Origin of the sequence: Streptomyces sp. 378 (assembly GCF_030124145.1) — a bacterium.
Classification (GTDB): Bacteria; Actinomycetota; Actinomycetes; order Streptomycetales; family Streptomycetaceae; genus Streptomyces.
In genome coordinates, this window is sequence record NZ_JASKMS010000006.1 from 1 (window position 1) to 115,104 (window position 115,104).

The 115,104-nt window shown below is 71.6% G+C and carries 92 protein-coding genes, 1 other RNA gene and 1 pseudogene (1 of these 94 only partly in view); 38 read left to right on the forward strand and 56 right to left on the reverse strand.

All coding sequences use genetic code 11. The features are described from left to right. The first annotated feature begins 249 nt into the window (after window positions 1–249). From QNO09_RS10470 to QNO09_RS10500, 7 genes are all read left to right on the forward strand, one after another. Window positions 250–918: a thioredoxin-like domain-containing protein gene (locus QNO09_RS10470; RefSeq protein WP_283969835.1), complete on the forward strand. Its 669-nt coding sequence runs from the start codon at window positions 250–252 to the stop codon at window positions 916–918. Next, window positions 915–1,535, forward strand: a complete 621-nt coding sequence (locus tag QNO09_RS10475; RefSeq protein ID WP_283969836.1) for a DUF305 domain-containing protein — start codon at window positions 915–917, stop codon at window positions 1,533–1,535. Before QNO09_RS10470 ends, QNO09_RS10475 begins: the two co-directional genes overlap by 4 nt. A gap of 168 nt (window positions 1,536–1,703) precedes the next feature. Continuing rightward, entirely contained in the window at window positions 1,704–3,101 is a 1,398-nt protein-coding gene (locus tag QNO09_RS10480) for a protease pro-enzyme activation domain-containing protein (RefSeq protein WP_283969837.1), read from the forward strand. Window positions 3,102–3,179: 78 nt separating this feature from the next. Continuing rightward, a complete protein-coding gene (locus QNO09_RS10485; RefSeq protein WP_283969838.1) occupies window positions 3,180–4,934 on the forward strand; it encodes an NAD+ synthase in 1,755 nt (584 codons plus the stop codon). A gap of 72 nt (window positions 4,935–5,006) precedes the next feature. After that, window positions 5,007–5,309 (forward strand): ArsR/SmtB family transcription factor, encoded by a 303-nt coding sequence (locus tag QNO09_RS10490; RefSeq protein ID WP_283969839.1) that lies wholly within the window; start codon window positions 5,007–5,009, stop codon window positions 5,307–5,309. Beyond that, entirely contained in the window at window positions 5,306–5,698 is a 393-nt protein-coding gene (locus QNO09_RS10495) for a VOC family protein (RefSeq protein ID WP_283969840.1), read from the forward strand. Before QNO09_RS10490 ends, QNO09_RS10495 begins: the two co-directional genes overlap by 4 nt. Before the next feature lie 148 nt (window positions 5,699–5,846). Then, window positions 5,847–6,422 carry an O-methyltransferase gene (locus QNO09_RS10500; protein WP_283969841.1) on the forward strand — a complete coding sequence of 192 codons (576 nt, stop codon included), beginning with the start codon at window positions 5,847–5,849 and terminating at the stop codon, window positions 6,420–6,422. Between the two features lie 55 nt (window positions 6,423–6,477). Here QNO09_RS10500 and QNO09_RS10505 read toward each other — a convergent pair whose 3' ends face one another. The 4 genes from QNO09_RS10505 to QNO09_RS10520 all read right to left on the reverse strand — a co-directional run bounded on the left by QNO09_RS10505 (window position 6,478) and on the right by QNO09_RS10520 (window position 11,398). Then, entirely contained in the window at window positions 6,478–7,695 is a 1,218-nt protein-coding gene (locus QNO09_RS10505; RefSeq protein WP_283969842.1) for an MFS transporter, read from the reverse strand. A gap of 136 nt (window positions 7,696–7,831) precedes the next feature. Beyond that, window positions 7,832–8,884: an endonuclease/exonuclease/phosphatase family protein gene (locus tag QNO09_RS10510; protein WP_283969843.1), complete on the reverse strand. Its 1,053-nt coding sequence runs from the start codon at window positions 8,882–8,884 to the stop codon at window positions 7,832–7,834. A gap of 177 nt (window positions 8,885–9,061) precedes the next feature. Beyond that, window positions 9,062–9,712, reverse strand: a complete 651-nt coding sequence (locus QNO09_RS10515; protein ID WP_283969844.1) for a TetR/AcrR family transcriptional regulator — start codon at window positions 9,710–9,712, stop codon at window positions 9,062–9,064. An 84-nt stretch (window positions 9,713–9,796) separates the two neighbouring features. Then, a complete protein-coding gene (locus QNO09_RS10520) occupies window positions 9,797–11,398 on the reverse strand; it encodes an MFS transporter (RefSeq protein ID WP_283969845.1) in 1,602 nt (533 codons plus the stop codon). A 202-nt stretch (window positions 11,399–11,600) separates the two neighbouring features. Here QNO09_RS10520 and panB point away from each other — a divergent pair, with 202 nt between their 5' ends. From panB to QNO09_RS10535, 3 genes are all read left to right on the forward strand, one after another. Beyond that, on the forward strand, window positions 11,601–12,476 hold the full coding sequence (panB, locus tag QNO09_RS10525) for a 3-methyl-2-oxobutanoate hydroxymethyltransferase (RefSeq protein WP_283969846.1): 876 nt from the start codon (window positions 11,601–11,603) through the stop codon (window positions 12,474–12,476). A 244-nt stretch (window positions 12,477–12,720) separates the two neighbouring features. Next, window positions 12,721–13,740: an ATP-binding cassette domain-containing protein gene (locus QNO09_RS10530; protein ID WP_283969847.1), complete on the forward strand. Its 1,020-nt coding sequence runs from the start codon at window positions 12,721–12,723 to the stop codon at window positions 13,738–13,740. Beyond that, window positions 13,737–14,558 (forward strand): ABC transporter permease, encoded by an 822-nt coding sequence (locus QNO09_RS10535; protein ID WP_283969848.1) that lies wholly within the window; start codon window positions 13,737–13,739, stop codon window positions 14,556–14,558. The genes QNO09_RS10530 and QNO09_RS10535 overlap by 4 nt, the downstream gene beginning before the upstream one ends. A 19-nt stretch (window positions 14,559–14,577) precedes the next feature. On the opposite strand, the gene QNO09_RS10540 is transcribed toward QNO09_RS10535, so the two are convergent. Then, window positions 14,578–17,856, reverse strand: a complete 3,279-nt coding sequence (locus QNO09_RS10540; protein WP_283969849.1) for an AfsR/SARP family transcriptional regulator — start codon at window positions 17,854–17,856, stop codon at window positions 14,578–14,580. A gap of 87 nt (window positions 17,857–17,943) precedes the next feature. Further along, window positions 17,944–18,540, reverse strand: coding sequence for a DUF6578 domain-containing protein (locus QNO09_RS10545; protein ID WP_283969850.1), 597 nt, complete (start codon window positions 18,538–18,540; stop codon window positions 17,944–17,946). 103 nt (window positions 18,541–18,643) lie between these two features. On the opposite strand from QNO09_RS10545, the gene QNO09_RS10550 reads away from it, so the two are divergent. Then, window positions 18,644–19,444, forward strand: a complete 801-nt coding sequence (locus tag QNO09_RS10550) for a site-2 protease family protein (RefSeq protein ID WP_283969851.1) — start codon at window positions 18,644–18,646, stop codon at window positions 19,442–19,444. Between the two features lie 10 nt (window positions 19,445–19,454). Here QNO09_RS10550 and QNO09_RS10555 read toward each other — a convergent pair whose 3' ends face one another. The 3 genes from QNO09_RS10555 to QNO09_RS10565 all read right to left on the reverse strand — a co-directional run bounded on the left by QNO09_RS10555 (window position 19,455) and on the right by QNO09_RS10565 (window position 21,538). Continuing rightward, window positions 19,455–19,634: a hypothetical protein gene (locus QNO09_RS10555; RefSeq protein ID WP_283969852.1), complete on the reverse strand. Its 180-nt coding sequence runs from the start codon at window positions 19,632–19,634 to the stop codon at window positions 19,455–19,457. Window positions 19,635–19,706: 72 nt separating this feature from the next. Beyond that, window positions 19,707–20,426, reverse strand: a complete 720-nt coding sequence (gene npdG, locus QNO09_RS10560; protein WP_283969853.1) for an NADPH-dependent F420 reductase — start codon at window positions 20,424–20,426, stop codon at window positions 19,707–19,709. A 38-nt stretch (window positions 20,427–20,464) separates the two neighbouring features. Then, window positions 20,465–21,538 (reverse strand): sialidase family protein, encoded by a 1,074-nt coding sequence (locus QNO09_RS10565; protein WP_283969854.1) that lies wholly within the window; start codon window positions 21,536–21,538, stop codon window positions 20,465–20,467. 118 nt (window positions 21,539–21,656) lie between these two features. On the opposite strand from QNO09_RS10565, the gene QNO09_RS10570 reads away from it, so the two are divergent. Then, the gene (locus tag QNO09_RS10570; RefSeq protein WP_283969855.1) at window positions 21,657–22,259 is read left to right on the forward strand and encodes a hypothetical protein; all 603 of its coding nucleotides are present in this window, start codon (window positions 21,657–21,659) and stop codon (window positions 22,257–22,259) included. Window positions 22,260–22,329: 70 nt separating this feature from the next. Here the strand turns inward: QNO09_RS10570 and QNO09_RS10575 are convergent, their stop codons facing one another. After that, on the reverse strand, window positions 22,330–22,563 hold the full coding sequence (locus QNO09_RS10575; protein ID WP_283969856.1) for a hypothetical protein: 234 nt from the start codon (window positions 22,561–22,563) through the stop codon (window positions 22,330–22,332). A gap of 58 nt (window positions 22,564–22,621) precedes the next feature. Here QNO09_RS10575 and map point away from each other — a divergent pair, with 58 nt between their 5' ends. Then, a complete protein-coding gene (gene map, locus QNO09_RS10580) occupies window positions 22,622–23,479 on the forward strand; it encodes a type I methionyl aminopeptidase (RefSeq protein WP_283969857.1) in 858 nt (285 codons plus the stop codon). Between the two features lie 109 nt (window positions 23,480–23,588). Further along, on the forward strand, window positions 23,589–24,236 hold the full coding sequence (locus tag QNO09_RS10585; RefSeq protein ID WP_283969858.1) for a biliverdin-producing heme oxygenase: 648 nt from the start codon (window positions 23,589–23,591) through the stop codon (window positions 24,234–24,236). A gap of 73 nt (window positions 24,237–24,309) precedes the next feature. Here QNO09_RS10585 and QNO09_RS10590 read toward each other — a convergent pair whose 3' ends face one another. After that, entirely contained in the window at window positions 24,310–24,519 is a 210-nt protein-coding gene (locus tag QNO09_RS10590; RefSeq protein WP_283969859.1) for a hypothetical protein, read from the reverse strand. Between the two features lie 98 nt (window positions 24,520–24,617). Next, on the reverse strand, window positions 24,618–25,262 hold the full coding sequence (locus tag QNO09_RS10595) for a PhzF family phenazine biosynthesis protein (RefSeq protein ID WP_283969860.1): 645 nt from the start codon (window positions 25,260–25,262) through the stop codon (window positions 24,618–24,620). A 736-nt stretch (window positions 25,263–25,998) separates the two neighbouring features. Between QNO09_RS10595 and QNO09_RS10600 the strand changes: the two genes are divergently transcribed. Continuing rightward, entirely contained in the window at window positions 25,999–26,991 is a 993-nt protein-coding gene (locus QNO09_RS10600) for an SCO2278 family lipoprotein (RefSeq protein ID WP_283969861.1), read from the forward strand. A gap of 33 nt (window positions 26,992–27,024) precedes the next feature. Here QNO09_RS10600 and QNO09_RS10605 read toward each other — a convergent pair whose 3' ends face one another. Beyond that, on the reverse strand, window positions 27,025–27,765 hold the full coding sequence (locus tag QNO09_RS10605) for a bifunctional DNA primase/polymerase (RefSeq protein ID WP_283969862.1): 741 nt from the start codon (window positions 27,763–27,765) through the stop codon (window positions 27,025–27,027). Window positions 27,766–27,972: 207 nt separating this feature from the next. Between QNO09_RS10605 and QNO09_RS10610 the strand changes: the two genes are divergently transcribed. After that, window positions 27,973–28,830 (forward strand): glycerophosphodiester phosphodiesterase, encoded by an 858-nt coding sequence (locus QNO09_RS10610; protein ID WP_283969863.1) that lies wholly within the window; start codon window positions 27,973–27,975, stop codon window positions 28,828–28,830. Here QNO09_RS10610 and QNO09_RS10615 read toward each other — a convergent pair. After that, complete coding sequence (locus QNO09_RS10615) at window positions 28,809–29,450, reverse strand: TetR/AcrR family transcriptional regulator (RefSeq protein ID WP_283969864.1); 642 nt, start codon at window positions 29,448–29,450, stop codon at window positions 28,809–28,811. The genes QNO09_RS10610 and QNO09_RS10615 overlap by 22 nt on opposite strands. Before the next feature lie 107 nt (window positions 29,451–29,557). Here QNO09_RS10615 and QNO09_RS10620 point away from each other — a divergent pair, with 107 nt between their 5' ends. After that, window positions 29,558–29,764 carry a DUF6243 family protein gene (locus tag QNO09_RS10620; protein ID WP_283969865.1) on the forward strand — a complete coding sequence of 69 codons (207 nt, stop codon included), beginning with the start codon at window positions 29,558–29,560 and terminating at the stop codon, window positions 29,762–29,764. A gap of 433 nt (window positions 29,765–30,197) precedes the next feature. On the opposite strand, the gene QNO09_RS10625 is transcribed toward QNO09_RS10620, so the two are convergent. The 3 genes from QNO09_RS10625 to QNO09_RS10635 all read right to left on the reverse strand — a co-directional run bounded on the left by QNO09_RS10625 (window position 30,198) and on the right by QNO09_RS10635 (window position 34,048). Further along, the gene (locus tag QNO09_RS10625) at window positions 30,198–31,181 is read right to left on the reverse strand and encodes a small ribosomal subunit Rsm22 family protein (RefSeq protein WP_283969866.1); all 984 of its coding nucleotides are present in this window, start codon (window positions 31,179–31,181) and stop codon (window positions 30,198–30,200) included. Between the two features lie 438 nt (window positions 31,182–31,619). Beyond that, the gene (locus QNO09_RS10630; protein WP_283969867.1) at window positions 31,620–32,798 is read right to left on the reverse strand and encodes a serine hydrolase domain-containing protein; all 1,179 of its coding nucleotides are present in this window, start codon (window positions 32,796–32,798) and stop codon (window positions 31,620–31,622) included. Continuing rightward, the gene (locus QNO09_RS10635; RefSeq protein ID WP_283969868.1) at window positions 32,741–34,048 is read right to left on the reverse strand and encodes a multidrug effflux MFS transporter; all 1,308 of its coding nucleotides are present in this window, start codon (window positions 34,046–34,048) and stop codon (window positions 32,741–32,743) included. The genes QNO09_RS10630 and QNO09_RS10635 overlap by 58 nt, the downstream gene beginning before the upstream one ends. 85 nt (window positions 34,049–34,133) lie before the next feature. On the opposite strand from QNO09_RS10635, the gene QNO09_RS10640 reads away from it, so the two are divergent. Next, complete coding sequence (locus QNO09_RS10640) at window positions 34,134–35,168, forward strand: Gfo/Idh/MocA family protein (RefSeq protein WP_283969869.1); 1,035 nt, start codon at window positions 34,134–34,136, stop codon at window positions 35,166–35,168. Window positions 35,169–35,216: 48 nt separating this feature from the next. Then, window positions 35,217–35,975, forward strand: a complete 759-nt coding sequence (locus QNO09_RS10645) for an SDR family oxidoreductase (protein WP_283969870.1) — start codon at window positions 35,217–35,219, stop codon at window positions 35,973–35,975. A gap of 359 nt (window positions 35,976–36,334) precedes the next feature. Here QNO09_RS10645 and QNO09_RS10650 read toward each other — a convergent pair whose 3' ends face one another. After that, window positions 36,335–36,661: a nuclear transport factor 2 family protein gene (locus QNO09_RS10650; RefSeq protein ID WP_283969871.1), complete on the reverse strand. Its 327-nt coding sequence runs from the start codon at window positions 36,659–36,661 to the stop codon at window positions 36,335–36,337. Between the two features lie 171 nt (window positions 36,662–36,832). On the opposite strand from QNO09_RS10650, the gene QNO09_RS10655 reads away from it, so the two are divergent. The 4 genes from QNO09_RS10655 to QNO09_RS10670 all read left to right on the forward strand — a co-directional run bounded on the left by QNO09_RS10655 (window position 36,833) and on the right by QNO09_RS10670 (window position 50,069). Beyond that, window positions 36,833–37,390: a DoxX family protein gene (locus QNO09_RS10655; protein WP_283969872.1), complete on the forward strand. Its 558-nt coding sequence runs from the start codon at window positions 36,833–36,835 to the stop codon at window positions 37,388–37,390. A 46-nt stretch (window positions 37,391–37,436) separates the two neighbouring features. Beyond that, entirely contained in the window at window positions 37,437–37,817 is a 381-nt protein-coding gene (locus tag QNO09_RS10660) for a MazG-like family protein (protein WP_283969873.1), read from the forward strand. Between the two features lie 104 nt (window positions 37,818–37,921). Beyond that, a complete protein-coding gene (locus QNO09_RS10665; protein WP_283969874.1) occupies window positions 37,922–39,394 on the forward strand; it encodes an MFS transporter in 1,473 nt (490 codons plus the stop codon). Then, window positions 39,354–50,069, forward strand: a complete 10,716-nt coding sequence (locus QNO09_RS10670; protein ID WP_283969875.1) for a non-ribosomal peptide synthetase/type I polyketide synthase — start codon at window positions 39,354–39,356, stop codon at window positions 50,067–50,069. The genes QNO09_RS10665 and QNO09_RS10670 overlap by 41 nt, the downstream gene beginning before the upstream one ends. 12 nt (window positions 50,070–50,081) lie before the next feature. On the opposite strand, the gene QNO09_RS10675 is transcribed toward QNO09_RS10670, so the two are convergent. From QNO09_RS10675 to brxD, 15 genes are all read right to left on the reverse strand, one after another. Continuing rightward, window positions 50,082–50,864: a hypothetical protein gene (locus tag QNO09_RS10675; protein WP_283969876.1), complete on the reverse strand. Its 783-nt coding sequence runs from the start codon at window positions 50,862–50,864 to the stop codon at window positions 50,082–50,084. A 48-nt stretch (window positions 50,865–50,912) separates the two neighbouring features. Beyond that, window positions 50,913–51,425: an Rv1363c family protein gene (locus QNO09_RS10680; RefSeq protein ID WP_283969877.1), complete on the reverse strand. Its 513-nt coding sequence runs from the start codon at window positions 51,423–51,425 to the stop codon at window positions 50,913–50,915. Continuing rightward, window positions 51,398–52,675, reverse strand: a complete 1,278-nt coding sequence (locus tag QNO09_RS10685; RefSeq protein WP_283969878.1) for an MCE family protein — start codon at window positions 52,673–52,675, stop codon at window positions 51,398–51,400. The genes QNO09_RS10680 and QNO09_RS10685 overlap by 28 nt, the downstream gene beginning before the upstream one ends. Beyond that, on the reverse strand, window positions 52,672–53,976 hold the full coding sequence (locus QNO09_RS10690) for an MCE family protein (protein WP_283969879.1): 1,305 nt from the start codon (window positions 53,974–53,976) through the stop codon (window positions 52,672–52,674). Before QNO09_RS10690 ends, QNO09_RS10685 begins: the two co-directional genes overlap by 4 nt. Continuing rightward, window positions 53,973–55,088: an MCE family protein gene (locus QNO09_RS10695; protein WP_283969880.1), complete on the reverse strand. Its 1,116-nt coding sequence runs from the start codon at window positions 55,086–55,088 to the stop codon at window positions 53,973–53,975. Before QNO09_RS10695 ends, QNO09_RS10690 begins: the two co-directional genes overlap by 4 nt. After that, window positions 55,085–56,251 (reverse strand): MCE family protein, encoded by a 1,167-nt coding sequence (locus QNO09_RS10700; protein ID WP_451524344.1) that lies wholly within the window; start codon window positions 56,249–56,251, stop codon window positions 55,085–55,087. The genes QNO09_RS10695 and QNO09_RS10700 overlap by 4 nt, the downstream gene beginning before the upstream one ends. Beyond that, on the reverse strand, window positions 56,248–57,285 hold the full coding sequence (locus tag QNO09_RS10705; protein ID WP_283969881.1) for an MCE family protein: 1,038 nt from the start codon (window positions 57,283–57,285) through the stop codon (window positions 56,248–56,250). The genes QNO09_RS10700 and QNO09_RS10705 overlap by 4 nt, the downstream gene beginning before the upstream one ends. After that, a complete protein-coding gene (locus QNO09_RS10710) occupies window positions 57,282–58,523 on the reverse strand; it encodes an MCE family protein (RefSeq protein WP_283969882.1) in 1,242 nt (413 codons plus the stop codon). The genes QNO09_RS10705 and QNO09_RS10710 overlap by 4 nt, the downstream gene beginning before the upstream one ends. An 8-nt stretch (window positions 58,524–58,531) precedes the next feature. After that, on the reverse strand, window positions 58,532–59,347 hold the full coding sequence (locus QNO09_RS10715; protein ID WP_283969883.1) for an MlaE family ABC transporter permease: 816 nt from the start codon (window positions 59,345–59,347) through the stop codon (window positions 58,532–58,534). A 3-nt stretch (window positions 59,348–59,350) separates the two neighbouring features. After that, window positions 59,351–60,121 (reverse strand): MlaE family ABC transporter permease, encoded by a 771-nt coding sequence (locus QNO09_RS10720; RefSeq protein WP_283969884.1) that lies wholly within the window; start codon window positions 60,119–60,121, stop codon window positions 59,351–59,353. Further along, a complete protein-coding gene (locus QNO09_RS10725; protein WP_283969885.1) occupies window positions 60,118–61,047 on the reverse strand; it encodes an ABC transporter ATP-binding protein in 930 nt (309 codons plus the stop codon). Before QNO09_RS10725 ends, QNO09_RS10720 begins: the two co-directional genes overlap by 4 nt. 128 nt (window positions 61,048–61,175) lie before the next feature. After that, window positions 61,176–62,243, reverse strand: coding sequence for an RNA polymerase sigma factor (locus QNO09_RS10730; RefSeq protein WP_502962276.1), 1,068 nt, complete (start codon window positions 62,241–62,243; stop codon window positions 61,176–61,178). Between the two features lie 78 nt (window positions 62,244–62,321). After that, a complete protein-coding gene (locus tag QNO09_RS10735; RefSeq protein ID WP_283970099.1) occupies window positions 62,322–63,374 on the reverse strand; it encodes a lytic transglycosylase domain-containing protein in 1,053 nt (350 codons plus the stop codon). An 877-nt stretch (window positions 63,375–64,251) separates the two neighbouring features. Beyond that, on the reverse strand, window positions 64,252–66,450 hold the full coding sequence (locus tag QNO09_RS10740) for a DEAD/DEAH box helicase (RefSeq protein WP_283969887.1): 2,199 nt from the start codon (window positions 66,448–66,450) through the stop codon (window positions 64,252–64,254). Further along, window positions 66,450–67,799 carry a BREX system ATP-binding protein BrxD gene (gene brxD / locus QNO09_RS10745; protein WP_283969888.1) on the reverse strand — a complete coding sequence of 450 codons (1,350 nt, stop codon included), beginning with the start codon at window positions 67,797–67,799 and terminating at the stop codon, window positions 66,450–66,452. The genes QNO09_RS10740 and brxD overlap by 1 nt, the downstream gene beginning before the upstream one ends. A 116-nt stretch (window positions 67,800–67,915) precedes the next feature. On the opposite strand from brxD, the gene QNO09_RS10750 reads away from it, so the two are divergent. Beyond that, window positions 67,916–68,431, forward strand: coding sequence for a hypothetical protein (locus tag QNO09_RS10750; RefSeq protein ID WP_283969889.1), 516 nt, complete (start codon window positions 67,916–67,918; stop codon window positions 68,429–68,431). 122 nt (window positions 68,432–68,553) lie between these two features. On the opposite strand, the gene pglZ is transcribed toward QNO09_RS10750, so the two are convergent. The 4 genes from pglZ to QNO09_RS10780 all read right to left on the reverse strand — a co-directional run bounded on the left by pglZ (window position 68,554) and on the right by QNO09_RS10780 (window position 78,274). After that, window positions 68,554–71,475 carry a BREX-2 system phosphatase PglZ gene (gene pglZ, locus QNO09_RS10755; RefSeq protein ID WP_283969890.1) on the reverse strand — a complete coding sequence of 974 codons (2,922 nt, stop codon included), beginning with the start codon at window positions 71,473–71,475 and terminating at the stop codon, window positions 68,554–68,556. Continuing rightward, entirely contained in the window at window positions 71,472–75,353 is a 3,882-nt protein-coding gene (gene pglY, locus QNO09_RS10760; RefSeq protein WP_283969891.1) for a BREX-2 system ATPase PglY, read from the reverse strand. Before pglY ends, pglZ begins: the two co-directional genes overlap by 4 nt. 378 nt (window positions 75,354–75,731) lie before the next feature. Further along, window positions 75,732–77,867, reverse strand: a complete 2,136-nt coding sequence (locus QNO09_RS39690; protein WP_349636958.1) for a tetratricopeptide repeat protein — start codon at window positions 77,865–77,867, stop codon at window positions 75,732–75,734. Further along, on the reverse strand, window positions 77,864–78,274 hold the full coding sequence (locus tag QNO09_RS10780) for a hypothetical protein (RefSeq protein WP_283969892.1): 411 nt from the start codon (window positions 78,272–78,274) through the stop codon (window positions 77,864–77,866). The genes QNO09_RS39690 and QNO09_RS10780 overlap by 4 nt, the downstream gene beginning before the upstream one ends. Before the next feature lie 227 nt (window positions 78,275–78,501). Between QNO09_RS10780 and QNO09_RS10785 the strand changes: the two genes are divergently transcribed. Next, entirely contained in the window at window positions 78,502–78,771 is a 270-nt protein-coding gene (locus QNO09_RS10785; protein WP_283969893.1) for a hypothetical protein, read from the forward strand. Next, window positions 78,764–79,402 (forward strand): DUF6879 family protein, encoded by a 639-nt coding sequence (locus QNO09_RS10790; RefSeq protein WP_283969894.1) that lies wholly within the window; start codon window positions 78,764–78,766, stop codon window positions 79,400–79,402. Before QNO09_RS10785 ends, QNO09_RS10790 begins: the two co-directional genes overlap by 8 nt. Window positions 79,403–79,467: 65 nt before the next feature. Here QNO09_RS10790 and QNO09_RS10795 read toward each other — a convergent pair whose 3' ends face one another. The 4 genes from QNO09_RS10795 to QNO09_RS10810 form a co-directional block, all read right to left on the reverse strand. Further along, a complete protein-coding gene (locus QNO09_RS10795) occupies window positions 79,468–80,319 on the reverse strand; it encodes a hypothetical protein (RefSeq protein WP_283969895.1) in 852 nt (283 codons plus the stop codon). A gap of 49 nt (window positions 80,320–80,368) precedes the next feature. Beyond that, on the reverse strand, window positions 80,369–81,025 hold the full coding sequence (locus QNO09_RS10800; protein ID WP_283969896.1) for a class I SAM-dependent methyltransferase: 657 nt from the start codon (window positions 81,023–81,025) through the stop codon (window positions 80,369–80,371). A 233-nt stretch (window positions 81,026–81,258) separates the two neighbouring features. Beyond that, window positions 81,259–81,462 carry a DUF397 domain-containing protein gene (locus tag QNO09_RS10805; RefSeq protein WP_283969897.1) on the reverse strand — a complete coding sequence of 68 codons (204 nt, stop codon included), beginning with the start codon at window positions 81,460–81,462 and terminating at the stop codon, window positions 81,259–81,261. Continuing rightward, complete coding sequence (locus tag QNO09_RS10810; RefSeq protein ID WP_283969898.1) at window positions 81,459–82,289, reverse strand: helix-turn-helix domain-containing protein; 831 nt, start codon at window positions 82,287–82,289, stop codon at window positions 81,459–81,461. The genes QNO09_RS10805 and QNO09_RS10810 overlap by 4 nt, the downstream gene beginning before the upstream one ends. A 203-nt stretch (window positions 82,290–82,492) precedes the next feature. Between QNO09_RS10810 and QNO09_RS10815 the strand changes: the two genes are divergently transcribed. Beyond that, window positions 82,493–83,053, forward strand: coding sequence for an ATP-binding protein (locus tag QNO09_RS10815; RefSeq protein WP_502962279.1), 561 nt, complete (start codon window positions 82,493–82,495; stop codon window positions 83,051–83,053). Here the strand turns inward: QNO09_RS10815 and pglX are convergent. Further along, window positions 82,980–86,600 (reverse strand): BREX-2 system adenine-specific DNA-methyltransferase PglX, encoded by a 3,621-nt coding sequence (gene pglX / locus QNO09_RS10820; protein WP_283969900.1) that lies wholly within the window; start codon window positions 86,598–86,600, stop codon window positions 82,980–82,982. The genes QNO09_RS10815 and pglX overlap by 74 nt on opposite strands. Then, window positions 86,597–91,345 carry a BREX system serine/threonine kinase PglW gene (gene pglW / locus QNO09_RS10825; RefSeq protein ID WP_283969901.1) on the reverse strand — a complete coding sequence of 1,583 codons (4,749 nt, stop codon included), beginning with the start codon at window positions 91,343–91,345 and terminating at the stop codon, window positions 86,597–86,599. Before pglW ends, pglX begins: the two co-directional genes overlap by 4 nt. A 507-nt stretch (window positions 91,346–91,852) precedes the next feature. Here pglW and QNO09_RS10830 point away from each other — a divergent pair. Continuing rightward, complete coding sequence (locus tag QNO09_RS10830) at window positions 91,853–91,981, forward strand: DUF6408 family protein (protein WP_283969902.1); 129 nt, start codon at window positions 91,853–91,855, stop codon at window positions 91,979–91,981. Window positions 91,982–92,032: 51 nt separating this feature from the next. Here QNO09_RS10830 and QNO09_RS10835 read toward each other — a convergent pair whose 3' ends face one another. The 6 genes and pseudogenes from QNO09_RS10835 to QNO09_RS10860 all read right to left on the reverse strand — a co-directional run bounded on the left by QNO09_RS10835 (window position 92,033) and on the right by QNO09_RS10860 (window position 99,420). Next, entirely contained in the window at window positions 92,033–94,039 is a 2,007-nt protein-coding gene (locus QNO09_RS10835; protein ID WP_349636959.1) for a DUF2075 domain-containing protein, read from the reverse strand. Between the two features lie 289 nt (window positions 94,040–94,328). Beyond that, the gene (locus QNO09_RS10840) at window positions 94,329–96,239 is read right to left on the reverse strand and encodes a DNA/RNA helicase domain-containing protein (protein ID WP_283969903.1); all 1,911 of its coding nucleotides are present in this window, start codon (window positions 96,237–96,239) and stop codon (window positions 94,329–94,331) included. A 431-nt stretch (window positions 96,240–96,670) separates the two neighbouring features. Continuing rightward, window positions 96,671–97,074, reverse strand: an RNA gene (gene rnpB, locus QNO09_RS10845) — RNase P RNA component class A. 115 nt (window positions 97,075–97,189) lie between these two features. Next, a pseudogene (locus QNO09_RS39900) lies at window positions 97,190–97,969 on the reverse strand (DMT family transporter); the annotation flags it as partial. Between the two features lie 19 nt (window positions 97,970–97,988). Next, window positions 97,989–98,816: an AraC family transcriptional regulator gene (locus QNO09_RS10855; protein WP_283969905.1), complete on the reverse strand. Its 828-nt coding sequence runs from the start codon at window positions 98,814–98,816 to the stop codon at window positions 97,989–97,991. A 25-nt stretch (window positions 98,817–98,841) separates the two neighbouring features. Continuing rightward, window positions 98,842–99,420 (reverse strand): Uma2 family endonuclease, encoded by a 579-nt coding sequence (locus QNO09_RS10860; protein ID WP_283969906.1) that lies wholly within the window; start codon window positions 99,418–99,420, stop codon window positions 98,842–98,844. A 163-nt stretch (window positions 99,421–99,583) separates the two neighbouring features. Between QNO09_RS10860 and QNO09_RS10865 the strand changes: the two genes are divergently transcribed. The 4 genes from QNO09_RS10865 to eda all read left to right on the forward strand — a co-directional run bounded on the left by QNO09_RS10865 (window position 99,584) and on the right by eda (window position 102,464). Then, entirely contained in the window at window positions 99,584–100,336 is a 753-nt protein-coding gene (locus QNO09_RS10865) for a MerR family transcriptional regulator (RefSeq protein WP_283969907.1), read from the forward strand. Then, window positions 100,336–100,914, forward strand: coding sequence for a hypothetical protein (locus QNO09_RS10870; RefSeq protein ID WP_283969908.1), 579 nt, complete (start codon window positions 100,336–100,338; stop codon window positions 100,912–100,914). The genes QNO09_RS10865 and QNO09_RS10870 overlap by 1 nt, the downstream gene beginning before the upstream one ends. 54 nt (window positions 100,915–100,968) lie before the next feature. Next, complete coding sequence (gene yaaA, locus QNO09_RS10875; protein WP_283969909.1) at window positions 100,969–101,751, forward strand: peroxide stress protein YaaA; 783 nt, start codon at window positions 100,969–100,971, stop codon at window positions 101,749–101,751. Between the two features lie 62 nt (window positions 101,752–101,813). Further along, window positions 101,814–102,464, forward strand: a complete 651-nt coding sequence (gene eda, locus QNO09_RS10880) for a bifunctional 4-hydroxy-2-oxoglutarate aldolase/2-dehydro-3-deoxy-phosphogluconate aldolase (protein WP_283969910.1) — start codon at window positions 101,814–101,816, stop codon at window positions 102,462–102,464. Here eda and QNO09_RS10885 read toward each other — a convergent pair. Genes QNO09_RS10885 through QNO09_RS10895 form a run of 3 tightly spaced genes read right to left on the reverse strand, consistent with a single transcriptional unit; the run spans window position 102,439 to window position 105,691 of the window. Next, complete coding sequence (locus QNO09_RS10885) at window positions 102,439–104,076, reverse strand: bifunctional RNase H/acid phosphatase (protein ID WP_283969911.1); 1,638 nt, start codon at window positions 104,074–104,076, stop codon at window positions 102,439–102,441. The genes eda and QNO09_RS10885 overlap by 26 nt on opposite strands. 20 nt (window positions 104,077–104,096) lie before the next feature. Then, window positions 104,097–104,840 carry a zinc ribbon domain-containing protein gene (locus QNO09_RS10890; RefSeq protein WP_349636963.1) on the reverse strand — a complete coding sequence of 248 codons (744 nt, stop codon included), beginning with the start codon at window positions 104,838–104,840 and terminating at the stop codon, window positions 104,097–104,099. Continuing rightward, window positions 104,837–105,691 (reverse strand): Nif3-like dinuclear metal center hexameric protein, encoded by an 855-nt coding sequence (locus QNO09_RS10895; RefSeq protein ID WP_283969913.1) that lies wholly within the window; start codon window positions 105,689–105,691, stop codon window positions 104,837–104,839. The genes QNO09_RS10890 and QNO09_RS10895 overlap by 4 nt, the downstream gene beginning before the upstream one ends. A 199-nt stretch (window positions 105,692–105,890) precedes the next feature. On the opposite strand from QNO09_RS10895, the gene QNO09_RS10900 reads away from it, so the two are divergent. Together QNO09_RS10900 and QNO09_RS10905 are read left to right on the forward strand one after the other, a co-directional pair. Then, entirely contained in the window at window positions 105,891–107,087 is a 1,197-nt protein-coding gene (locus QNO09_RS10900) for a hypothetical protein (RefSeq protein ID WP_283969914.1), read from the forward strand. Between the two features lie 97 nt (window positions 107,088–107,184). Beyond that, window positions 107,185–107,358, forward strand: a complete 174-nt coding sequence (locus QNO09_RS10905; protein ID WP_283969915.1) for a hypothetical protein — start codon at window positions 107,185–107,187, stop codon at window positions 107,356–107,358. A gap of 97 nt (window positions 107,359–107,455) precedes the next feature. Here the strand turns inward: QNO09_RS10905 and QNO09_RS10910 are convergent, their stop codons facing one another. Genes QNO09_RS10910 through chsH3 form a run of 3 tightly spaced genes read right to left on the reverse strand, consistent with a single transcriptional unit; the run spans window position 107,456 to window position 110,374 of the window. Then, window positions 107,456–108,397: a 3-oxoacyl-ACP reductase gene (locus QNO09_RS10910; protein WP_283969916.1), complete on the reverse strand. Its 942-nt coding sequence runs from the start codon at window positions 108,395–108,397 to the stop codon at window positions 107,456–107,458. Between the two features lie 11 nt (window positions 108,398–108,408). Next, window positions 108,409–109,485 (reverse strand): Zn-dependent alcohol dehydrogenase, encoded by a 1,077-nt coding sequence (locus QNO09_RS10915; RefSeq protein WP_283969917.1) that lies wholly within the window; start codon window positions 109,483–109,485, stop codon window positions 108,409–108,411. A gap of 31 nt (window positions 109,486–109,516) precedes the next feature. Next, the gene (gene chsH3 / locus QNO09_RS10920) at window positions 109,517–110,374 is read right to left on the reverse strand and encodes an enoyl-CoA hydratase ChsH3 (RefSeq protein ID WP_283969918.1); all 858 of its coding nucleotides are present in this window, start codon (window positions 110,372–110,374) and stop codon (window positions 109,517–109,519) included. A 189-nt stretch (window positions 110,375–110,563) separates the two neighbouring features. Between chsH3 and QNO09_RS10925 the strand changes: the two genes are divergently transcribed. Then, complete coding sequence (locus QNO09_RS10925) at window positions 110,564–110,809, forward strand: hypothetical protein (RefSeq protein ID WP_283969919.1); 246 nt, start codon at window positions 110,564–110,566, stop codon at window positions 110,807–110,809. Window positions 110,810–110,840: 31 nt separating this feature from the next. On the opposite strand, the gene QNO09_RS10930 is transcribed toward QNO09_RS10925, so the two are convergent. Then, window positions 110,841–112,301, reverse strand: coding sequence for an MFS transporter (locus tag QNO09_RS10930; RefSeq protein WP_283969920.1), 1,461 nt, complete (start codon window positions 112,299–112,301; stop codon window positions 110,841–110,843). Window positions 112,302–112,495: 194 nt separating this feature from the next. Between QNO09_RS10930 and QNO09_RS10935 the strand changes: the two genes are divergently transcribed. From QNO09_RS10935 to QNO09_RS10945, 3 genes are all read left to right on the forward strand, one after another. After that, window positions 112,496–114,235: an MFS transporter gene (locus tag QNO09_RS10935; RefSeq protein ID WP_283969921.1), complete on the forward strand. Its 1,740-nt coding sequence runs from the start codon at window positions 112,496–112,498 to the stop codon at window positions 114,233–114,235. Between the two features lie 102 nt (window positions 114,236–114,337). Beyond that, complete coding sequence (locus tag QNO09_RS10940) at window positions 114,338–114,988, forward strand: class I SAM-dependent methyltransferase (RefSeq protein ID WP_283969922.1); 651 nt, start codon at window positions 114,338–114,340, stop codon at window positions 114,986–114,988. Between the two features lie 107 nt (window positions 114,989–115,095). After that, on the forward strand, window positions 115,096–115,104 hold the start of the coding sequence (locus tag QNO09_RS10945) for a hypothetical protein (RefSeq protein ID WP_283969923.1). Its footprint extends 279 nt past the window's final position; only the first 9 of its 288 coding nucleotides appear in the window; the start codon lies at window positions 115,096–115,098; its stop codon lies beyond the right edge, outside the window.

A 115,104-nucleotide genomic window follows, 5' to 3' on the forward strand; every position in this document is an offset into this window, starting at 1 on the left:
TCACCAGGATCTGTGCCCGCCTTGTCGCCAGGGACTTCCCACGCCGCCTATCTGCGCCGCCTCTTAGGTAGTCGGAATCCGTGGTTCAACGGATCCGGTGGGAGTGCGGGGCCGGGGGCGGTGAACCTGTCGTGCCGCTGTCGGTGCCGTATCGATTCGGCCCATTCCCGCGGCCGCTCTACGAGGCGCCGCGTCTCCCGCATTACGATCAGCCGACCCGACCGTCACTTTTCCCACGAAGGACACCTCATGGGCTCCGCCAACAAGACCCGCACGGACCGCAAGGCGCGCATAGAGGAGATGCGGCGCGCCGAGCAGTCCCGCGAGCGCCGCAACCGGATCCTCACCATCGCGGCCTGCGTCGTGGTCGTCACCGGTCTCGTCGTCGGCGGCGTCGTGCTCGTGCGGTCCCAGGACGACGGCAAGGGCAGCGGCGCCGTGGCGAGCGACTCCTCGGGCAAGGGCAGGTTCGTGACGGGCAAGGACGGCGTGAGGACCTGGGAGGGGAAGCTGGCCCGCAACCACGTCACCAAGGCCGTGAAGTACGCCTCCGAGCCGCCGGTCGGCGGTGACCACGACCCGGTCTGGATGAACTGCAACGGCGACGTCTACACCGAGCCGCTGAACAACACCAACGCCGTGCACTCACTGGAGCACGGCGCGGTGTGGGTGACGTACAACGCCGACGCGAAGAAGGCCGACATCGACGCGCTCGCGGCGAAGGTGAAGAAGACGCCGTACACGCTGATGAGCCCGTTGGACGACCAGAAGGACCCGATCATGCTCTCGGCGTGGGGCCACCAGCGCACGGTGACGGGTGCGAGCGACCCGAACGTGGACGCGTTCTTCGAGAAGTTCGTCCAGGGCGAGCAGACTCCCGAGCCGGGGGCCGCCTGCACGAACGGGCTGTCCAAGTGAGGCACGTCGGTCTGATCGCCGGGGCCGCGGCGGCGGCGCTCGTCGCGGCCGGCGCGATCACCTACGCGGTCGCCGGGGACGACGGCGGCGGCGTGCCCCCCTCCGCCGCGTCCGCGGACGCCGGGTTCGCCCGGGACATGGCGGTGCACCACCAGCAGGCCGTGGAGATGTCGTACATCGTGCGCGACCGCACCGAGGACGAGGAGGTCCGGCGCCTCGCGTACGACATCGCGCAGACGCAGGCCAACCAGCGCGGCATGATGCTGGGCTGGCTCGATCTGTGGGGTCTGCCCAAGGTGTCCTCCCAACCGCCCATGACCTGGATGGACATGGGCGGCATGGCCTCCGGCGAGGACGGGGCGCTGATGCCGGGCATGGCGACCAACTCGGAGATGAAGAAGCTCGGCGAGCTCAGCGGGAAGCGGGCGGAGGTCTTCTACCTCCAGTTGATGACGGACCATCACCAGGGCGGCGTCCACATGGCCGAGGGGTGCGTGGACCGGTGCGCGGTGGGGGTGGAGAAGCGGCTCGCCCGGGGCATGGTGGAGGCGCAGGAGTCGGAGATCTCCCTGATGGCGGACATGCTCAAGGAGCGGGGCGCGGCCCCGCGTTCCTAGCGGCGGCCTGCGCGTAGGCCTCGAATCGCCCTTGACCGCGGCCTCTTGGGCTTTTCTTGGCCTCCGTGGAGCGCTTCTTGGGCTGGACCATTCCCTGGCATGAACGGTTCATCGCGAGAGTGGCGTCCGTCGAGTGATCCACTCCCGACGAACCGCACAGGGGGTTCCATGAGATCCAACCGCGCCATGGTGCGCGCCGGGGTGAGCATGGCAGCGACACTGCCGATGCTCGCCGGTGCGCTGGCGCTCGGCATACCCGCGGCACAGGCCGCCGACCATCCGGTCCGCGCCCTGCTGGCCGGGACCCGGCCCGCATGGGCCACGGCCAAGGCGGACAAGGGCGCCACCTCCGACGGCGGCCGGGTCTCGGCCCGGGTCTACCTCGCCGGCAAGGACGCCGCCGGCCTCGCCGCCTACGCGAAGGCGGTCTCCGACCCGGGCTCGGCCTCGTACGGCGAGTACCTGTCGGCCGGGAAGGCGCAGGCCCGCTTCGGCGCCACCGCGGCCCAGGTGACGGCCGTGAAGTCCTGGCTGACGGTGGCCGGTCTGAAGGTCACCGGCGTCACGCGGCACTACGTGTCCGTCACCGGTGACGTGGCCGCCGCCGAGAAGGCGTTCGGCACCCGGCTGCACAACTTCGCCAAGGGCTCGAAGATCTACCGCGCCCCGGCGAGCGCCGCCTCCGTGCCGCAGCGCCTGGCCGGCGCCGTCCTGACCGTGACCGGGCTGGACAACGCGCCGCACATGGTCACGCACGACGATCGACTGCCGCCGCCCGACACCGTGTTCCGCAACGCCGGGCCGTTCTCCTCGTACTACGGCTCGAACACCGCGAGCACGCTCCCGGACGCGTACGGCAAGAAGATCCCGTACGCCGTGAAGGGGTACACGGGCAAGCAGTTGCGGGCCGCGTACGGCGCGGGCAGGCGCACCGGCAAGGGCGTCCGGGTCGCGATCACGGACGCGTACGCCTCCCCGACGATCGCCTACGACGCCGGCACCTACGCCAAGCGCCACGGCGACGCGGCGTGGAAGACGGGCCGGCTGACGATCGCCGAGCCCTTCTACCAGAAGGGTGTCGTGCCGGACGCGCCGGCGAAGGCCGACAGCGCGGACGGCAACCGGGTCGTCCCGGACATCGCGGCGATCGCCGACCCCAACACCGGCTTCCTCGTGGGGCAGACGCAGACCCTCCCCGACGGCGGGAAGCAGGCCTACAGCGAGTACCGCATCGGCGGGACCTCGCTCGCCGCGCCGACCATCGCGGCCGTCCAGGCCCTGGCCCAGGAGGCCCGCGGCGGCAAGGCGATCGGCTTCGCCAACCCGGCGATCTACGCACGGTCCGGCTCGAAGGTCTACCACGACGTCACCGACGACCCGACGGGCTCCGGCCTCGCCGTGGCCCGGGTCGACTACGTGAACGGCCACGACGCCACCGGCGGTCTGGCCACGTCCGTGCGCAGTCTCGGCAAGGACAGCTCCCTCACGGCCGTGAAGGGCTACGACGACGTCACCGGCGTGGGCTCGCCCGCGGGCGGCTACGTCGAGTCGTACCGGCGGCACTGACCTCCGCACGGGGACCGGGGTGGTGTGGGGTGACCCACACCACCCCATTGTGTCGCTCTGACGATTACACTGGGCGGCGTGCCTCAACTACGTCTCGCCCTGAACCAGATCGACGCCCGCGTGGGCGACCTCGCCGGCAACTCCGAGTCGATCGTCCGCTGGACCCGGCACTCCGCAGAGCAGGGAGCGCATCTCGTGGCGTTCCCGGAGATGGTGCTGACCGGGTATCCCGTCGAGGACCTGGCGCTCAGGTCGTCCTTCGTGGAGGCCTCACGCGCGGCGCTGCGCACGCTCGCCGCGCGCCTGGCCGAGGAGGGCTTCGGAGAGCTGCCGGTGATCGTCGGCTACCTCGACCGCAGTGCGACCGCCCAGCCCAAGTACGGCCAGCCGGCCGGCGCGCCGCAGAACGCGGCCGCGGTGCTGTACGGCGGTGAGGTGGTCCTGAACTACGCCAAGCACCACCTGCCCAACTACGGCGTCTTCGACGAGTTCCGCTACTTCGTGCCCGGCGACAGCATGCCGATCGTGCGGGTGCACGGCGTGGATGTCGCCCTGGCCATCTGCGAGGACCTCTGGCAGGACGGCGGCCGTGTCCCCGCCGCCCGTTCGGCGCGGGCGGGCCTGCTGGTCTCGATCAACGCCTCCCCCTACGAGCGCGACAAGGACGACACGCGCCTGGAGCTGGTCCGCAAGCGGGCCCAGGAGGCCGGCTGCACCACGGCGTACTTGGCCATGATCGGCGGCCAGGACGAGCTGGTGTTCGACGGCGACTCGATCGTGGTCGACAAGGACGGCGCGGTCGTGGCCCGGGCGCCGCAGTTCGCCGAGGGCTGCGTGGTCCTGGACCTGGATCTGCCTGCGGCGTCGGCCGACGCCCCGACGGGCGTGGTCGACGACGGCCTGCGCATCGACCGCGTGGTGCTCTCCGAGGAACCGCTGCCCCCCTACGAGCCCGAACTCACGGGCGGCTACGCGGAGCGCCTGGACGACGACGAGGAGGTCTACTCGGCGCTCGTCGTGGGCCTGCGGGCGTACGTCGCGAAGAACGGCTTCACGTCGGTCCTGATCGGCCTGTCGGGCGGTATCGACTCGTCGCTGGTGGCGGCGATCGCGTGCGACGCGGTGGGCCCGCAGAACGTGTACGGCGTGTCGATGCCGTCGAAGTACTCCTCGGACCACTCCAAGGACGACGCGGCCGAACTGGCCCGCCGCACGGGCCTGAACTACCGCACGGTCGCGATCGAGCCGATGTTCGACGCGTACATGGGGTCGCTGGGCCTGACGGGCCTGGCGGAGGAGAACCTCCAGTCGCGTCTGCGCGGCACGCTGCTCATGGCGCTGTCCAACCAGGAGGGCCACATCGTTCTCGCCCCGGGCAACAAGTCGGAGCTGGCGGTCGGCTACTCGACGCTCTACGGCGACTCGGTCGGGGCGTACGGCCCCATCAAGGACGTCTACAAGACGTCGGTCTTCCGTCTCTCGGAGTGGCGCAACCGGGCCGCCCGGGAACGCGGCCAGACGCCGCCGATCCCGGAGAACTCCCTCACCAAGCCGCCGAGCGCGGAGCTGCGCCCGGGCCAGGTGGACACGGACTCGCTGCCCGACTACCCGGTGCTGGACGCCATCCTCGAGCTGTACGTCGACCGGGACCGGGGCGCGGACGAGATCGTGGCGGCCGGGTACGACCCGGCGCTGGTCGCGAAGACGCTGCGGATGGTCGACACGGCGGAGTACAAGCGGCGGCAGTACCCGCCGGGCACGAAGATCTCGGCGAAGGGGTTCGGGAAGGACCGGCGGCTGCCGATCACGAACGGGTGGCGGGAGTCGCTCTGACGGGCCGGGCTGACGGGTCGGGCCGGCAGCGAGAACTTGATAGGCAAGTGAACACTTGCCTATGGTGAGGTCGTGGCCGACGACCTCTTCAAAGCCCTGGCCGACCCCACGCGTCGCACCATCCTCGACGAGCTCGCGGAGCGGTCCGGGCAGACACTGTTCGAGATCTGCTCGCGGCTGAGCATGCGGCACAGGCTCGGCATCTCGCGCCAGGCGGTCTCCCAGCACCTCGCCGTGCTGGAGGCCGCCGGGCTCGTCGAGACCAGGCGGGAGGGCCGCTACAAGTTCCACGCCCTGAACACGGCCCCGCTGCGCCACATCACCGAGCGATGGCTCGGCCGCGAGGCACCCGGACCCGAGGAGAACACCCCATGAGAATCCGACTCACCAGCATCTTCGTGGACGACCAGGCCAAGGCCCTCCGCTTCTACACCGAGGTCCTCGGCTTCGTGAAGAAGCACGACGTCCCGGTGGGCGAGAAGGACCGATGGCTGACCGTCGTCTCTCCCGAGGAACCCGGCGGCACGGAGCTGCTCCTGGAGCCCGCCGGCCACCCGGCCGTCAAGACCTACCGCGACGCACTCGTCGGCGACGGCATCCCGCTCGCCCAGTTCGCCGTGGCCGACGTGCGGGCCGAGCACGAGCGCCTGAGCGGCCTCGGTGTCCGCTTCCTCCAGGAGCCCTTGGAGATGGGCCCCGTCACCACGGCCGTCTTCGACGACACCTGCGGCAACCTGATCCAGATCGCGTCGCAGCCGCAGTAGCGGCCGGCCGCACGGGCCGCCTCCCGCGTGCGTCACCGCTTCGGCCGGGTGGCGGCGCCTGGTGCCGTCGGCGTCACCCGCGACCGACCGGTCCGTGCCCTGACAGGCGGTCAGGTAGCGTCGGACCCACCACGAAGGGGGGCCGACCATGGCAGTGCGTGCTGTTCCGTCCCGTGTCGAAGCCGCCGAACGTCTCGCCGTCGAGGCGGGGTTCGAGAAGAGCTGCATCCGTGAGGTGGGCAGGCTGCTGAGGACGGCCGCCGCTTCGAAGCCCGGCGGGGTCGTCGCCGAGAGCGGCACCGGGTCGGGTGTGGGGACGGCCTGGTTGCACAGCGGCCTCGGGGAGGGGGCGCGGCTCGTCACCGTGGAGCGGGAGGAGGAGCTGGCCCGTCGTGCGGCCGGTGTCTTCGCGGACGACAGCCGCGTCAGCGTCCTCACCGGCGACTGGCGGCTGCTCGAACCGCACGCCCCGTTCGACGTCTTCTTCTGCGACGGCGGAGGCAAGCGGGACGATCCCCGCAGGGTCGTCGATCTGCTGGCCCCCGGCGGGATCCTCGTCCTGGACGACTTCACTCCGTCGGCCCAGTGGCCGCCCCGGTTCGAGGGTGAGGTGGACGAGCTGCGCCTGTTCTACCTGACCCATCCGGACCTGGACGCGGCCGAAGTCCTCACCACGCCCACCAGTTCGGCGATCGTCGCGGCGCGGCGCCGGGCGACCCGGTAGACGCGACGGCGGCCCGCGGGACCTCGTCCCACGGGCCGCCGCGCACCGAAAACCGTCAGTGGTGTGCCGCTTGCGCCTCCTGCGGGACATGGCTCGCCACGATCCGCTCGCGTCCGGCGACCGGCGCCCGGCGGCGGTCCACCGCGTAGGCCAGCGACGCCACGGCCAGACCGAGGACGGCCAGGGCGACGCCGGCCGTGGCCGGGGAGGTGACGCCGAAGCCCGCGGCCAGGGCGAGGCCGCCGATCCAGGCGCCGCCCGCGTTGGCCAGGTTGAAGGCGGCCTGGTTGGCCGAGGAGGCCAGGGACGGGGCCGAGGAGGCCTTCTCCATGACCATGAGCTGCAGCGGGGAGCCGGTGGCGAAGGCCGCCATGCCGAGCAGGGTCACGGCCACGGCGGCCGTGAGCTCCGTGCGCATCAGCAGCGGGAACAGCGCCAGGACCGCCACCAATGAGGTGAGGCCGCCGAACAGGGTGCCCCGCAGGGAGTGGTCGGCCAGGCGGCCGCCCAGCAGGTTGCCGGCGGTCGCGCCGACGCCGAACAGCGCCAGCAGCAGGGTGACGCTGGCGCCGGCGTAACCGGCGGCGTCCGTGAGCATCGGCGTGATGTAGCTGTAGGCCGCGAAGAGGGCACCGAAGCCCGCCACGGTGGTGCCGAGCGACAGCCAGACCGGCAGGGAGCGCAGGGCGGCGAGTTCGCCGCGCAGGCCCTGGGCGGTGGTGTGCTCGTGGTCGTGCGGGATGAGGAATGCGAGCGCGGCGATCGCCGCCACGCCGATGGCGCTGACGCCGAGGAAGGTCGCCCGCCAGCCGAGGTGCTGGCCCATGAGGGTCGCGACCGGCACGCCCGCGACGTTCGCGACCGTCAGGCCGAGGAACATCAGCGAGACCGAGCGCGCTTTGCGCTCGGGGGCGACCATGTTCGTCGCGACGACGGCGCCCACGCCGAAGAAGGCACCGTGCGGCAGGCCGCTCAGGAAGCGGGCGGCCAGCAGCCAGCCGTTGTCGGGCGCGAGGGCCGACAGGGCGTTGCCCACCACGAACAGTCCCATCAGGCCGATCAGGACCGTGCGGCGGGACATCTTCGCGGTGACGGCGGCCAGCAGCGGGGCGCCGATGACGACGCCCAGCGCGTACGCCGACACCAGGTGGCCGGCGCCGGGTATCGAGATGTTCAGGTCGTCCGCGACATCGGGCAGCAGCCCCATCATCACGAACTCGGTCGTACCGATGCCGAAGGCGCCCACGGCGAGGGCGAGCAGGGCCAGGGGCATGAAGGAGCCTTTCGAGACTTGCTGGGAGATCCGTACGCGTATGTTCAAGTACGGAACAAAGTCTCGCAGGCGCACTGTTCCACGGCGTCACGCCCTAGCTGCGGATATCGACTGGAAGAGCCCTGACCAGCGGTTTTCAGGAGCCGCTTGTGGCGACCCTCACACGGGCGGCGACCGGCAGATGGTCGCTGCCCGTCTGCGGGAGGGACCACGAGCTCTCCGGCGTCAGGCCCCGGACCATGATCTGGTCGATGCGCGCCATCGGGAACGACGCGGGCCAGCTGAAACCGAACCCGTTGCCGGCCGCGCCCTGCGTGGAGCGCATCTGGGAGGTGACGGCGTTGAGCGCCCGGTCGTTCATGGTGCCGTTCAGGTCGCCGAGCAGGACCACGTTCTTCAGCGGCTCGTCGGCGATGGCCTCGCCGAGGTAGTCGGCGCTGCGGTCCCGCTGCCGGGCCGTGAAGCCGGCCTCCATCTTCACGCGCACCGACGGCAGATGGGCGACGTAGACCGCGACCTGCCCGGCCGGGGCGGTCACGGTGGCGCGCATCGCGCGGGTCCAGCCCATGTCGAGGTCGACGTCCCGGACGCCGCTCAGCGGGTACTTGCTCCACACCCCGACCGTGCCCTGCACCGAGTGGTAGCGGTACGTCGACGCCAGCGCCTTCTCGTACGTGGGGACAGCGGCCGGCGTCAGTTCCTCCAGGGCCAGCACGTCGGCGCCGGAGGCGGCCACGTCACGGGCGGTGCCCAAGGGGTCGGGGTTGTCCGCGTTGACGTTGTGGGTGACCACGGTGAGGTCACCGCCGGTCGCGGTCTTGTCGCTGAGCTGGCCGCCGAAGAGGTTCAGCCAGACCGCGGACGGCAGCACCACCGCGATCAGCGCGGTCGCGGACCGGCGGACCAGGGCGAGGACGAACAGCAGGGCGACGAGGATCCCCAGCCAGGGCAGAAACGTCTCGATGAGGCTGCCCAGGTTGCCGATCCTGTTCGGGATGCGGGAGTGCAGCCCCATGACCAGGGTCAGCAGCACCGCGCACCCGGCCAGGATCAGCCCTCGGCGCCAGATCCGCGGATCGCCCCGCCAGGGACCCGCCAGCCGGTCGAACAGGCGCCGAAGCCGGGTTCCCCGGTGCTCGGGCCCCGAGCCGCCGTTGTCCGTCTCCGTCATGTACGCCTGCTGCGCCATACCGTCGCCTCACTGCCTGCCGTGCACACCATCGCCCCCGTGTCCTTACGACCCTAGGGGATGATCCGTTCCGTTCCCGTCGTCCTCGACGGCCGTACAGGGGCGATGACGTCCGAGTCCCCGCGGCGAGTTCCGCTCACGCCCGCCGAAAGCGCCCTCTGTGACGAAACGCGCACACTAGGACTCGTGGGAGGTCGAACTGACGGGCGGTGAGCTGTCGGGGCGCAGTCCTGCGAGCAGGGTGTCGACTATCTGCTCGGCGAGGTCGTCGGGGAGTTCGGCGTCCGGACTCAGTACGGCGCGCACCAGCATCGGGCCGACGAACAGGTCGTTCAGCAGTTCCAGATCGAGGTCCGCGCGCAGTTCGCCGTTCTCCTGACCGCGGCTCAGGACCTCCAGGCCGAGCCGGCGGCGCGGGGCGACGACGGTGGCGTGGTACGCCGCCCAGAGCTTCGGACTGCTCTTCATCTGGGCTTGGACGCTGTGCAGGATCGCCGAGGAGCGGTTGGCCAGGCCGCGCCGGCGCACCTGCTCCAGCAGGACCACGAGGTCGTCGCGCAGGGAGGTGCCGGGGAGCGGCGGGTCCGGCGGCTCGGCGGTGCGCACGACATCGACGAAGAGTTCCTCCTTGCCGCGCCAGCGGCGGTAGATGGTGGCCTTGCCGACCCCGGCGGTGCGGGCGATGCGCTCGATGGACAGCTCCGCCAGGGGCACGCCCTCCTCCAGGAGCTTCATCACGCCCTCGATGATGGCGCCCTCGACGGCCTCGCTTCTGGGACGGCCCCTCCCGGGGCCGTCGTGCGGGGGATGCCGTTCGGCGAGGCTCACGTCGCTGCGTCCTTTCCTGACCGGGTGGAGACCGTTTCCCGCTGCGCGGGAGTGTGCTGCGCGGGAGTGAATTCTCCCGCAGGCCTACGACCTGGTGTGCGACAACTCCTGCTCTCCCTCCGTCTTCCGGGGCGCCGGCGGCCTGCCCGGCAGGAACAGCGCCACGACGACCGCTCCGGCCAGGGCGACGCCCGCACCCCACAGGGCGGTGACGTGCATCGCGTGCAGGAACGCGGCGTAGGCCGGGGCGACCAGGGACTCGCCCCGCGGACCCAGCCCGGCCGCGACACCGAGGGTGGCCTCGATGGACTCCCCCGCGGTGTGGCGCAGGGCCGGGGGCAGCGCGCCGAGCTTGTCCTCGATGCCCGTGCGGTACGCCGTGGACAGCACCGACCCGAGGACGGCGACGCCGAGGGCGCCGCCGACCTGCCGGAAGGTGTTGCTGAGCGCGGAGGCGGAGCCGGCCTTCTCGCGGGGCAGGGCCTGCATGATGACGACGCTGACCGGCGTCATGATGTGCGCCATGCCGGCACCCATCAGGAAGAAGATCACTTCCAGGATCCAGATGGGGGTGTCCGCGTCCAGGGTGGCGAAGGCGGCCAGCATGGCGGCGATGACGAGCAGACCGGCCGTGGTCGTGACCTTGTTGCCGAAGCGGTCGACGACCAGCCGGGCGCGCGGCGCGAAGATCAGCTGGGCGGCGGCCAGCGGCAGCATCAGCAGGCCCGTCTGCAGGGGCGAGTAGCCGCGCACGCTCTGCGTGTAGAAGACGGAGAAGAAGGTCACGCCCATCAGCGCGAAGAAGACCAGCGCGATGGCGGCGATGGCGGCCGAGAAGGCCTTGCTCCGGAAGTAGGTGACGTCGATCGACGGGTGGTCGCTGCGCTTTTCGAACACGACGAACGCGACGAGCACGGCGAGACCGGCTCCGATGGTGGACAGCACGGTGACGTCGGTGAAGTCGGCGTGCTGGCCGCCCTCGATGATGCCGTAGACGAGCAGGACCAGGCCGACGACGGACAGCACCACGCCGACGGGGTCGACCCGGCCGGGGTGCGGGTCGCGCGAGTCGGGCACCAGCCAGAGCATCAGCGCGAGCGCGAGCAGCACGATCGGCACGTTGACGAGGAAGACCGAGCCCCACCAGAAGTGCTCCAGCAGCACTCCGCCGGTGATCGGGCCGATGGCGACGGCGAGGCCGACGCCGCCCGCCCAGACGCCGATGGCCTTCGGCTGCTCCTCGCGCTCGAAGACGTTCATGAGGACGGCGAGGGTGGCGGGCATGACGAACGCGGCGCCCAGTCCCATCACGGCCCGGAAGGTGATCAGCTCGCCCGGCGAGCCGGAGAACGCGGCGAACGCGGAGCCGATGCCGAACACGGCGAGGCCGCCGAGCAGCGTCTTCTTGCGTCCCAGCCGGTCGCCGAGCAGCCCCGCGGTGAACAGCAGGCCCGCGAAGACGAGGGTGTAGGCGTTGATCGCCCACTCCAGTTCGCTCTGCGTGGCGCCCAGGCCGGTGGGGGCCGGGGTGGAGATCGTCTTGATGGCGACGTTCAGGATCGAGTTGTCGAGCACGACGATCAGCAGGCTCAGCATCAGCACGCCGAGGATCGCCCAGCGGCGCCGGTGCACCGCTTCCGGTACGCGGGGGCCGGTGGGGGCGGCCGGGTCGGCAGAGGTAGTCATACGGTCGAGCCTAAGGCTTTTTCGATACGAGACCGTCTCGTATCGCAAACATCTTACCCGCCTCTTACGCAGCACCGCTTGCGGAGCCGGGGGCGGAACTCACGGGGGGCTCCCCTAGCCCTCGGTGGCACGAGGTGCCACCATGGACGTGGTCCGGGGACGCCGTCAGGGCGCCTCGAGATGACGTGTGAGGAGCCGTGTAATGACGCAGCTTCCGGCTGCCCAGAGTGCTCGGGCGAAGTCCTCCGACAGCGGCAGGTCGCTGTACGGGGGCAAGGGCACCCGCCGTATCACCGTGCGCGACATCACCGCCGCCAAGGAGCGCGGCGAGAAGTGGCCGATGCTCACCGCGTACGACGCGATGACGGCGTCCGTCTTCGACGAGGCCGGCATCCCGGTGATGCTCGTCGGCGACTCGGCGGGCAACTGCCACCTCGGGTACGAGACGACCGTGCCCGTCACCCTCGACGAGATGACGATGCTGTCGGCGGCGGTCGTACGGGGCACCTCGCGCGCCCTGATCGTCGGCGACCTGCCCTTCGGCTCCTACCAGGAGGGTCCGGTGCAGGCGCTGCGCTCGGCGACCCGGCTGGTGAAGGAGGCGGGCGTGCAGGCCGTGAAGCTGGAGGGGGGCGAGCGGTCGCACGAACAGATCCGGCTGCTCGTCGAGTCCGGCATCCCGGTCATGGCACACATCGGGCTGACCCCCCAGTCGGTCAACGCGATGGGCTACCGCGTGCAGGGGCGCGGCGAGGAGGCGGCCCAGCAGCTGCTGCGGGACGCGAAGGCCGTGCAGGACGCGGGCGCGTTCGCGGTGGTGCTGGAGCTGGTCCCCGCGGAGCTGGCCGCCGAGGTGACGCGGGTGCTGCACATCCCGACCGTCGGCATCGGGGCGGGCGCCGAGACCGACGCGCAGGTGCTGGTCTGGACGGACATGCTGGGTCTGACCGGCGGGCGGATGCCGAAGTTCGTGAAGCAGTACGCCAACCTGCGTGAGGTCATGGGTGACGCGGTGAAGGCGTTCGCGGACGAGGTCGTCGGCGAAACGTTCCCGCAGGAGGAGCACTCCGTCCACTAGAGCCACAGCGGTACCACGGACAGCCCGTCGATCGTCCCCCGTCGACGGGCTGTCCCCCTTTTGCGCCTAAACCGGCGCCGCTCTCGCGGAGGTGGTTGCTCGCCGTCGTGGTTCCTCAATTGATGGTTGCGGTGGTGGTCGTTCGATGGTTGCGGTGGTCGTCGTTTGACGGTCGCGGTGGTCGTTGTTGAGGTGTCGGTAGCTTGTCGGTGATTTGTCGGTGGGCCTTGAGAACGTCGGTCCCATGACGCGAATCGACAAGCAGACCAGCGGCGCCGCTGTGACCGTGCGGGGGCTGGTGAAGCACTACGGGGAGACCAAGGCTCTGGACGGGGTCGACCTGGAGGTGCGGGAGGGCACCGTGATGGGGGTGCTCGGGCCGAACGGGGCCGGGAAGACGACCCTCGTCCGGATCCTGTCCACACTGCTCGCGCCCGACTCGGGGCAGGCCACGGTGGCCGGGTACGACGTCGTGCGGCAGCCGCGGCAGCTGCGCCGGGTGATCGGGCTCACCGGGCAGTACGCCTCCGTCGACGAGAAGCTCCCCGGCTGGGAGAACCTGTACATGATCGGGCGGCTGCTCGACCTGCCCCGCAAGGAGGCACGCGCGCGTGCCGACGCACTGCTGGAGCGGTTCTCGCTGACCGAGGCCGCCAAGCGGCCCGCGAGCACCTACTCCGGCGGCATGCGGCGGCGGCTCGACCTGGCCGCCTCGATGATCGGGCGGCCCGCCGTCCTCTTCCTCGACGAACCGACCACCGGGCTCGACCCGCGCACCCGCAACGAGGTGTGGCAGGAGGTGAGGGCCATGGTCGGCGACGGCGTGACGGTGCTGCTGACCACGCAGTACATGGAGGAAGCCGAGCAGCTCGCCTCCGAGCTGATGGTCGTGGACAAGGGCAGGGTCGTCGCGGGCGGGGGCATCGAGGAACTCAAGGCCAAGGTCGGCGGGCGCACCCTGCGGATCCGGCCGGCCGACGCCCTGCACCTGCGGCCGCTCGCCGCGCACCTGGACGACCTCGGCATCACCGGGCTCGCGACCACCACCGTGGACAGCGACTCCGGGACCCTCCTCGTACCGATCCTCAGCGACGAGCAGCTGACCGCCGTCGTCGGTGCCGTCACGGCCCGCGGCGTCACGCTCGCCGCCGTCACCACCGAACTGCCCAGCCTGGACGAGGTGTTCCTGTCCCTCACCGGCCACCGCGCCAGTGCGCCGCAGGACACCGTTCCCACCGAGGACCGCGAAGAGGTCGCCGTATGAGTGCCGCCACCGTTTCCGCCCCCGCGCCGGCCGACGACGCCCGGATCACCCTGCGCGGGCACCTGCGGCACACCAGTGCCCTGGTCCGCCGCAACCTGCTGTGGATCCGCCAGGACCCGGAGTCGATGGCCGACGCGCTGCTGATGCCGGTCATCTTCACCCTGCTGTTCGTGTTCGTGTTCGGCGGCTCGATCGGGCAGGCGCTCGGCGGGGGGCAGGATCAGTACGTGCAGTACGTCATTCCCGGCATGATCGCGATGATGAGCATGACGCTCTCCCAGGGCGTCGGCACCGGCTTCAGCCAGGACTTCAACTCCGGTGTCATGGACCGCTTCCGGTCCCTGCCCATCGGCCGCGGCTCGGTGCTGTTCGCGAAGATCTCGGTGGAGCTGCTGCGGATGCTGTTCGCGACCGCCGTGCTGATGATCGTCGCCGTCGCGGTCGGGTTCGAGATCACCAACTGGCCCGGGCTGTTCGCGACCGTGGCCCTGTCCACGGCCTTCGCCTCGTCGATCATGTGGGTGTTCCTCACCCTCGGCGTGATCATGAAGAGCGCGCAGTCCGTGCAGGCGATGGGGTTCCTGGTGCTGTTCCCGCTGCAGTTCGGTTCGTCGATCTTCGCGCCGACGACGTCGATGCCCGACTGGCTCCAGGCCTTCACCGACTACAACCCGCTGTCCACGCTCGCCGACGCCTCGCGCGGTCTGATGGTGGGCGGGCCGGTCGCCCAAGACCTGTGGTTGACGCTCGGCTGGTCCGTGGCGATCACGGCTGTGATGGCGCCCGTCGCCATCCACAAGTTCCGGACCAAGAGCTGACCGAACGCGCCCGGTCGCGTCAGACGAGGGCTGCGGCCTCCTCCAGGGAGAGGCCGCCGCCCTCGGCGTACGCGGCCTCGTACGCCGGGTCGCCGAGGACCGCACGCGCGCGTCGTTCCGCCCGCTCGCGGGCCTCGCGCTCCTGCCGCGGGGCCACATGGTCCGGCGGCAGCAAGGCGTCGGCGGCGCCGAGGCAGCGGGCCGCGTCCGCTGCGCGGTGCCCCCCGTCGAGGCCCGCCAGGGCTCCGGCCCCGATGGTCAGGTACACCGCGCGCAGCTGCGGTGCGATGGCGGCCGACAGCGGGTCGGCGGCACGCTCCAGCGCCCTGCGGGTCCGGTCCAGACAGTCGTCGTAGCGTTCTTCCTCGGCGTCCAGCCAAGCCTCCACGCCGAGGATGAACGCGTCGAAGATGACGAAGTGGGCGATACGGAAATCCCGCCGCAGTCGGTGCAGTTGCTCGCGGGCCTCGGCGACGCGGCCCGTCAGGCCGAGCCGGCCGGCCAGGAACAGACGGGCGGCGGGCATGGCCTCGCTGTGCGAGTCCTCACGCTGGGCGATCACCTCCCGCAGCAGCCGCTCACCGCGCTCGCCGTCGCCGGCCTCCAGCAGGGCGCTGCCGAGGCGGGCGGCGAGGACGGCTGCCTGGGCGCGGGCGCCGAGGTGCTCGGCGTGGCCGATGGCCGCCTCGTAGTCGGCGGCGGCCAGGGCCCAGTCGCCTCTGCGTTCGTGGGCCTCGGCGCGGGCGGAGAGGGCCTCGGCGGTGCCCCAGGCGTCGCCGAGGCGCCGGTAGATCTCCAGCGACTCGTCGGCGTCCCGCGCGGCGTCGCCCGCCCAGTCGGTGCGGTTGGCGGTGAAGTTGGCCCGGATCTGGAGGCCGGAGGCCAGCTCCCAGTCGAAGCCGGGTGTCCGGCGACAGGTCTCTACGGAGGCGTCCATGATGACGCGCAATCGGTCCATGTCGCCGGTGAGCATCACGGCGAAGGACCAGAGCAGGCCGGGAAGGCGGCAGTTCTGCGGCAGGCCGGGCTCATAGGTACGGGCGATGGCGCGCAGCTTCTCCTGGGACCGCGGGGTCTGCCAGGCGTCCAGTTCGGTGTCCATGCAGGCCAGATGGGCCAGGTGGACCCCGCGCCGGGCCTCCCACAGGACTTCGCCGGTCATCGGGGGCTGGGCGTCGGTGCAGCGCTTCCACACCGCGGTGGCCGGACGGACCGGCTCGGTGAAGGGGTCGGGACCGAGCGCCATGACCTCGTTGCACCAGTTGCGGGCCTCGATGCGCAGGTCGCGCATCTGCCAGTACCAGACGAGGGACAGCGCCAGGCAGAGCGCCTCCTGCTCGTCCCGCAGGGCGACGGCGTGGCGCAGGGCTGTGCGCAGGTTCTCGTACTCCCGCTCCAGCCGGTGGATGGCGGCGAGCTGGCCGGGACCGCGCAGCAGCGGGTCGGTGGTGCGGGCGAGTTCACGGAAGTACGTCAGGTGGGCGCGCTCGGCGTCGGCGCGCTGCCCGGCCTCGTCCAGCCGTTCGGCGGCGTATTCGGCGACGGTCTCCAGCAGCCGGTAGCGCATCTCCCCGTCGGCGGGCCCGCCGGGCGGGGCGGCGACGACCAGGGAGCGGTCGACGAGGGAGCCGAGCGCCTCCAGGGCGGCCGGTCCGCACACGGCCTCGGCGGAGGGCAGGTCACAGCCGCCGGCGAACACCGACAGCCGCCGCAGCACGTCCCGTTCGTCCTCGTCGAGCAGATCCCAGGACCAGTCGACGACGGCTCTGAGGGTCTGCTGGCGGGGCAGGACGGTGCGGCTGCCGGAGGTGAGGAGGCGGAAGCGGTCGTCGAGCCGGTCGGCGATCTGGCGTGGGGTGAGCATCCTCAGCCGGGCGGCGGCGAGTTCGATGGCCAGCGGCAGGCCGTCGAGGCGCCGGCAGATCTCGGCGCACGCCTCGGGATCGTCCCCGATCCGGAAGCCGGGCCGGGCCGCCGCGCCCCGGTCGGCAAGCAGCCGCAGCGCGACCGGCTCGGGCAGCGGCTCCACGGGGCGCAGCAACTCCCCGCGCACGCCGAGGGGTTCGCGGCTGGTGGCCAGGACGGTGAGGTCCGGGCAGCGCGCCAGCAGTTCCTCGGTGAGCCGGGCGGCGGCGTCGGCGACGTGCTCGCAGTTGTCGAGGATGAGCAGCATGCGGGGCCGGGAGCAGTGCTCGGCAAGCCGCTCGACGGGGTCGTCGAGCCGGTCGGCGACGGCGGCCCTGATGCCCTCGGAGCCGGCGCCGTACAGCACGGTCTCGCGGGCGCCGACGGCGGTGAGTACGGCCTCAGGTACGGCGTCCGGGTCGTCGACGGGGGCGAGTTCGGCCAGCCACACGCCGCCGGGCATGGCCTCGCGCACGGTCTCCGCGGCCTCCTGCGACAGCCGGGTCTTCCCGGCGCCGCCGGGCCCGAGCAGGGTCACCAGCCGGGCCGCGGCGAGGTCCCCGCGGATGGTCTCGATGTCGGTCTCCCGGCCGATGAAGGAGGTGAGGCGTGCCCGGAGGTTCCCGGCGGACCGGCCCGGCCCCTCGGCGGCGGGTGCGGGTAAGAGCGGGTCTCCCAGGCGGAGCAACTCCACGTGGAGGGCTCGCAGTTCCGCTCCCGGGTCGGCTCCGAGACGGTCGGCGAGCAGACGCCGTACGTCCTCGTAGGCGTCCAGTGCCTCCGCCGTGCGGCCGACCTCCCGCAGGGCACGCAGGCGCAGGGCCTGGAGGGGCTCGTCCAGGGGGTGGCCGTCGCACAGCGCGGTCAGTTCCGGCAGGGACTGCTCGGCCCGGCCGAGGGCGAGGGCGGCGGTGTGGCGGGCGCGCAGCACGTCCAGGCGGCGGATGTCCCAGCGGGCCGCCTCGGCGGTGCGGTCGGGCAGGTCGGCGAGGGCCGGGCCGTGCCACAGGGCGAGGGCGTCGTCGAGGACCACGGCGGCCTTGGCGGGATCGCCGTCGGCCAGCGCCCGCAGCCCCTCGCCGGCCAGCCGGTCGAACCGGTGCAGGTCGACGTCGTCGGGCGCGGCCGTGAGCCGGTACCCGCCCGCCGCGGAGGCCACGGCGTCCGCCCCGAGCGTCCGCCGCAACCGCGCGACCAGTGCCTGCAGCGCGCCCGGCGCGTCGGCGGGCGGGTCCGCGCCCCACACCTCGTCGACGAGCGACCCCGTGGGCACGGTGCGTCCCGCCCGCAACGCGAGCACGGTCAGCAGCGCACGCAACCGCGCCCCACCGACCGAAACGATCGTCCCGTCGGTGCGGAGCGCCTGCGTGGTGCCGAGGATGCGGAAGTGCACGGGCTCATTGTCTCCGGGAGGCGGGGGCGGGTCACGGCGGTTGACGGCGCGGCGGGCGTTCAGGGGGTGCCGGGAGCAGGCGCGGCATCAGGATCCTCGGCAGCGCCGGGCGCGGCCGGCCGGAGGTGAGAGAGGGGAGTCCGTGCCCGGCACGTCCAGGGTCACCACCACCCTCGATGCGCGCGAGCGCCGTCCCCGCCCGTCTGCCGACGGCTCCGCCTCGATCTCCCCGAACCACTTCGGGCACCGGTCCACCGTCCGCAGCCGGTGCTCCCCCGGCACCGGCTCGTAGGAGCGCGAGCCCGGCGCCGTCTCGGCCCACATCCGGGTCAGCACCTGTACGGCCCGCACGTGTCCGCGGGCCTCGGGCCACTTCGCGCCGTGCCGCTCCACGCACAGCAGCCCGACCGACCGGGTCCGGCCCCCCGGTTCCGGGCGCCGGGCCTCATCGGCGAGGTCCGCCCCGAGGGCCACCGGGAGGCCTGTCTCCGCCCGCACCATCCGCACACCGCCCACGTGCTCGACGAATCCCGTGATCTCCGTGAGCCGGTCGTGCCGGCCGCCGCCCGGCGCGGTGCCGGAGTCCCGGAGCAGCAGGGGCCAGCTCACCTCGTCCCCCACCGAGAACGGCGTACCGCAGCACTCCATCTGCCAGTCCTCGTAGTACACGTGCCAGAGCCCCATGCACCCACCCTCTCCGGAACCGACCACCCGCGCGAGACGTTTTTCACCTGCGCCCAGTACTGTCGGGCCGTCCCACCGCGTGTCCGAGAGTCCAGGGAGCCCCATGACCACCGTCACCACCCGCCACAGCGAGCGGCGGATCAGTCCCGTGTTCGTCGGGATCCTCGCCGTGACGGCGGTCACTGGATGGGCGACCTGGACCGGGTTCGCCGAGCAACCCGGCGTGGCCGTGTTCCTGTTCGTGACGGCGGCGTGGATCGTCTCGCTGTGCCTCCACGAGTACGCGCACGCTCGTACCGCGTTGCACTCAGGCGACATCACGGTGGGAGCCAAGGGCTACTTGAGCCTCAATCCTCTCGCCTACACGCACGCCCTGCTCAGCATCGTCCTCCCCGTGCTCTTCGTGATCATGGGCGGGATCGGGCTGCCCGGCGGCGCGGTGTTCATCGAGCGGGGGCGGATCCGGGGGCGCTGGAAGCACAGCCTGATCTCGGCGGCGGGCCCGCTGACGAACGTGCTGTTCGCCGTCGTGTGCACCGCCCCGTTCTGGCTGGACGCGCTGGACGGTGTGCCGAACGACTTCCGCTTCGCGCTGGCCTTCCTCGCTCTGCTCCAGGTGACGGCCGCGCTGCTGAACTTCCTGCCGGTGCCGGGCCTGGACGGCTACGGCGTGATCGAGCCCTGGCTGTCGTACGGCATCCGGCGCCAGGTGGAGCCGTTCGCGCCGTTCGGCCTGCTCTTCGTGTTCGCGCTGCTGTGGCTGCCGGCGGTGAACGGCGTCTTCTTCGACGTGGTCGACACGATCCTGAAGGCTCTCGGGATCAGCGACGTCGAGACGTACTGCGGTCAGGAGTTGTATCGCTTCTGGCAGGGCTCGAACGAGTTCTGCTCGGCGGCCCCCTGACGGGCCCGCGTCAGCCGGTGACGGACTTCCGCTGCTTGGCGCGCTTGGCGTAGTACCAGCACATGTTGGACGACAGGCCCGCCAGCAGCACCCACACGATCCCCAGGAAGCTGCCCCGTGTGAAGGAGACGACGGCGGCGGCCACGGAGAGGACGCAGACGATCAGGGCGTAGAGGGCGAGGCGGGGCATGGGGTGGACTCCTGTCGGGGGACACGGCGGCACTGCTGCTGCCGTCCAGTGTCCCCCATGCGCCTCACCGGCTCACACGTCGGTGACGCGCAGCCCCGCGTGCGCCTTGTACCGGCGGTTGACGGAGATCAGGTTCGCCACCAGCGACTCCACCTGGTGGGCGTTGCGCAGCCGCCCGGCGAAGATGCCGCGCATCCCGGGGATCCGCCCGGCCAGGGCCTGGACGATCTCGACGTCCGCCCGCGCCTCGCCGAGCACCATCACGTCGGTGTCGATCTCGTCGACCTCCGGGTCCTGGAGCAGGACGGCGGACAGGTGGTGGAAGGCGGCCGTGACCCGGGAGTCCGGGAGCAGGGCGGCGGCCTGCTCGGCGGCGCTGCCCTCCTCGGGCTTGAGCGCGTAGGCGCCCTTCTTGTCGAAGCCGAGCGGGTTGACGCAGTCGACGACGAGCTTGCCGGCCAGTTCCTCGCGCAGGGACGCGAGGGTCCGGCCGTGGCCGTCCCACGGCACGGCGACGATCACGATGTCGCTGCGGCGCGCGGTCTCGGCGTTGTCGGCGCCCTCGACTCCGTGGCCGAGCTCCCGTGCGGCGTCCCGGGCGCGCTCGGCCGCCCGTGAGCCGATGATCACCTTCTGTCCGGCCTTGGCGAGCCGGTAGGCCAGGCCCTTGCCCTGCGGCCCGGTTCCGCCGAGCACCCCGACCACGAGTCCGGAGACGTCGGGCAGGTCCCAGGGGTCCTTGGCGGGCGCCTTCTGGGCGGTGTCGGTGGCAGCACTGTCGGTAGAGGTCATGGCCCCGACTCTACGACCGCGCCGCCGCCCCCCTCGGCTCAGGTCAGCTCCGTCACGGGCACCCGCCGGAAGGTGATCGTCTCGTAGGCGCCGAAGTCGCCGGTCTCGTACAGCAGGCCCACGGTGTCCGCGTCGATCCGTACGAGATCCGAGTAGGCGGCGGGCAGGCCGTCCACCGTGTACGCCGGGCGCCAGGTGGTGCCGCCGTCGGTGGAGGCGCGGATCGTCATCAGGGCGCGGAACCCGGGGTCGGCGGGGCCGGAGTAGAGGAGCAGGTCGGGCTCGCCGAGCTGGAGGACGGCGGCCTGGCAGACGGGGGCGACGAGTCCGGCCTGCGGGCGGAAGGGCTTCACCAGGGTCTGTCCGCCGTCGGCCGAGTGGGCGTCGGCCCGCGTGCCGGGCGAAGGCGAGTCGTTGCGGGTGTTGAAGTAGACGCGGCCGTCGGGCAGTTCGGCGGCGGTGGTCTCGTTGGCGTTGACGTAGCCGTCGGTGTTGTCGTCGACGTAGCCGATGCGCCAGGTCGCTCCCCGGTCGTCGCTGAGCAGGCAGTGGCCGCCGTTGTACCGGCCCTCGGTGCCGTTGTCCGTGCCGGTGGGCGGCAGGGAGTGGTTGGCGGGGACGACGACCCTGCCGGTGCTCAGCTGGATCGCGTGGCCGGGGGTGGTGGCGTACCAGCGCCACTCGGGCCGCTTGGTCTCCCGGGTGATCTCCCTGGGCGCCGACCAGGTGCGGCCTTCGTCGTCGCTGTGCCGCACCCAGACCCGGCGCCCGTCCGCCGCGCTCACCGTGCCGCGCCGGATGGCGTCCTCGGTGGCCGGGGCCGCGTTGCGCACGTGCACGAGAAGGACGCGGCCGGTGTCGAGGACGACCGGGGCCGGGTTGCCGGCGAGGGCGTCGCCGTGGTGTGCGGCGACCTGGAGCGGGCCCCAGGTGCGGCCGCCGTCCGAGGAGCGTTTGAGTACGACGTCGATGTTCCCGAAGTCGTCCCGGGAGCCGACCCGGCCCTCGCAGAAGGCGAGCAGGTCTCCGGTGCCGGTGGCGACGACGGCGGGGATACGGAAACTGGCGTACCCCTCCTGTCCGGCGCGGAAGGGGACGCTGGTCTCGGTCATCGGCGGGTTCCTCCGGGCGTTCGACAGCGGTACGCGTGACCGGTCGGTCTACCCAGGCCGGGCGAATGCGTGGTGAACTCCACGTCACGAGTGCCCGGTGGGGGCAGGATGCGGCCCCATGGATGCGGTACGGGTCGCGCTGCTGCGGGAAGTGCTCGCCGGGACGGAGTGGCTGGGGGCCACCCGGCGGTTCGCGGGGGCGCTGCGCGGCTCGGTGGTGTCGCACGGGGGCGGGCTGCTGCTCGTCGGCACCCCGGAGTACGAGCCCTGGCATCTCGCCGCTCATCTGGTGGACGAGGCCGCCTGGTCGGGCACGCCGGAGCTGGCCCCGACGCTGGTGCGGCACGCCGCCCGCCCCTCGGATCCGGCGCACCTGGCGGTCGGTCTGGGCCGGTTGGAGGCGGCGCGGCGGGGCGAGACGTTGCTGGTGGTCGCCCCCGGGAATTCCGCCGCGCCACTCCTCGAACGGGTGTCCGGCGCACGCCGTGCCGGTGCGACGGTCCTGACGCTCGGCCCGGGGCGGGGGGAGCTCGCGTCCGTGGCGCACGAGACGCTGCCCGTCCCCGACGGCTCGGAGCTGGACCTCGACACGGTGCAGCACCTGGTGAGCGCGGCGGCCGGGGAGAACGCCCTGCCGACCCCGCGGGGGCGGCACCGTTTCCGGGACCGGATGGCGCGGCTGGCGGAGCAGCTGACGGCACCGCCACCGGCCCGCTGGTGATCCGGGAGCGGCACCCGGACGTCACGGACGCCCGGGACCGCGGCTGCCGCGGCCCCGGGCACGGGTGGGATCAGTTCTCGTCGTCCCGGCCGCCCGCCGGGGCGTCGTGCCACTTGGGGTCGTTCTCCCACTGGAGGTTGCGCTCACGGGCGGTCGCCATCGCGTGTTCGGCCTCCGGGCGGGAGGCGTAGGGCCCGAACCGGTCCTTGTTGGGGCACTCCGGCCCCTCCTCGACCTTCTTGTGCTCCAGGCAGTAGTACCACTCACCCGGCTTGCCGACCGTCCGCTTCTTGAACAGGGCCATGACCAGCTCCTCTCGCCTTCGACATGTTCCCCCGTGGCCGCTGGTTAGACTCGCTGGCATGTCTGGCCAGTCGCTGCTCGTCCCAGGGGAGCTGTCCCCCACCCGTTCCGTGCCCGGAAACATCCGCCGTCCCGAGTATGTCGGCAAACCCGCGCCGACGCCCTACACCGGACCGGAGGTGCAGACGCCCGAGACGATCGAGGCGATGCGCGTGGCCGGCCGGATCGCCGCCCGGGCGATGGCGGAGGCCGCGAAGCTGATCGCCCCCGGGGTGACCACGGACGAGTTGGACAAGGTGGCGCACGAATACATGTGCGACCACGGCGCCTACCCCTCCACTCTGGGCTACCGCGGCTTCCCGAAGTCGCTGTGCGCGAGCGTCAACGAGGTCATCTGCCACGGCATCCCGGACTCGACCGTGCTGCGCGACGGCGACATCGTCAACCTCGACGTGACGGCGTACATCGGCGGTGTGCACGGCGACAACAACGCCACGTACCTGGTGGGTGACGTCGACGAGCAGTCGCGGCTGCTGGTGGAGCGGACCCGGGAGTCCCTGGAGCGGGCCATCAAGGCGGTCAGGCCGGGCCGGCAGATCAACATCATCGGCCGGGTCATCGAGTCGTACGCCAAACGATTCGGCTATGGCGTGGTCCGGGACTTCACCGGGCACGGCATCAACTCGTCGTTCCACTCGGGCCTGATCATCCCGCACTACGACAGCCCGCACGCGACGACCGTCATCCAGCCCGGCATGACGTTCACGATCGAGCCGATGCTGACGCTGGGGACGCACGAGTACGACATGTGGGACGACGGCTGGACGGTCGTCACGAAGGACCGCAAGCGGACGGCCCAGTTCGAGCACACGCTCGTGGTGACGGACACGGGCGCGGAGATCCTCACGCTGCCGTAGCCGGCCTCCCCCGCACACACCACCGCACGGCCCGCTCTCCTCCCCGGGGGGCGGGTCGTTCCTCTCGGCGTCAGGTTTTTACCGACAGCCCGTCGGGAAAAGTACGCCCATGGAATCCTTCTCGACGCTCCTTCGGACCGCCTCCCGCGAGCAGCACGAGGAGGTCCGGGGCTCGACCTTCATCGGCGACCTGCTGGGGCACAAACTGGGGGTCGACGCGTACGCGCGCTACACGGAGCAGCTGTGGTTCGTGTACGGCGCGCTGGAGGCCGGCGCCCGGAAGCTGGCCGGTGACCCGGTGGCCGGCCCCTTCGTCCGCCCGGAGCTGTTCCGCGTGACGGAGCTGGAGCGGGACCTGGAGTACCTGCGTGGCCCCGGCTGGCGCACGACGGCCGACGCGCTGCCGGCCACGCTGGAGTACGCGGAGCGGATCACCGCATGCGCCCGCACCTGGCCGGCCGGCTACATCGCCCACCACTACACCCGCTACCTCGGCGACCTCTCCGGCGGGCAGATCATCCGCGACACGGCCGAGAAGACGTGGGGCTTTTCGAAGAAGGGCGACGGGGTCCGCTTCTACGTCTTCGAGGAGATCCCCAACCCGGCCGCCTTCAAGCGGACCTACTGCGCGCTGCTGGACGCGGTGCCCGGTGACGAACTGGAGCGGCAGCGGATCGTGGCCGAGTGCAAGCGGGCGTACGGGCTGAACAACAAGATGTTCGAGGCGCTGGGCGAGGAATTCCCCCTGACGGCGTGAACGGGCGGGGCCCCCTCGCGCACGGCGAGGGGGCCCCGGGTGCCGGCTCGGGAGTCAGCCGGTCCTGTGCCGCTCAGATGTCGAACGGGCCGTTGTGGCAGACGGCCCCGCCCCACTCGATCTCGGCGGTCTCGGCCTCCAGCTCGCCGAAGTACGGGCTGCACGCCACGTGGTGGTCGTCGCGGTACTCCTGACCGTCGTCGTCGGCGGAGGCCGTCGCCGCACCGGTGGCGGACAGGGCGGCGGTGAGGGCGACGACGGCCAGAGCGGATCGAATGCGCATGAGATTCCACTCGCGGTGGCGCTTGGTCACGCCCAGAGGTCCCCGCTCGCCGCCTCGCACACACGCGGTTCCACCCGTACGGACGCGCTCCGCCCGGGTCAGCGTTCCAGGTGCACCCGGCCGCCGACCTCGGTCCACCCGTACGGCTGGGGCGCGGTCAGGATCTGCGAGCCCGCGCCCTGGGTGATGTTGAGGGCCCGGCCGAGCCGGTCGGTGAGCAGCAGAGCCGCGGCCCCCGTCGCCTCGTCCTCGTCGATGCCGTCGCCCCGGCCGGGGAAGGCCCGGGCCCGGATCCGCCCGGCGGGCTCGTCCTCCCACGCCCAGGCGTACACCCACTCCCCCGGCGGCGGCACGGCCAGGTCGTCGACCTCGGCGGCCGTGCCGTACTGCCGCAGCGTCCGCGCCGGCACCCACTCCGCGCGGGCCTCGATCCAGCAGAACTCCCCGTCCTGCCGGGCACCGACCACTCCGGCGGGCGTGACCAGCTCGGGCACGTCCAGCAGCCATGCCGCCCCCACGCAGGGATGCCCGGCGAAGGGCAGCCGCAGTGTCGGCGTGTAGATGTCGATCACTCCGCGCTCGGGGTCGTCGACGAACACGGTCTCGCTGAACCCGACCTTCGCGGCGAACGCCTGCCGCTCGTCCCGCTCGGGCAGCACGGACCCTTCGCGCACGACCCCGAGCTCATTGCCGTACCCACCGTTCGGTCCGCAGAAGACGCGCAGCATGTCGTAGTCAGTCACGAGGGGAATTCTCACATCGCCGGGGCGCACGCCGAGGACGGCCAGGACCCGGCCACCGACTGGACGGCCTCTCGGACGCGGTCAACGCCCTGGCGGAGCCGCTGTCGAAGCTCGCCGCAGCCGTGGTGAAGCAGTCGGGGCCATGGCCAGTACGGCACCTGGTCCTCAAGGGCGTCTTCGACTTCCAGCCGGACCCCACCACGCTCAAGTAGCCGTCCGGCTCCTCTACTTGGTCCCGACCCACCCCGACACCAGTGCGCGACAAGGTGTGACGACACCCCACCGAGGCGGGGCGGGGCCCCGCAGCGGTGCGGCCGCGGCGCCGTCCGGAACGCTCCCGCAGCCGCAGGACCGCGCGAGGGGCCGTGTCGGGGGGTGTCCGCCCGCGGCGGTTGGCGCGTCAACGCCAGTCGGTCGGCGTGAGACCCCATCGCGCCGTTCCGAGGACGGACACCCCCCGGCGCGGCCCCGACCCACACCCGGCGCCAGGCGAAGACGCGCACCCCCACCCGAGCGGACGCGCACCCCCACCCGTCACGAGACGAAACGGACGGGCACCCCCACCCGCCGCAAAGCAAAGCGGACGCGCACCCCCACCCGCCGCGAAGCGAAACGGACACGCACCCCCACCCGGCACGAGGCGAAGCACCACACACACCCACCCCACCACCCCCGCCCAACCGCCGGAGGCACCCGGTAGGGTTCGCCTCCGGAAAGGGGAAGGTGAAGGTACCCGATGAGCAGGGATCGCGACCCTCGTACGCTCCGCAGGCCCGCCCGGAGCGCCCTCATAGCAACCTCGGTGGCCGCTTTGTCACTGACGGCCAGTGGATGTGTCGTCGTGCACGGCGAGCGGGAGATCCTCCCGGCCACGACCCGCGCCGAAGCCGCAAAGGCCCTCCAGGAGTTCACGACCGCGTACAACGAGGCCGACAAGGCCTACGACGGCGCCCTGGACGCCGACCACACCACCGGCGCCCTCGCCGACATCGACTCGGCCCGCCTGAAGGCCGGGAAGGCCAACAACCCGGCCGGCAACCCGAACCACACCCCGCTGAAGCTGACCGACGCGAAGTTCACCATCCCCAAGAAGGCCGGCTGGCCCCGCTGGTTCGTCGTCGACGCGGCCGGCAACAAGGGCGGCAGCGCCCGTTGGCTGCTGGTGTTCACCCGCAGCAGCCTCGACGACCCGTTCCAGGTGGCCTACCTGACGCTCGTCGCCCCGGGCAAGGTCCCGCGGTTCAAGACGGACGCCGACGGCTGGGCCGAGCCCGTCCCCGCCGAGTCGACCGACCTGGCCACCGGCCCCGGCGACCTGAGCCGGGCGTACGCGACGTACCTGAAGAGCGGCGGGGAGACCTTCACGGACGGCGCCCACACCAGCCAGTGGCGTGCCCTGCGCCAGAAGAACTCCAAGAAGCCGGGCATGGTCACCCAGTACATCGACGAGCCGCTGACGAACGGCGACTACGCACCGCTGGCGCTGCGCACGACGGACGGCGGTGCGCTGGTGTTCTTCACCACGCGCCACTACGAGAAGCAGACCGCCCACGCGGGCACGTCCGTGCCCGCCCCGGGCAAGGACGTCCTCGCCCTGACGAAGGGCGAGATCAAGCAGTCCCTCACGATGGAGTTCGTCTCCAACGAGGTGGCGCTGGACCCCAAGGGCCGGGGCAAGGTGACGATCCTGGGCCGCATCCAGGGCCTGACCGCGGCGGAGGGCTCGTAGCCCGGGCCCTCACGCCACGGGCGCCGACCGGCTTCAGTGCCGCCGCGTGGGCCAGGCGGCCCCGGTGGCGTGGTCGGAGTCCTCAGCGGCGTACCGTCCGCCGACCTCCGTGAGCACCTCCAGCAGGCTCAGCGGATCCGGCAGCGCGTGCTCGGGCCCGCGCACCCACCGCACCGCCCGGTCCTCACCGGGCAGCCGCGCGGGCGGCACGAGGACGTAGGAGCCCCGGCAGTGCCAGCGCAGCCCGGGGTGCTCGTCCACCGTCTCGGGATGGCAGTCCAGTTCGCACGGCCACCACTCGTCCTCGTCCTCCGGCGTGCCCCGCGTGAGGGTGAAGAAGAGGAGACGGCCGTCGTCGCTCTCGGCGACCGGCCCGACCTCGACACCGGCGGCGAGCAGCTGCTCCAACGCGTCGCGACCGGCATCGAGGGGCACGTCGAGGACGTCGTGCACCATGCCGGTCGCGGTGATGAAGTTGGCCTGCGGCTGATGGCGGGCCCAGCGCTCGATCTGGGCGGGGTCGGTGGTGGACTGCGTCTGCCAGGCGAAGGACACCGGGTGCCGGGCGGGGGTGGGACAGCCGACCCGGTCGCAGGAGCAGCGGTACCCGGAGGGATGGGCGGCGGGCGCGAGGGGCAGTCCCGCGTCGGCGGCGGCGAGCAGCAGGGCCTCACGGCCGCCGTCCCCGGCGGCCTCCTTCGGCCGGCGCCCGGCGCGCAGCCACTGGGTGAATTTGCCCTGCCGGCCGGTCCGGCCGCCGAACTCCGCGCTCATCTATCCCCTCGCCTCGCCGTCGTGCCGAACAGCATGCCTCATGGTCCCATCCTCCCGCGCACCGGGGGCCAGTGCCCACATCCGGGACAGGAGGGAACGCAACGTACACCCGGCACCCGATGGGAGGAGAACCGGCGAGCCCCACCCTCCCCACGATCGGGTGTCATTGCCTGCTTTGCCATGACATGGCGTCCTACCGTGGTCGCCATGGTCACAAGGATCGCGCTGACGGGTCTGGCCTCCGTGGCTTCCGTGGTCTCGCTGACCCTCGCCGGACCCGGCGGCCGCGCCCCGGCCCCGCTGGAGTGGGGCGCGGGACCGCTGACCGTGGCGGCCCTGCCCCGGATCACGTACGTCGCGCACCGCGGCGGCGCCCGTGAGGTCCCGGAGAACAGCATGACGGGACTGGCCGCCGCCTACGAGCGCGGGACGGCGCAGGTGCTCGACTTCGACACCCGGGTGCTGCGCGACGGCACGCCGGTGGTGTTCCACGACGAGACCCTGAACCGCACCACCTACCTGGGCGGTGAGGTGCGCGCCCTGAACGCCCGGGAGTGGCAGGGCGTACGGCTGCGCCCGAAGGACAGGCTGCCCGGGAGCTGGCGATCGGAGCGGCCGCCGACGGTCGCCGAGGTGCTGGATCGTTTCGGCGGGCGGATCGTGCTGATGCTGGAGGCGAAGGACCCGCGCGGTCTGAACCGGCTGGCCGAGCTGATCCGGGCCCGCGGCCTGACCCGCTCGGTGTTCGTGAACTCCAACGACCCCGAGGTGGCCCGGCGCGTCCACCGCCTCGGGCTGCTCTCACAGTTGTGGCGCTCGGCGCAGCAACTGCGCACGGACCGCCCGGAGCGCTGGCGGTCGTACGTGGACCTGCTGGACGTGGACCACCGGTCGCGCGACGCGGACCTGGTGCGCGCGGTGAACTCGGGGATCGCCCGGGTGTGGGCGCACACCGTGGTGACGGACGCCCAGCGGGACCGGGTGCTGGCGCTGGGCTGCGACGGTGTGATCACGGACACGCCGGGGCGCCTGGCCCGGGCCGCTCAGCGCGGGGCCAGGCCGTGAAGGGCGTAGTCGACGAGGGTGTCGGTGTACTCGTGGGAGATCGGGCCCGTGTGCTGGAGCCAGCGCTGGGCGAGCGGGGAGACGAAGAGCTCCAGGGCGATGCGCGGGTCGATCTCGGGCCGCACCTGGCCGGCGTCCTGCGCGGCGCGCAACCGGCCGATGTAGAGGTCGAGTGAGGGCTGCGTCAGCTTGGCCACGAACTCGCGCCCGAGCTGCTCGTTGACCACGCCCTCGGCGGCCAGCGCGCGGCAGGGCGCCTCGAACGTCGGGTCGCGCAGTTCGTCGACGGTGGCCCGCAGGACGGTCTTGAGGTCGGCGGCGAGGTCGCCGGTGTCCGGGAAGGTGTACGGCGCGGGTCCGGCCTCCGGGACGGACCGCTCGGCCAGGTCGAGGAACGCCTCCATCAGCACGTCCGCCTTGGACGACCACCATCGGTAGATCGTCTGCTTGCCGACACCGGCACGGGCGGCGATGCCCTCGATGGTGGTCTTGGGGTAGCCGACCTCGACGACCAGCGCGAGGGCGGCGTCGTAGATGGCGCGGCGGGACTTCTCGCTGCGCCGGGCGGAGTCGGGGGCGGGCTTGCCGGGAGCGGGCTGGGTGGACTTCTGGACGGCCATGGCCCGAATTTATCAGATTGACAAGACGGAGCGTCTCGCGGACAGTCGGGGAACATGTGCGAGACGAACCGTCTCGTCGCGGATGATGACCACGGAAGGAGTCCGAGATGACCCGAGGCGGAGCCGGAAACATGCTGGGTGTCGGCGGATCGCGCAGGAACCTCGGCCGCAACGCGCTGCGCGGCGGCGGCCAGGGCGACCGGATCGGCGGCGGTGTCGACCCGCAGGCCCAGAAGCGCGAACTGCTGCGCAGGCTGCAGGAGAAACGACAGCGCAAAGCGCAGCAGGAGGGCACGGCCGACACGGCGTCGTGAGCCTCCCCCGCGCGAGGGCGGGCCCAGTGCGAGGGCGGGCCCCGGTGTGAGGGGGGACACCCCCGCACGAGGGGGACCCCCGCACGAGGGCGGACCCCCGCACGAGGGCGGACCCCCGCACGAGGGCGGACCCCCGCACGAGGGCGGACCCCCGCACGAGGGCGGACCCCCGCACGAGGGCGGACCCCCGCACGAGGGCGGACCCCCGCACGAGGGGGACCCCCGCACGAGGGGGACCCCCGCACGAGGGGGGTCCGCCCGGGCTGTCCGGCGGATGTACTGAGGCGGTCGCGACCCCGGGACCGGCGGACACCCGCCCACCAGGTGGTCCTCACCCCCGGCGAACAGAACCGGCGGTCCTGCTCGGCGCCGACCAACTCCGGGTCGGGCACCGCTACTGCGTACCCGACAGAAGCTCAGGAGGCGCCGGAGTTCAGGAGGAGGGCCAGGCGTCTCCCCAGTCGGCGTCGCGTGCGGCCTTGTACAGGTCGCCGTGGCGCTTGGTGACGGTGGCGCGGCGCAGGGACGGTTCGCTCTCGCACAGGTCGAGGAGGACTTGGCCCTTGCGGATCTGGGGGCGCCGGACGACCCGGTTGGCAACCGGTTCGACGGGGAAGCGGGCGGCGGCGACGTAGGCGAACTTCTCGTCCTCGTAGGCGAGGGAGCCGCCCTTGATCTGACGGTGCAGGGAGGAACGGCTGACCCGGGCGGAGAAGTGGCACCAGTCCGTGCCGGGGGCGATGGGGCAGGCGGCGCTGTGCGGGCAGGGGGCGGCGATGCGGAAACCGGCCCTGATCAGCCGGTCGCGGGCCTCGATGAGGCGGGCGTAGCCGTCGGGGGTGCCGGGCTCGACGATCACGACGGCCTGTGCGGCGGCCGCGGCGGCGTCGACGAGGGCGGTGCGGTCGGCGGCGGTCAGCTCGTTGAGGACGTAGGAGACGGTGACGAGGTCCGTGCTGTCGAGGCTGAGCGCCGCTCCGATCCGGGAGCGCCGCCAGCGTACGTTCCGCAGCTCCGGGTTGGCCGCGGCGATCTCCCGCCCCAGGGCGAGCGCGGGCTCGGCCCAGTCGAGCACGGTGACGGGCCGCTCCCCGCCCCAGACCGCGTTCACGGCCCAGGCGGCGGCGCCCGTGCCCCCACCGAGGTCGGTGTGCCCGCCCGGCACCCACGCGGGCACGGTGTCCGCGAACGCCTCCAGCGCGGCGCGGACCGCCTCGAAGGTCGCGGGCATCCGGTAGGCGGCGTAGGCGACGACGTCGGCCCGGTCCCGGAGGATGGGGGCGTCGGTCGGGGTGGCGCCCCGGTAGCTGGCGATCAGCCGCTCGACCGCCTGCGAGGCCTGCCGGGGCGGCAGCCCGTCGAGCAGACCGGCGAGGGCGGCCCGGAGATTTTCGGCCGGGGGTGCGGGGGCGTTCACCCGGCGATTCTACGAGGCGGCCCGGGCGGGCGCGGCGCTCACCCAGGGCGGTCCGCGCCCGGGCTTCAGGCCACCGTCGGACGTAGCCGCCGCCGTCCGCCTCCACCCCGGCTCCGGGCCCGGCCTGCGCCGGCTCGGCCCGGCCCGGCTCGGCTCGGCTCGGCTCGGCTCGGCTCGGCTCGGCTCGGCGGCCAGGTCATGTCCACCGCCACCGCCGCGACCGCACGCGACCTCCACGACCGTCCGGACCACGGCGCACGACCGTCCGGACCACGGCGCACGACGGTCCGGGAAGCGGCCGGGCTCCCCCGGGCCGCCCGTGCCGGTCACCGCGGGACGACGCGACGGCCCCCACGGAGACCGCGTCCGCCGCCCAAGCCGTGAGGCGACGACACCACTCCCCGACCGGGCGCCCCGGCCCCACCCCTCACCGGAGGGTCACCGCACCGCCCGCGCCACCCGGGACGCCGCCGCGGCCCTCGGGGCGCTGTCCGGGCGGCGGCGGCGCGGGTGGACCGCGTTGGTGAGGAGGACCAGGAACGTGTCCGTGGCGGGGTCGAGGACGAGGGACGTGCCCGTGAAGCCCGTGTGCCCCGCCGCGCCGCGGCCCGCGAGGTCGCCCATGAACCACGGCTGGTCGAGGGCGAACCCGAGACCCGGCGGGGTGAAGAGCAGCTCGACGAAGTCCGGCCCGAGGATGCGGGCGGGGCCGTAGGAGCCGCCGGCGAGGAGGGTGCGGCAGAACACCGCGAGGTCCCGGCCGGTGGAGAACAGCCCCGCGTGGCCGGCCACGCCCCCCAGCGCCCAGGCGTTCTCGTCGTGGACCTCGCCGCGCAGCATCCCCCGGTCCGCCTTGGCCCACGGCCGCCGCTGGTCCTCCGTCGCCGCGGCCTCCGGGCACGGCCCGAAGTCCGTCGATGTCATGCCCAGCGGCCGGGTGATGCCGTCGTGGACAAGGACGTCGAAAGTGCGGCCGGTGAGGCGCTCCAGGACGTGCTGGAGGAGGAGCATGTTGAGGTCGGAGTAGCCGTACGTGCCCGGCGCCCCGACCGGCGACTCCGCCTGGAGCGCGGCGAGCCGTTGCGCGTCGTCGGCGTAGTCGTAGAGGGGCAGTTCTGGCCGTAGCCCCGACGTGTGGGTGAGCAGCTGCCGCACGGTGATGCCGTGCCGGGCGGCCCCCGTGAAGTCGGGCAGGTACGCGCCGACCTTCGCGTCGATGCCGAGCGTGCCGCGCTCGATCTGCTGCACGGCGGCCACGGACGTGAACAGCTTGGTGAGTGACGCGAGGTCGAAGGGCGTGCCGACGGTCATGGGGACCCGGTCCTCGGGGGGCAGTTCCACCCCGGCGTCGGTGTCGGGGTCGTAGGACGCGTAGCGCACGGCCCAGCCCGCCGCCTCCTCGACCGCGATCACCGGGCCGCGCCCGACGACCAGGACGGCGCCGGGGGCCCAGGGGCGCTGCCCGGTGGTGAGGACGTGGACCTCCCGGACGAGGTGGCGCAGTTCCGCGGGATCGAGGCCGGCCCGCTCGGGCGTGCCGTCGCGCAGTCTGGGTGCGCTCAGCTGACTGCTCCCTCCGCGCTCGGGCGGCCGCTCTCCTTCTTCCAGGGTCGGCACATTCCCATGAAGCAGACCAGTGCCACCAGTGCGGCGGCCAGTTGGACGACGGCCATCGGGACGGCGGTGTCCTCCCCGGCGACACCGACGAGCGGGGAGGCGATCGCGCCGATGAGGAAGGAGGACGTGCCGAGCAGGGCCGAGGCGGAGCCGGCGGCGTGCTTGGTGCGCATCAGGGCGAGGGCCTGGGTGTTGGGCAGGGTGATGCCCATCGCGGACATCAGCACGAACAGCGCGACGGCGACGGGCGCCAGTCCGACCTCGCCGAAGACGCCCAGGGACATCAGCAGCAGCGCGGTCGCGGCGGTGATGACGACCGCGAGGCCGATGCCCAGGACCCGGTCGAGACTGACCCGGCCGACGAGGATCTTGCCGTTGATCTGGCCCACGACGACCAGCCCGACGGAGTTCACGCCGAACAGCAGACTGAACGTCTGCGGGGAGGCGCCGTAGATCTCCTGGATGACGAACGGGGACGCCGCGATGTAGGCGAAGAGGGCGGCGAAGGCGAAGCCGCCGGTGAGCATGTAGCCGGTGAAGGGGCGGTCGGCGAGCAGGGTGCGCATCGCGCGCAGGGCCTCGCCGACGCCGCCGCTGTGCCGCTCGGCGGGCGCCAGCGTCTCGGGCAGCCGCGCCCACACCAGGACCCCGATGAGCACGCCGATGACCGTGAGGACGACGAACACGCCCCGCCAGTCCGTGACCCGCAGGACCTGCCCGCCGATCAGCGGTGCCACGACCGGGGCGACCCCGGAGATCAGCATGAGGGTGGAGAAGAAGCGGGCCATGGCCATGCCGTCGTAGAGGTCGCGCACGACGGCCCGGGCGATGACGATGGCGGCGGCGCCCGCGAGGCCCTGGGCCAGCCGGAAGGCCACCAGCAGCTCGACGGTGGGGGCGAGGGCGCACAGCACGGTGGCGACGACGAAGACGGCGAGACCGGCGAGCAGCGGGCGGCGGCGCCCCCACCGGTCGCTCATGGGCCCGACCACGAGCTGCCCGAGCGCCATGCCGGCCAGGCACGTGGTGAGCGTGAGCTGGACGGTCGCGGCCGGCGCGTGCAGGGAACGGGTGACCTCCGGCAGGGACGGGAGGTACATGTCCATCGCCAGCGGAGGTACCGCGGTCAGGCTTCCCAGGAGGAAGGTGACCAGGAGCCCGGTGCGGCGGTGCGCGGTGCGGTCGGGCCGTTCCCTCCCGGCTGCGGCCTCCTGCGCGGTGTTCGATATGGACGCCCCACCCTCGGGCATGAGTCCCTCCCTCTGCGAGTCGATCGCCACCTATGCTCTCAGCTCGTACGGACTGCTCGGGGTCACGAGGTGGAGGCGGGGCGCGATGACGTTGGACACGGTGCGGTGGGGAATCCTGGCGACCGGAGGGATCGCGGGCGCGTTCACCGCGGATCTGATCGACCTGCCGGACGCGGAGGTCGTGGCGGTCGCGTCGCGGTCCGAGGCGTCGGCGAAGACGTTCGCGGAACGGTTCGGGATACCCCGGGCCTACGGCGACTGGAACGCGCTCGCGCGGGACGAGGACATCGATGTCGTCTACGTCGCCACCCCGCACACCGCGCACCGGGCCGCCGCCGGACTGTGTCTCGCGGCGGGGCGGCACGTGCTGTGCGAGAAGCCCTTCACGCTGAACCTGCGCGAGGCGGAGGAACTCGTCGCGCTGGCACGCGAGCACGGGCGCTTCCTGATGGAAGCCATGTGGATGTACTGCAATCCGCTGGTGCGGCGGCTGAAGGCGCTGGTCGACGACGGCGCGATCGGCGAGGTGCGCAGCGTGCAGGCCGACTTCGGGCTGGCCGGCCCGTTCCCGCCCTCGCACCGGTTGCGGAACCCGGAGCTGGGCGGCGGCGCGCTGCTCGACCTGGGTGTGTACCCGGTGTCGTTCGCGCAACTGCTGCTCGGGGAGCCGTCGGACGTCGCGGCGCGGGCGGTGCTCTCCGAGGAGGGCGTCGACCTCCAGGCGGCGGCGGTGCTCTCCTTCGACAGCGGCGCGCTCGGTTCGGTGCACTGCTCGATCGTGGGCGGTACGGCGACCTCCGCCTCGGTCACCGGCTCGAAGGGCCGGATCGACATCCCGCACGGCTTCTTCTTCCCGGAGGGTTTCGTCCTGCACCGGGACGGCCGCGACGCCGAGGAGTTCACCGCCGACCCGGCGGACGGCCCCCGCAACAGCATGCGCCACGAGGCGCTGGAGGTGATGCGGGCCGTGCGCGCCGGTGAGACGGAGTCTCCGCTGGTGCCGCTCGACGGCACGCTCGCCGTGATGCGGACGCTCGACACGATCCGGGACCGCGTCGGCGTCCGCTACCCGGGCGAGACCCCGGACGAGGACCTCACGACGGAGCTCACGCCGGTTTGAGCCCTGGGCCCGCAGCGTACGGGAGTGGCTCCCGTACGCTGCGGGCGCATGAATGCCAAGGACAATGCAATCGCGGTGGTGACCGGGGCGGGTTCCGGCATCGGCCGGGCGGTCGCACGGGAACTGCTGCGCGCGGGCTGGTCGGTGGCGCTGGCGGGCCGGCGCGTCGAGACACTGGAGGAGACGGCGGCCCTGGCGCCCGGGGCCGCGTCTCTCACGGTCCGGACGGACGTCTCACGCCCCGAGGACGTGAACGCCCTGTTCGCGGCGACCGTCGAGCGCTTCGGCCGGGTTGACCTGCTGTTCAACAACGCCGGCACGTTCGGCCCCGGCGGTGTCCCGGTCGAGGAACTGCCCTACGAGGCGTGGCGGCACGTGGTGGACACCAACCTCAACGGGGCGTTCCTGTGCGCGCAGGCGGCGTACCGGCAGATGAAGGAGCAGGACCCGCAGGGCGGCCGGATCATCAACAACGGCTCGATCTCCGCGCACACGCCCCGCCCGCTGTCGGTGGCCTACACGGCGACCAAGCACGCGCTGACGGGCCTGACGAAGTCCCTCTCACTGGACGGGCGGCCGTACCGGATCGCCGTCGGGCAGATCGACATCGGCAACGCGGCCACCGACATGACGTCCCGTATGCAGACGGGAGCCCTCCAGGCAAACGGGGAAGTCGCCCCGGAACCGGTCATGGACGTCGCGGACGTGGCCCGCACGGTGCGGCACATGGCGGAGCTGCCGCTGGAGGCGAACGTGCAGTTCGCGACCGTACTGGCGACGGCGATGCCGTACGTCGGACGCGGCTGAGCACGCGACGGAGTTCGTCAAGTCGTCAACCTGCACAATCGGAATAGAAACGTCCGCCCCATTGCGGCCGATAGGGAGCCTATGCTCAACTCTCCTACACGAAAGCTTCACAGTTGGAGCAGAGGGCTTCCGCAGGCCACATCCAGGGGGGAGGCGGCGGTCGTTCCACCGCACCGGGTGGGGGTGGACTTCGCGAGGGACCGCGAAGTACGCACCGGTGCGCGTGGAACGGCTGCCGCACACGTCGGGGACCGGGCTCACCTCGATGCCGCCGCGTCCCAGCGGCCGTGTGGTCTCCATGCCGGGAGAGGCTAAGAGTTGGAGCGCATACGAACACAAGCCCCTGCGTAGGGCGGGGTTCAGGCCTGCCCGGTCTCGAAGCGCGTGATCCGGCCGTCGTCGTCCACGGTGAAGCTCCACCGGGTGCGCATCTCGCCCCAGGTGTCGTTGCTGTAGCGGGCGATGAGGGAACGGCCGCCGTTGGACTCGTTGTCGACCTCCAGGTGGCCGTGGGAGGAGAAGATCTCCCGGTCCACCCAGTCGGCGAGGTCCCGGTCCGAGCCGTCGTCCGCCATGGTCGCGCCCGGCGCGAGGAGTTCCATGAAGCTCTCGCGGTCGTGGTTGTTCACGGCGGCCACGAAGGCACGGACGGCCGGATCGCTGAGGCGCGTGGTCTGAATCGTCATACGAGCCAGCTTCGTACCGGCCACCGCCCCACGCCACCGGTGCCACCCGAACGGCGTCCCGGGCGGCTCCGCCGGATGTCACCCGGGGTCGTGGGTGCGAAGGTGGGACCCGGCGGGAGACGCCCTTCTGTTCCTACTGCTCTGTTCCTGCTGTCCGCTCCGGGAGACGACGTGACGCGTAACGACCGACGTGATCTGGGTCTGCTGCTGCTCCGGCTGGGGGCGGGGGGTGTGCTGGCCGCCCACGGCACGCAGAAGCTGTTCGGCTGGTTCGGCGGACACGGCATCGAGGGGACCGGCCGGTTCATGGAGTCCGTCGGCTACTCCCCCGGCAAGGCGAGCGCGACCGCGGCCGGGCTCGCCGAGACCGGCGGCGGCACGCTGCTGGCCCTGGGCCTGGCCACCCCGGCCGCGGGTGCGGCGGCGGCCGGCGCGATGGCGGGCGCGGCGGCGGTGCACGCCCCGAACGGCTTCTTCAACCAGGGCGGCGGCTACGAGTACGCGGCGACGCTGGGCCTGACCGCGGCGGGCCTGGCCGTCACCGGCCCGGGCCGCCTGTCCCTGGACCACCTGCTCGGCCACGCGGTCAACCGCGGCTGGATGATCCCGGCGGCCTTCGCGGCGACGGCGGCGGGCACGGCGGTGGTGGTGGGGGCGCGGGCGAGGCGGCTGCGGAAGGCGAGGGAGGGGGAGCAGGAGGCGTTGTTCGAGGAGGAGCAGATGGAGTAGCAGCGGTGACCGGGTCGTTGTCAGACCCTCGTGCCAGGCTGCGTTCATGAGCGACCGGACACCACCCGCACCCGTCCCCGGGCCCGACCTGTGGGCCACCGTCGACGTATTGACGCAGTGGCTTGACACCAGCCGCCCCGTCGAGGGCCGCGAGGGCGTCCTCCTGCGCATCCTGAAACTCTCGGAGGAGGTCGGGGAGGTCTCGGAGGCGGTGATCGGGGCGACGGGGCAGAACCCGCGCAAGGGAGTCACGCATACGTGGGACGACGTGCAGGCGGAGTTGTGCGATGTCGTCATCACGGCGCTGGTGGCGTTGCGGACGCTTACGCCTGAGGCGCGGGAGGTCCTCGCCCGGCATCTGGAGCGAGTGACACGCCGGTCCACGGCACGGCCGGCACCAGCGGACGTCCCGCGGCCGTCGCTCTGATCATCGAATAACGCACAAGCGCCCGTTCACCTTTCCCCCTCGGGTTAGGCTGCGGTGAAAGGCGCCGAGCGGCCGACCCTGGCCCAGCCAGGTTGAGGAGTCCGGTGACGGGGGTGGAGTGGCGGTTTCGTGCCGTGGTGGTCGCGCATGCCGTGTCGGCGTACGGGACGTATCTGAATCTCATCGCGCTGAGCCTGTTCTCGTACGAGGTCACGGGCACCGCCCTGGGCGTGGGCGTCGTGATGGCCGTACGGCTGCTGTCCGGTGTCACGGCGGGCCTCGCCGCCGGGGCGCTGACCGCCAGGTTCACGCGCCGGACCGTCATGGTGGTCACGGACCTCGCCCAGACCCTCGCCATGGTCGTGCTCGCGCTCCAGGTGTCGGACACGCCGCTGTGGGTGCTGCTCGGGGCGGTGGTCGTGCTGGGCGCGGGCAACACGTTCTTCAATGTCGCCCTGCGCAGCGCGGTGCCGGTCATGGTCGGGCAGGACAGCCGCGCCCGGGCGAACGGCGTGCTGGTCACGGCCCGTTCCGTCGCCACGGTGCTGGGTTTCGCGTCGGCCGCGCCGGTCATCGCCCTCGGCGGTTTCGGTGTCGCCTTCGCCGTCAACGCCGCGAGCTTCGCGGTGTCGGCCGCGGCCGTGGTGGTGCTCCGGCCGCGCACGGACGACGAACCGTGTGACGTGTCCGGGGAGGAGCGGGCCGCCGACGGGTCCTCGCCGGCGCGTGGCAAGCGATTGCGGCTGCGTGTCGCGGGCCTCGCCGGAGCGTTGCTCGGCATGATCGCGCTGCGGGGTCTCGACGCGTTGGCGTCCGCGTCGCACAACGTCGCGCTGCCGCTGGCGGCGCACGCGGCCGAGCCGTCCGGACCGGCGGTGTTCATGACCCGGTTCTGGTCGGCGTGGGCCGTGGGCACCCTGCTCGCCCACCAGGTCCTCAAGCGCCGGTCGAAGGGGGCGTCCTGGGGCGAGCGCGCGTTCGCGGTGGGCACCTGCGCGATGTCGTTCTGTTTCGTGGCGGCGTTCACCGGGCTACCCGCCCCGGCCCTGATGGCGGCGGCCGTGGCTGCGGGGTTCGCGGACGGCTGGACCGAGATCGTCTACACCTCGCGCCTCCAGGCGGTTCCCGACCGGCAGCGCGGCCGCCTGTTCGGCCTGTCCGCCACCGCCGAGCAGTCCGGATTCGCCCTGGGCACGATGGCCGCGGCGGCCGCCCTGGAGGCACTGCCCGCACTGGCCGTCGTGGGCGCCTTCCATGGGGCGGCGGTGTGCGGGGCCCTGGCGCTGCTTCTGTTCACGGCCGGCCGGCGCGGGACGGGCCGGCCGGGCCCTGCGGACGGTGCCGCCCACGCGCGCGCCGACGGCCGCCCGCCCATCGGCGAGAACCACACGTCCGCCGGGGAGGACCACCCATCCGCCGGCGACAGCCGCCCACCCACCGGCGACAACCATCCACCCACGGGCCACAGCCGCCCACCCACCGGCGAGGACCACTCACATCACCCGCCGGCCGGCGAAGAAAAGGGAGAGCACGCGCATGGAACGTCCACCGGGGCAAGCCAGTTGCCGGGGTCCTGAGCCCCAACGCACTGAGGGTGATCCGGTCGACGCCGTGCGGGCGCTGCTGGGCGCCGCCCGGTCCGCTCCGGGCGGCGCCGTCGTCACCGTCGCCGCCGACGGCACGACGAGCTCCCGGTCGTACCCCGAACTGCTGGACGCGGCCCGCCGTATGCTCACCGGCCTGCGCGCGCACGGACTGCGGCGCGGCGACACGGTGGTGCTGTGCGGGCTGCCGCTGGCGGAGTTCTTCCCCGCCTTCTGGGCGTGTGTCCTCGGCGGTGCCTTACCCGTGGCCATCGCCGAGCACCCCGCGCCGGGCTCCCCGGCCTTCGAACGCTGGCGGCAGGCCTGCGCGTTGCTCGACCGGCCGCTGGTCCTGACCGACGCACCCGGCGCGGCGGCCCTCGCCCACGTCACGCCCGCACCGCGGGTCGCTCTGGCCGCGGTCTGCCTGGACGCACCCCCCGCGGACGGCCACGACGACCTAGTCGAGCCGGACCCGTCCGACACCGCCTTGCTGATGCTGTCCTCCGGCAGCACCGGCGTCCCCAAGGCCGCGCGCCTGACGCACGCCGGGCTCGCGGACTTCGCGGCGAGCAGCCGGCGGATCCTCGACGTCCGCCCGGACGACACGATGGTGAACTGGCTGCCCGTCGACCACAGCGGCGCCTTCCTGCTCTACCACCTGCTCGCGGTCTTCACCGGCTGCACCAACGTCCACGCGCCCACCGAGCGGGTGCTCGCCGAGCCGTTGCGCTGGCTCGACCTCCTCCACGAACACCGGGCGCAGCACGGCTGGGCACCGACCTTCGCCTACCGGCTGGTCGCGGACGCGCTCGCCGAGCGGGCCGACCGCCCCTGGGACCTGAGCGGCCTCAAGTCGCTGGTGTGCGGGGGCGAGCGGGTCGTGCTGCCGGTGCTGCGGCGCTTCCTCGACGCGACGGCCCCGTACGGCGTGCGCGAGGAGCACATCGCCCCGGCGTGGGGCATGGCCGAGACGGTCACGGCCGTCACCTACGGCCGACTGGACCGGCCGGGCACCGTGCACCGCCTGCTCAGGAGCAGCCTGGGCGGCGACCTGGTGCGGGCCGGTGAGGACACCCCGGACGCCGAGTGCGTCACCTTCGTCGCCAGCGGCTCGCCCGCACACGGCGTCACCCTGCGCGTCGTCGACGACCGCGGTGATCTCACCCCGCCGGGCCGCATCGGCAGGCTCCAGGTCCACTCGGCCGCACGGCTCACCCCCGGCTACGTGAACAACCCCGAGGCGGACGCCGCCGCCTACCCCGCCGGACGTGACTGGCTCGACACCGGCGACCTGGCGTTCCTCGACGGCGGCCAGGTCGTCATCACGGGCCGCCGCAAGGACGTGATCATCCTCAACGGCCACAACGTCTCCTGCCACGAGGTGGAGGAAACCGCCACCGACGTCGACGGCGTCCGGCAGGGCGAGGTCGCCGCCTGCGGCATCCCGCACCCGGAGCGGGGCACGGAGGACCTCGCGGTGTTCTTCGTCAGCCGCGGCGCTGCCGAGGACCCGCGGATCGCCGCCCGGGTGAAGGCGGCCCTGTTCACCCGCCTCAGGCTCACCGCCGCGTACGTCCTGCCCGTCCCGGCGGGCGAGTTCCCGCGGACGCCGGCGGGCAAGGTGCGCCGCGCGGAACTCCGGAGCCGCCTGGTCGCCGATGGCTTCGACGCCGCCGCGCCCGCGGCACCGGCCGCCCGGGCGGACGCGGACGCCGTGCCCCGGGTCCTCCGGGCGGACGAGGACGCCGTGGCGCGGGCCGTCCGGGAGGAACTGAGCGCCGTACTGGGCCGACCGGCCGCCGCGGACGTGCCGTTCTACGAACTCGGCCTGACGTCCGTGCTGCTGGTGCGCCTGCGGAACCGGCTGGCGGAACGTCTCGGGACGCCGGTCGACCAGACCGCGTTCTTCGAACACCCGACGGCCACGGCACTCGCAGCACACCTCACGAGCGAGCCGGCGGCCGGGATCGGGGCCGGTGCCGCGGCCGGGGCCGGGCCCGCGACGGTGACCGGCGAGGGCACCGCCCTCACGGACTCCCCCGAGCGCCGCGTCGCCGTCATCGGACTGTCGCTGCGCTTCCCCGGCGCGAACTCGGCCGAGGAGTTCTGGGCCAATCTGCGGGAAGGTGCCGACAGTGTCCGGGTCTTCGGCGAGCAGGAGCTCGCGGCGGCGGGCCTGTCGCCGGAGCAGCGCCGCGCGCCCGGCCTCGTACCGGCCGCCGGGATCCTCGACGGCGTGGAGGAGTTCGACGCGGACTTCTTCGGGATGAGCCCCAAGGAGGCCGGACTGACGCATCCCGCGCACCGGCTGTTCCTGGAGTGCTGCCACCAGGCCCTGGAGGACGGCGGCCACGCGGCGACCGCGCCCGGCGTCCGGGTGGGGGTGTTCGCCGGGTCGGGCATGAACCTCTACGACCACCAGCAGCAGCCCGCGACCGGCTCACCGTACGACCCGTCGGACCCGGCCAGCGGCATGCAGTCGGCCATCGGCCAGGAGCCGGACTTCCTCGCCACCCGCGTCGCCTACCGGCTCGGCCTCACAGGCCCGGCGATCGGTGTGCAGACGGCCTGTTCCACTTCCCTGGTCGCGGTGCACCTCGCGGTCCAGGCGCTGCTCACCGGGGAGACGGACCTGGCGCTGGCGGGCGCCGCGGCCGTGCACCTGCCCCAGGAGACCGGCTATCACAGCCACCCCGGGTCGATCCTGTCCCCCACCGGACGCTGCCGCGCCTTCGACGCGGAGGCCGACGGCACCGTCGGCGGCAACGGCGTGGCGGCCGTCCTGCTCAAGCGTCTCGACCGGGCGCTGGCCGACGGCGACACCGTGCACGCGGTGATCCTGGGCTCCGCGGTCAACAACGACGGCGCCGCCAAGGTCGGATTCAGCGCGCCCGGTGTCGAGGGGCAGGCCGAGGTCGTACGTCAGGCGCTGCGCAGGGCGGAGGTGCCCGCGGCGACGATCTCGTACGTGGAGGCGCACGGCACGGGAACGCGGCTCGGGGATCCGGTGGAGCTGACGGCGTTGCGGCGGGCGCTGGGCGAGGACACGGCGGGACCCGCTCGCTCCGCCCCCTGCGTGGTCGGCTCCGTGAAGCCGAACATCGGGCATCTCGACAGCTGCGCCGGAATGGCCGGGCTCATCAAGACGGTCCTCATGCTGCGCGACCGCACCCTGGTGCCGACACCGCACCTGACCCGCCCGAACCCCGAACTCCCCTTGGCCGACGGCACATTGGCACTCGCCACGGAACTGCGGCCATGGCAGGTGCCGGACGGGGTGCCCCGCCGGGCCGGGGTCAGCGCGCTCGGCGTCGGCGGCACCAACGCCCATGTGGTGCTGGAGGAGGCCCCGCCCGCACGCCCTCGCCCCGACCCCGAACTGCCCGTCCTCGTCCCCGTGTCGGCCCGCGACCCCGAGGCCCTGGCCGACCTCACGGCCGCGCTGTGCGACCGGCTGCCGGCCCGGCCCGGCCTCCCGGCCGCCGACGTGGCCGCCACCCTGGCCCTCGGCAGGCCGCACCGCGCGGCACGCACCGCCGTGGCCGGCCGTACGGCAGGCGAACTCGCCCGCGCGCTGGGGGACCAGCGCCACGTCACGCCCTCCCCCCTCGGCCCGGTCGCCTTCGCGTTCGCGGGCCAGGGCAGTGCCCGTCGCGGCATGGCGAACGGCCTGTACGCCACGCATCCGGCCGCGCGGGCCACGCTCGACCGGTGCGAGGAGATCTACACCGGGGAGTTCGGCGGCAGCCTGCTCGCGCGGCTGCTGACCGCCCACGCCCCCACACCCGCCGACCACCCCGCGGACGACGAGATCTGGCCCACCGAGACCGCGCAAGCCGCTCTCTTCGCCCATCAGTCTGCACTGGCGGTCGCCTGGCGGGCGGCCGGGATACGCCCCGCGCTCCTGCTCGGGCACAGCGTCGGCGAGTACGCCGCCCTGTACGCGGCCGGTGCCCTGACGTTGGAGGACGGGCTACGGCTCACCGCTTGGCGCGGGCGGCTGATGCAGGCCCGCTGCCCCGCCGGGGGCATGCTCGCCGTCCGGGCCGACCAGGCCACCGCGCGGCGCATCGCGCAGGCCGCCGGTGCGGAGCTCGCCGCGGTCAACGGCCGGCACGCCCAGGTGCTCTCGGGCCCGCCGCAGGCCCTGAAGGAGGCGGCAGTGCTGCTCGACCAGGAGGGCCTGGAGTGGCGTGAGCTGCCGATCGACCGGGCGTTCCACTCAGCCGGGATCGACAGCGCCCTGGACGAGTTCCGGACCCGTGCGCGCGGCGTCAGGTACCGCCCGTCGCACACCCCGCTGGTGACGACGGCCGACGGTGAGCTGCGCCGGGCGGGCTGGACCGTCGACGTGGAGTACCTGTGCCGTCAGGCCCGGCAGCCGGTCCGCTTCGACCTCGCCATGGACACGGCCGTCGAGCAGGGCTGCCGGGACTTCGTGGAGATCGGAGCGGGGCGGACCCTCACCGGCCTGGGCCGGCACTGCGTACCCGACAGCCGCTGGCTGAGCGGGCAGGGTGAAGGGGACGGGGCAGCCGAGCAGGCGCACGGGTTCCTGACGGCGCTCGGCTCGCTGTACGGCAGGGGCGCCGACCTGGACTGGCGGGCGCTGACCGGTGACGGGGGCCGCGTACCCCTCCCGGGGCACCCGCTGCGGCGGCGTGCGGTGCCGTTCAAGGCCGGGACGCCGGCCGCGGCTTCGGACCTGCCGGTACCGGACGGTGGAGTCATCGACGCCGTCCGGCAGTTGACGGCGGACAAGCTCGGCCGCCCGATCTCCGACGTGACACCGGACAGCTCGTTCTTCGAACTGGGCGCGGACTCGCTGTCCCTGATGAGCATGACGACGGAGCTGGAGCAGCGGTACGGCGTCCGGGTCCCGGTCCGGGAGGTGTTCGACTCGGCCGACACACCGCGGAGGCTGGCGGAGCGGGTCGGGCAGGTGCGCGGAGACGTGCCGGTGGTCCGGGAACCGGTGGCCGAGCAGCCGGTGGCGCCTGCTGCTCCGCCGGAAACACCGGAAACAACGGGAACACCGGAAGGGATGCACGCCCTGTTCGGCCAGCAGCTCCGTCTGGCGGAGCAACTCGTCGGCCAGGTGGGCGAGATGATTTCCCGCCAACTGGACGTGCTCGCGGCGACCGGCACCACGACGGCGCCGCCCGCTCCGGCACGGACGCCGGCACCTCCCGCCCCCCGGCCCGCGTCCACACCCTCCACCTCGCCCCCTGCTGCCTTCGACTTCAGCCTCTACTTCTTCGGCGACTACCCTCAGGACGACGACCAGGACAAATACGGCCTGATCCTGGCCGCCGCGGACTTCGCCGACCAGCACGGCTTCCACGCCCTGTGGTTCCCCGAGCGGCACTTCAACTCGTTCGGCGCGCTCTTCCCCAACCCCTCCGTACTGGCCGCGGCCCTCGCCGCCCGGACCAGTCGGGTCCGGCTGCACGCCGGTTCCGTGGTGCTGCCGCTGCACCATCCCGCCCGGGTGGCGGAGGAGTGGTCGGTGGTCGACAACATCTCCGGCGGCCGGACGGGCCTGTGCTTCGCGAGCGGCTGGCACGCCACCGACTTCGCGCTCGCGCCACAGCACTTCGGCCGGCACCGGGAGGTGATGTACGAGCACCTGGCGACCGTACGGGACCTCTGGTCGGGGCAGCCGGTGAAGACGACGGCGGGCGACGGCACCCAGGTGGAGATCCGCCTGCACCCCCGCCCCGTACAGGAACGGCCGCCGATGTACGTGGCCGTGGTCGGGAACCCGGACAGCTACCGCCGGGCGGCCGCCGAGGACCTCGGCGTGGTCACCAACCTGATGACGCAGACGGTGGAGCAACTGGCCGAGAACATCGCGCTGTACCGCCGCTGCCGTGCCGAGCACGGTCTCGACCCGGCGGCCGGGCGGGTGGTGGTGCTCGTGCACACCTACCTGGAGGAGGAGGCGGAGCGGGCGCGGGCCGAGGCCTACCGGCCCTTCTTGTCGTATCTGCGCTCCTCCCTCTCCCTCTTCGACCAGGTCACCAACAGTCTCGGTTTCCAGGTGGACCTGGAGAACACCTCCGAGGAGGACGTGGAGTTCCTCCTCGGCCGCGCCTACGAACGCTACTGCGACTCCCGCGCGCTGATCGGCGACGAGCACACGGCCGCGGAGACCGTACGGCGTCTGCGGGAGGCCGGAGCGGACGAGATCGCCTGCTTCGTGGACTTCGGCGTGCCGAAGGACAAGGTGCTGGCGGCGCTGCCGGTACTGGACCGGCTCCGGAGGGCGACCCCCGCGACCTCCGGCACTGTGCCCCGGTCGCGGCCCGAGTCCCGCCGGCGGGCACCGCTCACCCCGGCCCAGCGCCGCATCTGGTTCCTGGAGCAACTGCACCCGGGCACCGCCATGTACCACGAGCCCAAGGCGATCCGCCTGGACGGCCCCCTGGACGTCCCCGCGCTGCGGTGGGCGCTGCACCGCGTGACGGACCGGCACCCGGCGCTGCGCACGGTCTTCGGTGACACGGCCGGTGTCCCCTACCAGGAGATCCGTGACCGCATGCCGCTCGACTGCCCGGTGGAGGACCACACGGGCTCGACGGAGGAGGAGGCGCTGCGGGCGACGCTGTCCGCCGCCGACCGCCACGGCCTCGACCTGTCCACCGGCCCGCTGGTCTCGGCCCGGCTCCTCCGGCTGGCGGAGGACCGGCACCTGCTTTTCCTCCTGGCCCACCACATCGTCTTCGACTCCTCCTCCACGGCCGTGCTGGCGCGGGACCTCGCCGCGTACTACCGTGCCCGGCGGCGTGGCGACGCCGGCGCCGAACCGCCGCCCCTGCCCGAACCGTCGGCCCCCGCCCCGCCGGACACCGCCCGTTCCCTGGACTTCTGGCGGCGGCGCCTCGGCGACGCGCCGGAGCTGACCCTGCCCACCGACCGCCCCCGCCCGCCGGTCAGGACGGGGGCGGGCGCGAGTCTCACGCACGCCCTCGACGCGGAACTGACGGACGGGCTGCGGACGTTCGCCGCCGGGCACCGTGCCACCCTCTTCATGACGCTGACCAGTGCGATCGGCGCGGTCCTGGGCCGTCTCAGCGGGCAACGGGACGTGGTGGTCGGCACCGCGGTAGCCGCCCGCCCGGCGGGCGCGGAAGGCCACGTGGGCCTGTTCCTCGACACCGTGCCGCTGCGCCTGGACCTGACCGGCGACCCGGACTTCCCGACGCTGCTGCACCGGGTCCGGGAGAGCAGCACGTCGGCGTACGAACACCGCGGCGTCCCCTTCGACGAACTGGTCCGCGCGCTCAACCCGCGTCGCGACCCGGGCCGCAATCCGCTGTTCCAGGTGATGGTGGAGTACGAGAACGAGGGCGAGGCCCTCTTCGACCCGCCCCGCCTGACGGCCACCCTGCTCGACGTCCCGAGCGCCCGCGCCCCGTTCGACCTCAGCGTCTACCTCACCCACCACGCGGGCGGCGTCCGCTTCATGGTCGAATACGACACGGCCCTCTTCGACGAGGCCACGGTGCGCCGCTTCGCGGACTACGTCGAACAGGTCCTGCGCCGCGCCCTGGACACACCGGGCGCGCCACTGGCGGACCTCACCGCGCTCACGGACGCGGACCGCGCGGCCCTCTCCCCCGTGGAGCGCCCCGGCGAAGGTGCCCTCGCCGAAGGGGCCCGGGCCACCCTGCACGGCCTGTTCGAGCAGCAAGCCCACCGCACCCCGGACGGCATAGCCCTGATCAGTGGGGAACAACACCTTTCCTACGGGGAGTTGGACGCGGCGGCCAACCGCCTCGCCCGGCAGCTCCGCATCAGGGGCGCGGCACGCGGAGAACGGGTCGCCGTACTCCTGCCACGAGGCCCGCACCTGATCACGGCCCTGCTGGCGGTGCTCAAGAGCGGGGCGGCCTACCTCCCGCTCGACCCGTCCCTCCCCACCCCGCGTCTGTCACTGCTGCTCGCCGACGGCACACCCGTACTCCTGCTCACCTCCGGTACCGCGCTCGCCGGGCACCTGGACCTCGCGCCGGAACCACCCGTCCTGTGCGTGGAGCAGGCTGACGACACACTGCCGTCCACCCCGCTCCCGGACGGAGCGGGCCCGCAGGACCCGGCGTACTGCATCCACACCTCGGGCTCGACCGGCCGCCCGAAGGGCGTCGTCGTGCCCCATCGCGGCCCGGCGAACCTGGTCCACGGCCAGCTGCGCCGCCACCCCGCGCTTCGCACCCTCCAATGGACGTCACCGGCGTTCGACGTCAGCGTGCAGGAGATCTTCACGACACTGGCCTCGGGAGCCGCGCTCGTCCTCGTCGACGACGCCGTACGGCACGACCCGGCGACATTGGCGCAGGCGGTACGCCACCACCGGGTGCAGCGCCTGTTCATGCCCTGCACCCCGTTGAAGTACCTGATGGAGACCGCCCCCCACCTCCCCTCCCTGCGCGAACTGTTCTCCGCGGGCGAGGCACTCCAGCTCACCCCCGCCTTCCGCCGCTTCCTGTCGAAGCACCCGGACTGCGCGCTCCACAACCAGTACGGCCCCACGGAGACGTCGGTCATCGTCACGTCGCACCGCGTCGACCCGGCCGGCGAGGAGTGGCCCCCGATCGGCACCCCGGTGCCGGGAGCGCGCGTCCTGCTGCTGGACGACTCGGGCCGGCAGGTCCCCGTCGGCGCCGTCGGTGAGCTCCACGTGAGCGGCACGCCGGTCGCATACGGCTACCACAACCGCCCCGCCGAGACGGCCGCCGCGTTCCTCGACGACGGCGAGGGCGGGGTGCTGTACCGCACGGGCGACCTGGCCCGCATGCGCGAGGACGGCACGCTGGAGTACCGGGGCCGGGCGGACGACCAGGTCAAGATTCGCGGCTACCGCGTCGAACCGGGCGAGGTCCAGTCGGCGTTGACGGCACTGCCCGGCGTCCGGGACGCGGCGGTCCTCCCACGCCGGGACCGCCACGGTGACATGGAGCTGGCCGCGTACGTGGTGCCCACCGAGCCGGCCGCCTCCTGGCATTCCTTGCGCACCGCACTGGCCACCGAACTCCCCGACCACCTGGTGCCCCGCCGCTGGGTGACGCTCGACCGCCTCCCGGTGAACGCCTCCGGCAAGCTGGACCGCTCGGCCCTGCCGGATCCCGGCGACGACCCTGACGAGACCCCGCAGTCGTCTCCGGCCACAGCTCTGGAGAAGACCCTGCACGACCTGTGGTGCGAGGAACTGGACGCCGGCCCGGTCCCGGTCACGACCTCGTTCTTCGAACTCGGCGGCCACTCCCTGAGCGCGATCCGGCTGCTGAATCGCATGCGGGAGGAGGCGGACGTCGATCTCACGATGGCCGACTTCTTCCTGGATCCGACGATCCGGGGCATCGCGGCCCGCAACCGTGTCGTGGAGACCGCGCCGATGCCCTCGACCCTGCGCCGTCTGTGGCGCCGCCACCACGCACTCCCCGACCCGAGCGTCTACAACGTCGCCCACCGCATGGACCTGCGCGGCGACCTGGACCCCGAGGTCCTGCGCCTGGCTCTCAGGGACCTGGTGGCACGCCACCACGCGCTGCGCAGTCGCCCCGTGAGCCGGCAGGACGGGGAGTACGCGGTGGAAGTCCTGGCCGACGTCCCCGTGGACCTGCCGATCAGCGACCTCCGTGCCGGGAACGCCGCGGAGGCCGTGGACCGCTGGTGCCGCGAGCAGGTCTCCACCCCGTTCACACTGGACCAGGCGCCTCTCTTCCGCTTCCGCCTGGCCCGTCTCGCCGAGGACCATTGGGTCATGGTGACGGTCTTCCACCACGCGGTGTGCGACGGCTGGTCCCTGAGCCTCATCAGGCGCGACCTTCAGGAGCTGTACAACGCACGACGATCGGATACGGCGCCGCGACTGCCGGTCACCGTCGCCCAGTTCACGGACTTCGCACGATCGGAACACGCCCTGCCGGACCACCGCAGGACAGCCCTGGAACACTTCTGGCGCACGGAACTCGACACCATCCCGCTCCGCCCGCCCCTCCCCTACGACCACCCGCACCCGGGCAAGCTCTCCGGCCGTGGCGCCCTGCACACCTGGGTCATCGACGACGACACACCGGCCCGCCTGGCCGACACGGCGACCCGCCTGGGCGGCACGGCCTACACGGTCCTCGCGGCCACGTTCGCCACGTGGCTGGGCGACCTGTGCGGCGAGGAGAACGACATTGTCCTGGCGGCCTCCAGCGCCAACCGCGTCCAGCGCGACCGCTCCGAGATCGTCGGCATTCTGGGCGACGCCGTACTCCTACGGGCCCGGCTGGGCGAAGCCGCTGGTTTCGCCGACCTGGTGTCCCGACTGAGCACCACCCTCTTCACGGCCCTCGACCACCAGGAACTCCCCCTGACGGACGTGGTGTCCCTCGTCTCGCCCGAGCTGAAGGACGCCCTGTTCCCCACGGTCCTGTTCACCGTGATCACCACAGAGCCCCCGGCCCTGAACCTCCAGGAGGTCTCCACCACGATCCACACGCTCCCCGTCCAGGGCGTGGCCCGCAACGAGCTCTACGTCGTGATCGCACCGGAGGCCGACACGATCACGGTCACGTTCGAGTACTCGACGGACCTGTTCACCCACGAGACGGTCGAGGCGTGGGCCGGGTCCTTCACCGAGGCGCTGAGGTCCGCGGTGGACTCCGGGGGCTGAGGGAAACCGCCGCTACAGCGCGTCCACCGCGCTCACCCTCCACCCGTCGCCCGTGCGGTCCATCGTCATCCGCACCCGGTTCTGGTCCACGCGAGCCCCCGAGACCTGGGTGCTCTCGGTGACCTGGTTGACGAAGAGCAGGACCACGACCTTGTCGGGGGAGGCCGAGACGACGGAGACGGCCGGGTCGCCGCCGGAGCCGGGGGCGGCGACCGTCGCCTTCACCACGCCGTGGTACTTCCTGGCCGTCGGGGCGACCACGGTCTTCGTGGTCTTGCCGTACTCGTCGCGGAAATCGCCGGTCAGATGGGCGCGAGCCGTCGAGAAGTCCTTGTCCAGGCGGCGGTAGTCGTACGACAGGACGATCGGCGCCGCTTTCCGCGCGGCCGCCAGCGCCTCGGTCCGGGCGGTCTCCGTCAGGCGGCCGTCGCGGTACTGCCACCCCAGGGCGGCGAGCGCGACCAGTCCGGTGACGAGCAGGACGGCCAGGACCAGGGTGAGCAGCCGCCGACGGCCGGCGGGGCCGGGCTCGCTCCGCTCCTGCGGCCCGTCCTCCTCGAACGACTCCGGCGACGGCTCCGGCGGGTCGTCCCAGCCGTCCTTCGGGGCCTCGACGAGGACGGTGCGTCCGGCGAGGGGCCGCTCGGTCCGGCGCGGGGACTCCTCGCCGGTGTCCGTCGCCGCGCCCGCTTCGCGGTGGCCGCGCTCGGCGCGCTTCGCCGCCGCGCGGGCGGCCGCCGTCATGGTGCGGCGGGTGCCGGGACCGGGGGCGCGGCCGGTGGTCGTCTTCGGCATGGTGGTACTCCTCGTCGGTGCGTGGCGGTCGGCGGATCGGCCCGTGGATCAGCCGACGAACTCGACGTCGGACGTCAGCCAGCGGCCGTCCTTGTGTACGAGGTCGAGCTGGAGCCGGTACGTGCGTGCCTCTCCCCCGGGCACGGCGGTGTTGGTCACCTTGCTGTCGGCGACCACCAGCACGCGGGCCGAGTTCTCGTCGGAGCGGACGATGCCCGCCTCCAGGACCTGGCCTTCCGACACGGACTTGTTCTGGGCCACCAGCTTCGTCAACTGGTCCGTCTGCGCGGTGAACTGTTTCTTGAACTCGCCGGTCGCGCCCGCCAGTACGTTCGCGCTGTCGCGGTCGTAGTGCCGGTAGTCGAGCGAGGTGAAGTTCAGCGCCGACTGGCGGGCCGCGGCCAGGATGCCCTGGCGCCGCTGGTCCGCCTCGCGCTGCTGGTAGAGGCCGAGGGACAGCCAGAGTGCCAGTGCGGTGGTGACGACGGTCGCCGCGACGAGTCCCGCCGACAGCGCTCCGGGTCGCACCGGCCTCAGGCCATGGGGCCGACGAGCAGCCATTGCCACGACTCCTTTCCGAACACGGCCTGCTGGCCGCCCGTCGAGCCGATCTCGACGTTCCTTCCGTCCGGGCCGGTGGTGGAACCGGTCTCCGGGTCGTACGGGGCGACGTACGCCGCCTGGTTCGCGCCGCCGCCGGCGGTCGACGCGCCCGGGGCGTTCTGCGCGCCCCGTACCGACGACTCGCTGCCGCGCGGGAGCGTGCAGCGGGCGGCGGTGTTCGCCTCGCGGGTGCTGGTGTCCGCGGGGTCGCGGCGTGCCGTGCCGTACCCCTGGGTGCAGGCCGGCGGGTCGTCGGCGTTCAGCACCAGGCCGAAGTGGGTGGTGCCGTCGCCCGGGACGACCGTGTAGCTGCCCGCGACCATCAGCGGGAAGGTGACCAGGGCCTGCTCCACGCCGGGGAGGCGGGCCAGCGTGACCTGGCCGCCGCTGATCAGGTTGGCCAGCAGGACCGACAGCTCGGGCCCGGCCGACTTCAGCAGCGAGTTCAGCTCCTGCGCCGCCGGCCGCGCGTTGCCGATCAGCCTGCGCAGGTCCCCGTCGCTGGCTTTCAACTGGGCCGAGAGGGCCGCCAGGTCGCGCGCGAACGACTTGATCGACGAGCCCTGGTCGGCCTGTGTCTTCAGGACCTTGCGTGAGTCCTCGATCAGGGCGATCGTCTCCGGCAGCGCCTCGGACGCCGACTCGACCAGGGAGTTGCCCGAGTCCACCAGGCGGCTCAGGTGGGGGCCGGTGCCGGCGAAGGCCTTGCCCAACTCGTCGACCGTGACCCGCAGGTCGTCCTTGCCGACCGAGTTCACCAGGCGGTCCAGGCTGAGGACCATGTCCGTCGTCGGCAGCGGCACCCGCGTGCTCTCGCGCGGGATCGTGCTGCCGTTCAGCAGATACGGGCCGTCGGAGGTGCGCGGCTGGAGGTCGACGTACTGCTCGCCCACCGCCGAACGGTTCGCCACCACGGCCAGCGTGTCGGCCGGGATGCGCGGCGCCCCGTCCTCGATGTCGAGCGCGACCTGGACCCCGTCCGGGCCGGTCAGGCGCAGCGCGCCGACCTTGCCCACCGGCACCCCGCGATACGTGACCTCGGCACCGGGGAAGACGCCCCCGGAGCCGGCGAAGTCGGCACGCACGGTGTAGCCGCGGTCCAGGATCTCGTCCACCAGACCCGTGTACTCGGCGCCGACGTACGACACGCCTACGGCGGTCATGGTGGCGAAGGCGATCAGTTGCGCCTTGACCGTACGGGTGATCACGGCTGGACCCCCTTCAGCAGCAGCTCGGCGAGTTCGAGGTTGATCCCCTCGGGCCACTCGCCCCCGGTGCGGTGGCCACCGGGGCCGTAGCCGGCGGTGCACACCGGCGGGCACAGCGGGTCGTCGCCACCCGAGGGAGCCGGCGGGGACGACGGCAAGCTCGGAACGCTCGGAGCGTTCGGCAGCGCGGTGGGCGTCGGAACGTCCGGCACGTCCGGGAGATCCGGTGCCTCCGGGAGATCCGGCAGGTCCGGGGCCTCGGGAAGCTCGGGTCGCGGAGTGTCCCCGTCGCCCGGCTCGTCCGTCAGGTTGCCGTAGATCCCGGCCAGATCGAGGTCCGCCGTGATGTGCAGGTTGACGTAGTCACCCTTGATGGCGTCCACCACGTTGCGCGGGAACGGGTACGTCGTCAGCAGCTCCAGGGAGTTGGGCAGGTCGCTGCCCGCCTTGTTGAGCTGTCGCAGGATCGGCCGCAGCTGCTTGAGGTTGGCGACCGTGTCGTCGTGCGAGGCGTTGACCACCTTGGTGCCGGTCCTGCCCAGCTTCGACAGGGCGGTGAGCATCCTCGTCAGGTCGCGGCGCTGGTCGGCCAGGACCTTCAGGGCGGGCGGCATCGTGTCGACGGCCTCGGCGATGGTCGTCTTCTCCTTGCCCAGCCGTTTGGCCAGCCGGTCCACGGCCTTCAGCGCGCGGACGATGTCCCGGCGCTGGTCGTCCAGACCGCCGATGAAGGTGTCGAGCTCCTTGAGCAGGGACTTGACCCGGTTCTCCCGGCCCTCCAGGGCCTTGTTCAGCTCCGTGGTGATCGTCTTGAGCTGGGCCACGCCGCCGCCGTTGAGCAGCGCGGACAGCGCGGACAGCACCTCCTCGACCTCCGGGTTGCGGCCGCTGCGGGACAGGGGGATCACATCCCCGTCGCGGAGCCGGCCGGCCGGCGTGCTCTCCGGCGGCCTGGACAGCGCCACGTACTTCTCGCCGAGCATGCTGGTCTGCCGCAGCTCGGCGACGGCGTTGGCGGGCAGCTTCACCGAGTCGGCGACCCGGAGGCGGGCCCTCGCGTGCCAGCCCTCCAGCTCCACCTTCTCCACCGCGCCCACGGTGACGTTGTTGACCTTGACGGCCGACTGCGGAACCAGGTCGAGGACGTCGCGGAACTCGACGGTGACGTGGTAGGCGTGGCCGTCGGCGGCGGCTCCGCCGGGGAGCGGGACGTCGTACCAGCCGTTGAACTCGCAGCCGGACAGGAGGAACGTCCCGACGGTCGCCCAGGCGACGATCCGGCCCTTGCGCGGTGTCCTCATGCGCTCGCCCCCAGGATTCCGCCGAGGGTGCGGTCGACCGTGCCGGTGGCCGGGGTGCCCGGGGGCACTTCGGGCAGGGAGTCGAAGAGGTCCCTCAGGTCCCCGCAGTCGGTCTTCTCCCCGGTCGTCTTCAGGATCGAGCACAGCAGGGAGGCCGGGTCCTGCGGGTGGTCGGGGTTGTTGCGGGTGTCGAGGGTGCCCGCGGAGGGGTTGTAGGCGTTGTGCAGGTTCGACATACCCGTCGGCGCGACCTCCAGCAGCTCCTCCAGGGCCGCCCGCTGGGTGACGAGCACCTTGGTCACCTTGCTCAGGCCCTCCACGTTGGACGTCAGCGACTTCTTGTTCTTCTTCACGAAGGCGGACACGTCACCGAGCGCCGTGCCGAGGTTCTTCAGCGCGGCCGCGAGGTCCTTGCGTTCGCCCGCGAGCTGCTCGGCGACCTTGGCGAGGCTCTTGTTGAACGACCGCACACTTTTGTCGTCGGCCGCCAGCGCCGCCGTGAACACCTGGAGGTTGCGGACCGTGCCGAACAGGTCCGTGCGGCCGTCGGAGAGCGTCGTGACCGCCTCCGAGAGGTCCTCGACCGTCCGGTGGAGGTTCTTCCCCTGGCCGTCGAGGTTGTCGGCGCTGACGCCGAGCAGCCGTGACAGGGCGCCGTCCTTGTTGGCGCCCTCGGGGCCGAGCGCCTCGGCCGTGGTGTGCAGGCTGTCGAAGACGCGGTCCAGTTCGACCGGTACGGCCGTACGCGACTCGGGGATCTCGTCGCCGTCCCGCAGTACGGGGCCGCTCCGGTACACCGGCAGCAGCTGCACGTAACGGTCGCTGACCACCGAGGAGTTGATGATCGCGGCCTGCGCGTCCGCCGGGATTCTGCGGTTCCCGTCGTACTCCAGCTCCACCCGCACCCGGCCGCCCTCCGGCGTGATCTTCCTGACCTCGCCGATCCGCACGCCCAGCACGCGGACGTCCGAGCCGGGGTAGATGCCGACGGTGCGGGGGAAGTACGCCGTGACGCGGACCGGCTCGGTGCGCGGCCACAGGACGTAGGTGAGCGCGGCGACCAGGGCGAGGGCGGTCAGCAGGGCCAGGGGCTTCTTCCAGCGGTTGCTCACTGTGCGCCTCCCGTCCGCGTCCGCGGCACCACCGGGGCGGCGACCATGTTCTGGACGTAGGAGTCGAACCAGCGGCCGTTGCCGAGGGTGTTGGTGAAGACCCGCACGTAGGGGGCCAGGAGCTTGATGCTCCGGTCCAGGCTGGATTGGTTCCGTTCGAGCATCTTCACCACGGTGTTCAGGCCCTTGAGCGCGGGCCCGATCTCCTTCTCGTTGTCCTGGACCAGGCCGGAGAGCTGGATGCCGAGGGCGGCGGAGGTCTTCAGCAGCTTGTGGATCGCCGCACGCCGCTTGCTGATCTCCTTGAACAGCTTGTCGCCGTCCTCGACCAGGGCGGTGAAGTCGCCCGACCGGTCGGCGAGTACGCCCGTCACGCCGTTCGCGTGGTCGAGGAGCTCCTTGAGGGCCTTGTCGCGTGAGGCCACCGTCCGGGAGATCTTCGACAGGCCCTTGATGGACGCCCGTACTTCGGAGGGTGAGTCCTCGAAGGTCGTCGAGATGGTGTCCAGAGCCTTGGCCAGCCGGTCGGTGTCGATCTTCTCCGTCGTGGTGGTGAGATCGCTGAACGCCTGCACGACGTCGTACGCGGGCACGGTCCGCCGCAGCGGGATCTCGCTGCCGGGCTCCAGCCGGCCCCTCCCCTTGGGGTGCAGGGCGAGGTACTTCGCGCCGAGGATCGTCTTGACCCGGATCGACGCGCCGGTGTCGGTGCCGAACGCCGGCTCGTCCTTGATCTTGAAGGTGACCTTGACATGGTCCCCGTCCAGGTCGACCTCCTCCACCTTGCCGACCTTGACCCCGGCGATCCGCACCTCGTCGCCCGGCTTGAGACCGCCCGCCTCCGCGAAGGCGGCGCTGTACGTCTCGCCGTCGCCGATCACCGGCAGACGGTCGGCGTTGAACGCGGCCACGGTCAGCAGCGCGAGGACGGTGAGCCCGACGGCACCGATGACGACGGGATTGCGCTCGCGGAAGGGACCGAGACGCGGGCGGTGGAGCCGTATCCTCGGCAGCTTCGGCGGGTCGACACGGACCTTGAACATCGGCTGCGGACGCGGCTTGCGGCGCGGCAGGAGCCGTACCCTCGGCAGTCGCACGCGAGGCAGTCTGGGCGGGTCGACACGGACCTTGAACATCGGCTCCGGGCGGCGCTTGCGGCTCATGCTTCGCACCTCGCCCTCGCCACGTGCATCTCGGGTGTGAGCACCTGCTTGGTCTTCGGCAGCACGATCCGGCCGTCGAAGTCGCACAGGTAGAAGTTGAACCACGAGCCGTAGGACGCCGTCCCCGTCAGCTCGTTCAGCTTGTTCGGCAGCCGCTTCAGCACGCCCTCCACGGTCTTCTCGTTGTCGTTCAGCGTCCCGGTGAGGTCGGTCAGTTCCGCGATGTCGTCCTTGAGCGGCGGACGCGCGTCCTTCAGCAGGCCCGAGGTGGCCTCCGTCAGATCGCCGATGCTCACCAGCGACTCCCCGATGGGCTTGCGGTCGGCGGACAGGCCCGAGATGACCCGGCGCAGTTGCTTGAGGAGTCCGGAGAAGCGGGCGCCGCGCTTGTCGAGCGTCTTCAGCACGGTGTTGAGGTTGTCGATCACCGAGCCGATCAGCTTGTCGCGGCCGGCCAGCGTCGTGGTGAGCGACGCCGTGTGCGTCAGCAGGCTGTTGACGGTGCCGCCCTCGCCCTGGAGGGTCTTGATGATCTCGGTGGCGAGCTGGTTGACGTCCTTCGGGCTGAGCGCGGCGAACAGCGGCTTGAAGCCGTTCAGCAGCGCGTTCAGGTCGAGGGCGGGCTGGGTGCGCGCCAGCGGGATCGTGTCGCCGGGGCGCAGCCGGGTGCCGTCGCCGGCGCCCTCGGTCAGCGCGACGTACCGCTGCCCGACCAGGTTGCGGTAGCGGACGACGGCGCCCGTGCTGGTGAGCAGCGGCCGGTCCCGGCTGACCGTGAAGGTGACCTCGGCCAGCGTCCGGTCCTTGATCCGGATGCCCGCGACCTCGCCGACCCGCACGCCGGCCACCCGGATGTCGTCGCCCTCCTCCAGGCCCGTGACGTCGCTGAAGACCGCGCGGTACTCGTGCTCGGGGGTGAAGGAGATGTTCACGATGGTGGCCGCGAGCAGGGCCGTCGCCACCACCGTCACCAGTGCGAAGAGACTGAACTTGATGAGGGGGGCGGCGGTCTGTCGGGCTCCTGTGGTGCTCATGCGACGCTCACCGCCGTCCCGCGCGCCATCGGCCCGAACAGCAGCGTCGCGACCGGCGGCACCTCGTCCGCGGGCACGCCCAGCACCGGCGCCACGAGCGAGCCGACGGCCCGCTGCTCGGCCCGGGTGGCGGAGACGCCGAGCGGGCCGCCCGAGGCCGGACTCGCCTTCTTGGAACCGTCGTCCAGTGGGGCGCCGGGCGCCGGCACCGGGGGACGCGGCAGATCACGGCAGTCGGGGCCGGACCGCTCGCCGTAGCGCGGTTCCTCACCCGGCTCGTAGGCTCCCTGCGCCCGTACGACCTCCAGCGTGATGTGCATCTTGCCGCCCCGGAACGCCTCCTCTGACGCCTTGTCCTGCCGGACCAGTCCGGCCAGCAGGCAGGGGTACTGCGGGGAGTAGCGGGCGAACAGCTCCAGCGTGGGGCGGGAGACCTGCCCGAGAGTGATCAGCCGGTCGCCGTTGGCGTCGAGGAAGTCCTCGGCGGTGCCCGCGACGGTCGCCGTGGACTTCAGCGCCGCCGCCAGCCGGTCCTTCTCCTCGACGATCGTGCGGCTGGTGGTGACGGTGTTGCGCAGGATCTCCATCAGGTCGGGCGCCGCGTCGCCGTAGACCTCGGCGACGTCGGCGAAGCGTGCGATGTCCTCTTTCAGGGACGGCAGGTGCGGATTGAGACGGCGCAGGTAGGCCTCCACTCGGGTGAGGTTGTCGCCGATCCGGTCGCCGCGTCCGTCGAGGGCGGTGGCGAACGCGGAGAGCGTGGCGTTGAGCTTGCCGGGCTGGACCGTCCGCAGCAGCGGCAGCAGGTCGTTCATCAGTTGCTGCAGCTCGATGCCGACGCGGGTGCGGTCCTGGCTGATCACGTCCCCGGCGCGGATGGGCCGGGCAGAGGAGCGCGCGGGTGCGACCAGGTCGACGTACTTCTCGCCGAACAGCGTCTTGGGCAGCAGGCGCGCGTGCACGTCGGACGGGATGTGGGCGACGTGCTCCGGCTTGAGCGCGATGTCGAGCGTCGCCTTCGTCCCGTCGGCCCGCACCTCGCGCACCTCGCCGACCAGCAGCCCGCGCAGCTTGACGTCGGCGCGCGGGTCGAGCTGGTTGCCGAGGCTGTCGGCCTCCAGCGTGATCCGCACGACCGGCGTGAACACCTGCCGGTAGACGGCGACGGACAGGGACAGCAGCAGCGCGAGCACGGCGATGAAGACGACGCCGTACAACCGCAGTCTCAGTACCCTCATACGGCGGCTCACCCCGCGATCCGTACGGTCGTGCTGGCGCCCCAGATCGCCAGCGACAGGAAGAAGTCCAGGACGTTGATCGCCACGATCGAGGTCCGCACCGCGCGGCCCACCGCGACGCCTACGCCTGCCGGGCCGCCGCTCGCGTAGTAGCCGTAGAAGCAGTGCACCAGGATGATCAGAACGGCGAAGACCAGCACCTTCCCGAAGGACCACAGGACGTCCACCGGGGGCAGGTACTGCTGGAAGTAGTGGTCGTAGGTGCCCGTGGACTGCCCGTAGTAGCCGGTGGTGATGGTGCGGGCGGCCAGGTACGAGGACAGCAGGCCGACCACGTACAGCGGGACGACGGCCACGAACCCGGCGATCATCCGCGTCGTCACCAGGAACGGCAGCGACGGCACGCCCATCACCTCCAGCGCGTCGGTCTCCTCGCTGATCCGCATCGCGCCGAGCTGGGCGGTGAACCCGGCGCCGACGGTCGCGGACAGCGCGAGCCCGGCCACCAGCGGGGCGATCTCACGGGTGTTGAAGTACGCCGAGAGGAACGCCACGAAGTTGGAGGTGCCGAGCTGGTTGAGCGCGGCGTACCCCTGCAAGCCCACTTCCGTGCCGGTGAAGAACGACAGGAAGGCGATCACGCCGACCGTGCCGCCCACGACGGCGAGCGCGCCCCGGCCGAAGCTCACCTCGGCGAGCAGCCGCAGGATCTCCTTCTTGTAGCGACGCAGGGTGCGCCCCGTCCACGCCAGTGAGCGGCCGTAGAAGGAGAGTTGGGTGCCCAGCGCCTCTAGGGACTTCAGTGGGCGGTCGATGAGTCTCATCGGCTAACCCCTCTGGGGGACGACCTGGAAGTACACCGCGGTCATCACGAAGTTGGTCACGAACAGCAACATGAAGGTGATCACCACCGACTGGTTCACCGCGTCGCCCACACCCTTGGGTCCGCCCTTCGCGGTCAGCCCCTTGTAGGAGGCGACGATCCCGGCGATCGCGCCGAACACCAGCGCCTTGACCTCGGCCGCCCACAGGTCGGAGAGCTGGGCGAGCGTGGTGAAGGAGGCCAGGTAGGCGCCCGGGGTGCCGTTCTGGAGAACGACGTTGAAGAAGTAGCCGCCCGCCACGCCGACCACCGACACCAGGCCGTTGAGCAGCACCGCCACCAGCATCGACGCCAGTACGCGGGGGACGACCAGCCGGTGGATGGGGTCGATGCCCAGCACCTGCATCGCGTCGATCTCGTCGCGGATCTTCCGCGCCCCGAGGTCGGCGCAGATCGCCGTGCCGCCGGCGCCCGCGATCAGGAGTGCGGTGACGATGGGCGAGGCCTCGCGCAGCACGGCGAGCACGGAGGCGGCCCCGGCGAAGGACTGGGCGCCCAGCTGCCGGGTGAGGCTGCCGATCTGGAGCGCGATGACCGCCCCGAACGGGATGGAGACCAGGGCTGTCGGCAGGATGGTGACGCTCGCGACGAACCACGTCTGCTGGATGAACTCCCGTGCTTGGAAAGGCCGTCGGGGGATCGTCCGGACGACGTCCAGCGCCATCGCGAAGAGGCTGCCCGAGTGCCGCAGCGCTCCGATGGGTGACAGGCTCACGCGCCGGCCACCTCCTTCTGGTGCAGCGCGGCCTCGCGCCGGGCGATGGCCTCCCAGCGGGGTGGCCGGGCGATGCCCGGCCCCGGCAGCAGGCGGGGAGCCGGCTCCTGGACGACAGCGCTGTCGTCGATCTGCGCGAGCTCCTGCTCGACCTGGGCGGCGTCCTTCTCCTCCGCCATGCCGATCGGACCCTGCATCCGGCCGTTCAGGAACTGCCGTACGACGGGCTCTTCGCTGGCCAGCAGCTGTTCGCGCGGTCCGAACATCACCAGCTCGCGGCGGAACAGCAGCCCGATGTTGTCCGGCACCTGGCGGGCCGAGGCGATGTCGTGCGTGACGATCAGGAAGGTCGCGTCGATCTGGGCGTTGAGGTCGACGATGAGCTGGTTGAGGTAGGCCACGCGGACCGGGTCGAGGCCCGAGTCGGGTTCGTCGAAGAGGATGATCTCCGGGTCGAGGACGAGGGCCCGGGCCAGCCCGGCGCGCTTGCGCATCCCGCCGGAGATCTCACCGGGCAGCTTCCCCTCCGCGCCGATCAGCCCGACCATGTCCATCTTCTCCAGCACGACGCGCCGGATGTCGCTCTCGGACTTACGGGTGTGCTCGCGCAACGGGAAGGCGATGTTGTCGTAGAGGTTCATCGAGCCGAACAGCGCGCCGTCCTGGAACAGCACGCCGAAGAGCTTGCGCACCTCGTACAGGTCGTGCTCGCGCAGCTTCGTGATGTCCCGGCCCTGGATGGTGATGGAGCCGCGCTCCGGCTTGAGCAGGCCGACGAGCGTCTTGAGGAACACCGACTTGCCCGTGCCCGAGGGGCCGAGCATGACCGAGACCTCCCCGGCGGGCAGCGTCAGCGAGACGTCCTGCCAGATGACCTGGTGACCGAAGGACTTGGTCAGCCCTTCCACACAGATCTCGACACCCATCCGGTCCACCCTTCAGCCCGTGGAGCAGCTCCAGCAGCTCTGACATCTGCTCTACGGGGAGGGGCGGGGCGTCCGTCGCTCGAGTGGCGGATTTTTTTCGGGCGGGTTTCCGGGCGGGTTTGCCGACGCTACGGAAGCGGACTCGGTGTCGGCCCGGGGAGCGAGGCGGACGGTACGGCCGAAGCCTCCGGAACATCCGGGACCGCCGTGTCCGTCGGCACCGCGGAGGACTCCAACGGCAGGTCGGGGACGTCCACCGGCTGCGGGACGTCGGGCACCTGCGGGACCTCCGGCGCGGACAGCACGGGCAGCGGCGACACCGGGACGTCCGGAACATCCGGGACCTCCGGCAGCGACGGCACGGACAGCGGGAGGAACGATTCGGCGGCAGGGGACTCGGCCGCTCCGCGCTCGGCTGCCGCAGCCGTGGGCTCATTGCCCCGAGGCGTACGGCTCCCGCCACCGCTGTCCGGCCGCAATGTCTCCGCGTCCGGTGAGGCGGCCACAGGCCGAGGCGTCGTACCGCCCCCGCCTCCCCCGCTCCCACTGCCGTCGAGGGCGTACGGCAGCACGAACCCCGCCACCGCCAGGGACGCCGCCGTGGAGGCGACCGCCACGGCCTGTGCCCTGCCGACTCCGCGCGGCCGTCCCCACCCGATGAGGAACAGCGCGAACCCGAGCGTGGCGGCCAGCGACTGCCGCAGCGTCCGCCGGGCCCGGGCCAGCAGCGACTCGACGGTCCGGTAGCTCAGCCCCATCCGGACGGCGACCTGGCCGACGTCCAGGTCCTCCGACTTCAGCCGCAGCGCCTCGGCCTGCCGCGCGGGCAGCTCGCCACTGCGCACCGCCAGCCACTTGGCCTCGGCCCGGTCGCACACCGCCTCCTCGACGGGCACCGGGCCGGGGGCGACGAGCGTCGGGCTGGTGCGCACCTCGGCTTCGCGGTTCACCTGCCGGTAGCGGTCGACGCACAGTCGCATCGTCACCGTCGTCAACCAGGCCGCGAGCCGCTCCTCATCCAGGTCGGGCCGCTCGGCGGCACGCAGCATCGCCTCGTGCACCGCGTCCTCGGCGTCCTCCGGGCTCATCGACCTGCGCCGGGCCACCTTGAGCAGGTGCTCGCGGTGGCTCCACATGCGCCGCCACCGCTCGTCGGCCGCGTGCGTCTCCGCAGGTGTCTCTGCCTCTGCGGGCATGTCCGCAGGCATGTCCGTCGCCATGAGGGCCCCTTCGCGCTCACCCACCGGTCTCGTGCTGTCCGGCGGGTGGCGACATTACCGCCGAGTATCGGCGGTTGTGGAGGGGGAGGCGGTCATCGAGTCCGCGCTGTTACTGGTGAGTGGGGCGCCGCTGGGCAGCAGGTCGGGGGTGGTGAGCACCAAGTCCGGGTCGGATGCGGGGAGTCGTGGCTCGTCCGGCTTCTCGGGGTCGGTGGCGGGGCGGGGTCTGGCCGGGGCCGGGGAAACAGGGGCCGACGGGGTGCGAGACGGCTGGGCACTCCGCCGGGCGGAGGGTGTCGGTGTCGGCGAGGCCTCCTTCGGCTTCGAGGGGGACCGCGACGGCTCGGGTCGAGCGGAGGAGGACTCGGCGGAGGGCCCTGCGAAGGACCCGGCGGAGCCGTCCGGCACCACCCGGTGCCCTTCCAGGAAGTACGCGTACCAGGCCCGGACCGTGCGCAGATAGGCCGTCGAGTGGTTGTAGCCGAGGATCGCCCGATCCAGCTCGGCGGGGACGGACAGGTCCCGGCCACCGGCACACAGATACCGTCCGGCGGCGAGTGCCGCGTCGAAGACGTTGTTCGGATCCGTACGCCCGTCGCCGTTGCCGTCCGCGCCCCAGCGGGCCCAGGTCGACGGGATGAACTGCATCGGACCCACCGCACGGTCGTACGCCGTGTCTCCGTCGTGGGCGCCGCCGTCGGTGTCCCGGATCAGTGCGAAGGCCACGCCGTCCAGGCGCGGCCCGAGGATCGGCGCCAAGGTCGTACCGTCCGACGCCACCCTGCCACCGCGCGCCTGCCCCGACTCCACCTGCCCGATCGCCGCCAGCAACTGCCAGCGCAGCCGGCAGCCGGGCGCCTCGCGCGCGAGGCGGCCCTCGGCCCGCCGATAGGCGGCGAACACGCTGGCAGGCAGCGCGCCGCCCACCTCCTCCTCCGCTGCCTGGCCGCCCGGGCGCTTCCCGGTCCGCAGCGGCGGAAGCTCGGTCCGGTACGGCGCGTCGCCGGACACGCTCGGTCCCTCCTCGGCCGGTGCCTGACCGGGCGCCGGTGCGGAAGCCCGCGCCGTGACCGCCCCCGGCGCCTGCGACGCGGTGAGCGCCGTCATCGCCGCCACCGCGACCGCCGCACCTCTGACACGCCTGCCCCTGTGCCCTGCCACGTCCCGCTCCCCTCCCTGTGAGCTTTCTGTCGTCTGCTCTACGGGGGAGGGGGGTGGGTCCGTCGCGGGGGTTTGCGCGCGTTGCCCGCTACGGCGGCGTCCGCGCTCCACTCAGCGCCTTCTCCGCTCGCTGGTCGACAGGGTGGGCGACCAGGTACGGGGAAGGCCGCCTTGACGAGCAGCAGCCCGGCGAGCTCGGACAGCACGCCCAACCACGTCGGGCCGGACGGCTCCCTCGTCTCAGGACAGGCCCGGGGTCCGGGCAGATCCCCGTCGGCATCAGACGGAGCCGCGGAACAAGGAGCGGCAGACGAGTCGAGCTTTACGCCGGGAAATTCACCACGGTGCTATGACGCTATGACCTGGGCAACCATGCAAGGAGGGCTCTTGTGTGGCTACCTTGATGGCTACATGAGACGGCATCCCGCCCTGGAGCGGTCCGGACGGGGGCTTCGTCACTATTGGAGTCAGGCGGTCTGCTCGATGCGCTCGAAGACGTCCGAGTCTGTCTCCGTGCCGCTGCCTCTTGCAGGCGAACCCGACGGTGGTCGCCTAGACCGCGAGCCCATCGACGGCTGGACGGTGCGGTACCTGCGCAATGTCGCAAGGCGGGACGCGATCAGATTCCGACTCGCCGCGCGCAGCCTCATGGCCATCACGGTGGACACCCCCAACCGCCTCCAAGGCCGCGAGTTCGACGTAACCCTCACTTGACACTCCTTCTCGGGCCACCAAGACGCCTCGGCCTTGCAGTGGTGATGGAGAAGTCGGGGCGAGCGTAGCCCCACCCGTCCGATTGAAGCGGCCTTGGCGGCTTTCCGATTCAGCCGTCGTACTGAAAGCGCGCCGACTCGCCGAGTACTGAGCGGGCGCTCTCGAAGTCGGCCAAGCGAGCCGCCACTGTGGCCACGGCGAGGCGTTCCGGGAGGGCGGCGGAGAATTTCAGGCCGCGTACGGCCCGGCGGTCCACGTCAGGCAGGACAAGGTTCTCGCCGACGTTGTCACGGGCCGCACGCCAGTCGGCCGGGGTGAGGTTCTCGCGCAGGCGCAGCCAGCTGTCGGTGGGCCGTTGCAGGGGGTCGGTGACCGACTGGAGGGTGGCCGCCAGGGTGGCGTTGGCGCGGTAGCCGGCCCAGGTCCACCACCGGACATCGGAACCGACGCGCGTGATCAACGTACCGCCCGGGTGAACGGTGCCAGGTGCGTCGGTTTCGCGCTGTTCGGCCAGGCACGACTCCGCACGCCGAGTGAGAGAGACGGGCGGGTTCGCACCTAGCAGTACCTCGCGCATGGCACGCGTCAGGGCGTACGACAGTCCGGCGACGCCGCCATGCATCCACTTGGCGATTCCGCCGCCGTCGGCCGGCTCGACGAAGACGCGTTTGCGCAGCCAGTCGATGTACGTGACCTGCCAACTGCGTCCACCGAGGAGCAATCGCCGGGGGCCGGGGCGTTCCTCGGTGAGCACGCTCGGGTCGGTGCGGCCGATCTCCGTGCGTCCGGACAGGACGGTGAACTGCGGAGGTGCGGTGAATGAGGCGGTGAGTTCGATGAAGTGCCGTTTGCCGAAGCGGCGTTCCGCCTCGGGGCCGACGAACAGCATCCCACCGTCGCTGTCGAGGTAGCCCTCCTCGGTGAGGAAGCGCAGGATGGGGGCAGCCGACTTGTCGAAGGGGGCGAGACCGTTCCACTGCCGGTCCCACAACCGGTCGCCGAGCTTGTGTTGTTGCAGGGTGACGGCCAGCAGTTGCTGGGCCACCAGGTGACGCGGCCCCGGCGGCGGGACGACCGGTTCCACCCAGCCCCGCGACCACAGCAACAAGAGGCCCGCCGCCTGCAGCAGTGTGTCCTTGCGGGTGGCGAGGAACAGACAGTTCCGCGCAGTGCCGGAACGCCGGCCGGTGCGGCCGATGCGCTGCAGGAATGAGGCGACGGAGGCCGGTGAGTCGATCTGGATGACGCGGTCCAGGTCACCGACGTCAATGCCGAGCTCGAGGGTCGATGTCGAGACGATGACGCAGTCTCGGGCCTCGGCGAACGCCTGCTCGGAACGGGTGCGTTCATCGACGGAGAGCGAGGCGTGGGACAGGAAGACAGTCACCTCGCGCGCGCGGAGCGCCGCGCCCAACTCCTCGACCTGGCGGCGCGAGTCGCAGAAAACGAGCCGCTTCTCTCCTCTGTGCAGTGCCGCGATGAGTTTGGCCGCATTGTCGAGGGAGCCGACGTAGTCGAGTTCGACTTCGCCCGCAGGCCTGCTGGACGGCTCGGGACTCGCTTTGTCGCCGTGTCCGCTGCCGTCGGTGGCCGGCAACTGCACTCCAGGGGCGACCACCTGACCGCTGCGGCTGCCGACGCCCGCGCCCTGCAGCCAGTGCAGCAACTCGGCCGGGTTACCGACGGTCGCGGAGAGCCCGACGCGTTGGATGGGCCGTCCGGTGACCCGCTCCAACCGTTCGAGCACGGCGAGCAGGTGCCATCCCCGGTCGTCCCCTGCGAACGCGTGCACTTCGTCGATGACGACGGCCCGGACGCTTCCCAACAGGCGGGCGTGGTCGGTCTTGACGCCGATCAGCATCGCTTCGAGCGACTCGGGCGTGGTCAGCAGGATGTCCGGCGCCTCAGCCCGAATGCGCTGCCGTTGCGATTCCTTGGTGTCACCGTGCCAGAGCGCAGCGCGTCGCCCCAGCCACTGGGCGTAGGAGTCGACGCGGCCGACCAGGTTGTTGAGCAGTGCCTTGAGCGGACACAAATACAGCACGGATGTGCCTGTCCACTTCTGCTCCGTCATCGCCGACAGCAGGGGGAAGCAGGCCGCCTCGGTCTTGCCCCCCGCCGTCGGAGCCAGCAGGACGGCGTCCTGCCCCTGCATGAGCGGTGTGATCGCCGCCCGCTGCAGGGGACGCAGATCGGGCCAGCCGAGAGTGTTGACGATGTGATGCAGGACGACGGGGTCGAGCCGGTCCAGTACGTCGGCGTCCTCGTCACCCGAGTCTTTCCCGGCCTGGCCTGCCGCGTCCGCCATCACAGCTCCAGGTCGATGTCATCGGCCGACGCGGAGTTTCCGGAGACCGTGGCGGCCAGGTTGCGCTCGACATCGGTGAGTTCGCTGCCGGCGACGGTGAGCCGGTAGTGCTGCCGGGGGTCGAAGTCATCGAACTGGTCCACGCGGTCGAGCACGTCCCCGACGAGCTTCTTCAGGAACAGCCGGGGCGCCACCCCGACCTTCCCGCCCAACGCCCCGCCGACGGCCACCGCAAGGTCGGCGACATACGCGTCGTCGACGACCTTCCGCACACGATCGGGCATCTCCGCGGCATCGGCGTACAGGTCACGGATGGTGAGGCCGAGTCCGACCAAGGACTCCTGGTTGAAGCCGGGAAGCCTGATCTGCACGGCGCGAGGGTTGTCAAAGCGCGGGTCGGTGGTGAAGTCGGTGGCCAGCCGCTGAGCGAGCGGGGCCAGACGCTGCACGCCCTGCTGGCCTTCGTAGAAGGCCGGGGTGCCCGTGATGACGAGATAGAGGCCGGGGAAGCGGCCTGAGTGCACCTCGTCGATGAGCTGCCGCAGCGCGTTGAGTGCCTTGTCGCGGGCGTCCGACCGGACCCGCTGCAGCGTCTCCACCTCGTCGAGGACGACGAACAGCCCGGTGTGCCCGGAGTCGCGCAGCACGGTGAGCAGCCCCTGCAGAAACCCGAGCGCACCGAAGTGGTCGAGGTCGCCGCGTACCCCGGCGGTCCGGCGGGCGGAGGCCGCGACGTGCGGCTGGCCGCCGAGCCACGCCAGGACGGCCGCGGCGGTCGCCTCGTCGCCGCCCGCGAGGGCGGCCCGGTAGCCACGCAGAGCGGTGGCGAAAGACGGGGCGTGCCGGGAGACCTCGGCGAGCCGTGCGACGAGCAGCTTCTCCACCTCGCCCGGAAGCTCCTCCTCGGTCGCGCCGGCCGCGAGGGCGTCCTCCTCCAGGGCGTAGAACCAGGCGTCGACCACGGGCCGCAGCGCGCTGGGCGGGAAACTGGAGGTGGTGAGCCGTTCGGTGAGCCGCCGGTAGACCGTCTCCAGCCGGTGCAGCGGGGTCTCGTTCTCCGAGACCTGGATCTCGGCCACGGCGAAGTTGCGGCGCTTGGCCCGCTCTCCCAGCCAGCGGGTGAAGAACGTCTTGCCGGACCCGTACTCACCCCGTACGGCCTTGAACACGGACCCGCCCGACGCCACGGCGTCCAGCTCCGCGTCCAGGGCCGCCTCGAACCGGCCTAGGCCGGTGGCCAACAGATCGAGTCCGCTCTCGGGCACGGCACCGCGCCGCAGCGCGTCGATGACGGTACGGCGGCGGGCGGCGCTCACCTGGGCGGGGCGCTGGGATCCAGTGGTGCTCACGGCTACCAGTGTTCCATTTCCCGGACCACCGCAGTACGGGACCGGGGGCACCTCATCATCGCCAGCGCTCTCGGGCCGGGCCTTCCCGGTCGTACCCGCGTGAGACCATGCGGCGCATGGTCGACCAAGCGCTGACGCGGGAGATCCTCAAGGACCGCGGGTTCTCAGGGTTCGTCCCTTTCTCGAAACTGAACGAGGTGGGCGTGCCCCTGGGTGCCGGCGTCTACGTCGTCATGCGCCCCGATCCGTCCGACCCGGTTTTCCTTCCGCGGAGTCCGGCTGGGCATTTCAAGGGCCGTGATCCCTCCGTGCCTCATGACTCGTTGGCTGATGCCTGGGTCGGTGAGGCCATGGTGCTGTACGTCGGCAAGGCGACCACGGGCAAGAGCGGTCGGCGTGGACTCCGGAAACGGCTCGACGAGTACCGACGTCACGGCGTCGGCGAAGCGGTTGGTCACTGGGGTGGGCGCTACGTCTGGCAGTTGGCGGACTCGGACTCGTTGCTGGTCGGATGGCTGCCGACGCCGGAGCGAGACCCTGGCGAAGTTGAAGCTCTGCTGATCGCCGAGTTCATCGGGGTCCACGGGAAGCGACCCTTCGCGAACCGAAACAGGGGCCGCCTCATCAAGTAGCTTCGGGAGTCGGTGAGGCATGGCCGCCCCACGGCGTGCTCGTCCACGACCGGGAAGCAAGCCCTGGAGCAACCCTTTCTCGGCCTCACCCGGCAGGCATGCGCACCACTTCCGACGTCGTGTCAGCCCGTCCCGAGCGCGAACTGCTCGCGCAGCAGCGCCTCGTGGAGCCGTAGGGTGCGGCCATCCAGCAAAGTCTCCAGCACCTGTACGCCGTCGTAGTTGAGCAGTTGCCGCAGAACCGCCGCGAAGCCGTCGCCCCGGGTGGTGGGCATGCCCGCGCGCTGGGCGAGCGCAGTCACGGGCAGGGTGCCGCCCGCGTCGAGCAGGGCGGCGAGGGCCTTGTGGACCTGCTCCTGCTGCGGCTTACGGGCCAGGCCGTCGAGCTGCCCCTGGTAGGCCTCCGAGCCGAGCAGTGCCGTCACGAGAGTCTCGGTTCGGGAGATCAGGGTCGGCGTGAGCAGGGCGTCGTCGCCCTCGGAGGTCAGCTCCACGTCGAAAAGCGCGTCGTGCGTTCTCGCGAGTTCCGCCTGCTTCCTCTGGGACTTCCCTGTCGGCTTCTTCGACTCGGCGGATGCAGCGCCGACCACCAGCTGAGTGGTTCGCTCACTCGACAGCGCCGTCCTCCCGGCCTCCTCCGGAGCCCACCAGGGTGGCCGCTGGTCTCCCAACTCCCTCCATCCCTTGGGTGGTTCCGCCCCGAACGGCAGGAAGGCGAGCACCGGGATGGTGAACTCGGCGAGGGAGGCGCCGCCGTGGTAGCCGGCCTTGAGGGCGGTGTAGCGGGAGTCTGCGTCCCACAGCGCCACGATGGACGCGCCGGACTCGGGCCACACCACGCGCGGTCCGGAGAGGGCGATCTCCCGGTCGGCGAGCGGGCCGTTGCCAGGCAGACGGTGCCGAGCGGACGCGGGATCGGCGGCGGTGTCGACCTTCCTGCCGTGCCGGTCGACGACGTGGCCGTGGTCGCTGGTGACGATGACCGCCATGCCCTGGGCCGCCGCCACCCGGAGCAGGTCGCGCAGGCCCGGCACGTCGTCGACCCGCCAGGCTCCGTCGCCGAGTTTCTGTTCCTTGGCGAGGCGGTCGTCGATGGCGTTGAGGACGACGGCGACATGGGTCCTGCCGTCGGTGAGCGCTTCCGTGAGGGCCGGGCCGAAGGTGTCACCCGCGGTCTCGGTGCGCAGGTCGTCCTTGTGGAAGACGGCGGCCGGGGCCCCGCTCCACAGCTTCAACGTAGGAAAGATCCGCTTCTCGTCGGCCTGGGTGCCCTTCATCAGGCTGCCCGCGAAGAGCGACGTCCGGGACACGGCCGTCACGGTGGGCAGGGCGGCGGCCATCGCCCGCCGACGCGGGGTGTCCTCGGCCAGCGGGTCGAACTCCGCCCAGGAGCGGCGCAGTTCCTCGCCGAGTTCGTTCGCTATGGCGGCGCTCATGCCGTCGAGGACGAGCAGCAGCACCCGCCGCTCCTCCCCGCGCCGGACGACGGGTCCGACCACCCGGTCGAGGAAGGTCTCGACGGTGAGCATGCCGCCGGGTCGGGTGCCGTCCTGCGTCCAGCCGGCCAGCGAGCGCGCGAAGGACGCGTCGATCTGCCGCCGCCGGTCTCTGACGCGCGTGCCGAGCGTGTCGTAGGCGGCCTTGAGGACGAGGTCCGGATCGCCTCCGGCCTCGATGTGCTCCAGGGCGAGGTCGACCCAGCCGGTCTCGGTGATGTGCCGCTGTATGGCGTCGGCGACGGTGGGTGCGTCGGCGGACGGGTCGGTGGCCAGCCAGAGGGCGAGGCGCTGGCCCATGCGGGCGCGTTCGGTGCGGGCGGACTCCTCCGGATCGGCGGCAAGCCTGTGGTCAGCGAGCCGTCGCACGGCCTCCGCGACCGCGGCCGTGTCGCCCGCCGCGAGGGCCTGGCCGACGGCGGTGAACCGGGCTTCCAGTCCGCCGCGCAGCACGGGGCTCGCCGCGACGGCCGCGTCCGCGCCGAACTGGCGGGCCAGCACGGCGGCCCGGTCGAGCACGATGCCGCTGGTGCGGCGCGCCTCCCGGGCCTGGTCGGCGTCGGCGCCGCCGCCCCGGTGTCCGGCCGTCAGCAGCGTGCTCACATACTCCTCGGCGGACCGCCCGAAGACGCCCACCAGGGAGTCGAGTTGTTCGCCGACGGCCGGGGGCTGATCGCCGAAGTAACGTTCGGCACGGCCCCGGGCCCGATACGTCTCGGGTGCGGGCTCGGCGTGCTGCCAGAGGGCCTCACACACGAGGCCGAAAGCGGCGGCGTCCGCGCCGCGCTCGGCGTCGACGAGAGCGAGCAGAGCCCGTCCGGCGAGACCGGCCTGGTCCTCCTCACCGAGGAAGGCGGTCAGCCCGGCGCGCTCGGGCCCCCGCAGGCCCAGCAGCCGCTCGGGAGCTCCGGGCCGGGTCGACCACTGCAGCAGGGTCTGCGCGTCGAGCCGGTCCTCGCCGGGGCCTCGCGGGCCGCCCTCGGTGTCGTAACGGCCGAGGCGCAGGCGGCGCTGGGCGAGTGCGGTGAGGGCGTACTGCCGGGACAGCCAGCCGCCGGGCACGGGCGGCCAGCCGCCGGGCGGGGTGGCGTCGAGCAGGGCTTCGGCGGCCCAGTTGACGTCCTTGAGGCGCGGGTCGATCTGCCGGGCACCGAACGCCTCCCGCACGACGTCCCAGCTGTCGACCATGTCGATGCGCTGTTTGTGGACGCGGGCGGTGATCGCCGGGTCGAGTTCGTTCTGCTCGCGGTCGGTGAGGACGACCAGGACGGCGGGGCCGGGGCGCTGGCCCGCCAGGTGGTCGAGGACGAGCTCGTGGACGGCGAGCGGTGAGGGAGCGACCGCGACGCCTGCCGTCCGGCCCTCGCCCCAGGCGGGCTCGGCGGGCCCGTCCCACTGGGGCGCGGACCGCAGCAGCACGACCCGGCGCCGCCCCTGCTCCTCTCCGGTCAGGGAAACCGCGAGGTGCGTCTGCGAGGACAGGTACTGGGTGACGGTCGCGGTGTTCAGCCGGACGGCGCCTGGGACGGCGGCGACGGTGTCCGTCATTCGACGACCTTCCAGGTGATCTCGATGGTCGCGTCGGGGTGGCGTGCGGCCAGTTCGGACAGTTCCGCCTGGAGGTCGGCGGCGGCGCGCGCCACGGTCGTACGGCGGCCACCGGCCGTGCGCGAGGAGCCGCTGCCGGAGGGGGCCGGTGCGGGGGTCTCCTGCGGGGTGTAGGGGATGCGCGGGTCGCTGGTCGGTGTGTTCAGGGACAGGTCGTCGGCCGTGGGCCGGGGCGCGACGGGCGGCGGCGGGGTGGCGGCTTGGCTGCGCTTCACCAGGGCGACGACCTCGCGCTGGGTGCGGGCCAGGGCGTCGCGCAGGTCCGCGGTGCGCTGGTCGTCGCGGGCCACGTGGCGCAGCGAGTCGAGCAGTGCCGCGCCCTCGGGGCCGAGTCCGGCGGCGAGTTCGAGGGTGCTCCAGGGCGCGGAGGCGACGGCCTCCGCTACGCCGCGGGCCTGCTTGATGGACGTCCCGTACCGGTCGGCGCTGGTCTCCCCCAGGTCGAAGGAGGCGAGGGCCTCCACGGTCTTCTTCGCCCCGGCGGCGCCCTTGCCCGCCTCGGCCGTGAGCGCGTCCAGCAGTTGCAGGGAGCGGCGGGCGAGGGCGAGGCGTCCGGTGTCCGCGGTCTGGTCGAGGCCGAGGAAGGAGGCGTGGGCGTCCAACTGGTGCACCAGGTCCGCCGCGTGGTCCCGGTGGGCGCGGGCGGCCTCGATGATCTGGCGGGCGAACTGGTTGACCATCCGGCCGCGCCGCAGGGCGGGCGCCTTCTGCCCGAAGACCGTCTCGAAGCGCTGCCGTGCCGTGTCCCAGTCGGTCTCGGCGGGCAGCGGCTGGCTGCGCAGCGCGTCATGGTCCTTGATCGCGGACAGTTCGGGCGCGGGGTCGAGCACGGTGCCGCCGCGCACCCACACCCGGTCGTCCATCTCGGCGAAGGAGGCGACGACGAGCCGGGCGAGGAAGTCGGGCAGGCCGCGGGGGTCGGGCTGATCCGTCCAGTCGGTCAGGGTGATCAGGGACAGGTCCCCGGTGACGCCCTGAGCACTGGCGAGCCGGCGGAAATGGTCGGCCCAGTAGCGGGACAGCTCGAAGTACGCCTCCTTCTGCTGCCCGAGGCGCAGGGGTCCGGCGATCCGCTGCATGAGCCTGCGGTCGGCGGCCGGGACCTCCACCCGCCCGTCACGCGCCTCGGCGGCGGCCCGCACATGGGTGAACACCTTGCGGGTATCGGCGGACTTGACGGCGGTGCCGGTGTCGTCGGGGTCCAGGTCCGGGTGCGCCGGGTACTGGTGGGCGAGCAGCTTGCCCGCGACGTGCCGGATGCCGTCGTGCAGGCTTTGTCCGAAGGACAGGGTGAGACCGTCGACATCGGGCAGCGGGACGAGGTGGTCGTCGAAGTCCGGCACGACGTCGGCGGCCTGCTTCTGGGCGAGCCCGTACGCCTGCTTGAAGGCACCCCTGACCTGCTTGAGCAGCGCCTCGCGCTGGGTTTCGAGGAGGCCCTTGGCGCGGCTGCGGTTGTCGGCGTTGAGGTGGCCGGCGTACTGGGTGTCGAAGCGGTGTTCGTCGGCGAGGGCCTTGTCGATGACGACGAGACGCCGGAAGTCGGTGAAGCGCTGCGCGGACAAGCGGGCGGGCAACCAGGCGACCGTGCGGGACCACTCGCCCTGCTGCCGCTCGCGCAGCCGCCGGATGCGTTCGACGTCCTCGGCCCAGCCCCAATTGCCCTCGTCGAAGGGGAGGTCTATGGCGATCCGCCAGCGGCCGTCCTCCTGCGGCATCAGGTCGTGGTCGGGCAGTTCGTCCTCGTCGGCGACGTTGCCGAAGACGATCTCTGCGGTGCGGGAGGTGCCGCGCCAGGTGAAGCTCAGCTGGTCGCTCAACTGCCCGTGCTCGACGCCCAGTTCCTCGGACAGCAGCCGCCGGGCGAGGGCGACGCGGTTGCCGGGGTTGTCGTTGACCTGGGCGTTGGCGATGACGGAGTCGACGTCGACGCCGGACAGCTCAAGACGTACGCCGGGGTTGGCGTCGGTGCCGGTCTCCTTGATCTCGGGGAACCGGGCGGCCCACTCGGCGACCTTGTTCTTGATGATGCCGACCTCGGCGCCCGGGATGGGTGCGAGGACAGACCCGTGGTTGAGGGCGCCGAGCCGCCGGATGGTCAGTTCGGCCAGGGAGGGCACGCTGGGCGCGAGCGCCGACAGCAGCAGGGTGCACACGAGCCGGTTGTCGCCGGCGAACATGCGGCAGCGGTTGGCGCGCTGCGGGTCGGTGACGGCATCGGGGCGGTTGACGAACTGCTCGACGTCGTCCTCGGTGATGTCGTACGAGCTGAGGAGGTAGGGCCGCAGTTTGGTCTTGTAGAGCTTGTCGGCGGCCTCGAAGACGACCTTCAGGCTGTCGGTGAACGGCTTGTCGCCGCCGGCCGCGATCACCGGGTAGAGGTCGCCGACCGGGATGAGCTGCCCGAGCCGGATCTCGTTGCGGTGGTCGGCGAGCAGCTGCCCCATCAGCTTCAGACCGGTGCGGGAGCGCTGCAGCGCGGACGAGATGTGGACGAGGGTGTCCATGAATGCCGGCGAGAAGGGGTACGTCAGCCGGAACGACTCCGCGTCCGCGCCGGTCGTGCCCTTCTCCGAGCCGAGGAGGGTGTCCCAGACCTGGGTGCCGACCCGCTTGGTCTGCTCGAAGGCCGCGTCGACGAGCCGTTCCGCCTCGGCGTCCTTCGGCTTGAGGATGCGCGCGTGAGCGATCTGCGGGAGGTTGCGGTCCTCCAGGGTGATCTTGTCGAACCGGCCGGAGGCCAGGTTGAGGGTGTCCTGGATGGAGGCCTCGGCGGCGCCGGACACCTCTTCGCCGACGAGTTCCCGCAGGTCGCGCTGGCGGGCGATGAACGACACGACGGGGATGGCGCGGCGGGCGTCACCGCCCTCCACGAAGTTCGTGATCTTGCTGGCCTCGCGGGCCACGAACTTCTGCTCGTGGATGAGGGTCGCGAGCCAGAGGATCAGCTCGTCCAGGAACAGGATCAGTCCGTCGTAGCCGAGCGACCTGGCGTGCTCGGCGATGACGGACAGACCGGCGTCCAGGGAGATGAAGCCGTGCTCGTTCTCGGTGGCGTTCTTGGCGAAGCCGGGGAAGAGGTTCGTGCTGGCGTCGTTCACCAGCTTGGCGCGCAGCTCGGCCGGGGTGGAGGGGTTGCGGAGGTCGAGCGGGGTGCCTCCCTCGTGGTTCTCCTCGGCGGCGAGGGCGGTGTCGAGGAGCTGCGGGGTCCATGCGAAGCCCTCACCCCACTCGTCCGTCTCACCGTCGTCCGCGTCACCGCCGCCCAGGCCACGGATGACCGCCTCATCACCGTAGGTGGCACGGTTGGCCCGGATGTCGGCGAAGAGGGAGTCGGTCCGGTACACCTGCGGGGTCGGCGCGTCCGGATGCAGCTTCTTGACGTGCGTGACGTACCCGCCGAGCACACGCTGTTCGAGGGCCTTGGCGCCGAGCATGTGGTAAGGCACGAGCAGGAACCGCTTGCCGTCCGTGGTCAGCCACTCGTGCTTGGTGAGCACCGGATCGAATTCGGTACGGGCTCGGGCGGCCGGGTCGCCGCTGAGCAGCGCGTACAGCACGGCCATGAAGTGCGACTTGCCGGAACCGAACGAGCCGTGCAGGTAGGCCGCCTTGGATCGGTGCCCGTCGAGCGAGGACTTGATGAGGGCCAGCGCCTCGTCGAAGTTCTCCAGCAGCCGCTCGGTGACGACGTAGTCCTTGAGCGCGTTCTGGGCGCCTTCGGGTGTCGTGGCTTCGGCGAGGGACAGCACGAAGTCCGAGGTGGAGATGTTCTCTCTGATGTCGATGACATCGCGGAGGAGGGGCGGCTGGGCCATTTCGGGTCTCGCTCTCCCTGACGGTGGTCGGTGCTGCTGCTCGTACTCGGTGTCGTGCGGGCTCCGCCGCCGGGGCCCGTGGCCGGTCCGAGGGATGAGGCCGGGCTCAGGGGCACGGACGGCCGGTGCGGCGGGCCTGCTGTCTTGGCCGGTGGCGCGGACGGAACCGGGCATGCGGCGACCGGACGGGAACGACACTCACGGCGTCGGCCGGGTCAGGGTAGACGGGTTCGCGGCGTCTGCACTTTTTCGTCCCCCTCGTACTGAACGTCACCCGTACGGCCTGCGCATAGCACCCTACATCCGTACCCCCATCGACCCCGTGCCGTATACCCTCGCGTACCGTCCGTGCGGGCCGCTCCCGTCCCGCCGTGAGCACTACGGCCGCCATCGCCCCGACCGGTAGGCGTCCAGTAGTTGTCGGCTCGCGACCGTGAAGGGGTGTTCGGGGCCCAGGCCGCGTTCCCGCCGCTCGACGACGTCGCTCATCAGGGCGATCCCCTCCTCCACGTGTCCGAGCGCGGCCCGGGTCCGGGAGAGGAGTTGCCGGGCGGCGAGCACGATCGGGTACTCGGGTCCGAAGCGCCGCACATACGTCTCGGCGACCAGTCTGATCTCACGGTCGGCCTCGTCGCAGCGGCCCAGGAGGTACAGCGCCCATGCGTGGTTGTGCCGGGCGCCCAGGGTCACGGTGTGGTCGGGGCCGAGGGACCGCTCGCATTCCGACGGCAGCGTGAGCAGTGCCCCGCCTTCCTCGGTGAGCACTTCGGCGGCGGTCAGCGTCTCCAGCAGGCTGGCGCGGGCTCGCAGGGTCAGCGGATGCCTGGGACCCAGCGCAGAGCGCCGCCCGGTGACGGTGTCGCGGAGCAGTGCGACGGATTCCTCGCGTCTGCCGAGGTTCGCCAGCACGAGCTGGAGGCCGTAACCGCTGTCCGTGGTGTCGGGGTCGTCGCTACCGAACAGGCGCTCCTGTGCGTCCCGGACCGCGCGGAGCGCCGCTTCCGCTTCGGCGTACCTGCCCAGCCGGAACAGTGCCCGCCCCGCCCTGGAGCGGGCGGCGAGCACCGTACGGTGGTCCGCGCCGAGGAGGCGCTGTGCGAGGTCCGCCGCGCTGCGGGCGGTCTCCCAGGCGGAGAGGTAGTCACCGGTCCGGTGCAGGGCGACCGACAGCCGCGTCGCGACGGCCAGGGCGTCGGCGGCGGACGGCTCGCCGATGTGCCGCAGCAGGGCCAGCGCGTGCGGTACCAGCAGGCGCAGCCGCGGATCGTGCGGACCCGCGTCGGGTACGCCGGGCACGGCCGCGTCGAGCAGCCGGACGGCTGCCGTGTCGAGGACGGGCACCAGGTCCGCGGGGGTCGCCGCCGAGACGCTGTCGAGCAGGATGCCGTGACTCTGCAAGCAGCGCGCCCCGGCGGCGTCGACCAGTTCGGACAGCGACTGGTCGAGCAGGGCTCTGAGGGCTGTCTCGGTCCGGGCACGAGGCAGTACGGCGCCGATGCCGGTGTGGTTGAGCAGGGTCAGCGGCAGCGGCTCGGCGGCGAACCGGGCCAGCAGCCGGAGCAGGGCCGCCGCTTCGGGCAGCCCGCGCGCTTCGAACGCGTCGAGGGTCAGCTGCCAGGTCAGGCCGACCAGATGCCGGGGGTCCGCTTCGGACAGCGCGTCGGCTCCCCGGTCGATCAACTGGACTCGTTCGCCTCCGTCGAGTTGGTCCGCGTAGGCGTCCATCGTCCAGGGGTCGATGACCTGGTGGGAGAGGAAGCCGCCCGCCAGGCTCAGGGCGAGGGGCAGCCGCCCGAGCCGGTCCGCGACCCGCGCCGCCTGCTCCGTCGTACCGCTGTGCGGTGCGAGATCGCGCAGCACGAGCGCGGCGTCCTCCCGGGGCAGTACGCCGATGTACTGCAGCTCGGCGCCCGGCCACCATCGGGCCGCCGCTCGCCGTGTGGTCACCAGGACGATGCCGCGGGGGCTGGTGCGCAGCCAGTCGCCGTCCCGCAGGATCTCCGGCTCGTCGGTGTTGTCCAGGACCAGTAGCCAGGGTTCGGCGGAACGGTCGAGATACGCCCAGACGAGGTCGGCGGCAGGTCTGAGGCCGTTGCGTGCGGCGAGCAGTTCACCGTCGTCCGCCCCTCGGTCGGCGGCGACGGCGAGCATGCCGGCGCGCAGACTCGCCCGGTCGGAGGCGTTGACCCACAGGCCCACCCGGCCCTGTTCTCCGGTGACTTCCTGGAACAGGGCGCAGGCGACCGCCGTCTTGCCCGAGCCGCCCATGCCGTACAGCACGTAGACCTGCCCACCGCCCTCCGCGTCGACGCTCGCCCGCAGGCGTTCCATCACCTCGCTGCGGTCGCGGAGCGCGACGGGGGGCCGACCGACCGCCGGGCGTCGCACCGAGTCCGGTCCGCCGTGCTCCGGCCCGTCACCGCCGTAGTGGTGGTGCTCGCTGATGTGCTGGTCGCCCGATGACTGGTAGACACGTCCCTGGTCCTCGGCGTGGCCGTCCGTCCCGCCCGTCATCGCTCTGCGATGTGCTGGTCACGTCCCGCTTGGTAGACCCGGGCCTGACCGGACGCGGTGGCGTGCTGGGTGATCTGGCGGGCGGCCGAGCCACCGGGATCGAGTTGGTCCAGCAATGCGCGCAGTTCCTCGACGGCGGCTGGCCGGGCGACGAGCAGCCGCCGCACCAACCCCTGCCACTGGAGCCGCAGTTCGTCCAAGGTCTCCTGGTCGCCCGCCGCCGCGGCGGCCAATACGTCCTCGCGACCGGCTTCCAACTCTGCGGCGACGGTCTCGGCGCGCTCGGGTTGCGTCCGGCGCCAGAGCCGCGTGACCCCGTCACGTGCGTGGTGCCAGGCATCGGTCGCCATCAACGCGACCAGGGTGGTCCCCGCGCTCTGTGCGAGCAAGGCCACTTCTGCGTCCACAGCCGCCCCTCCGTTCACCCGATTTACCGACAGCAAGATGAAAAGTGCCACCTGTCAGGCGTTGCCATGATTTTCTTTCCGATCAATATCACTCCAGCCCTGCGCGACATGAGACAAGGAGGAATCAATCCTCGCCATTACCCAAGTGGGCAGGTTCCGACACATCGTCAGGCGGGCAAGATGCACGCTACAGTGAGACATCCTGACCGATCGAGGGGGCGACGGAAATGGCCAGGCCATGGGAAGCGGATCCGGAAACAGGTTTCAAACAGCGCCTGGGAAAAACGCCCCAGGAACTCGGCATCACAACCGGAACTCCCGACTGCCCCGACATCTGGGAACTCACCAACGGCGACATCGCCGTCATCGGCCGGGACCTCACCCAGTCACTCGGCAGGAACCTGCCCGACGGGGTCTCGATCGGGTCGGACGAACGCCTCGTCGTCATCCCCAGGAACATGCTCCTCGCGGTGAAGCCGGACATCCCCAGTGTTTGACTCCTTCCCCGACGGCGCCTCCCAACGACTGGACCGCCCGACGTACCACGCGGACCTGAGCCGGATCTACTCCAGCGGGATCGGCTTCCTCAACAAGCTCGAGCGCGGCCAGCACTTCCAAGAGCACGGCTTCCCGAGCTGGGAGGCCTTCGCCGACGGCGACTGGGAGAGAGCCCTGTCCCTGGCCGACGAGAGGCGCGACGACTACGCCCAGGAAATTCGCAAGGCGTCGCGACTGGGCGTCACGCACCGCCGCCTTCGCGTCGTGGAGTTCCCGATCACGCCGTATGTGCAATGGGAGTTGTTCGTCCTGCGCGTACGGGTGGACGTGGGCGACGACATCAAGGTTCTCGATGCTCGCGATATTTCGAACATCGAGCAGACTCGCCCGGTTCCGGAAGTGGTTATTCTCGGCGATGTGGCCATGTATGAGGTCGTGTACGACGAGGACGGAAATGCGGCCGGAGCAAACCGCTACCGCGACCGCTCGCTGATCCGGGAAACGAACGCCGGATTCGACGCCCTGTATGAGTGCGGCGAGGGGTTCCACGAGTTCTTCAACCGGGAGATCGCCACCCTGGCCCCGCCCCAGGTGGCCGGCACTCCGACGGGTTCTCGCGGTTCGCGGTGATGAGCAGGGTGGGATGACGTGCGAGCCCTCGGCTTCGGAGGGCTCGTGCGGAGTCAGGACCGAGATTACTCCGGCTTGATGACCATAGGGTCTGTGCCGCGCTGTTCAGCGTGTGCTGTGATGAAGGGCTCGCGGTCTACGTCCACGACCTCCCCCTCCACAACTCGGCCGGACGGCTTCGCCAACTCCAAGCTGGAGAGGTGCTTCTTGAGCCTCTTGGCCATCGGAAGGAAGGTCGCGAGAGTAAGCCCACCGGAGACCACGGCCCCGACGACGGGGATGGCCTTCGAGACGCTCTTCGCGAAGGAGTCCTTCGTCATCTTGACGCCGACGTACGCCGCGACCTTTTTCACAATCGGGTAGATGACTCCTTTGGTGAGCGCCTTCTGCGGCAGCTTCTTGGCCACCTGCTCCGACATCATCCCCGCGACCTTGCCCACAGCGGCGTTCGCTGACTGGGTGCCGAACATCACGCCGAAGAACAGCGTGAGCACCCCCATGGTCGCGTCGTCAACGTCATCGCCGTCGTCGGAGAACAGATCGGGCCAGCTGTAGAGGTACGCGAGTTTCTGCGCGATACGCACCATGTGGCCGAAGTACTGGGCCACGTCGGCGGGCACAGTGGCGGGGAGGGCGAGGACGCCCGGGATCCCGGCAGCGGCGGAGAGAGCGCTGACCTTGGCGGTTTCGAAGCGGATGGAGTCGTTGGCCACCTTGTCGAGAACCTCGGCCGGGATGCCCGCCGCAGCGGGAGACTCCTCTATCGCCTTCCGGAGGTCGTCCTCGGAGCAGTGCCGAGCCAGCGCGCTGCGGAGGTAAGCCTCCCTGTTAATACGCACGCCGGGAAGCTTTGCCGCCGCCAGCAGCACCGCGGAGAAGCGCGACTCTGGGTTCTCGATCCCTTTGCCCTGTTTCATAGCAGGAACTTACAGTAACTCCGCTCTGCAGGAGAGGGACTTGGGTCCCTCAATGTGCGACCGCGCGGACGAGGAGCGTCCCGATGTGCCCAGGGTGAGGCGCGTCGAGGACGTGCGCGTCCGCCGTGGCGAACCCGGCCCGGGTGAGCAGGCGCTCCCAGACTGCCCGGCGGTAGCTGTAGCGGTAGGTGAACATCGCCTTGCCCGCGAAGCCTCCCTTGTACATGCCCTGCGGCCCGTACGCGCCCGGGATGGCCGGCGGCTGCGAGAACACGAACACGCCTCCGGGCACGAGCCGTTCCCGGACCAGGGGGAAGAGGCGGCCGGGGTCGGTGAACCATGCGGCTCCGAAGATCGAGTACACCGCGTCGTACACCTCCTCGTGGTCGCTCAGGTACTCCAGCACCTCGGAGCACACGAACTCCGCGCCGGTCCCCGCCCACTTCGCGGTGATCTTCTTGACCATGACGGGAGACAGGTCGACACCCCGAGCGGCGATGCCACGCTCAGCGAGGTGGGCGAGGGCGCGGCCGGTGCCGCAGCCGATCTCCAGCACGCGACGCGGATCACCCAGCAGCTCCGGGCCGGGGCCGTGACCGGCGTACTGGGTCCAGCAGAAGCCGGGCTCCGCATCTTCCTTGAAGGCGGAAGCGGCGAAGGTGTCCCACAGCTCTGTCTCGGCGGGGATGTCGTGATGTGCGGGCAAGGTGGTTCCTTTACGCAAGAGCTGGCCCCTGTCCGGTGCACGGGGCCGAGGCCCACCACGCCATCAACTAGGGCCACCGAGGCTTGAATACGCGTTGATGACGTGGCGGGCGTGCGTCCGGGGCACAACACAGCCGGGGCATGCCGACCGGACGAATGATGAGAGCTCCGGCTCCCGCTGGGGTGCGCACAGGGCCCCTTGGCAGACGCCCGCCTGTTAGGGCCCTGCTCCTGTCAGAGTGCCGCGAACCCTACGAACGTGGTCCACGTCGCGGGTTCTACGGCTAGGGCGGCGCGGGTTATGTCCTTTGAGTCGCGGACGTGGACAGTACCTTTCCCAGCCGCGACCTCGACGCACTGGCCTCCGTCGCCAGCGCTGTAACTGCTCTTGAACCACGCCAGACCAGTGGTGCCCGACCCGTTCATTTCCCCGCTCATCTCTCTCCCAGCACTGCTTCGATCAACGCCAGCGATTCTGTCGGAGTGTGGGCCTGGGCGCGAAGAATCCCGTATGTACGCTCAAGCTGCCGCACCTTGTGACGCTCGGTGTGCACACGACTGTCGCCTTGTACCTCCGTGTACGCGATCCTGCGCCCATCCTTGACCTCCATCAAGGTGAACGGGCCAGCGAGTCCTGCATGTTCCTGGCGAGACAACGGCATCACCTGGATCACCACGTTGCGCTTCTCCGCAATCAGCATGAGGTGCTCCAGCTGGCCTCGCCAGACAGCCCCTCCGCCGAGCGGCCGAAGCAGGACAGCCTCCTCGATCACAAAGCTCAAGTGCGGCGCCGGACATCGGGAGAAGATCTCCTGCCGTGCCATTCGAGCGGCTACTCGCTGCTCCATGAGCGCTTCGTCCAACAGCGGCTGCCACATGGCGAACACCGCTCGCGCGTACTCCTCCGTCTGCAACAGGCCGTTGACCAGCTGAGTGTCATACACATGCAGCTCGATCGCCTCGGCCTCCAACTTGGCTGCGTCCCGGAAGAACGCCGGATATTGCGCCCGAGCCACCTCCCCCTTGCTCGCGCGCAACACCCCACCTGCGTCCAACACTTCATCCGACTGGTCGATGAACTTCGGCGGCGGAATGCGTCTCCCCTGCTCGAATGACGCGATCGTCGAGGCCGAGTATCCGGTCAGCGACCCGAGCCTCGCGCGGTCCATCCCCGCGCGCTCCCGGAACAGCTTCAACTGCCGCCCGAACACGCAGAGCATGCCCGTCCCGACCTCGTACTCCGGCTGCTGAACCTCGTCGTCCACGCCGCGGCTCCTCCCGTACGACCACCACGCCCACCGAACTGGACCCAACGTGCGGCCCCGGGAACCGGTCACGCCCGACACCACGTACAAGCTCACCGCCCACGTGTACAGCCAGCACCCGTCAGCGCATCGCTCCTGGTCAACGCTACGCAGAGTCCGCGACCGTTGACCCCATGAAGTCAGCAACTCCCCCGAACGGGCATATGCCGCAGCATCCCGCACTCGAACGCGAGTTCACCATGCGCTTCACATCGACCCCGCGCGGTGCCCGCCTCGCCCGCCGACTCGTCTCGCACCGCCTGAACGAGTGGGGCCACCCGTACACGACCCCAGTCAACGAGACGCTCACCCTCATCACGGCGGAACTCACGGCCAACGCCGTACGCCACGGCCACGTCCCAGGCCGGGACTTCCACGTCCAACTCACCCTGGTCGAAGACATCGTTCGCATCGAGGTGACCGACACCCGCGCCGAGAGGCAGCCTCCGGCCTATCCCGCGGCGACCGACGCACTATCCGAGTCAGGCCGGGGCCTGCTTCTCGTGGCCGCCCTCGCGGACGACTGGGGCGTCAGACCTCGCCCAGCAGCACCGGGCAAGACCGCATGGGCGGAGTTGCAGGCACAGCCCAAGGGCCACCCAGTCACGCACCGGGTGGCCCTCGAACCGACGGATCTCGATTTGCTCCTGGCTACTGCTTCGCTGCTGCGCGACGACCTCGGGTCGCGGCCGGGGGACGCCAGTTGCGGAGGTCGTCGTCCGTGAGTCCATGCTCACCCTGCTTCTGCTGACGGTAACCGGCGAAGAAGTCCGCCGGGGAGCCGCTGTAGAGCATGTCGGACTCGTTGTGCCACTGGGACAGCCACGGCTGGAGTTCCAGCAAGCCGGCGAGGAACGGCGTGATCTCCTCGGTGGACAGCGCGGTGTTGGTGAAGTACGTGGCGAGGGCCTGCGCCTGCTCCTGGTGGTCCCAGCCAGCCCACCCGTACAACTCGGGGGTGGCCGCATTGGTCTGCCCGTAGGAGATGAACCGCTCCTTGGGCACGTCGAGCTTGCCGCGTGCCCTCCAGTAGGAGGGGCGAAGGAAGTCGGCCGAGGTGTACTTCGGCGGCACGGGAATGGAGTCCCGGATCTTCCGCTTGGCGGGCTCGTCGGGCGCAGCGTCCTCCTTGCGCTGGAGGTCCCACACCTCTTCCCAGTCGGCCCGCTTCTTCAGGCCGGAGGGCTTGTAGCGCAGGGTGGAGAGGAACGGCACGTGCTCGTCGCTGATCAGCTCGGCAACGACCTTCGCGAGTTCCTTGCGGGGCGCGTAGAGCGTGGCGACAGAGACGAAGTCCTCGTCACGGGAGAGCCCGTCGGTGAGGCGGGAGAGGGTGAGGATGGTGGGCTGACCGTTCTCGTCGAACCAGTGGTCACGGTTTTCCATGCGGTCGAGTAGCCAGGAGCGGAGGGCCTTCTCCTGGAGCGCGTCCCACCCCTCAGTGGCCCAGCGACGCTTGTATTCGGGGCGCTCGACCATGCCGATGGCGCGGTTCGACTCAATGGCGTCGATACGCTTCTGGACGATCTCGCGGTAAGGGGCGGGCCAATGGGCCGGGATCTCCGCTGTAGGAGGGAACTTGTGATTGTGGTGTCGGAACCACGAGGTGTTGACCTCGCCGTGTTCCATCTTGCGGGCCAACACGATTGCGAAGGCTCGTTCGGAAGATGCGACCACAGGAATTTCCCCGGCGGGCGCAATCATTTCCTGGTCAAGGAGACCGTATAGAGAGTAGACCTCCCAGTCCAATTCTTCCTGGATAGCAATCATGCGGCCACGGATGGTCTCCCACTTCTCGCGAGCCTCACGCAAAGCAGCCGCAACAGGGACACTATTGGAGGCGATAGCGGAGGGGCTTGTGGCAGCCAACTCCTGAGCCAGACCGTCCAGAGCAGTTCCGAGCTTCGCCGGAAGTTCAGAAGGAAGCGGAAATTCTTCAAGCTTAGTCCCTGTGAACTCAAAACGGTGCTCCCAAGGCTCATCGGCTCCTGCTACATCCGCACCGGGGCGCCCCTTGTCATGGCTGACCTGCCGCAGCCAAAACCCAGCCGTAGAGCTGTTGAGCAACCCAAGCAACCGCACGTGTTCCTCTTCACTCGCCCCTTCCCGCAACTTGATCACCGGCGCGGTCCTGGTGAAAGCGCACCCACTACGGTCCAGCACCACATGATTATGTGTGGCGACGAACGCAAAATTCAAAGACCATGGATGCGCATCCGTGTCCTTGGGAAGCTGATGCCACTCCCACCATGACCGACCGTCTCTGAAGTAGGTCCCTCCCGAGAACGTCGACCGGTTACCCAACTCGGTCCTGCTTGGCCACAGCAAACGAGCAATGTTGGGCATCGAGGTGAGGGATGCAAGGGAACGCCGTGAGTCGTATGGATGAATCACGGAGTTGCCGCCAGCGAGCTCGTAGTCGCGGACTTCGTCCCCCACACCGATCCGCTTGACAAACTCCTGCTCGGCACGGCGATTCCGCAGCGTCCGAGCAGGCATCGTCAACGCATCGTCTGCGTGGGTATCCCCATAGAAGCCGATACGAGCAACGCTCGGCTTGAGTGTTGACACACGAGTCGTTGCCAGCGCCTCGACCAACTCCAGTCCGCCGTCAGTCAAGATCCAGGGCTTCTTGGCGAAGTATCGCGCTCGATCCAAATCGTCCACAGACACCCACTGGCTCACCGATCCCGGCTTATCGATCTGTTCGACGATCGCCTGCCAGACCAGACCCTCTTCTGCATTCTCGGGCGCGGAAGGCTCGCCCTGCACGCTTCGAACGGTCCGAATGACCGGAGATCGTCCTGCTCCACCTCGCTGCTTACCAACGAGAATGACCGTGGGCGTCCCATGCCCTGGAATGTAGGCGCCGGACGTGTCAACGACCTCGGTCAACTCCACTGCGTGCCCAAAGTAGCCCTCAATGAGCTTCGTCCCAAACTCGCGCTTCATGAAGGAGTTAGCGGTGATCTTCCCAACCATGCCGTATCCCCGTCCTTCGGCATCCCCGCGTATGGCCAGTTCGAAAAACCGCTGGGCGAACGGAACCGAAAGCGCGTAAGTGCCCGCGCACGCCGGATACAGCTCGCGATAAAGCTCATTGAGCTTCTTATCCTTGACCGTGATGTACGGCGGGTTCCCCACCACCACGTGATACCACCCCGGCTTAAGGATCTCCGGGTACTGGTGCACATCCTCCGTGGTGTATTTGAACTCGGCCAGTTCGTCCGCGAGGTCCTCGTCCACCTCACCGAACAGATTGCCCTGCTGAGAGCGGCGGGCCTTGATCAGCGAGTCACCGACAGCCAGATGAACCGGCCACTCATACTTCGCAGTCTCCTCCAGCGTCCGCACCCCGCTAGCCGCCATAGCCGCGATCAACAACCGGAACCGAGCAATAGCCACCGCGAACGGATTAATGTCCACCCCGTGCACAGAGTCCAGCGCAGCCCGCACCCGCTCATGCACATCCCGCCCCGGCTGCCCCTCCCCCCACAACCGCACCAGCCGCCGAAACGCCCCCAACACAAAGTGCCCCGACCCACACGTAGGGTCGATCATCTTCAGTTCCTCATACCCGAACTCCCGCACCGCCGGATTCATCGTCCGGTCGAGGATGAACTCCTCCACGAACTCCGGTGTCTGGAGCAGCGCGTACGTCTTCCGGGCGGCCTCGCTCAAGTCCTGGTACAGGTCGCCCAGGAACCGCGTGTCCCACCCCTCCGTGCCGTCCTCGTTCAGCGGGTCGGTGAAGTCGTGGACGAGGACGCCCGCCTCGTCCCTCCCCCGCCAGAACTCGACCAGATCCCGCGCCCCGTCATGCGACAGCGGAACCTGATACAGCGGGTTGTGCCGCTTGTCGAAGAGAAGCCGTCCCGCCTGGCCCTGCCCCAGTTCCTCGAACGCCTTCTCCAGCCAGCCCCGATATGTCGGATCCTCGTCCGACTCCACGTACGCGTCGTACCGAGACTCCGCCAGCTCCCGCCGGTCCCCGTCCGGCCCCGTCAGGTACGGCTCCGGAATCAGCCGGTTGTCCTCGCAGAACCGTACGAAGACAGTCCCCAGCACCCACGCCACCGCGACCTGCGTGACCCGCTCATCGAGCCACGAGGTCCACGTCGCCGCCGTACGCCCGAGCTTGCGTGCCTGGTCGTACTCGGCCTTCAACCGCGCGCCGACATCCCCGAGCGCCTTCACCTGGCGCCCAAGGTCGGTCTCGACCGCCTTGACCTGCTGCTTCAGGTCGTTCAACAGAGCCTTGCGGTCGATCACTTGACGTCTCCCTCGACACCACTGGCACTTGCACTTGCACCCGCACTTGCCACACCGTCGCCGGACCCCCGATGGACGTTGCCCACCCACGTGTCCGGAAGCTGGATCCACTCCCCCAGGCCGGCCTGGTACGGCACGGCCACCTGCCCGAGCCGGGGCTCGCGCGAGGGGTCGCTCTGCGGGACCAGGAGCCACAGCCCCCGCCCGCCCCGCCGGGCCGCCGACGCCAGCCGGTCCAGGACGCCCATCGCGTCGTACCGCGCGAACACCCCGGCCTCCGTCAGCAGCACAGGACCGACAGGACCGGCCCCGCCGCCCCCGCCACCGTTGCCAAGCAGCTCCGCGATCCGGGGCTCCACCGCGCCCCACGCCGTCCGCACGTACTCCGCGAACCGCACCGCGCCCTTCGAGCCCGGCTCGGCGGCGTCCGCCTTGAGCAGGGTCTCCCAGGTGGGCTTGGTGCCCGGCGTGACCTGCGCGTGCAGGGCCTCCAGGAACAGCTCGGTCACCGACACCGCATCCGTGCCCAGCCGCTCAGCGCTCAGCTCCCGCACCGCGTCCCGCACCAACTGCTGCCGTACGGTCAGCACCCGGTACCCGTCCCGGCGGGCCGACGCGAGCAGCCGTTCCTCCGCGCGTACCGCGCCCGCGAGCTGCGGGTCGTCGGCGTACCGCGTCACCGCACCCGTACGCGTCGACTGCCGCCACGCGCCCGTCGTCAGGTAGCTCGACGCGTCGTCCGCCCGCGCCGACAGGTAGCGCAGCACGCCGTCGCGTTCGTGCATGCTCAGCGACAGTTCGAAGCCGGCGTCGCGCAGCGCCTTGGTGAGCGGGCCGCCCGTCGGCAGGTCATGGGTCGTGCCGCCACGACCGTCGGGGACGACCATCTCCGGGAAGCGAGCACGGACCCGCTCGTGCACGGCCTCGCCCGTCAGGCCGGGCTGCAGTCCTTCCGGCAGACCGTGGATCCAGCGGACGAGCCCGGCCTGCGTGAGGCGCAGCGCCCGGACCAGCGGCAGGTCACGCGGGTAGATCTCCAGGCGCGGAGTGGCCGCGGCGTTCACCGACGCCGCAGCCGCCAGCTCCACCATGCGCCGCTCGTCCCAGTCCACCGCGCCCGGCGGCACCGTCAGCGCCCCCAGCTCGGCCAGGACAGTCGCGGCCGTCGGCAGGGTGTCCAGCTTGGCGAGCCGGTCGGCCGTCTTGCCCAGGCGGGTCGCGTACTCCAGCAGGCCCGGCGCGGTCGGGGTGTCCGGGCCGTCGTTCTCCCGGACGTCGAGGGCGAGGAGGCCGGCGCCCAGGGACTCGTCCGTGGCCTTGCGGTTCGGCTGGTGCTGGAACTCGGCTTCCTGCGGCAGCAGTTGCTCGACCTCGACCACGGCCCGTACGGCCGCCAGTGCCATCGCGCGCCGCTGCTCGCGCCCCGCGAGATGCGTGCCGCGCCGGACCGCCAGGGCGTCCGCGATCTCCACTGCCGAGGCGACCCGGCCCATGCTCACCAGCAGGTCGATGATCTCCTCGCGCAGTGCCTGGACGGCGGGTTCGGTCTTCCAGCGCTTGCGCTCGTCCTTGAGCATCTGCGGGATGCGGCCCTGGCTCAGGCCAAGGGCCTCCGCGACGTCCTTCTGCTTCGGCCAGACGCCGATGTCCGGCAGCACGCCGTGCTCGTCGGGCAGACGTAGCAACAGCCGTACCATCTCCGCCTTGTTGCGGTTGGAGCCGTTGTTGTTGACGGCCGGTACGAAGACCGTGGCCAGGGTGTCGAGACTGACCGAGCGCAGGGTGCGCGGGGACAGCGCGCCCGCCGACTCACCCTTCGCCAGCTCCCCGACCAGGGCCGACTCGGCGGCGGTGAGCTGCTCCAGCTCCTCCTTCGCCTCGGCCCGCCCCTTTGCCGTCAGTGGCGAGACGGGGATCTCGCGCAGCCGCTCGCCCCACTCGCGCTGCCGCTGCTGGACCTCGTTGCGGGTCTTGGCGCCCAGGCCGGGGGCGTTGACGAGTTTGCGGCGGCTGTAGTCGAGGAGTTCGCCGACGGTCGTAATGCCCAGGCCGTACAGGAACGACTGAGCAGCGGGCGTCAGTCCGGATACCGTCAGCGGAGTATCGCGCGTGACCTCGGCGGCGAGGCGGTCGCGCTGCTGCTCCGCGGTCTCCGGCTCGGCGTCCGCGATCGCCGCCGCGGCGGCGCCCTCGGCGGGCACCCCCTCCCCCGTGGTCGGAGCGGCCGGGGCCGGGTGGCGGGAACGGTGGCTGGACGGGACCGTCTGGGAGGCGTCGAGGAAGACCTTGCGCCAGGCGTCCCGCATCGGCTTCAGCTCGGGGAAGCGCTTGGCGGCGTCGCGGTGCAGGGCCTTCTGGAAGAAGGCGACGAGACCGTCCCGTACGGCGGGGTCGAATGCCTCGGCCGCGATGGTCGGGTACGGCCACTCCTTCGCATCGGTCATGCGGGGCAGGAGACTGCCGTCGCCCCACTTGGGCAGCTCGCCGGAGGCCATCTGGTGCAGGGTGACGGCGACGGCGTACCGCTCGGCGTGCGAGTCGTACGAGCCGCGGGTGATGACGTCGACGAAGGGGTCGAGGTAACCGTCGGTGCCCGCGTTGGTGCTCTTCGCCGGATAGCCGGCGAGGGAGAAGTCGATGAGGACGAGTTCGCGGGTGCGGTTGGGGCGGATGCGGATGGCGATGTTGTCGGGCTTGATATCGCGGTGCCAGACGCCCTCGCCCTCCAGGAAGTCGACGGCTCCGAAGAGGTAGTCGCCGTACGCCTCCAGTTGGTCGACCTGGAGGCGGCCGTTCTCGCGGAGCTGGCGGGCGACGGTCTCCTCGCGGCGGCGCGGGCGTGCGCCGCCCTCGGTGCCCTGTCCGCTGTCGTCGCGCTCGTCGCCGACGTACTCCAGCGCCAGGACGGTTCGGCCGCCGATGTGCAGCGGCTCGGGTTCGACGAGGCGGATGATGCCGGAGTGGGGGCGCAGGCGTCCCATGGCCTCGGCCTCGCGGGCGAGGATCTCGCTGCGGCTGTCGGAGAGGGCGACCTTCAGCACGGCCAGCGGGCGGGTCCTGCGGGCTTCGGCCTGGAGGTCGCGGACGAGGAATGCGCGGCTGGTGGAGCCGGTGCCGAGGCGGCGGCGGATCTCCCACCGGCCGGCGAACACGTCACCGGCGACGGCCTCCAGTGGGTCCTTGTCAGCGGCGGTTCCGTCGTCCTCGTCGTCCGGCCCCTCCGTGGCGGTGGCCGCCTGGGACGGGGCGGTGAGGGAGTCCTCGACGATTTCCAGCAGCTCCAGGAACTCGTCCACGCTGGACAGTCGCTGGCCCGGCCGGTAGGCGGTGGCGGCCTGCACCAGGTCGTCCACGTCCTCCGACAGGCCGTCCACCAGGGAGCTGGGGCGCAGGCCCTCCCCCGCCTCCAGGCGGGCCAGCAGCTCGGCCTGGCCGGCGGCCGGGGCCTTGCCGGTGACCAGCAGGTAGGTGAGGACGCCGAGCCCGTACACGTCGAGGTGGACCGGGTCGGGTTTGAGGGCGGTGAGTTCGGGAGCGAGGTAGGGGTCGGCGTCGTCGGCCAGGTGCATGGCGGACAGGGCGGTCGGCGCGAAGCGGGTCATGCCCTGGCCCTGGCCCTGGCCCTGGGAGGAGTCGCCGCTGCGCTGGGTGGCGATCTGCCAGTCGGAGATCTGGAGGTGCGGCGTGAGCCAGGCGGCCTCCTCCCCGACGGCCCGGCCCTTCCTGCCGCGCGGCCGGGGGACGACGAGCACGGAACGGGCGGCGAGGGCGCGGTGGTGGATGCGGCTGGAGTGTGCGGAGCGCATGGTCTCGGCGAGCTGGCGGACCAGGGCCATCCTGCCGAGGATGTCCAGCTTCTCGCCGTACTGGACCAGGTACTCGTCCAGCTTCAGGGTGTCCGGGTGGTAATCGAAGATCAGCGCGGGGCCCGCGGCGTGCCCGGAGGGGAAGTACTGCTTGAGTTGGACCACGCCCGGGTGCTTGAAACGGCCCAGCACGGCGGCTTCGCGCCGGGCGGCGTTCTCGACGGACTGGCGCAGGGAGGCGTCGGAGCCGCGCTCGCTGAGATAGATGCGGACGCGGGCGGCCTCGGGGAGGTCACTGTGGCGGGCGAGGTAGTCCGCCCAGGTGGGCCCGGAGTCGAAGGACTTCCGCTCCAGCTCGTACGGGCCAACCTTGTACTGCGCGTCGCTCTTGCGGATGCCGATGGTCTTGAGGGCCGCCTCGATCTCGCGCGAGCCGGTCGCGGTGATGCGGCGCCGCTCGTCACGCGGTGGCTGCTTGAGCATCTCGACCAGTTGGTGGACCGTGTACACGCCGTTTTGGTCGTGGGCGGGCAGGCGTACGCGGAGGCTGTTGTCCGTGAAGCAAACAGCCTCGGCGACCCAGACCCGCTTGTTGCCGGGCAGCGCGAGCAGGCCGGCCAGTTCCTTGGCCTTGCGGTTGACCAGGTGCAGCGGGTTGCCGTGCGTACGGCGGCGGCCACCAGGGGTGGTCTGCACCCAGGTGCCGTTCTCGGAGGTGACCGAGCCGTGCCAGTCCTTGAGCTCGATCATGCAGACGCCGCCGGGGGCCACCACCAGCAGGTCGACCTCGCGGACGTGGCCGGTGTTGGCGGTGAAGGTGAAGTTCGACCAGGCACGCCAGGGGTCGGAGTCCGGCAGCTTCTCCCGGATCGCCTCCAGGCCGCGGCGTTCGTGATCGAACTCGGACTCGGTGACCGTGACCCACCGGCCTTCCCGCATGCCTGTTCCCCGCTCGTCGTGTCCCGCGAGGGCGACCGTTCCTCGTGGTCAGACCCTCGGCTGAAATCCTAGTGGGTGGCTGTGGCATGAAAAGAGACAGTGAAGGGCGGGAGTACGGGACATTCCCCCCTTATCACCCGAGTCCGGCGACTTGTGGTGTGCGGACCACGAACATCCTGAAGCCTCGCCCACCCTTTCAGGCGGGGAATGCGCAAACTCCACACAACGGATGTCATCGCGATTGCCGCCTTGCAGTCCGGCGCCCTCGCGCGCGGAGCCCAGACGGAGACACTGCGGCGTCCGAAATTGATCTACGTGAACTGGCGTGTGCACTAACGTGGTTACCCGCTGCGCACCTTCCCGGAGGGTACGTCGGCGGTGTTACAGGTGCCGGTCCTCGGCGATGAGCGACGAGTGGTCTCCACCGCGTGCCACATGCGGTGTGACTGCGGATGCCCGGTAGGGCGATCCCTGCCATTCCCAGCTCACGCTCAGGAGTGGAAACCGATGAACCCCGTTGAGTACAAGCCTGCACGTCGTGACCGGATTCGTCAGATTCTGGTCGACGTCACGGTGGGAGTCATCACCAATCTGGTGGTGACGGCCCTTGTCGTGGTAGCGCGCCTGGTCTTCTGACCGGCAGGTGGCGGGCCCGGGAGCCCGCCACTCCACCGGACGGTCTCCGTTTCAGAAGAGGAACATCTCTCCGGGCGGAGTGTTCTTCTTCTGGCGCTTCCTGCGGCGGCGCCGTCCCCGGCCGGGACGGGGCAGATGTGGCTGCCTGGCCTGCTCCGGCAGGTTCTCCCAGGTGGGTCGCAGGCCGTGGATCTCGACGTCGCCGACGAGGCCCTTCAGATAGTCCCGGGTCTCCTCGTCCGTGGAGTAGAGCACGGTCGCCCGGCTCGCCCGGGTCATCAGCACGTGGTAGGCATGCCGGACGAGGCGGGCGAACTCATCGTCGTCCACACTCTTCGGCTTCACCTTGGGGTCGAACGACCCGGGGACGGCGACCCGCTTGACGCCCGCCTCCTTGTCCGTCCGCTCCTTGCCCCGGCGGAACACCCAACGGTCGCCCCGGCGCACCATGTCCTCGCCCATGATCACGCCGCACCAGTCCCACTCCAGGCCTTGCGCGGTGTACACACAGCCGATCTGACCGAGGCCGTTCTCGTGCACGGACCAGATCTTGGAGGGCGGGACGGTCTTGTTCTCACAGAAGGAGTCGCTGTCCGCGTTCCACGGCCGGTGCCAGTCACCGATCCGGACGTCGGGTTCGAGTCGCTTCTCCTTGCCGAGGGGCTTCGTCCAGGGCCAGCAGTATCCGGCGACCATGCGCGCGGACGCTCCCGCTTCGGCCTCCGAACGGATGATCCGCTCGAGTTCCTCCGGGCTGTCCACGACCTCGACGTGCATCAGTCCGTCCGGGGTCCACAGCTCGGGCTCAGAGTCGGACACCCCCAGCGCGCCGCGTACCCAGCGGATGTAGGCGTCGCTGCCGCCGCACCGGAACTGTTCCCGCAGGCGGCAACGGACCAGCTGGGCGTCGTAGCGCCGTGCCGCGTCCTCCACGAGATCGACGGTGCCGACCTCCTGCGGGCGCACGGACTGGCCCTCGTCCAGGAAGAACACCGTCAGCCGGGAGGCGTCGAGGAGTTCGTCCACCTGCGGCTTCGTGCCCCAGTCCTCGGGCTTCCAGAAGCGGTTGGTGGAGCGGTCGCGCAGGCGGTGGGCCTCGTCGCAGATCAGCACATCCAGCGGTGGGTCGGGCGGGGTGACGAAGTTGCTGAAGTAGGTGAAGGTCTCCTTGAACTCCCGGTCCCCGTAACCGACGTGCTCCTGCAGTGCTCCGTTGAACGCCCGGCTGCCGCTCGCGTACTTGACCGTGCGGCCGTCGGCCTCCAGTTCGGCCTTGAGCTGGAGCCCGATGGCACTCTTCCCCGTACCCGCACCGCCCGTGACGAGGAACACCACCCTCCGTTCGTCGGGGATGAGCGCGGGCTGCCGAGGATCGGGAAGCACCTTGGCGGCAGTGTCGAGGATCTGGTCCGCGACCTTCTTCTGACGCCCGCGCAGCGTGAAGACGGTGTCCTCGCCGCTGGAACGGATCATGGCGTCGAGCAGCGGGGTGTTGCGCAGGCCCATGCTCCGTAACAGGATCTCGGCCGCCGAGTCGGCACCGTCGGCGGCGAAACTGCCCCGCAGGTCCGACAGCAGTTGCGCGCGACGGTCGGTCGTGTAGACACGGGCGTAGGAACCGGTCGGCGCGTCCAGGCCGACCAGCGGGGGCACTGCGGCATCGGTGGCGTTATGCAGATAGGCGAAGCCCCCGCATTCGTAGTCCAGTCCGTGCAGTGGTCCTCTGTCACTCGTGAAGGCCTCGTAGTATTCGCGCAGTTGCAGCGCAGGATGCTTCTTCTCCCCCATTCCAGGGACATGCACCAGATCCGCGGTGGCGCGCTCCACCCGGGTCACCGTCGACCAACGCTTCAGCTCGACGAGCTGGACGGACAGCCCGTTCTCCTCGGGATGATGGCCCACGAGGACGACGTCGATGAGCCGCGGGTCGCCGGCGCGGTCGGTCTCGTCGACCGTGGCGGCGCACTCGACGACCATCTCGACGTTCCCGCGATCGGCGGCGACCAGATCCTCGGCAAGATGCACCAGGCTCTCTGCCCAGGCAGAACGTTCCGTCAACGAAGCGTCGGTGTTGAGGAAGTGCTGCCACCTCGCAGCGAGGTGAGGCACCATACGGCGCCTTGAGTTCAGGTTCAGCAGATCCCGCGCCGCCAGTTTCAGCAGGAGCATGGACACGAGGTGGATCCCCCAGAGCACGAGTGACTCGTGCGGGTGGGGGCATGTCCACTCAGGGAAGCCCGTCGGGCCGCAATGACGTGTTGGATCTTAAAGAGGAGATCACCCGTCCCGACACATCGGACACGTCGGTCGGCCGGAAGCACGGACATCATGGCCGGATATCGCGCCCTCACCTCCGCAGAGAAGGCTCCTCGATCACGGCAGGGCGTGACTCCGGCCGGCCGGAAACCAGCTCCCGCAGCTTCTCCCGGGTCTCCGGATCGGTCGAGTACACGATCGTGCCGACCATGCCGCGCGTCAGCAGCACCTTGTACGTGTTGCGGATGAGACGGTCCACATCGGTGTCCGGTGTGGACCTCTTGAACACCGGGTCCTTGGATGCCGTGCGGTCGGTGATCCAGTGGTCACCCCGCCAGACCATGTCCGGGCCGATGATGACGCCGGACCAGTCGTACTCGAAGCCCTGGGCGGTGTAGACGCAGCCGATCTGCCCGAAGCCCGCGGGGTCGGTGGCCCACAGCGCGGACGGAGGCGCGCCCGAGACCGACCGGTCCCCGCGCAGGTTCCAAGGCCGGGCCCAGCCCCCGATGACGACGTCGGGAGGCAGTGGGTCGCCGGGCTTGGGCTCGGGGGACCACCGCCAGCAGTAGCCCGCGGACATCCGGGCACCGTACTTCTCGGCGCGGCGGGCGTCGAGGAACGCCTCCAGTTCTTCAGGGCTGTCGGCGACCCGCAACTGCATGCGGTCATCGGGCTCCCATACGACCGGCCCGCCGGGCTCGAGGCCGAGGAGCCGGACCACCCAGCGCAGATAGGCGTCACTGCCTCCGCAGCGGAACTGGCTCTCCAGGGGGACGACATGACAGTCGATGCCCCGCCTGGCCGCGGCCTCACGGATCTCCTCCACGGTGCCCATCTCGCCGGGACGCACGACCTGGTGCTCGTCGAGGAAGAAGACCGGTACGTGTGCGACGTCGATGAGTTCGTCGATCTGTGCCTTGCCGGTCCGCAGTGCCGCGCGGGTGTAGCGGTTGGCTGAGGTTTCCCGGATGCGGTGCGCCTCGTCACAGATCAGAGCACCCAGGCTGTTCTTCTCCGTGGTCATGAAGCTGTTGAAGTACTTGAAGAGATCCTGGACTTCCCGCTTCCGGGAGCCGGCCACCTTGCGCATCGTCTTCGTGAACGACTGCGAGCCGGTCGCGTGCACCGCGGCCACACCCCTGCGGTACAGCTCACCGAGCAGCTGAAGCGCGATCACGCTCTTCCCCGTGCCCGGGCCGCCGGTGACGATGACGACTTCCTTGTGGTCGGCGCGCTTCGCCCTCTCCACCGCGTTGAGCACCATGCGGTAGGCGACCTGCTGCTCGTCGAGGAGGACGAACTGCTGCCGCTCCCGCACTTCCTGGGCTGCCACGGACATCAGCTGCTTCGACGGCACAGTGGCGCCGGCGAGCAGTTCGTCGGCCGCGTGAGCACCGGGATGCTTGTCGCTCAACCTCGACCGGAGGTGATCCAGGAACGCGCCGCGACGCTCTGCTGTGAAGAGCCGTCCCCGGCCGTCGTACTCGATCTCCCGCAGCCCCGTCACCCCGAACTCCGTGGCGTTGTGCAGGAAGGCCACTCCGTGGATCCACTCGCCGTGCTCGGCCACCGCGCCGTTGAAGTTGACCAGGTAGTCGCAGTATCGACGCACCTGCTCGATCGGGTTGAGCACGGGGTGCGCATAGGCATCGACACGGCACAGGGTGGGGTCGTCCTCGTGCGGAGCCGCCTGGCTCCACTGCTTCAGCTCCACCACGACGTAGGACGGCTCGCCAGTGACCGGGTGCACTCCCGCGAGGACGGCGTCAGCGCGCTTGCTGTTCAGCGGCAGCGCGTACTCCAGCATGACCTCGACGTCGCCCAGGCCGGCGTCGTTGAGAGCGGCGGCCAGAAGCGGGATGCTGCGCTCCCAGGAACGCATCTCCGAGGCTCCGGGCCGATAGCCGTGCATATGGGCGAACTGCTCGGTGAGGTGCAGGAACAGCGAACCGTCGAGTGCCATGACGGCGACCGTTTTCGCGGACGCACGGAACAGCAAGGACTTCCCCCAGGCAGCACGAAGAGACTCGTGCGGGTGGGGGCATGTCCTTTGAGACTCCACCGGGGTGGAGCGGAAGCCCGTCGGGCCGCGTTGACGATGTGTCCGAGGGTACCTGGCGGCAGCGACATCGGTACCGGTGGTCGCGGAGAGGGCAGGGGACGCCTGGCCATCGCGTGATGCCGACCCCGTCCTGGCAGCTCAGCACGCTCTCCAGGCGTTACGCGGAGAGCCCACCGCAACAGGTCAGGCCCCCTCCGCAGGCATCAGGCCGACCTCCGACTCGGTCACGTCACCCGCGGCGATCAACGCGTCGATGTCGCCCGTCAGCGCGTCCCGGATGTCGGCACCGAGGCGAGCGCCCCCGAAAGACCAGAAAAGGCCTCTGTCGCAGATCAGAGGCCCTCCCTAGGCAAAGCCACAGATAGCGGCAGACGAGCGGGCTGTACGCCGGGTTCTGTACCCCGGGACCTCGCGGTCGTCGGGGCGACGGCCATCCATCTAGGGCCGGCGTTGCCACCGGCCTCGTGCGGTCTACCCGCGGACTCGGGCGGGCAGCCCTCGATCGTCCGCGCAGGAGCACCGAGGTGCTCCCTCTTGACCTTGCTCCGGGTGGGGTTTACCTAGCTGCCCAGGTCACCCTGGGCACTGGTGGTCTCTTACACCACCGTTTCACCCTTACCGAGGACCGAGGTCCCCGGCGGTCTGTTTTCTGTGGCACTGTCCCGCGGGTCACCCCGGGTGGCCGTTAGCCACCACCCTGCCCTGTGGAGCCCGGACGTTCCTCGGGAAGCTCCCCGTCAGGGGGACTCCACGCGGCCGTCCGCCCGGCTCGTCTGCCGTGTGGACCATGGTACCCGGGGGACGCCCCGCTTCGGTCCCGCGGCCGTGGCCAGCACCGAGCCGGCGAGGATCAGGGTGAAGGCCACGCCTATACCGAGGGTCAGTTCCTCGTCCAGGAAGAGGGCGCCCGCGGCGACGGCGACCGCCGGGTTGACGTAGGTGATCACACCGGCCCGGGTCGGGCCGATCTCCTTGATCAGCTCCAGGAAGGCAACGAACGCGATCGCGGTGCAGACGACGCCGAGGCCGGCCAAGGCGGCCAGGACGTCGACCGAGGGCATGGCGGCGGGCCGGGTCAGGTAGGCGGCCGGGGCGTAGACGACGGCGGCGAGCATGAGGCAGGGGGTGATCAGCTGGAGGGTCGGGACGTCCTTGAGGTACCGGGCCGCTATCAGCGGGGCCGTGGCATAGCCGACGACCGTCACGAGCACCTCGGCCATCGACAGGGCGTCGCCGCCGGTGAGGTGCGGCAGGGTGAGGACGGTGACGCCCGCGAGGCCGAGGGCGAGGCCCGTGATGCGGCGGGCGCCCACGCGTTCCTCGGCGCCGAAGAAGCGGGCCATGAGTACGGCGACGATCGGCACGCCCGCGATGAGGAGTCCGGCGGTGGAGCTGGACAGATGGCGTTCGGCGTCGGTCAGGGTCCACCAGGGGCCGACGATCTCGATGACGGCGAAGGCCAGCATCGGCTTCCAGTGGGTCCGGACGGTGCGGCCGAGGCCGCCCTGGCGCAGGGCGAAGGGGAGCAGGAGTGCGGCGCCGAGGGCGCAGCGCGCGAACACCACCATGGACGGGGACAGCTCGTCCACCGCCACCTTGATCATCAGATAGGGGACGCCCCAGACCACTCCCATCAGGGAGAACAGGAACCAGCCGCGTGCAGTCATGGGGCGATTCTCGGCCGTCTCACCTCGCCGGGTCTTGAACGCTGTTGCGGTACGCCGCCGGGGTCACCCCCAGCACCCGGCGGAACCAGCGGGTGAGGTGCGCCTGGTCGGCGAAGCCTACGAGTCCGGCGACCTCGGCGGGGCGCAGTCCGGCGTCCAGGAGGCCGCGGGCCCTGGCCACCCGGTGCTGGGCGAGCCAGGCGTACGGCGGTACGCCCATGGTCGTGCGGAAGGCGCGGAGAAGTTGGTAGCGGGACAGGCCCAGGTCGGTGGCGAGGGCCGCCAGGGACGGGGGTTCCAGCAGTTCGTCGGCGAGGCGGTCGCGTACGGTCCTCGCGATGCCGTCGGCACCCGGCACCGTGTCCTCGCCCGCCCGGGCCGTGGAGTGGCGGCGGGCCAGGGCCGTGAGCAGCCAGGGCAGCCGGGACTCGGCCTCCAGGGGGTCGGGGCAGGTGCTGATGTCGGTGTGGGCGGCGCGCAGGGCCGCCGCCAGCTCCGGGTCGTGCAGGACGGGGTCGCGGAAGTGCGGGAGGCCGCCGAGGGTGCCGTCGGTGAGGAGGGACGGCTCGGCGTAGAGGGCCTGGTAGGCGTAGCCGTCGCAGGCGGCCGGGCCGCCGGTGTGCATCTCGCCGGGCTCCAGGACGACGATCGAGCCGGGGTAGGAGTGGATGTGCCCACCCCGGTACGCGATGACCTCCGAGCCGCCGACGGTGACGCCGATGGTGAATTCGTCGTGGGCGTGGGGGGCGTAGACGTGCTGGTCGAAGTGGGCGGTGAGGAGGTCGAGCGGCGGGCCGGACCGGCCGAGTCGTGCCCTCGTCCAGCTCGCCTGTTCTCGTATCCCCATGTCGCCCACCCCCGGCCTCAGGGGATCAGAGGAGATCCGCGGTGTCCAGATCGAAGGCGAACGGTTCCGGAAGGGTGACGGACTTGCCGAAGGGGCGGGCGCAGTGCTCGCGGTAGTCGTCCTCCTTCGGCTCGCTGAACACCGTGACCTGAGCCGTGTCCCGGTCGACCAGCAGATAGAGCGGGATGCCCGCGCGGGCGTAACAGCGGCGTTTGGCCTCGCGGTCGGCCTGCGGCTTGGTGGAGGTCACCTCCATCACCATGGCGACGCCGTCGCAGGGCATCCAGGACTCGGCTCCCCGGTACAGGCGCAGTTCCATGGGAGCGAACGTGCCGTCCGGAACCACATGGTCCTTCGGGCATTCGCCTCCCCGTCGCAACTTCAGTCCCTTGTTCCCTGAGAACTGCATGTCGGTCCGGGAACGCCTGATCACCTGGTTCACGATCAGCCCGATGTAGTCCTCGTGATCCCCGTCCGGCGGCGGCGTCACAACGATCTCCCCCTCGAGCAGCTCGGCCCGGAAACCCTCCGGGGTGTCCAGGGCGAGAAAGCCCTCCAGCAGGACCTCTTCCTGCGAGAGCGGCTCGTGGGCCGTGGCAGTCATGTCGCGCCCCTCCTTCTGTCGCTCGCCAGACTGGGACATCGGCTGATCACCTGTCCGTGAGATGGGGATGCCTTCCCCCGATCGTGGCACACGATCAAGGTCACCGTCAGGCACCGAGCCGTCCGCTTGACCCTGCCGCGGCGTCAACGTCTTCACTGGTGGCATGCGGATCGGAGAACTCGCCGGGGTCGTCGGCGTCACCACGCGGGCCGTGCGGCACTACCACCATGTGGGGCTGCTGCCCGAGCCGGAGCGGCGGGCGAACGGGTATCGGGAGTACGAGCTGCGGCATGCCGTCGTGCTGGCGCGGATCCGGCGGCTGACGGAGCTGGGGCTGGGGCTCGCGGAGGTGCGGGACGTGCTCGCGGACGACGCCGGGAAGGACCTCGTCGAGGTGCTGACCGAGCTGGACGAGGATCTGGCGCGACAGGAGCAGGCGCTGCGGGAGCGGCGGGCGCGGTTGCGGACCCTGCTGGACGCGGAGGGCGGGGTGCCCGCCGAAGGGCCCGTGTCGCCCGAGCTGGCCGCGCTGTTCGCCGGGACCGCGCATCTGTCGGACTCGCCGATGGCCGCCAAGGACCGCGAGATCATCGCCTTCCTGGAGACCGCCATGCCGGCCGCCGACCGGGAGCGGCTGGTGTCGTCGGTGGGTGAGGCGCTGGGGAGTCCGGAGGCGGTGGCGCGGGCCGGTGAGGCCTACGCGCTGCTCGACGCGCTGTCCGGTGCCGAACCCGATGATCCGCGCGTCGCCGAGGCGGCCCGGGCGCTCGCGGACTGCATCCCGCCGGGGCTGTTCCCGCAGTCCGGGGAGCTCGACCAGGACGGCGGTTTCCTGCGCGCGTTCTACGACGATCTCGCCCCGGCCCAGGCGGAGGCGGTCCGTCGTGCCCTGCGGATCCTCAGCGAGGAGCGGTGATGAGGGTCGGGGGGCTGTTGGTCCGGCACGAGGTGCGGTTGTTCGCGAGTCTCGCCCTGTGGGTGGTGCGGCGTACGCACGGGACGGGCGGCGGGGTGGCCTTCGGGTACGCGCGTGGGCAGGGCGCGATGATGGCCGGGTTCGCGTTCGTGTGCCTGGTCGAGACGGTCGCGCTGTCGGTGCTGCTGCGGGACTGGCCGGCCGTGCACGCGGTGTTCCTCTTCCTCGACGTGTACACGATTGTGTTCGTCGTGGCGCTGCACGCCTCCTCGGTCGTGCGTCCGCATGTGCTGGATGTGGAGCGCGGCTCGCTGCGGATACGGCGGTACGTCCATGTCGATCTGCCGGTGCCGTTGGAGCGGATCGGCTCCGTGCGGCGTGAGCTGCGGATGACGCACGAACCGGCCGACGGCGAGCTGAACGTCGAGGTCGGCTCGCAGACCACCGTCACGCTCGAACTGACGGAACCGGTCACGCACGTCACCTTCCTCGGGCGGCGCCGCGCGGTGCGGGTGGTCCGCTTCCACGCCGACGACGCCGACGGTCTGGTCCGCGCCCTCGGCCGGGCACGCGTCTGAACTCCCCACCACGTCCCCGTACGCTGTCGGCGGAGTTCGATCGAAGGAGTACGCGTGCTTGTCCTGCTGCCGCCGTCCGAGGGCAAGGCCTCTTCCGGCCGTGGTGCCCCGCTGAAGCCGGAGTCGCTGTCGCTGCCGGGGCTCGCCGAGGCCCGGGAGGCCGTCCTCGGCGAGCTGGTCGAGCTGTGCTCCGGGGACGAGGACAAGGCGCGTGAGGTGCTGGGCCTGAGCGAGGGGCTGCGGAGCGAGGTCGCGAAGAACGCGGAACTGCGGACGGCGGGGGCACGGCCGGCCGGGGAGATCTACACCGGCGTGCTCTACGACTCCCTCGGCCTGGCGTCCCTCGACACGGCCGCCAAGCGGCGTGCCGGGCGGTCGCTGCTCGTGTTCTCCGGGCTGTGGGGTGCGGTGCGGGTGACGGACCGGATTCCGTCCTACCGGTGCTCGATGGGTGTGAGGCTGCCAGGGCTCGGGGCGCTGGGCGCGCACTGGCGTGCGCCGATGGCGTCGGTGCTGCCCGAGGTGGCCGGGAGCGGGCTGGTGCTGGATCTGCGGTCCGCCGCGTACGCCGCCGCCTGGAAGCCGAAGGGCGAGGTCGCCGGGCGGACGGCGTCGGTGCGGGTGCTGCACGCGCCGACGCGGAAGGTGGTCAGCCACTTCAACAAGGCGACGAAGGGGCGGATCGTGCGCAGCCTGCTGACCGCCGGGGCCGACCCGAAGGGGCCGGCCGAGCTGGTGGAGACGCTCCGCGATCTCGGGTACGTCGTGGAGGCGCAGGCACCGGCCAAGGCGGGGCAGGCATGGTCGCTTGATGTGCTGGTGGACGAGGTGCACTAGCAGGAATTGCAGAGCGTGCAACGACCTTTGCGTGCTCTGCACTCCGACGACAGGATGAGGCCATGGCCTCCCCTGCCCTGCCCGCCTCCGTGCTGGACCTCGCGCCCGTCGTCCCCGTCGTCGTCATCGACGATGCCCGGGACGCCGTACCGCTGGCGCGGGCGCTGGTGGCGGGCGGGCTGCCCGCGATCGAGGTGACGTTGCGGACGCCCGCGGCCCTGGAGGCGATCGGGGAGATCGCCCGGGAGGTGCCCGGGGCGGTCGTCGGGGCGGGGACGGTGATCCGTCCCGGCCAGGTGACGGAGGCGGTGGCCGCGGGCTCCCGCTTCCTGGTCGGTCCCGGCTGGACGGACGTGCTGCTGGAGGCGATGCGGGCGTCCGGGGTGCCGTTCCTGCCGGGGGTGTCGACGGCGTCGGAGGTCGTGGCGCTGCTGGAGCGCGGGGTGCGGGAGATGAAGTTCTTCCCGGCGCAGGCCGCGGGCGGTACGGCGTATCTGAGGTCGCTGTCGGGGCCGCTCCCCCAGGCCCGTTTCTGCCCGACGGGCGGGATCGGCCCGGCCTCCGCGCCGGACTACCTGGCCCTGCCCAACGTCGGTTGTGTGGGCGGGAGCTGGATGCTGCCGCGGGACGCCGTCGCGGCTCGCGACTGGGACCGTGTGGAGGCGCTGACCCGGGAGGCGGCGGCGCTCAGCGCAGGTGGGACGTGTCGTTGAGGAGACGGACGCTGGCGTTGCCGTCCGCGTAGTAGGCGACCACCGACAGGGACGCGGCCGACAGTTCCATGCGGAACAGGGACTCCGGCGGGGCCCCCAGGGCGAGCCGGACGAGCGTCTTGATCGGGGTCACGTGCGTGACGAGCAGGACCGTCCGGCCCGCGTGGGCCGCGACCAGCTTGTCGCGGGTGGCGGCGAGCCGGGCGGCCGTCGCCGCGAAGCTCTCGCCGCCGCCGGTGGGTTCGGCGTCCGGGGAGGCCAGCCAGGCGTTCAGGTCGTCGGGGTGGCGCTCGCGCACCTCGGCGAAGGTGAGTCCCTCCCAGGCACCGAAGTCGGTCTCGCGCAGCCCGTCGTCGATGGCGACGTCGAGCCCGAGCCGGGCGGCGACGATCCCGGCGGTCTCCCGCGTACGGGCGAGCGGCGACGACACGACGGCCTGTACGGTGCCCCGCCGGGCCAGCATCGCGGCGGCCCGTTCGGCCTGTTCCCGGCCGGTGTCGGAGAGGGAGGGGTCGGTTCCGCCGCTCCCGGAGAACCGCTTCTGGGGCGTCAGCGGGGTCTCGCCGTGGCGCAGCAGGACGAACGTGGCGGGGGCGCCCATGTCGGCGGGGGCCCAGCCGGGGGCGGCGACGACCGTGGCGGCACGCGCATCGCCACCGGCCTCGGCCGCCGCAGCACGCGTACCGGCATCGACCGGAGCGGCCCCCGCACCCCCGACAGCCCTCGCGGCACGCGCATCGGCGTCATCCGTCGCCTCGCCGGAAGCGGCCCCGCTTCCGGCGGCCTGCGCACCGGCCTCGGCCGTCGTGGCCTCGCCGCCCGGCGGGCTCGTCGCGACGCGGCCGGACGCAGGTGCCGCGCCCTGAACGACACGGGACGCAGGTGCCGCGCCCTGAACGACCCGGGAGGGTCGCGCCGCGGCCCCTGCGGCATCCGGGCCCGAACCGGCCGCCTCGGCCGACGCGCGGCCTTCCGCCAGAGCTCCGCGCACCCGCGCCGCGCCCGCCGCCGCGTCACCGGGCGGCCCGGAGGGGGCGACGGCCTCAGCGCGCCCGGCGCCCCCGGCAGCCCGCCCAGCGACCCCGGAGACCCCCGCGACCCCTGCGCCACCCCCAGCGACTCCGGAAACCCCCGCGACCCCTGCGCCACCCCCAACGACCCCGGCCGGCTCGGCCGTCGACTCCGCCTGGGACCACTGCTCGCCCTTCGCCCCCGCGTCCATCGCCTCGTTGGCCAGCCGGTCGGCGTGCTTGTTGCGCTCCCTCGGCATCCACTCGTACGTGACGCGCCCGGGCGGGAAGACGCGGGCCGCCTGTGCCGCCAGGGGCTTCATGTCAGGGTGCTTGATCTTCCAGCGGCCCGACATCTGCTCGACGACGAGCTTGGAGTCCATCCGGACGTGGACCGTCGCCGCCGGGTCCAGCGCGTGAGCGGCGCGCAGGCCCGCGAGGAGGCCGCGGTACTCGGCGACGTTGTTCGTGGCGACGCCGATGTACTCGGCGGTCTCCCGCAGGGTCTCCCCCGTCGCCGCGTCGCTGACCACGGCCCCGTAGCCCGCGGGCCCCGGGTTGCCCCGCGAACCGCCGTCGGCCTCGACGATGAACTCCCGCACCGGAACGGCTCCCTGAAGGCCTAGAGACCGGACTCGGACGTGCGCACCAGGATGCGGCGGCAGTTCTCGCAGCGGATCACCGTGTCGGGTGCCGCCTTGCGGATCTCGGCCAGCTCGGTGATGGCGAGCTCCTGCCGGCAGCCCTGGCAGCTGCGCGCGTACAGCTTGGCCGCGCCGACGCCGCCCTGCTGCCCGCGCAGCTTGTCGTAGAGCTTGAGCAGGTCGTCGGGGATCGAACCGGCGATGACCTCGCGCTCCTTGGTGACCGTGGCGACCTCGCCGTCGATCTGCTCGAGGGCGGCGTCGCGGCGCGCGGTGGCGTCGTCGATCTTCGACTGGACGGAGGTGACGCGCTCGGTCAGCTCGGCGACCCGCTCCTGCGCGGACTCCCGGCGCTCCATGACCTCCAGCACCACGTCCTCCAGATCGCCCTGCCGCTTGGCGAGGGAGGCGATCTCGCGCTGGAGGTTCTCCAGGTCCTTGGGGGAGGTGACGGCGCCGGAGTCCAGGCGCTGCTGGTCGCGGGTGGCGCGCTGGCGCACCTGGTCCACGTCCTGCTCGGCCTTGGTCTGCTCGCGGGCGGTGTCGCTCTCCTCGGTCTGCGCGGCCACGAGCAGGTCGCGCAGCTGGGTGTGGTCCTTGGTCAGCGATTCGATCTCGGCGTGCTCGGGCAGCGACCTGCGCTTGTGCGCGAGCTGCTGGAGGCGGACGTCGAGGTCCTGGAGGTCGAGGAGTCGGATCTGGTCGGCGGGCGCGGCGTTCAGTTCGGGGCTCCAAGGGGGTCAGAAGTGGTTGAGGCCGCGTGCGCGGTCCAGGGGTCGGTGACCGTCTTCGAGACGTGGACGCGCAGGTCCCATCCGTGCCGGTCGGAGATCTCGTCGAGCTGGCTCGCGGCCAGCTCGCACCAGGGCCACTCGGTGGCCCAGTGCGCCGCGTCGAGCAGCGCGAGGGGACTGTGGGCGCGGGCCTCCGACACCGGGTGGTGGCGCAGGTCGGCGGTGAGAAAGGCGTCGACTCCGGCCGCGCGGACGTGGTCGAAGAGGCTGTCGCCGGAGCCGCCGCTGACGGCGACGGTGTGCACGAGCGCCTCGGGGTCGCCGGCGACGCGGATGCCCTGCGCGGTGGCGGGCAGCCGCTCGGCGGCGCGGGCGGCGAGCTCGCGGACGGTCAGCGGGTGGTCCAGCGCGCAGAGCCGGCCGAGGCCGCGGCGGCCCTCGGGGTCGGTGGGGTCGGGCACGAGCGGCCCGGTGATCCGCAGGTCCAGGGCGCCCGCGAGGGCGTCGGAGACACCCGGGTCGGCGGTGTCGGCGTTGGTGTGGGCGACGTGCAGCGCGATGTCGTTCTTGATGAGGGTGTGCACGACACGGCCCTTGAAGTGCGTCGCCGCGACCGTGGTCGTGCCGCGCAGGTAGAGCGGGTGGTGGGTGACGAGCAGGTCGGTGCCCAGTTTCACCGCCTCGTCGACGATCTCCTGGACCGGGTCGACGGCGAACAGGACTCGCGTGACCTCCTGGTCCGGGTCGCCCACGACGGTGCCGACCGCGTCCCAGGACTCGGCCCGCTCGGCGGGCCACAGGGTCTCCAGCGCGGCGATGACTTCAGACAGACGGGGCACGGAAGCAAGGCTACCCGCCTGATCTGTGGCGTTGCACCGTCACCGCCCGCTCCGGGCGCCCGTCGTCCCGCTCAGCACAATCGTCCCCTTTTCCTCAGGCGAATCGTTCCTGGAACACCCTTATGTGTGAAGCCCGCGCCCGAGACATTCCCCGCCCGCGCGTGCGATAACTACCTTCGTCACTGGAGGTGACCGAACGATGACGGCCTGTGCGATCGAACCCTCGGCGGGATCCGAGGACGAGGACGGGACCGCGCCGGCAGGCTGCACACTCACCGCGGACGGTGCCTACGGCGCTCGTCTCGCGTCGGCCGGCGACTCCTGGTTCCCGGAGCGCTGGACCCTGGACGGCCCCGAGCCGTACGCGGTGCCCCTGCCCCGCAACCAGCCGGAGGAGCCCGGCACCGAGGTGCAGCCGATGGGCGACGGGCGGGTTCTCATCCACCGGGTGGTGGCCGCCCGGCACGCCTTCTCGCTGCTGTACCCGACCGGGCCCGGCACCGGCGAGCTGCCCCTGGGCGCGGTCGAGTGCGCGGACGCGACCGCCCGGCTGCGGCTGCTGCCGCCCGCCCCGGGCGGTGAACGGGCCTACGCCCTCGCCGTCGGGCCGCGGTCGACGTCGGTGTGGCTGGTGGCGGGCGGCGCCTTCGGGCCCGAGCGGCTGGCCGAGCTGCCCGGCCGCTGCACGGGCGGGGTCTGGCTGGACCGGGCGGGCCGGCTGCTGGCGCTGGACCGGGAGGCCGGGGGTCGTGTCAAGACCGTCGTGGTGGACCTGGACGGCGGTGGAGAGGTGTCGCCGCTGCTGCAGATCGCAGCCGAGAGCGACGACCGGCTGCTGCTCGCCGACCTCGACAGCGGACTGCTGATCGTCCGCTCGGACGCGCCCTCGCCGGGGCAGGGCCGGCTGGGCTGGGGCGTGCTGGGCAGCTCGCTGCCGGTGCGCTTCCCGGAGTGTCTGCGGCTGCGCGACTGCTCCGTCACGCCGTTCGCGATCCAGCCGGGGCAGGTGCTCACGCCGGAGAGCTGCGCGGTGGCGTTGCGGCTGGACGGGCCGGCGGGCAGTTGGGTCGGTGTCTGGCGGCCCGTCGAGCGGCGGGTGCACCATCTCCGGGCGCCCGAGGGGTGGCTGGCGGGCACGGGTGTGTGGACACCGGAGGGGGTGCTGCGGCTGCCGTACGCGACGCAGGCCGTGCCGTGCGGGGTGGCGCGGGTGAGTCCGCCCGGGGCCGTGCCGCCGGAGCCGGAGCCGGCAGCCCAGGTTCCGGAACCCCCCGGGGGACGCGGGGAGCACGAGTCCCCCGCCCCGTCAGCGCCGTCCGCTCCTCCTCCGGCACCCTCGGCGCCGCGCCCCGTGCCGCTTCGGGAAGCTCCGTTGGGACGCCTTGTAACGAACTAGTGCCGGTTGGCGTGGCCGCCTGGATTCGAGGTCAGGGGTGCCGGTTAGACTCACCCGGCTGTAAAAAAGATCATGTTGACGGGGTGAATTCCATCCGATGAGCGACGCCAGCACGAACCAGCCGCGTACTGCCGACGTCCAGCAGCCCTCCACGTCCTCCGGCCACGGCCGGCACCGTGGTGAGGTCTCCACGCAGGACGGCGAGACGGCTCCGCGCGGACGCCACCGCAAGCCGGTGGCGGAGACCGGGCAGGTCGTGACCGCTGCCTGACGGCACGTCGGTCACCAGACGGCGAACGGCCCTTCCCGCCACCAGCGGGGAGGGCCGTTCCGTGTCGTTCACACCAGCGTCCGTGCCCTGGTGCCCTTCAGCCGCGTTTCAGCCCCAGTACCTCCGCCGCCGCGAACGTCTCCCCCGCCGGGCGGCCCGCGTAGTACGGCCCGAGGACGGCCTCCAGCTCGTCGTAGGTGAAGGTGTCCTGCTTGCTGTCGAACTTGGCGGCGATCCGCGGCCGTTCGACGACGGCGACCGTCCCACCGTGCACCACGAGGAGCTGCCCGCTCACGTGGGCGGCGGCGGGTGAGGCCAGGTATCCGACGAGGGGGGCCACGTGCTCGGGGGCGAGCGGGTCGAGGCCCGGGCCGGCCGGCTGCTCGACGCCCGCGAAGACGTCCTCCGTCATGCGGGTGCGGGCGCGCGGGCAGATGGCGTTGGCGGTGACGCCGTACTTGCCGAGGGCGAGGGCGGTGGAGGTGGTGAGGCCGACGATCCCGCCCTTGGCGGCCGCGTAGTTGGGCTGCCCGGCGGATCCGGCGAGGAACGCCTCCGAGGAGGTGTTCACGATCCGTCCGAACACCGGCTCCCCGGCCCGCTTGGACCGCTCACGCCAGTGCGCGGCGGCGAACCGGGTGGTGTTGAAGTGGCCCTTGAGGTGCACGCGCAGGACGGAGTCCCACTCCTCCTCGGACATCGAGAACACCATGCGGTCGCGCAGGATGCCCGCGTTGTTGACGAGGATGTCGAGCCTGCCGAACGTGTCGGCCGCCGACTCGACGAGCGTGCGCGCCTGCTCGAAGTCGGAGACGTCGCCGGTGTGGGCGAGGGCGGTCCCACCCGCCGCGCGGATCTCGGCGGCGACCTCCTCGGCGGGCCCGGCCGAGGCCTCGCCGGTGCCGTCGCGGCCGGGCTGTCCGTAGTCGTTGACGACGACCGCGGCTCCGAGCCGGGCGAGTTCCAGCGCCTCGGCCCGGCCGAGCCCGCGGCCCGCGCCGGTGACGATCGCGGACCGTCCCTCCAGGGGCAGCGCCATGGCGTGGGTCCTCACATCTCGATGCAGGTGCGCAGGGCCGTCCCGGTCCGCATCTGGTCCAGGGCCTCGTTGATGTCGGCGAACGGGACCCGGTGGGTGATCAGACCGGCCAGGTCGACCCGGCCCGCGCGCCACAGGGCGATGGTGCGCTCGTAGGAGCGCAGCACGTCTCCGCCGCCGTACAGGGACGGCAGGATCCGCTTCTCGTCGAAGAACAGCTCGAACATGTTGAGCTGGAGGAAGTCGTCCATGGCTCCGGCGCCGACCACGACGAGGGTGCCGCCGCGCCGGGTGTTGTCGTACGCGGTGCGTGCCGTGGCGGACTTGCCGACGACCTCGAAGACGTGGTCGAAGCCCTCGCCGGCCGTGACCTGCTGCTTGGCGTCGGGCAGTTCGTCGGGGGAGATCGCCCGGGTGGCGCCGAACCCGAGCGCGGACTCGCGGCGCGCGGCGATCGGGTCGACGGCGACGATCTCGGCGGCGCCCTTGAGCCGCGCTCCCTGGATGACGGAGATGCCGACGCCCCCGCAGCCGATGACCGCCACCGACGAACCGGGCTCCAGATCGGCCGTGTTGAGGGCTGCGCCGAGGCCGGTCGTCACCCCGCAGCCGATCAGCGCGGCGATGTCGAAGGGCACGTCGTCGGGGATCGGCACCGCGCAGCCGGCGTCGACGACGACCTCCTCGGTGAAGGTGCCGGTGCCGGCGAAGCCGAAGACGTCCCCGCCCGGCCGTTTGAAGTTGGGGGTGCCCGCGTTCATGAACCCGGCCAGGCACAGCTCGGTCTGCCCGCGCCTGCAGGCGGGGCAGGAGCCGCAGGCGGGCAGCCAGCACACCACGACCCGGTCACCGGCCCTCAGGTGCGCGACGCCCTCGCCCACCTCGAGGATCTCGCCCGCGCCCTCGTGCCCGGGCACGAACGGCGCGGGCTGCGGCAGTACCCCGCTCATGGCGGACAGGTCCGAGTGGCACAGCCCCGTGGCACGCACCCGGATCCTGACCTTGCCGGGCCCGAACCCCACCGCCTCGACGTCGTCGAGGACCTCCAGCTTGTCCTGGCCGATCTCGTGCAGTACGGCTGCGCGCATGGTGCGGGCTCCCCTCGTACGGCGTGCTGGGTCAGGTGTGTTCGACGACGGTGTCGGCGAGGACGGGGGCGTCGTCACGCTCCACGGCACCGACGGCGACCCGGGTGGATCCGGGTGTGTGCCACATGCGGATCCGCAGGGTCTCGCCCGGGTACACGACTCCGGCGAACCGGGTGGCGTAGGTCCGCACCCGGGTCACGTCCCCGCCGAGCAGCGTGTCGACAACGGCCTTGAGCGTGATGCCGTAGGTGCACAGGCCGTGCAGGATGGGCCGTTCGAATCCGGCGACCTTGGCGAACTCGGGGTCGGCGTGCAGCGGGTTCCAGTCGCCGGAGAGCCGGTAGAGCAGGGCCTGGTCCTCGCGGGTCGGCCGCTCGACCGTCCGGCCGGGTTCACCGGTGGGGGGCTCGAGTCGGGCCGAGGGGCCGCGGTCGCCGCCCCAGCCGCCCTCGCCGCGGATGAAGATCTGCGCGTCGTTGGTCCACAACGGCCCCTGTGTGTCGGCGACTTCGGTACGCAGGACGAGGACGGCAGCCGTGCCCTTGTCGTACACGGCGGCGATCCGGTGGGTGGCGGTGGCGGTGCCCGTCGCCGGGAGGGGCCGGTGGATCACGAGGCTCTGGCCGCCGTGCAGGACGCGGGCCAGGTCGACCTCGATGCCGGGCATGGACAGTCCGCTGGTCACGCCGGGTTTTCCGCCGCCCGCGACGGTGGCGAAACTCGGCAGGACGTGCAGCCGGGATTCCAGGGTGTAGCGCAGCTCGTCGGGATCGGTGGCGGGGCTGCCGGCGCCGATGCCGAGGTGGTAGAGCTGCACGTCCCTGTGGTCCCAGGAGAGCTCGCCGGTCCGTGGTTCGGCCGCGAGCGCCGTGGCTGCGTCGATGGGCATGGGGCTCCTGATCGCCGGAAGGAGGGACCTCGGTACGGCCGTCCGCACCGTCGGCCGCACCGAGGCCGTCTGGGACCGAACGGGAACACGAACTGGAACGCGTTCCAGTCCCGCGCCCTCTGTATAGCCGAGGCCCCGGCACTTGTGAAGCCTCCTGACGCTGTGTCAGATCAGTCGGCGGGATGACATGTGTCCGGCCGGAGTCCGTACGAGCGCCCTGCCCCGGCCCCCGAGACGCGGTCGTCTTCCGGGGCGGCTTCCCGGGTCCTCCCCCGCTACCGGCCGGTCATCACGGACACGTACGACCTGGCCGTCGACTCCTGGGCGCCGGGACCCCGGCCGGTCATCACGGACGCGTACGACCTGGCCGTCAACTCCTGGGCGCCGGGACCCCGGCGGGTCTTCCACCTGGCGTACGACGCGACGGACTTCTAGCGCCGCGGCAGGCACTAGCTGACTGCCCGGCTCACGGCACCCGGGCCGCCCGCCGCGGGAGCCACACCCACATCAGCACGGCCCCGGCCGCCAGCACCCCGGTCCCCACCCGGAACGCGAGTGCGTAGCCCGCTGTCAGGGCCTGCGGGGTCGTGTGGCCCGCCGACTCGGCCGCCGCCAGGGTGGACAGGACGGCCAGGCCCAGGGAGCCGCCCATCGTGCGGGACGTGTTGACGAGCCCGGAGACCAGGCCCGCCTCCTCGGGGGCGGCGCCGGAGGTGGCCAGGGAGGCGAGGGGGGTCGCCGCCAGTCCCGCGCCGAGCATCATGAGGACGCCGGGGACGAGGATCGCCGTGGCGTAGGAGCCGTCGGGCGTCATCGTGGACTGCCAGGCGAAGCCGGCCACGGCGACCAGGGTGCCCAGTACGGCGACGTTGCGCGGGCCGATCGGGCGCATCAGGCGGGGTGCGAGCTTGGAGCCGAGGATGACGGCGAGGGAGCTCGGGACCAGGGCGAGGCCGGCTTCGAGCGGGGTGTAGCCGAGGACGTTCTGCGCGTAGAGGGTCATGAAGAACCACATGCAGAACATCGCGGAGCCGCACAGGAACATCGAGACGTTCGCGGAGGAAACCGAGCGGACGCGCAGGAGGCCGAGCGGCATCAGCGGACTGGCCGTGCGGGCCTCGACCGCGAGGAACGCCCCGAGCAGGGCCAGACCGGCGAGCAGGGGCAGCAGGGTGGCCGGTGCCGTCCAGCCCGCCGCCTCCGTCTGGGAGATGCCGTAGGCCAGCGTGCCGAGGCCGGCCGTGACGAGGAGCGCGCCGGGCAGGTCGAGGCGTCGGCCGTCCCCGGCCCGGCCCTCGGTGAGGAACCAGGCGGCGGCGCACAGCACCACGGCCCCGACGGGGACGTTGATCAGCAGCACCCAGCGCCAGGAGAGCGTCTCCACCAGGAGTCCGCCGACCAGGCCGCCGGCCGCGCCACCGCCGGCCCCGACCGCCGTCCACGTCCCGATGGCCCGGGTCCGGGCGGCGCCCTCGGGCACCGACGCCGTGAGGATCGTCAGCGTCGAGGGCGCCAGCACCGCCGCGCCCAGCCCCTGCACGGCCCGCGCCACGAGCAGTTGCCAGTCGGCCTGCGCCAGCCCGCCCGCCGCCGAGGCCAGCGTGAACAGGCCGAGCCCGACGAGGAACATCCGCTTGCGGCCGTAGAGGTCCCCGGCGCGCCCGCCGAGCAGCATGAACCCGGCGAAGGCGATCGCGTAGGCGTTGACGACCCACTGCAGGCCCTGCTCGCTGAGCCCGAGCCCGGTCCGCATCGAGGGCAGCGCCACGTTGACGACGGACACGTCGAGCACGACGAGGAACTGCCCGGCGCAGGTGAGCGCCACGACGAGCCACATCGGCGGGGCCCCGCGCGGACGCAGCCGGGACCGTCGGGATATGCGGGTGCGGGCGGCGTCGGCGTCGGCGGATTCGAGCATGGGTGTCATGCTCTCAACCGCCTCGCGCCCCTTGCATCGGGATTTCGCCGGGTCGTGACCTCCGTCCCGGGCCCTAGGACCTCGCTGAATCCCAAGAGAAGGTCAAGATTTCGTTAGGGTGCCAAAGCAACGGAATAGTTGCCTGGACGTACGAGGTTCAGAGTCCACGTACCCGTCGCACCCCGGCCCGGAGGCCCTCTTCCATGACGCAGACGACGACAGACCGCACCGCAGGCAGAGCGAGCGGGGCCGTGGTCCCGGTGCTCGCCTTCGCGGGCATCGTTGTCGCGGTGATGCAGACCCTGCTCGTGCCGGTGATCAAGGATCTGCCGCGCCTGCTGGACACCACCCCCGGCAACGCCACCTGGGTCCTCACCTCGACCCTCCTCTCGGGCGCGGTCGCCACCCCGATCATGGGCCGCCTCGGCGACCTCCACGGCAAGCGCCGCATGCTGATCCTGAGCCTGGCGGTGATGGTCGTCGGCGCCCTGGTCAGCGCGCTCACCAGCGATCTGCTGCTCATGATCATCGGCCGCACCCTCCAGGGCTTCGCGATGGGGGCGATCCCGCTCGGCATCGGCCTGATGCGCGACATGCTGCCCCGCGAGAAGCTCGGCTCGGCGATGGCCCTGATGAGCTCCTCCATAGGTGTCGGCGGCGGCCTCGCCCTGCCCGCCGCCGCCCTGGTCGCCCAGCACAGCGACTGGCACGCCCTGTACTACGGCGCCGCCGGCCTCGGCGTGCTGGCCATCGCCCTGACCCTCCTCGTCGTACCGGAGTCCCCGATGCGCGCCGGGGGCACCTTCGACCTGCCGGGCGCGCTCGGCCTGTCCGCCGGGCTCGTGCTGTTCCTGCTGCCGATCACCAAGGGCAGCGACTGGGGCTGGACCTCCGGCACCACGCTCGGCCTGTTCATCGCGTCGGCGGTGGTGCTCGTGCTGTGGGGCGTGATGGAGCTGCGCGTGAAGGCCCCGCTGGTGGACCTGCGCACCACGGCCCGCCCGGCCGTCCTCTTCACCAACCTCGCCTCGATCATGGTCGGCGTCTCCTTCTACGTCGTCTCCCTGGTTCTGCCCCAGCTGCTCCAGCTGCCGACGTCCACCGGCTACGGCCTCGGCCAGTCGATGGTCGTCGCGGGTCTGCTGGTCGCGCCGCTCGGCCTGACGATGATGTTCACGGCTCCCGTCTACGCCCGCCTGTCCGCGAAGTACGGCCCCAAGGTCACCCTGATCCTCGGCCTGCTGATCATCGCGATCGGTTACGGCGCCGGCCTCGGCCTGATGAGCGCCGCCTGGCAGAGCCTGGTCATCTCCGTCCTCCTGGGCGCGGGCATCGGCCTGGCCTACTCCTCGCTGCCCGCGCTGATCGTGGGCGCGGTCCCGGCGTCGGAGACGGGTGCGGCCAACGGCCTCAACACCCTGATGCGCTCCATCGGCACGTCGGTGTCGAGCGCCGTGATCGGCATGGTGCTGGCGAACACCGCGAACAACGTCGGCGGTGTCGAGATCCCGACCATGCACGGCTTCCGGGTCTCCTTCCTGATCGCGACGGGCGCGGTGGCCGTGGGCCTGCTGCTGGCGCTGTTCCTGCCGGGCCGACGGCCGCCGGGCAAGCCGCAGTCGCGCGCCGCCGGCGAGGAGGACGCCGCGCTGGAGCGCGCCGAGCGGGCCCTGCGCGGCTTCCGCGGCCGGGTCCTGGGCGCCGACGGCTCGCCGGTCGCCCGCGCCAAGGTCACGCTGATCGACCGCCGCGGCCGTCAGGCCGGGGCCACGCTCTCCGCCGAGGACGGCAGCTACACGCTCACCGTCCCCGCCCAGGGCTCCTACGTCGTGGCCGCCCGGGCCACGGGGCACGGCCCGCTCGCCTCCTCCGCGACCCACGCGGGCGACGAGCGCCCGGTCGACCTGGACCTGCCGCTCCCCGGCGAGACGGTCTCCGCCTGACTCGTGCCGCACCCCCGCTCCTCACCGGCCCCCCTGCCGCCCGGCGGCCGGGGGTGCGGCACGATGGGCGCCCTGAACCGTCGTACGACCGAGAGGAACCCCATGCCCGCGGCCCCGAAGCCCGAGATCCTGGCCGCGTTCGAGGCGGCGAAGGGGTTCATGCCCACCGGCGAGGGCCTGGCGCTGTACGCGGCGGCCGTGGAGGCCGGGCGGCTCGGGCTGCCGCTGCTGGAGGTCGGCACCTACTGCGGCCGGTCCACGATCCTGCTCGCCGACGCGGCCCGCGCGGCCGGGGTCAGTGCGCTCACCGTCGACCACCACCGGGGCAGCGAGGAGCAGCAGCCGGGCTGGGAGTACCACGACCCGGAGACGGTCGATCCCGAGGTCGGCCTGATGGACACGCTGCCCACGTTCCGCCGCACGCTCCACCGGGCGGGCCTGGAGGAGCACGTGGTGGCGCTGGTCGGGCGTTCCCCGCGGATCGCGTCGTTCTGGGGGACGCCGCTCGGGTTCGTCTTCATCGACGGCGGCCACACCGACGAGCACGCCACGGCCGACTACGAGGGCTGGGCGCCGCACGTGGCGCAGGGCGGTCTGCTCGTCATCCATGACGTCTTCCCCGAGCCGGAGGACGAGTTCACCGGCCAGGCCCCGTACCGCGTCTACCTGCGGGCGCTCGCGTCCGGCGCCTTCACGGAGGTCTCGGCGACGGACTCGCTGCGGGTCCTGCGCCGCACGGGCCCGGGCGTCTGAGGGGGCGGCTGGGCGGGTGAACCGCGCCCCGTCCGCCCCCTCCCGGTCGGCCCACGGGCGGCGTGGCGAGTCGGCGGGCGACGGCCACTGCCCAAGGATCCGGGCGCGTGGCACAC

Excerpts from the sequence above, each read along its gene's own strand:
- QNO09_RS10615 (WP_283969864.1), bottom strand. The coding sequence starts at position 29,450 with ATGGCCGTCCAGAAGTCCACCCAGCCCGCTCCCGGCAAGCCCGCCCCC.
- QNO09_RS10860 (WP_283969906.1), bottom strand. The coding sequence starts at position 99,420 with ATGACTGCCACGGCCCACGAGCCGCTCTCGCAGGAAGAGGTCCTGCTG.
- map (WP_283969857.1), top strand. The coding sequence starts at position 22,622 with ATGTCTGGCCAGTCGCTGCTCGTCCCAGGGGAGCTGTCCCCCACCCGT.
- pglW (WP_283969901.1), bottom strand. The coding sequence starts at position 91,345 with ATGCGGGAAGGCCGGTGGGTCACGGTCACCGAGTCCGAGTTCGATCAC.
- QNO09_RS10805 (WP_283969897.1), bottom strand. The coding sequence starts at position 81,462 with ATGAGCGGGGAAATGAACGGGTCGGGCACCACTGGTCTGGCGTGGTTC.
- QNO09_RS10740 (WP_283969887.1), bottom strand. The coding sequence starts at position 66,450 with ATGGCGGACGCGGCAGGCCAGGCCGGGAAAGACTCGGGTGACGAGGAC.
- QNO09_RS10675 (WP_283969876.1), bottom strand. The coding sequence starts at position 50,864 with ATGCCGAAGACGACCACCGGCCGCGCCCCCGGTCCCGGCACCCGCCGC.
- QNO09_RS10870 (WP_283969908.1), top strand. The coding sequence starts at position 100,336 with ATGAGGGTCGGGGGGCTGTTGGTCCGGCACGAGGTGCGGTTGTTCGCG.
- QNO09_RS10650 (WP_283969871.1), bottom strand. The coding sequence starts at position 36,661 with ATGACGATTCAGACCACGCGCCTCAGCGATCCGGCCGTCCGTGCCTTC.
- QNO09_RS10930 (WP_283969920.1), bottom strand. The coding sequence starts at position 112,301 with ATGACACCCATGCTCGAATCCGCCGACGCCGACGCCGCCCGCACCCGC.
- QNO09_RS10640 (WP_283969869.1), top strand. The coding sequence starts at position 34,134 with ATGACGTTGGACACGGTGCGGTGGGGAATCCTGGCGACCGGAGGGATC.
- QNO09_RS10600 (WP_283969861.1), top strand. The coding sequence starts at position 25,999 with ATGAGCAGGGATCGCGACCCTCGTACGCTCCGCAGGCCCGCCCGGAGC.
- QNO09_RS10735 (WP_283970099.1), bottom strand. The coding sequence starts at position 63,374 with ATGACGGCGCTCACCGCGTCGCAGGCGCCGGGGGCGGTCACGGCGCGG.
- QNO09_RS10785 (WP_283969893.1), top strand. The coding sequence starts at position 78,502 with ATGGCCAGGCCATGGGAAGCGGATCCGGAAACAGGTTTCAAACAGCGC.
- QNO09_RS10500 (WP_283969841.1), top strand. The coding sequence starts at position 5,847 with ATGGCAGTGCGTGCTGTTCCGTCCCGTGTCGAAGCCGCCGAACGTCTC.
- QNO09_RS10940 (WP_283969922.1), top strand. The coding sequence starts at position 114,338 with ATGCCCGCGGCCCCGAAGCCCGAGATCCTGGCCGCGTTCGAGGCGGCG.
- QNO09_RS10865 (WP_283969907.1), top strand. The coding sequence starts at position 99,584 with ATGCGGATCGGAGAACTCGCCGGGGTCGTCGGCGTCACCACGCGGGCC.
- QNO09_RS10815 (WP_502962279.1), top strand. The coding sequence starts at position 82,493 with ATGCCGCAGCATCCCGCACTCGAACGCGAGTTCACCATGCGCTTCACA.
- QNO09_RS10565 (WP_283969854.1), bottom strand. The coding sequence starts at position 21,538 with ATGACCGAGACCAGCGTCCCCTTCCGCGCCGGACAGGAGGGGTACGCC.
- QNO09_RS10660 (WP_283969873.1), top strand. The coding sequence starts at position 37,437 with ATGAGCGACCGGACACCACCCGCACCCGTCCCCGGGCCCGACCTGTGG.
- QNO09_RS10590 (WP_283969859.1), bottom strand. The coding sequence starts at position 24,519 with ATGCGCATTCGATCCGCTCTGGCCGTCGTCGCCCTCACCGCCGCCCTG.
- panB (WP_283969846.1), top strand. The coding sequence starts at position 11,601 with ATGACGCAGCTTCCGGCTGCCCAGAGTGCTCGGGCGAAGTCCTCCGAC.
- npdG (WP_283969853.1), bottom strand. The coding sequence starts at position 20,426 with ATGACCTCTACCGACAGTGCTGCCACCGACACCGCCCAGAAGGCGCCC.
- QNO09_RS10570 (WP_283969855.1), top strand. The coding sequence starts at position 21,657 with ATGGATGCGGTACGGGTCGCGCTGCTGCGGGAAGTGCTCGCCGGGACG.
- QNO09_RS10495 (WP_283969840.1), top strand. The coding sequence starts at position 5,306 with ATGAGAATCCGACTCACCAGCATCTTCGTGGACGACCAGGCCAAGGCC.
- QNO09_RS10505 (WP_283969842.1), bottom strand. The coding sequence starts at position 7,695 with ATGCCCCTGGCCCTGCTCGCCCTCGCCGTGGGCGCCTTCGGCATCGGT.
- QNO09_RS10830 (WP_283969902.1), top strand. The coding sequence starts at position 91,853 with ATGAACCCCGTTGAGTACAAGCCTGCACGTCGTGACCGGATTCGTCAG.
- pglY (WP_283969891.1), bottom strand. The coding sequence starts at position 75,353 with ATGGCCCAGCCGCCCCTCCTCCGCGATGTCATCGACATCAGAGAGAAC.
- QNO09_RS10715 (WP_283969883.1), bottom strand. The coding sequence starts at position 59,347 with ATGAGACTCATCGACCGCCCACTGAAGTCCCTAGAGGCGCTGGGCACC.
- QNO09_RS10520 (WP_283969845.1), bottom strand. The coding sequence starts at position 11,398 with ATGACTACCTCTGCCGACCCGGCCGCCCCCACCGGCCCCCGCGTACCG.
- QNO09_RS10670 (WP_283969875.1), top strand. The coding sequence starts at position 39,354 with ATGGAACGTCCACCGGGGCAAGCCAGTTGCCGGGGTCCTGAGCCCCAA.
- QNO09_RS10750 (WP_283969889.1), top strand. The coding sequence starts at position 67,916 with ATGGTCGACCAAGCGCTGACGCGGGAGATCCTCAAGGACCGCGGGTTC.
- QNO09_RS10510 (WP_283969843.1), bottom strand. The coding sequence starts at position 8,884 with ATGGCGCAGCAGGCGTACATGACGGAGACGGACAACGGCGGCTCGGGG.
- QNO09_RS10725 (WP_283969885.1), bottom strand. The coding sequence starts at position 61,047 with ATGGGTGTCGAGATCTGTGTGGAAGGGCTGACCAAGTCCTTCGGTCAC.
- QNO09_RS10700 (WP_451524344.1), bottom strand. The coding sequence starts at position 56,251 with ATGAGCCGCAAGCGCCGCCCGGAGCCGATGTTCAAGGTCCGTGTCGAC.
- QNO09_RS10935 (WP_283969921.1), top strand. The coding sequence starts at position 112,496 with ATGACGCAGACGACGACAGACCGCACCGCAGGCAGAGCGAGCGGGGCC.
- QNO09_RS10690 (WP_283969879.1), bottom strand. The coding sequence starts at position 53,976 with ATGAGGACACCGCGCAAGGGCCGGATCGTCGCCTGGGCGACCGTCGGG.
- pglZ (WP_283969890.1), bottom strand. The coding sequence starts at position 71,475 with ATGACGGACACCGTCGCCGCCGTCCCAGGCGCCGTCCGGCTGAACACC.
- QNO09_RS10545 (WP_283969850.1), bottom strand. The coding sequence starts at position 18,540 with ATGGGGCTCTGGCACGTGTACTACGAGGACTGGCAGATGGAGTGCTGC.
- chsH3 (WP_283969918.1), bottom strand. The coding sequence starts at position 110,374 with ATGCCCATCGACGCAGCCACGGCGCTCGCGGCCGAACCACGGACCGGC.
- QNO09_RS10730 (WP_502962276.1), bottom strand. The coding sequence starts at position 62,243 with ATGCCCGCAGAGGCAGAGACACCTGCGGAGACGCACGCGGCCGACGAG.
- QNO09_RS10530 (WP_283969847.1), top strand. The coding sequence starts at position 12,721 with ATGACGCGAATCGACAAGCAGACCAGCGGCGCCGCTGTGACCGTGCGG.
- QNO09_RS10620 (WP_283969865.1), top strand. The coding sequence starts at position 29,558 with ATGACCCGAGGCGGAGCCGGAAACATGCTGGGTGTCGGCGGATCGCGC.
- QNO09_RS10710 (WP_283969882.1), bottom strand. The coding sequence starts at position 58,523 with ATGAGGGTACTGAGACTGCGGTTGTACGGCGTCGTCTTCATCGCCGTG.
- QNO09_RS10915 (WP_283969917.1), bottom strand. The coding sequence starts at position 109,485 with ATGCGCGCAGCCGTACTGCACGAGATCGGCCAGGACAAGCTGGAGGTC.
- QNO09_RS10605 (WP_283969862.1), bottom strand. The coding sequence starts at position 27,765 with ATGAGCGCGGAGTTCGGCGGCCGGACCGGCCGGCAGGGCAAATTCACC.
- QNO09_RS39690 (WP_349636958.1), bottom strand. The coding sequence starts at position 77,867 with ATGACGGGCGGGACGGACGGCCACGCCGAGGACCAGGGACGTGTCTAC.
- QNO09_RS10645 (WP_283969870.1), top strand. The coding sequence starts at position 35,217 with ATGAATGCCAAGGACAATGCAATCGCGGTGGTGACCGGGGCGGGTTCC.
- QNO09_RS10900 (WP_283969914.1), top strand. The coding sequence starts at position 105,891 with ATGACGGCCTGTGCGATCGAACCCTCGGCGGGATCCGAGGACGAGGAC.
- QNO09_RS10910 (WP_283969916.1), bottom strand. The coding sequence starts at position 108,397 with ATGGCGCTGCCCCTGGAGGGACGGTCCGCGATCGTCACCGGCGCGGGC.
- QNO09_RS10550 (WP_283969851.1), top strand. The coding sequence starts at position 18,644 with ATGACCACCGTCACCACCCGCCACAGCGAGCGGCGGATCAGTCCCGTG.
- QNO09_RS10855 (WP_283969905.1), bottom strand. The coding sequence starts at position 98,816 with ATGGGGATACGAGAACAGGCGAGCTGGACGAGGGCACGACTCGGCCGG.
- QNO09_RS10470 (WP_283969835.1), top strand. The coding sequence starts at position 250 with ATGGGCTCCGCCAACAAGACCCGCACGGACCGCAAGGCGCGCATAGAG.
- QNO09_RS10795 (WP_283969895.1), bottom strand. The coding sequence starts at position 80,319 with ATGAAACAGGGCAAAGGGATCGAGAACCCAGAGTCGCGCTTCTCCGCG.
- QNO09_RS10585 (WP_283969858.1), top strand. The coding sequence starts at position 23,589 with ATGGAATCCTTCTCGACGCTCCTTCGGACCGCCTCCCGCGAGCAGCAC.
- QNO09_RS10535 (WP_283969848.1), top strand. The coding sequence starts at position 13,737 with ATGAGTGCCGCCACCGTTTCCGCCCCCGCGCCGGCCGACGACGCCCGG.
- QNO09_RS10635 (WP_283969868.1), bottom strand. The coding sequence starts at position 34,048 with ATGCCCGAGGGTGGGGCGTCCATATCGAACACCGCGCAGGAGGCCGCA.
- QNO09_RS10575 (WP_283969856.1), bottom strand. The coding sequence starts at position 22,563 with ATGGCCCTGTTCAAGAAGCGGACGGTCGGCAAGCCGGGTGAGTGGTAC.
- QNO09_RS10680 (WP_283969877.1), bottom strand. The coding sequence starts at position 51,425 with ATGGCTGCTCGTCGGCCCCATGGCCTGAGGCCGGTGCGACCCGGAGCG.
- QNO09_RS10610 (WP_283969863.1), top strand. The coding sequence starts at position 27,973 with ATGGTCACAAGGATCGCGCTGACGGGTCTGGCCTCCGTGGCTTCCGTG.
- eda (WP_283969910.1), top strand. The coding sequence starts at position 101,814 with ATGGCCTCCCCTGCCCTGCCCGCCTCCGTGCTGGACCTCGCGCCCGTC.
- QNO09_RS10705 (WP_283969881.1), bottom strand. The coding sequence starts at position 57,285 with ATGAGCACCACAGGAGCCCGACAGACCGCCGCCCCCCTCATCAAGTTC.
- QNO09_RS10480 (WP_283969837.1), top strand. The coding sequence starts at position 1,704 with ATGAGATCCAACCGCGCCATGGTGCGCGCCGGGGTGAGCATGGCAGCG.
- QNO09_RS10555 (WP_283969852.1), bottom strand. The coding sequence starts at position 19,634 with ATGCCCCGCCTCGCCCTCTACGCCCTGATCGTCTGCGTCCTCTCCGTG.
- QNO09_RS10905 (WP_283969915.1), top strand. The coding sequence starts at position 107,185 with ATGAGCGACGCCAGCACGAACCAGCCGCGTACTGCCGACGTCCAGCAG.